101 protein-coding genes and 1 tRNA gene (2 of these 102 running past the window's edge) are annotated in these 115,343 nt (G+C 64.3%); 34 read left to right on the forward strand and 68 right to left on the reverse strand.

The genetic code is table 11. From position 1 onward, the window contains the following. From flhB to ahpF, 6 genes are all read left to right on the forward strand, one after another. Window positions 1-1,045 carry the 3' portion of a flagellar biosynthesis protein FlhB gene (gene flhB / locus NFG57_RS20215; protein ID WP_348815062.1) on the forward strand. Its footprint begins 134 nt before the window's first position, so only the last 1,045 of its 1,179 coding nucleotides appear in the window; the start codon falls outside the window, past its left edge; the stop codon is at window positions 1,043-1,045. Between the two features lie 49 nt (window positions 1,046-1,094). Continuing rightward, on the forward strand, window positions 1,095-3,176 hold the full coding sequence (gene flhA / locus NFG57_RS20220; protein WP_348815063.1) for a flagellar biosynthesis protein FlhA: 2,082 nt from the start codon (window positions 1,095-1,097) through the stop codon (window positions 3,174-3,176). 2 nt (window positions 3,177-3,178) lie between these two features. Next, the gene (locus NFG57_RS20225) at window positions 3,179-3,613 is read left to right on the forward strand and encodes a flagellar protein FlhE (RefSeq protein ID WP_348815064.1); all 435 of its coding nucleotides are present in this window, start codon (window positions 3,179-3,181) and stop codon (window positions 3,611-3,613) included. Window positions 3,614-3,635: 22 nt separating this feature from the next. Then, window positions 3,636-4,337 (forward strand): RNA polymerase sigma factor FliA, encoded by a 702-nt coding sequence (locus tag NFG57_RS20230; RefSeq protein WP_108132021.1) that lies wholly within the window; start codon window positions 3,636-3,638, stop codon window positions 4,335-4,337. A gap of 221 nt (window positions 4,338-4,558) precedes the next feature. Further along, entirely contained in the window at window positions 4,559-5,122 is a 564-nt protein-coding gene (ahpC, locus tag NFG57_RS20235) for an alkyl hydroperoxide reductase subunit C (RefSeq protein WP_045992348.1), read from the forward strand. A 336-nt stretch (window positions 5,123-5,458) separates the two neighbouring features. Next, window positions 5,459-7,015, forward strand: coding sequence for an alkyl hydroperoxide reductase subunit F (gene ahpF, locus NFG57_RS20240; protein ID WP_108132020.1), 1,557 nt, complete (start codon window positions 5,459-5,461; stop codon window positions 7,013-7,015). Window positions 7,016-7,303: 288 nt separating this feature from the next. Here the strand turns inward: ahpF and NFG57_RS20245 are convergent, their stop codons facing one another. Genes NFG57_RS20245 through dctP form a run of 4 tightly spaced genes read right to left on the reverse strand, consistent with a single transcriptional unit; the run spans window position 7,304 to window position 10,837 of the window. Next, window positions 7,304-7,975, reverse strand: coding sequence for an RraA family protein (locus NFG57_RS20245; RefSeq protein WP_348815065.1), 672 nt, complete (start codon window positions 7,973-7,975; stop codon window positions 7,304-7,306). Window positions 7,976-7,986: 11 nt separating this feature from the next. Further along, on the reverse strand, window positions 7,987-9,291 hold the full coding sequence (locus NFG57_RS20250; RefSeq protein ID WP_213231875.1) for a TRAP transporter large permease subunit: 1,305 nt from the start codon (window positions 9,289-9,291) through the stop codon (window positions 7,987-7,989). Between the two features lie 3 nt (window positions 9,292-9,294). Further along, window positions 9,295-9,810, reverse strand: coding sequence for a TRAP transporter small permease (locus NFG57_RS20255; RefSeq protein WP_045992344.1), 516 nt, complete (start codon window positions 9,808-9,810; stop codon window positions 9,295-9,297). Window positions 9,811-9,823: 13 nt separating this feature from the next. After that, the gene (dctP, locus tag NFG57_RS20260) at window positions 9,824-10,837 is read right to left on the reverse strand and encodes a TRAP transporter substrate-binding protein DctP (RefSeq protein WP_348815066.1); all 1,014 of its coding nucleotides are present in this window, start codon (window positions 10,835-10,837) and stop codon (window positions 9,824-9,826) included. 637 nt (window positions 10,838-11,474) lie between these two features. Here dctP and NFG57_RS20265 point away from each other — a divergent pair. Further along, complete coding sequence (locus NFG57_RS20265) at window positions 11,475-12,470, forward strand: LysR family transcriptional regulator (RefSeq protein ID WP_348815067.1); 996 nt, start codon at window positions 11,475-11,477, stop codon at window positions 12,468-12,470. A 10-nt stretch (window positions 12,471-12,480) separates the two neighbouring features. On the opposite strand, the gene NFG57_RS20270 is transcribed toward NFG57_RS20265, so the two are convergent. From NFG57_RS20270 to NFG57_RS20290, 5 genes are read right to left on the reverse strand one after another with little or no spacing between them, the layout of a single operon-like run. Then, window positions 12,481-14,199: a thiamine pyrophosphate-binding protein gene (locus NFG57_RS20270; protein ID WP_348815068.1), complete on the reverse strand. Its 1,719-nt coding sequence runs from the start codon at window positions 14,197-14,199 to the stop codon at window positions 12,481-12,483. 39 nt (window positions 14,200-14,238) lie between these two features. Next, window positions 14,239-14,988: an aldolase/citrate lyase family protein gene (locus NFG57_RS20275; RefSeq protein ID WP_348815069.1), complete on the reverse strand. Its 750-nt coding sequence runs from the start codon at window positions 14,986-14,988 to the stop codon at window positions 14,239-14,241. A 3-nt stretch (window positions 14,989-14,991) separates the two neighbouring features. Beyond that, on the reverse strand, window positions 14,992-16,275 hold the full coding sequence (locus NFG57_RS20280) for a TRAP transporter large permease (protein ID WP_348815070.1): 1,284 nt from the start codon (window positions 16,273-16,275) through the stop codon (window positions 14,992-14,994). Further along, the gene (locus tag NFG57_RS20285) at window positions 16,272-16,772 is read right to left on the reverse strand and encodes a TRAP transporter small permease subunit (RefSeq protein WP_348816208.1); all 501 of its coding nucleotides are present in this window, start codon (window positions 16,770-16,772) and stop codon (window positions 16,272-16,274) included. The genes NFG57_RS20280 and NFG57_RS20285 overlap by 4 nt, the downstream gene beginning before the upstream one ends. A 5-nt stretch (window positions 16,773-16,777) precedes the next feature. Then, window positions 16,778-17,755, reverse strand: a complete 978-nt coding sequence (locus NFG57_RS20290) for a DctP family TRAP transporter solute-binding subunit (protein WP_124804577.1) — start codon at window positions 17,753-17,755, stop codon at window positions 16,778-16,780. 398 nt (window positions 17,756-18,153) lie between these two features. On the opposite strand from NFG57_RS20290, the gene NFG57_RS20295 reads away from it, so the two are divergent. Further along, window positions 18,154-19,362: a M24 family metallopeptidase gene (locus NFG57_RS20295; protein WP_348815071.1), complete on the forward strand. Its 1,209-nt coding sequence runs from the start codon at window positions 18,154-18,156 to the stop codon at window positions 19,360-19,362. Window positions 19,363-19,375: 13 nt separating this feature from the next. On the opposite strand, the gene NFG57_RS20300 is transcribed toward NFG57_RS20295, so the two are convergent. After that, window positions 19,376-20,272, reverse strand: a complete 897-nt coding sequence (locus NFG57_RS20300) for a LysR family transcriptional regulator (protein WP_348815072.1) — start codon at window positions 20,270-20,272, stop codon at window positions 19,376-19,378. 270 nt (window positions 20,273-20,542) lie between these two features. Here NFG57_RS20300 and NFG57_RS20305 point away from each other — a divergent pair, with 270 nt between their 5' ends. The 3 genes from NFG57_RS20305 to NFG57_RS20315 all read left to right on the forward strand — a co-directional run bounded on the left by NFG57_RS20305 (window position 20,543) and on the right by NFG57_RS20315 (window position 25,650). After that, window positions 20,543-22,024, forward strand: coding sequence for a sodium:solute symporter family protein (locus NFG57_RS20305; protein WP_348815073.1), 1,482 nt, complete (start codon window positions 20,543-20,545; stop codon window positions 22,022-22,024). A 337-nt stretch (window positions 22,025-22,361) separates the two neighbouring features. Then, window positions 22,362-24,353 (forward strand): nitrate- and nitrite sensing domain-containing protein, encoded by a 1,992-nt coding sequence (locus NFG57_RS20310; protein WP_348815074.1) that lies wholly within the window; start codon window positions 22,362-22,364, stop codon window positions 24,351-24,353. Window positions 24,354-24,519: 166 nt separating this feature from the next. Next, window positions 24,520-25,650, forward strand: coding sequence for a polysaccharide lyase family 7 protein (locus NFG57_RS20315; protein ID WP_348815075.1), 1,131 nt, complete (start codon window positions 24,520-24,522; stop codon window positions 25,648-25,650). A gap of 333 nt (window positions 25,651-25,983) precedes the next feature. On the opposite strand, the gene NFG57_RS20320 is transcribed toward NFG57_RS20315, so the two are convergent. Further along, window positions 25,984-26,060 (reverse strand) — tRNA-Arg (locus NFG57_RS20320). Between the two features lie 242 nt (window positions 26,061-26,302). Here NFG57_RS20320 and NFG57_RS20325 point away from each other — a divergent pair. Then, window positions 26,303-27,172: a c-type cytochrome gene (locus NFG57_RS20325; protein ID WP_348815076.1), complete on the forward strand. Its 870-nt coding sequence runs from the start codon at window positions 26,303-26,305 to the stop codon at window positions 27,170-27,172. Window positions 27,173-27,324: 152 nt separating this feature from the next. Here NFG57_RS20325 and rep read toward each other — a convergent pair whose 3' ends face one another. From rep to pyrE, 3 genes are all read right to left on the reverse strand, one after another. After that, a complete protein-coding gene (gene rep / locus NFG57_RS20330; RefSeq protein WP_108450089.1) occupies window positions 27,325-29,391 on the reverse strand; it encodes a DNA helicase Rep in 2,067 nt (688 codons plus the stop codon). Further along, a complete protein-coding gene (gene trmL, locus NFG57_RS20335) occupies window positions 29,388-29,888 on the reverse strand; it encodes a tRNA (uridine(34)/cytosine(34)/5-carboxymethylaminomethyluridine(34)-2'-O)-methyltransferase TrmL (protein ID WP_253554681.1) in 501 nt (166 codons plus the stop codon). The genes rep and trmL overlap by 4 nt, the downstream gene beginning before the upstream one ends. 98 nt (window positions 29,889-29,986) lie before the next feature. After that, the gene (gene pyrE, locus NFG57_RS20340) at window positions 29,987-30,676 is read right to left on the reverse strand and encodes an orotate phosphoribosyltransferase (RefSeq protein ID WP_222568763.1); all 690 of its coding nucleotides are present in this window, start codon (window positions 30,674-30,676) and stop codon (window positions 29,987-29,989) included. A gap of 118 nt (window positions 30,677-30,794) precedes the next feature. Between pyrE and NFG57_RS20345 the strand changes: the two genes are divergently transcribed. After that, on the forward strand, window positions 30,795-31,562 hold the full coding sequence (locus NFG57_RS20345; RefSeq protein WP_045992107.1) for an exodeoxyribonuclease III: 768 nt from the start codon (window positions 30,795-30,797) through the stop codon (window positions 31,560-31,562). A gap of 109 nt (window positions 31,563-31,671) precedes the next feature. On the opposite strand, the gene rph is transcribed toward NFG57_RS20345, so the two are convergent. Continuing rightward, window positions 31,672-32,409 carry a ribonuclease PH gene (rph, locus tag NFG57_RS20350; RefSeq protein ID WP_045992108.1) on the reverse strand — a complete coding sequence of 246 codons (738 nt, stop codon included), beginning with the start codon at window positions 32,407-32,409 and terminating at the stop codon, window positions 31,672-31,674. A 212-nt stretch (window positions 32,410-32,621) separates the two neighbouring features. On the opposite strand from rph, the gene NFG57_RS20355 reads away from it, so the two are divergent. Further along, window positions 32,622-33,485: a YicC/YloC family endoribonuclease gene (locus NFG57_RS20355; RefSeq protein WP_222516286.1), complete on the forward strand. Its 864-nt coding sequence runs from the start codon at window positions 32,622-32,624 to the stop codon at window positions 33,483-33,485. 330 nt (window positions 33,486-33,815) lie between these two features. Here the strand turns inward: NFG57_RS20355 and NFG57_RS20360 are convergent, their stop codons facing one another. Next, window positions 33,816-34,652, reverse strand: a complete 837-nt coding sequence (locus NFG57_RS20360; protein ID WP_348815077.1) for a LysR family transcriptional regulator — start codon at window positions 34,650-34,652, stop codon at window positions 33,816-33,818. A gap of 114 nt (window positions 34,653-34,766) precedes the next feature. Here NFG57_RS20360 and NFG57_RS20365 point away from each other — a divergent pair, with 114 nt between their 5' ends. Continuing rightward, window positions 34,767-36,533 (forward strand): SulP family inorganic anion transporter, encoded by a 1,767-nt coding sequence (locus NFG57_RS20365; protein WP_348815078.1) that lies wholly within the window; start codon window positions 34,767-34,769, stop codon window positions 36,531-36,533. A 42-nt stretch (window positions 36,534-36,575) separates the two neighbouring features. On the opposite strand, the gene NFG57_RS20370 is transcribed toward NFG57_RS20365, so the two are convergent. Continuing rightward, on the reverse strand, window positions 36,576-37,865 hold the full coding sequence (locus NFG57_RS20370) for an aminotransferase class V-fold PLP-dependent enzyme (protein WP_348815079.1): 1,290 nt from the start codon (window positions 37,863-37,865) through the stop codon (window positions 36,576-36,578). A 330-nt stretch (window positions 37,866-38,195) separates the two neighbouring features. Here NFG57_RS20370 and NFG57_RS20375 point away from each other — a divergent pair, with 330 nt between their 5' ends. Further along, window positions 38,196-38,912 (forward strand): GntR family transcriptional regulator, encoded by a 717-nt coding sequence (locus tag NFG57_RS20375; RefSeq protein ID WP_348815080.1) that lies wholly within the window; start codon window positions 38,196-38,198, stop codon window positions 38,910-38,912. Window positions 38,913-39,050: 138 nt separating this feature from the next. On the opposite strand, the gene NFG57_RS20380 is transcribed toward NFG57_RS20375, so the two are convergent. The 6 genes from NFG57_RS20380 to NFG57_RS20405 form a co-directional block, all read right to left on the reverse strand. Then, window positions 39,051-40,295: a cysteine desulfurase-like protein gene (locus NFG57_RS20380; RefSeq protein WP_348815081.1), complete on the reverse strand. Its 1,245-nt coding sequence runs from the start codon at window positions 40,293-40,295 to the stop codon at window positions 39,051-39,053. Window positions 40,296-40,396: 101 nt separating this feature from the next. Next, entirely contained in the window at window positions 40,397-41,224 is an 828-nt protein-coding gene (locus NFG57_RS20385) for an amino acid ABC transporter ATP-binding protein (RefSeq protein WP_348815082.1), read from the reverse strand. 13 nt (window positions 41,225-41,237) lie between these two features. Continuing rightward, window positions 41,238-41,909 (reverse strand): amino acid ABC transporter permease, encoded by a 672-nt coding sequence (locus NFG57_RS20390; RefSeq protein ID WP_108131989.1) that lies wholly within the window; start codon window positions 41,907-41,909, stop codon window positions 41,238-41,240. A 77-nt stretch (window positions 41,910-41,986) separates the two neighbouring features. After that, the gene (locus NFG57_RS20395; RefSeq protein ID WP_213229512.1) at window positions 41,987-42,799 is read right to left on the reverse strand and encodes a transporter substrate-binding domain-containing protein; all 813 of its coding nucleotides are present in this window, start codon (window positions 42,797-42,799) and stop codon (window positions 41,987-41,989) included. A gap of 67 nt (window positions 42,800-42,866) precedes the next feature. Next, window positions 42,867-43,781 (reverse strand): allantoinase PuuE, encoded by a 915-nt coding sequence (locus tag NFG57_RS20400; protein ID WP_108131988.1) that lies wholly within the window; start codon window positions 43,779-43,781, stop codon window positions 42,867-42,869. Between the two features lie 297 nt (window positions 43,782-44,078). Beyond that, window positions 44,079-44,933 carry a hypothetical protein gene (locus NFG57_RS20405; protein ID WP_348815083.1) on the reverse strand — a complete coding sequence of 285 codons (855 nt, stop codon included), beginning with the start codon at window positions 44,931-44,933 and terminating at the stop codon, window positions 44,079-44,081. Between the two features lie 349 nt (window positions 44,934-45,282). Here NFG57_RS20405 and NFG57_RS20410 point away from each other — a divergent pair, with 349 nt between their 5' ends. The 3 genes from NFG57_RS20410 (at window position 45,283) to hpaI (ending at window position 49,033) form a co-directional block, all read left to right on the forward strand. After that, entirely contained in the window at window positions 45,283-46,758 is a 1,476-nt protein-coding gene (locus tag NFG57_RS20410; protein WP_045991666.1) for a peptide MFS transporter, read from the forward strand. Window positions 46,759-46,879: 121 nt separating this feature from the next. Continuing rightward, complete coding sequence (locus NFG57_RS20415; RefSeq protein ID WP_108131986.1) at window positions 46,880-48,154, forward strand: alpha/beta fold hydrolase; 1,275 nt, start codon at window positions 46,880-46,882, stop codon at window positions 48,152-48,154. A gap of 21 nt (window positions 48,155-48,175) precedes the next feature. Further along, the gene (gene hpaI, locus NFG57_RS20420) at window positions 48,176-49,033 is read left to right on the forward strand and encodes a 4-hydroxy-2-oxoheptanedioate aldolase (protein WP_348815084.1); all 858 of its coding nucleotides are present in this window, start codon (window positions 48,176-48,178) and stop codon (window positions 49,031-49,033) included. Window positions 49,034-49,096: 63 nt separating this feature from the next. Here hpaI and NFG57_RS20425 read toward each other — a convergent pair whose 3' ends face one another. The 4 genes from NFG57_RS20425 to NFG57_RS20440 all read right to left on the reverse strand — a co-directional run bounded on the left by NFG57_RS20425 (window position 49,097) and on the right by NFG57_RS20440 (window position 53,780). Further along, on the reverse strand, window positions 49,097-50,038 hold the full coding sequence (locus NFG57_RS20425) for an MvdC/MvdD family ATP grasp protein (RefSeq protein ID WP_348815085.1): 942 nt from the start codon (window positions 50,036-50,038) through the stop codon (window positions 49,097-49,099). 58 nt (window positions 50,039-50,096) lie between these two features. Further along, the gene (locus tag NFG57_RS20430) at window positions 50,097-51,710 is read right to left on the reverse strand and encodes a M43 family zinc metalloprotease (RefSeq protein ID WP_348815086.1); all 1,614 of its coding nucleotides are present in this window, start codon (window positions 51,708-51,710) and stop codon (window positions 50,097-50,099) included. 108 nt (window positions 51,711-51,818) lie between these two features. Beyond that, window positions 51,819-52,124 (reverse strand): hypothetical protein, encoded by a 306-nt coding sequence (locus NFG57_RS20435; protein WP_045991662.1) that lies wholly within the window; start codon window positions 52,122-52,124, stop codon window positions 51,819-51,821. Between the two features lie 162 nt (window positions 52,125-52,286). Beyond that, entirely contained in the window at window positions 52,287-53,780 is a 1,494-nt protein-coding gene (locus NFG57_RS20440) for a M28 family metallopeptidase (protein ID WP_348815087.1), read from the reverse strand. A 576-nt stretch (window positions 53,781-54,356) separates the two neighbouring features. On the opposite strand from NFG57_RS20440, the gene NFG57_RS20445 reads away from it, so the two are divergent. Further along, window positions 54,357-55,577: an MFS transporter gene (locus NFG57_RS20445; RefSeq protein WP_348815088.1), complete on the forward strand. Its 1,221-nt coding sequence runs from the start codon at window positions 54,357-54,359 to the stop codon at window positions 55,575-55,577. Between the two features lie 175 nt (window positions 55,578-55,752). Here the strand turns inward: NFG57_RS20445 and NFG57_RS20450 are convergent, their stop codons facing one another. Further along, entirely contained in the window at window positions 55,753-56,709 is a 957-nt protein-coding gene (locus tag NFG57_RS20450; RefSeq protein WP_108131982.1) for a phosphatidate cytidylyltransferase, read from the reverse strand. Next, window positions 56,702-57,505 carry a 1-acyl-sn-glycerol-3-phosphate acyltransferase gene (locus NFG57_RS20455; protein WP_348815089.1) on the reverse strand — a complete coding sequence of 268 codons (804 nt, stop codon included), beginning with the start codon at window positions 57,503-57,505 and terminating at the stop codon, window positions 56,702-56,704. Before NFG57_RS20455 ends, NFG57_RS20450 begins: the two co-directional genes overlap by 8 nt. 331 nt (window positions 57,506-57,836) lie before the next feature. Between NFG57_RS20455 and gmk the strand changes: the two genes are divergently transcribed. The 6 genes from gmk (at window position 57,837) to NFG57_RS20485 (ending at window position 63,085) form a co-directional block, all read left to right on the forward strand. Beyond that, complete coding sequence (gene gmk, locus NFG57_RS20460; RefSeq protein ID WP_348815090.1) at window positions 57,837-58,454, forward strand: guanylate kinase; 618 nt, start codon at window positions 57,837-57,839, stop codon at window positions 58,452-58,454. 243 nt (window positions 58,455-58,697) lie between these two features. Beyond that, on the forward strand, window positions 58,698-58,955 hold the full coding sequence (gene rpoZ / locus NFG57_RS20465; RefSeq protein ID WP_045991658.1) for a DNA-directed RNA polymerase subunit omega: 258 nt from the start codon (window positions 58,698-58,700) through the stop codon (window positions 58,953-58,955). A 63-nt stretch (window positions 58,956-59,018) separates the two neighbouring features. Then, window positions 59,019-61,151 carry a RelA/SpoT family protein gene (locus tag NFG57_RS20470; RefSeq protein WP_045991657.1) on the forward strand — a complete coding sequence of 711 codons (2,133 nt, stop codon included), beginning with the start codon at window positions 59,019-59,021 and terminating at the stop codon, window positions 61,149-61,151. Window positions 61,152-61,235: 84 nt separating this feature from the next. Then, the gene (locus tag NFG57_RS20475; protein ID WP_108131980.1) at window positions 61,236-61,625 is read left to right on the forward strand and encodes a RidA family protein; all 390 of its coding nucleotides are present in this window, start codon (window positions 61,236-61,238) and stop codon (window positions 61,623-61,625) included. 72 nt (window positions 61,626-61,697) lie between these two features. After that, the gene (gene thpR / locus NFG57_RS20480) at window positions 61,698-62,207 is read left to right on the forward strand and encodes an RNA 2',3'-cyclic phosphodiesterase (protein ID WP_348815091.1); all 510 of its coding nucleotides are present in this window, start codon (window positions 61,698-61,700) and stop codon (window positions 62,205-62,207) included. A gap of 383 nt (window positions 62,208-62,590) precedes the next feature. Further along, complete coding sequence (locus NFG57_RS20485) at window positions 62,591-63,085, forward strand: acyloxyacyl hydrolase (protein WP_052704262.1); 495 nt, start codon at window positions 62,591-62,593, stop codon at window positions 63,083-63,085. A gap of 382 nt (window positions 63,086-63,467) precedes the next feature. Here the strand turns inward: NFG57_RS20485 and NFG57_RS20490 are convergent, their stop codons facing one another. After that, entirely contained in the window at window positions 63,468-64,346 is an 879-nt protein-coding gene (locus NFG57_RS20490; RefSeq protein ID WP_108131978.1) for an SDR family oxidoreductase, read from the reverse strand. Between the two features lie 116 nt (window positions 64,347-64,462). Here NFG57_RS20490 and NFG57_RS20495 point away from each other — a divergent pair, with 116 nt between their 5' ends. Together NFG57_RS20495 and recG are read left to right on the forward strand one after the other, a co-directional pair. Next, entirely contained in the window at window positions 64,463-65,380 is a 918-nt protein-coding gene (locus tag NFG57_RS20495) for a hydrogen peroxide-inducible genes activator (RefSeq protein ID WP_108132191.1), read from the forward strand. Next, window positions 65,377-67,458 (forward strand): ATP-dependent DNA helicase RecG, encoded by a 2,082-nt coding sequence (gene recG / locus NFG57_RS20500; RefSeq protein WP_045991654.1) that lies wholly within the window; start codon window positions 65,377-65,379, stop codon window positions 67,456-67,458. Before NFG57_RS20495 ends, recG begins: the two co-directional genes overlap by 4 nt. 45 nt (window positions 67,459-67,503) lie before the next feature. On the opposite strand, the gene NFG57_RS20505 is transcribed toward recG, so the two are convergent. The 3 genes from NFG57_RS20505 to NFG57_RS20515 all read right to left on the reverse strand — a co-directional run bounded on the left by NFG57_RS20505 (window position 67,504) and on the right by NFG57_RS20515 (window position 69,731). After that, entirely contained in the window at window positions 67,504-67,860 is a 357-nt protein-coding gene (locus NFG57_RS20505) for a hypothetical protein (RefSeq protein WP_045991653.1), read from the reverse strand. A 91-nt stretch (window positions 67,861-67,951) separates the two neighbouring features. After that, window positions 67,952-68,227, reverse strand: coding sequence for an HU family DNA-binding protein (locus NFG57_RS20510; RefSeq protein WP_045991652.1), 276 nt, complete (start codon window positions 68,225-68,227; stop codon window positions 67,952-67,954). A gap of 343 nt (window positions 68,228-68,570) precedes the next feature. Further along, the gene (locus tag NFG57_RS20515; protein WP_348815092.1) at window positions 68,571-69,731 is read right to left on the reverse strand and encodes an FAD-dependent oxidoreductase; all 1,161 of its coding nucleotides are present in this window, start codon (window positions 69,729-69,731) and stop codon (window positions 68,571-68,573) included. A gap of 160 nt (window positions 69,732-69,891) precedes the next feature. Between NFG57_RS20515 and NFG57_RS20520 the strand changes: the two genes are divergently transcribed. The 4 genes from NFG57_RS20520 (at window position 69,892) to phoR (ending at window position 73,880) form a co-directional block, all read left to right on the forward strand. Further along, window positions 69,892-70,530, forward strand: coding sequence for a chorismate lyase (locus NFG57_RS20520; RefSeq protein ID WP_348815093.1), 639 nt, complete (start codon window positions 69,892-69,894; stop codon window positions 70,528-70,530). A gap of 263 nt (window positions 70,531-70,793) precedes the next feature. Then, the gene (ubiA, locus tag NFG57_RS20525; RefSeq protein WP_348815094.1) at window positions 70,794-71,687 is read left to right on the forward strand and encodes a 4-hydroxybenzoate octaprenyltransferase; all 894 of its coding nucleotides are present in this window, start codon (window positions 70,794-70,796) and stop codon (window positions 71,685-71,687) included. A gap of 114 nt (window positions 71,688-71,801) precedes the next feature. Further along, window positions 71,802-72,491, forward strand: coding sequence for a phosphate regulon transcriptional regulator PhoB (gene phoB, locus NFG57_RS20530; RefSeq protein WP_045991649.1), 690 nt, complete (start codon window positions 71,802-71,804; stop codon window positions 72,489-72,491). Window positions 72,492-72,551: 60 nt separating this feature from the next. Further along, on the forward strand, window positions 72,552-73,880 hold the full coding sequence (gene phoR, locus NFG57_RS20535) for a phosphate regulon sensor histidine kinase PhoR (RefSeq protein ID WP_348815095.1): 1,329 nt from the start codon (window positions 72,552-72,554) through the stop codon (window positions 73,878-73,880). Window positions 73,881-74,054: 174 nt separating this feature from the next. On the opposite strand, the gene NFG57_RS20540 is transcribed toward phoR, so the two are convergent. From NFG57_RS20540 to NFG57_RS20570, 7 genes are all read right to left on the reverse strand, one after another. Next, the gene (locus NFG57_RS20540) at window positions 74,055-74,390 is read right to left on the reverse strand and encodes a YnfA family protein (RefSeq protein ID WP_197037082.1); all 336 of its coding nucleotides are present in this window, start codon (window positions 74,388-74,390) and stop codon (window positions 74,055-74,057) included. A gap of 91 nt (window positions 74,391-74,481) precedes the next feature. Beyond that, window positions 74,482-75,210: a sulfate transporter CysZ gene (gene cysZ / locus NFG57_RS20545; protein ID WP_108449564.1), complete on the reverse strand. Its 729-nt coding sequence runs from the start codon at window positions 75,208-75,210 to the stop codon at window positions 74,482-74,484. 139 nt (window positions 75,211-75,349) lie between these two features. Next, window positions 75,350-76,084 (reverse strand): phosphate signaling complex protein PhoU, encoded by a 735-nt coding sequence (gene phoU / locus NFG57_RS20550; protein WP_108131973.1) that lies wholly within the window; start codon window positions 76,082-76,084, stop codon window positions 75,350-75,352. A gap of 32 nt (window positions 76,085-76,116) precedes the next feature. Continuing rightward, the gene (gene pstB / locus NFG57_RS20555; RefSeq protein ID WP_045994491.1) at window positions 76,117-76,890 is read right to left on the reverse strand and encodes a phosphate ABC transporter ATP-binding protein PstB; all 774 of its coding nucleotides are present in this window, start codon (window positions 76,888-76,890) and stop codon (window positions 76,117-76,119) included. A gap of 86 nt (window positions 76,891-76,976) precedes the next feature. Continuing rightward, a complete protein-coding gene (pstA, locus tag NFG57_RS20560) occupies window positions 76,977-78,542 on the reverse strand; it encodes a phosphate ABC transporter permease PstA (protein WP_348815096.1) in 1,566 nt (521 codons plus the stop codon). After that, window positions 78,539-79,681, reverse strand: a complete 1,143-nt coding sequence (locus tag NFG57_RS20565) for an ABC transporter permease subunit (RefSeq protein ID WP_348815097.1) — start codon at window positions 79,679-79,681, stop codon at window positions 78,539-78,541. The genes pstA and NFG57_RS20565 overlap by 4 nt, the downstream gene beginning before the upstream one ends. A 150-nt stretch (window positions 79,682-79,831) precedes the next feature. Then, window positions 79,832-80,785, reverse strand: coding sequence for a phosphate ABC transporter substrate-binding protein (locus tag NFG57_RS20570; protein WP_348815098.1), 954 nt, complete (start codon window positions 80,783-80,785; stop codon window positions 79,832-79,834). A gap of 184 nt (window positions 80,786-80,969) precedes the next feature. Here NFG57_RS20570 and NFG57_RS20575 point away from each other — a divergent pair, with 184 nt between their 5' ends. Continuing rightward, the gene (locus NFG57_RS20575) at window positions 80,970-81,377 is read left to right on the forward strand and encodes a hotdog domain-containing protein (protein ID WP_108132188.1); all 408 of its coding nucleotides are present in this window, start codon (window positions 80,970-80,972) and stop codon (window positions 81,375-81,377) included. A 208-nt stretch (window positions 81,378-81,585) separates the two neighbouring features. Here the strand turns inward: NFG57_RS20575 and NFG57_RS20580 are convergent, their stop codons facing one another. The 4 genes from NFG57_RS20580 to hexR all read right to left on the reverse strand — a co-directional run bounded on the left by NFG57_RS20580 (window position 81,586) and on the right by hexR (window position 86,281). Beyond that, on the reverse strand, window positions 81,586-82,686 hold the full coding sequence (locus tag NFG57_RS20580; RefSeq protein WP_108449565.1) for a TRAP transporter substrate-binding protein: 1,101 nt from the start codon (window positions 82,684-82,686) through the stop codon (window positions 81,586-81,588). 190 nt (window positions 82,687-82,876) lie between these two features. Beyond that, window positions 82,877-83,092: an aquaporin gene (locus tag NFG57_RS20585; RefSeq protein WP_348815099.1), complete on the reverse strand. Its 216-nt coding sequence runs from the start codon at window positions 83,090-83,092 to the stop codon at window positions 82,877-82,879. Window positions 83,093-83,131: 39 nt separating this feature from the next. Next, window positions 83,132-85,336: a DNA helicase II gene (gene uvrD, locus NFG57_RS20590; RefSeq protein ID WP_348815100.1), complete on the reverse strand. Its 2,205-nt coding sequence runs from the start codon at window positions 85,334-85,336 to the stop codon at window positions 83,132-83,134. Between the two features lie 84 nt (window positions 85,337-85,420). Continuing rightward, the gene (hexR, locus tag NFG57_RS20595) at window positions 85,421-86,281 is read right to left on the reverse strand and encodes a transcriptional regulator HexR (RefSeq protein ID WP_045994481.1); all 861 of its coding nucleotides are present in this window, start codon (window positions 86,279-86,281) and stop codon (window positions 85,421-85,423) included. 297 nt (window positions 86,282-86,578) lie between these two features. Here hexR and NFG57_RS20600 point away from each other — a divergent pair, with 297 nt between their 5' ends. Next, complete coding sequence (locus tag NFG57_RS20600) at window positions 86,579-86,791, forward strand: hypothetical protein (protein ID WP_045994480.1); 213 nt, start codon at window positions 86,579-86,581, stop codon at window positions 86,789-86,791. 445 nt (window positions 86,792-87,236) lie between these two features. On the opposite strand, the gene NFG57_RS20605 is transcribed toward NFG57_RS20600, so the two are convergent. The 24 genes from NFG57_RS20605 to NFG57_RS20720 form a co-directional block, all read right to left on the reverse strand. After that, window positions 87,237-88,577, reverse strand: coding sequence for a sodium-dependent transporter (locus NFG57_RS20605; protein WP_108131968.1), 1,341 nt, complete (start codon window positions 88,575-88,577; stop codon window positions 87,237-87,239). Window positions 88,578-88,883: 306 nt separating this feature from the next. Beyond that, window positions 88,884-89,732, reverse strand: a complete 849-nt coding sequence (locus NFG57_RS20610) for a DUF72 domain-containing protein (protein ID WP_348815101.1) — start codon at window positions 89,730-89,732, stop codon at window positions 88,884-88,886. A 353-nt stretch (window positions 89,733-90,085) separates the two neighbouring features. Next, the gene (locus NFG57_RS20615; protein WP_185696434.1) at window positions 90,086-91,390 is read right to left on the reverse strand and encodes a DcaP family trimeric outer membrane transporter; all 1,305 of its coding nucleotides are present in this window, start codon (window positions 91,388-91,390) and stop codon (window positions 90,086-90,088) included. A gap of 1,048 nt (window positions 91,391-92,438) precedes the next feature. Continuing rightward, window positions 92,439-94,088: a BCCT family transporter gene (locus tag NFG57_RS20620; protein ID WP_348815102.1), complete on the reverse strand. Its 1,650-nt coding sequence runs from the start codon at window positions 94,086-94,088 to the stop codon at window positions 92,439-92,441. Window positions 94,089-94,655: 567 nt separating this feature from the next. Beyond that, window positions 94,656-96,494 (reverse strand): glutamine--fructose-6-phosphate transaminase (isomerizing), encoded by a 1,839-nt coding sequence (glmS, locus tag NFG57_RS20625; protein ID WP_348815103.1) that lies wholly within the window; start codon window positions 96,492-96,494, stop codon window positions 94,656-94,658. 90 nt (window positions 96,495-96,584) lie between these two features. Further along, on the reverse strand, window positions 96,585-97,949 hold the full coding sequence (gene glmU / locus NFG57_RS20630) for a bifunctional UDP-N-acetylglucosamine diphosphorylase/glucosamine-1-phosphate N-acetyltransferase GlmU (RefSeq protein ID WP_348815104.1): 1,365 nt from the start codon (window positions 97,947-97,949) through the stop codon (window positions 96,585-96,587). 97 nt (window positions 97,950-98,046) lie between these two features. Then, complete coding sequence (locus NFG57_RS20635) at window positions 98,047-99,156, reverse strand: FAD:protein FMN transferase (protein WP_348815105.1); 1,110 nt, start codon at window positions 99,154-99,156, stop codon at window positions 98,047-98,049. Window positions 99,157-99,176: 20 nt separating this feature from the next. Beyond that, the gene (locus NFG57_RS20640; RefSeq protein ID WP_222516267.1) at window positions 99,177-99,974 is read right to left on the reverse strand and encodes an undecaprenyl-diphosphate phosphatase; all 798 of its coding nucleotides are present in this window, start codon (window positions 99,972-99,974) and stop codon (window positions 99,177-99,179) included. 110 nt (window positions 99,975-100,084) lie between these two features. Beyond that, complete coding sequence (gene mgtE, locus NFG57_RS20645) at window positions 100,085-101,458, reverse strand: magnesium transporter (RefSeq protein ID WP_108131960.1); 1,374 nt, start codon at window positions 101,456-101,458, stop codon at window positions 100,085-100,087. A gap of 233 nt (window positions 101,459-101,691) precedes the next feature. Then, window positions 101,692-102,117: a F0F1 ATP synthase subunit epsilon gene (locus NFG57_RS20650; RefSeq protein WP_045992706.1), complete on the reverse strand. Its 426-nt coding sequence runs from the start codon at window positions 102,115-102,117 to the stop codon at window positions 101,692-101,694. 24 nt (window positions 102,118-102,141) lie between these two features. Continuing rightward, window positions 102,142-103,518 (reverse strand): F0F1 ATP synthase subunit beta, encoded by a 1,377-nt coding sequence (gene atpD / locus NFG57_RS20655; protein WP_045992707.1) that lies wholly within the window; start codon window positions 103,516-103,518, stop codon window positions 102,142-102,144. Between the two features lie 41 nt (window positions 103,519-103,559). Continuing rightward, window positions 103,560-104,441, reverse strand: a complete 882-nt coding sequence (gene atpG / locus NFG57_RS20660) for a F0F1 ATP synthase subunit gamma (protein WP_045992708.1) — start codon at window positions 104,439-104,441, stop codon at window positions 103,560-103,562. 77 nt (window positions 104,442-104,518) lie between these two features. Beyond that, complete coding sequence (gene atpA / locus NFG57_RS20665; protein ID WP_045992709.1) at window positions 104,519-106,063, reverse strand: F0F1 ATP synthase subunit alpha; 1,545 nt, start codon at window positions 106,061-106,063, stop codon at window positions 104,519-104,521. Between the two features lie 16 nt (window positions 106,064-106,079). After that, complete coding sequence (locus NFG57_RS20670) at window positions 106,080-106,619, reverse strand: F0F1 ATP synthase subunit delta (RefSeq protein ID WP_045992710.1); 540 nt, start codon at window positions 106,617-106,619, stop codon at window positions 106,080-106,082. Between the two features lie 11 nt (window positions 106,620-106,630). After that, window positions 106,631-107,101 (reverse strand): F0F1 ATP synthase subunit B, encoded by a 471-nt coding sequence (locus tag NFG57_RS20675; RefSeq protein WP_045992711.1) that lies wholly within the window; start codon window positions 107,099-107,101, stop codon window positions 106,631-106,633. Window positions 107,102-107,167: 66 nt separating this feature from the next. Further along, entirely contained in the window at window positions 107,168-107,416 is a 249-nt protein-coding gene (gene atpE, locus NFG57_RS20680; protein WP_045992712.1) for a F0F1 ATP synthase subunit C, read from the reverse strand. Window positions 107,417-107,488: 72 nt separating this feature from the next. Beyond that, window positions 107,489-108,352 carry a F0F1 ATP synthase subunit A gene (atpB, locus tag NFG57_RS20685; protein WP_045992713.1) on the reverse strand — a complete coding sequence of 288 codons (864 nt, stop codon included), beginning with the start codon at window positions 108,350-108,352 and terminating at the stop codon, window positions 107,489-107,491. A gap of 13 nt (window positions 108,353-108,365) precedes the next feature. Further along, window positions 108,366-108,752 carry an ATP synthase subunit I gene (locus tag NFG57_RS20690; RefSeq protein ID WP_052704342.1) on the reverse strand — a complete coding sequence of 129 codons (387 nt, stop codon included), beginning with the start codon at window positions 108,750-108,752 and terminating at the stop codon, window positions 108,366-108,368. Window positions 108,753-109,003: 251 nt separating this feature from the next. Beyond that, a complete protein-coding gene (locus tag NFG57_RS20695; RefSeq protein ID WP_045992715.1) occupies window positions 109,004-109,927 on the reverse strand; it encodes a ParB/RepB/Spo0J family partition protein in 924 nt (307 codons plus the stop codon). A 66-nt stretch (window positions 109,928-109,993) separates the two neighbouring features. Next, on the reverse strand, window positions 109,994-110,764 hold the full coding sequence (locus NFG57_RS20700; RefSeq protein ID WP_045992716.1) for a ParA family protein: 771 nt from the start codon (window positions 110,762-110,764) through the stop codon (window positions 109,994-109,996). Between the two features lie 74 nt (window positions 110,765-110,838). Further along, on the reverse strand, window positions 110,839-111,507 hold the full coding sequence (rsmG, locus tag NFG57_RS20705) for a 16S rRNA (guanine(527)-N(7))-methyltransferase RsmG (protein ID WP_124804534.1): 669 nt from the start codon (window positions 111,505-111,507) through the stop codon (window positions 110,839-110,841). Beyond that, complete coding sequence (mnmG, locus tag NFG57_RS20710) at window positions 111,504-113,399, reverse strand: tRNA uridine-5-carboxymethylaminomethyl(34) synthesis enzyme MnmG (protein ID WP_348815106.1); 1,896 nt, start codon at window positions 113,397-113,399, stop codon at window positions 111,504-111,506. Before mnmG ends, rsmG begins: the two co-directional genes overlap by 4 nt. 540 nt (window positions 113,400-113,939) lie before the next feature. Next, complete coding sequence (locus tag NFG57_RS20715) at window positions 113,940-114,710, reverse strand: amino acid ABC transporter ATP-binding protein (RefSeq protein ID WP_045992719.1); 771 nt, start codon at window positions 114,708-114,710, stop codon at window positions 113,940-113,942. Window positions 114,711-114,738: 28 nt separating this feature from the next. Continuing rightward, window positions 114,739-115,343, reverse strand: the 3' portion of a protein-coding gene (locus NFG57_RS20720; protein WP_045992720.1) for an amino acid ABC transporter permease. The gene runs 67 nt beyond the window's last position; 605 of the gene's 672 nt are visible here — the last part of the coding sequence; the start codon falls outside the window, past its right edge; it ends in the stop codon at window positions 114,739-114,741.

Here is a 115,343-nt window from a genome sequence, read left to right on the forward strand (position 1 = left end):
CGGGCTGTGGTCCATGGGTGCCATGCTCTACGGCCAGCTGGGCAGCGTGATGGAGCAGGCCTTCCTGTTCGAGCGCCGCGAGGCCATGGAGACCATGCCGATGCTGTCCCAGGCGCTGGACCTGGGCAGTCGCACCCTGCTTAGCCTGATTCCGCTGTTTCTGCTGCTGACCCTGATCGCGCTGGTGGCGCCGGCGCTGCTCGGCGGCTGGCTGGTATCTGCCAAGGCACTCAAGCCCCAGGCGTCGAAGCTGAACCCGGTCAAGGGCCTCAAGCGCATGTTCTCCACCCAGGCCCTGGCGGAGCTGGGCAAGGCCATCGCCAAGTCGGTGCTGGTGGGCGGGGTCGGCCTGGGCTTCGTCTACCTGCATCGGGGCGAGGCGCTGAGCCTGATGGAATTGCCCATCGCCGCGGCGCTGGCGGCATCGATGAAGCTGGCCGCCGAGGCCAGCGCGCTGATGGTGCTGACCCTGGTGGTGGTGATCCTGATCGACGTGCCCTACCAGCTGTGGAGCCATGCCAAGAAGCTGCGCATGAGCAAGGAAGAGATCAAGCAGGAGCACAAGGAGTCCGAGGGCGACCCCCAGGTCAAGGGCCGCATCCGCCAGCAGCAGCAGGCCATGGCCCGAGGCCGCATGATGAGCCAGGTGCCCGACGCCGACGTGGTGGTCACCAACCCCACCCACTACGCGGTGGCGCTGAGCTACCGCGAAGGCAGCATGGGCGCACCACGGGTCGTCGCCAAGGGCGCCGACGCGGTGGCCGCGCGCATCCGCGAGCTAGCCGGTGAGGCCGGCGTACCTCTGCTCGAGGCACCGCCCCTGGCGCGCACCCTGTACCGCCACGTGGACCTGGATCGCGAGATTCCCATGGAGCTCTACACCGCGGTGGCCGAGGTGCTGGCCTGGGCCTTCGGCCTCAAACGCGCCGCCAGCGACGGCGAGTCACCCCCGCCCGCCCCAGAATCCATCCAGGTGCCCGCCGAACTGGCCGTGGCCGCCTCCACGCCAGAGCGCAATGTGACAGCAGACGAGAGACAACCATGACCCCAGCGCCTGACCACAGCGCCATCGCCAGCCCGGCGGGAGACCACGGATGAAGCCGTTGTCCCAGTACCTGACCCGCCGCGACTGGATGGCCGAGATCCCGATGAAGGTGCTGGCCGGCCCGCTGTTGATCATCATGATCCTGGCGATGATGATCCTGCCGCTGCCGCCCTTCGCCCTGGATGTGCTGTTTACCTTCAACATCGCCCTGGCGGTGATGGTGCTGCTGGTCAGCATGTTCACCGAAAAGCCGCTGGACTTCGCCGCCTTCCCAGCGGTGCTGCTGTTCACCACCCTTCTACGGCTATCGCTCAACGTGGCCTCCACCCGGGTGGTGCTGATGAATGGCCACGAAGGCGGCGACGCCGCCGGCAAGGTCATCGAGGCCTTCGGCCAGTTTCTGGTCGGCGGCAACTTCGCGGTGGGTCTGGTGGTGTTCCTGATCCTGGTGATCATCAACTTCATGGTCATCACCAAGGGCGCCGGGCGCATCGCCGAAGTGGGCGCACGCTTCATGCTCGACGCCATGCCGGGCAAGCAGATGGCCATCGACGCCGACCTCAACGCCGGTCTTATCGGCGAGGAAGACGCCAAGCGACGGCGCGCCGAGGTGGCCCAGGAGGCCGACTTCTACGGTTCCATGGACGGCGCCAGCAAGTTCGTGCGTGGCGACGCCATGGCCGGCCTGATCATCATGGTGGTCAACGTGCTGGGCGGACTGATGATCGGCCTGATGCAGTACGACATGGCCTTCTCCGACGCCGCCCGCACCTACATCCTGCTGACCATCGGCGACGGACTGGTGGCCCAGATCCCGGCGCTGGTGATCTCCACCGCCGCCGGCGTCACGGTGTCCCGGGTCAACACCGATCAGGACGTCGGCCAGCAGATGATCAGCCAGCTGTTCGTCAATCCCAAGGTGCTGATCCTGGCGGCCGGGGTGATGGGCCTGCTGGGCCTGGTGCCGGGCATGCCCAACCTGGTGTTCCTGCTGTTTACCGTGCTGCTTGCGACCCTGGCCTGGTGGCTGACCCGCCAGTCCGAGAAGCGCCTGGTCGAAGAGCAGGAAAGCGCCGCCCCGGCGCCACCCCCGGAAGCCCCGGAGGCGAGCTGGGACGACGTCCAGCTGGTCGATACCCTGGGCCTGGAGGTCGGCCACCGGCTGATTCCGCTGGTCGACGCGCGCCAGCAGGGCGAGCTGCTTGGTCGGATCAAGAGCGTGCGCAAGAAGTTCGCCCAGGAGGTCGGCTTCCTGCCACCGGTGGTGCATATCCGCGACAACCTGGAGCTGGAGGCCTCCACCTACCGGGTCACCCTGAAGGGCGCCGAGATCGGCCGCGCCGAGGCCTGGCCCGGGCGCTGGCTGGCCATCGACCCCGGCCAGGTGTCCGGCGAGCTGGACGGCACCCCGACCCAGGACCCGGCCTTCGGCCTGCCGGCGGTGTGGATCGACGCCAGCCAGCGCGAACGCGCCCAGGTCTACGGCTACACCGTGGTCGACGCCAGCACCGTGGTCGCCACCCACCTGAACCACCTGCTGCACCGCCACGCCTCCGAGATGCTGGGACGCCAGGAGGTGCAGAAGCTGCTCGACAAGCTCAGCGCAGAGCAGAAGTCGCTGGTCGAGGAGGTGGTGCCCAAGGCGCTGTCGCTGACCGCCTTCACCCGGGTGCTGCAGCAGTTGCTGGACGAGGACGTGTCGATCCGTGATCTGCGCACCATCCTCGATACCCTGGCCGAGCACGCACCCCATCAGCAGGACCCCACCGAGCTGACCGCCCTGGTGCGCATCGCGCTCGGCCGCGCCATCACCCAGCAGTGGTTCGCCGGACAGGAATCGCTCAACGTCATCGGCCTCGAGCCCCAGCTCGAACAGGTGCTGCACCAGGCCATGAACGGCAACGGCGCCCTGGAGCCGGGTCTGGCCCAGACCCTGATGGACCAGACCGAGGCGGCGCTGGGCCGCCACGAGGCCACCGGCGAGCCGCCGGTGCTGGTGGTCACCCCGAGCCTGCGCCCGGTGCTGGCACGCTTCCTGCGCCGCCGTCTGCGCCACCTGGTGGTGATGTCCCAGGCCGAGATCCCCGACGACCGCATGCTGCGCGTCACCCATCAGGTCGGGGGGATGTGACCATGCTCCCAGCCTTGATCCTTGCCCGGAGAACCCGGATTACGCCGAGACGCCTGGCGACACTCGCCCTGCTGGCGCTGTGGCTGATCGCCAGCGGCGCCCAGGGCTTCCCCGGTGCCTGGACCGCCAACGCCCCGCGCATGACCGTCGCCTCGAGCCAGCTCGACCAGTCGTCGCGACCGCTGACGCCGCCCTCCGCCAGCGTCGAGGGCGTGATCGAGCGGGTGGTGTGGCGCTATCGCACAGCGCCTAGCGCCCGCCTGCAGGGTCGCCTGTGCCATGGACAGCGCTGCCTGCGCCTGAAGGCCGCCCACGGCAGCACCGAACACTTCGCCGGCCTCGACGCCGCCGGCCCCTTCGTCTTTCGTTTCCGTCTCCTGGATGGTGAGTCGCCGCTCGTTGTCGACGGCATGAGCGTGATCGTCAACCACCGTTGAGGCTGTCCCAGAGGAAAGTGCCATGTACACCGCACAAGGCAGAATGGAGCATCAGTCCCAGCTCGAAGCCTACCTCCCCATGGTGCGTCGCCAGGCCCTGGCGCTGCAGGTCAAGCTGCCCGCCGGGGTCGACCTGGATGACCTGATCCAGGCCGGCATCGTCGGCCTGCTGGAGGCGCTGGGGCGCTTCGATGCAAGCCAGGGCGCCCAGTTCACGACCTTCGCCAGCCAGCGGGTGCGCGGCGCCATGCTCGACGAACTGCGCAGCCGCGACTGGCTGCCGCGCAGCGTACGCCGCCAGGCCCGGGCGCTGGACGAGGCCACCCGCGAGCTGCAGCAGCGCCTCGGCCGCCCCCCGGAGGAACATGAGATCGCCGAGGCGCTGGACATGGACCTGGTCAGCTACAGACGCCTGTTGAGCGACGTCAACAATGGCCAGCTGATGCCCTTCGAGGAATTGCTCGCCGAAGGCAACGAGCATCGCTTCAGTGACCAGATCGGCATGGCGCCGCTGGCCGAACTGCTCGACGGCGAACGCCGCGAGGCGCTGGTCGCCGCCATCGCCGAGCTGCCCGAGCGGGAAAAACTGCTGATGGCGCTCTACTACCAGGAGGAGCTCAACCTCAAGGAGATCGGCGCCGTGCTGGGGGTCAGCGAGTCCCGGGTGTGTCAGATCCATAGCCAGGCGGTGAGCCGACTGCGCGCGCGATTAAGCGAGCACTGAGCCGCTCCGACAACTCAGCGAAGAAAGCAAAAGAAGAAAGCGAAAGAAGAAAACCACTGGCAAAACGGCAGGTTAGAAAGAGCGGCCGACTAGAGGGAACAGCCACCCCATAGCCATCTCTTATCAGGATTATCGGACCATTCAATTTATCCAATTGCTCGTTTCTGCGTAAGGTGAGCCCTGTCTTCAGACAATACACCCATCGCTCAAAGGAGACGGGAATGTCCCTGATCAACACCGAAGTCAAGCCGTTCAAGGCCACCGCTTACCACAACGGCGAGTTCGTCGACGTCTCAAGCGACGACATGAAAGGCCAGTGGAGCATCGTCTTCTTCTACCCGGCCGACTTCACCTTCGTCTGCCCGACCGAGCTTGGTGACCTGGCGGACAACTACGAAGAATTCAAGAAGCTGGGCGTCGAGATCTACAGCGTCTCCACCGACACCCACTTCACCCACAAGGCCTGGCACGACAGCTCCGAGACCATCGGCAAGCTGCAGTTCCCGATGATCGCCGACCCGACCCTGACCATCTCGCGCAACTTCGAGGTGCTGATCGAGGAAGACGGCCTGGCCGAGCGTGGCACCTTCGTCATCGATCCCGAGGGCAAGATCCAGATCGTCGAGATCAACGCCGGCAACATCGGACGCAACGCCGAAGAGCTGCTGCGCAAGGTCAAGGCTGCCCAGTACGTCGCCGCCCACCCCAACGAGGTGTGCCCGGCCAAGTGGAAAGAAGGCGAAGAGACCCTGGCGCCGTCCCTGGACCTCGTCGGCAAGATCTAAGCCTTGTCCGCAAGATCTGGCACTTGTCCGCCAGATCTGACACTTGACCGAAAGTGTCTTGAGCAAGATGTGACTGCGCCAAGGCTGGCTGACTCAGCCTTAGTGTCCCTTGTCGCAGTCACGGCGCCTCGCCAGAGGCGCCCGTCACCCCTGAGGTGACACCCTTTTCCCCACCGGGTCGTTCGTCTCGGTCGTCCTACCAGTCGCTTATGCGAGATCGGGTCCTTCGGCCCGGTGGGGATTCTGCGGCCCAATGATCGGCCAGTTCGCCGATACCGGCACTACGCCCCCGCCGCAGACCACCATTTTCCGATTTTTATCAGGATTGCCGCTGTCATGTTGGACGACTCTCTCAAGCAACAGCTGAAAGCCTATCTCGAACGTGTCACCCGCCCCTTCGAGCTTGTCGCCACCCTCGATGACGGCGACAAGTCCAGGGAGCTCCACGGCCTGCTCAGCGACATCGCCGCGCTCAGCGGCCACATCAGCCTGTCCACCGAAGGCACGGACCCACGCACGCCGTCGTTCGCCCTTTATCGTGATGGCGCCCCCACCGGGGTGGTGTTTGCCGGCATCCCCATGGGTCACGAGTTCACCTCACTGGTACTGGCGCTTCTGCAGGTCGGCGGGCATCCGCCCAAGGCCAGCGCCGAGGTGATCGAACAGATCCAGGCGCTGGACGCGGACATGCACTTCGAGACCTACTTCTCGCTGTCCTGCCAGAACTGCCCGGACGTGGTCCAGGCGCTGAACCTGATGGCCATCCTCAATCCGCGGATCTCCCACGACGCCATCGACGGCGCCCTGTTCCAGGACGAGGTCGAGGCCCGCGAGATCATGTCGGTGCCGAGTGTCTACCTCAACGGCGAACCCTTCGACCAGGGCCGCATGACCCTCGAGCAGATCCTGGCCAAGGTCGACACCGGCGCCGAAAAGCGTGAAGCCGAGAAGATCAGCGCCAAGGAGTCCTTCGAGGTGCTGACCATCGGCGGCGGTCCCGCCGGAGCAGCCGCCTCCATCTATGCCGCGCGCAAGGGTATCCGCACCGGCGTCGCCGCCGAGCGCTTCGGTGGCCAGGTGCTCGACACCATGGCCATCGAGAACTTCATCTCGGTGCAGGAGACCGAAGGGCCCAAGCTTGCCACCGCGCTTGAAGAGCACGTCAAGCAGTACGACGTCGACATCATGAACCTGCAGCGTGCAGAAGCTCTGGTGCCGTCAAGCGAGCCGGGCGGCGAGCACGAGGTGCGCTTCGCCTCCGGCGCCAGCCTGCGCGCCAAGACGCTGATCCTGGCCACCGGCGCCCGCTGGCGCGAGATGAACGTGCCCGGCGAGGCCGAGTACCGCAACCGCGGCGTGGCCTACTGCCCGCACTGCGACGGCCCGCTGTTCAAGGGCAAGCGCGTCGCGGTCATCGGCGGCGGCAATTCCGGCGTCGAGGCGGCCATCGACCTGGCCGGCATCGTCGCCCACGTGACCCTGTTCGAGTTCATGGACGAGCTGCGTGCCGACGCCGTGCTGCAGAAGAAGCTGCGCAGTCTGCCCAACGTCGAGATCATCTCCGGCGCCCGCACCACCGAGATCAACGGCGACGGCAACCGCGTCACCGGCCTGAGCTATGAAGAGCGCGCCAGCGGCGAGCTCAAGCAGGTCGAGCTGGAAGGTGTGTTCGTGCAGATCGGCCTGGTGCCCAACACCGAATGGCTCAAGGACTCGCCGATCGAGCTCTCCGAGCGCGGCGAGATCATCACCGACGCCCATGGCATGACCTCGGTCCCCGGCATCTTCGCCGCCGGCGACGTCACCACCGTGCCCTACAAGCAGATCGTCATCGCCGTGGGGGCAGGTGCCACCGCCGCCCTCGGCGCCTTCGACTACCTGATTCGTCAGTAAGGTCGAGCCCTCGACCACGACAAAGCTGTGTTCCCTGAAGACACCGTCTGGCTTCCCTGGCCGCGGTGTCCACGACCAGGAAGGTCGTGACTAGCCTGCCGCCCTTCGGGGCGGTTTTTTTTGGCTATTGATCACCGTTCACCAGTACGCCGTAGCATCACGATGGTGTGTCACGGCACCCTGCTTGACGACGGTCGACATCACTTCAGCGCATCCCCGACACAGGACACATGCCGCCCCCTTCGGGGCGGTTTTTTTGGTCTGTTGGTCGTGCAGGAGAGACCAATGTCAGTTCGACGGCGTCAGCCGGTTTTCGACCATTGAACTTGCTCCGCTGATGTCCGGAAGGCACTCACCCTGGGCCAGTCGCTCAAGGATGCGTTCTTCCTGGCGCTGTAGTTCCAGGGTGTGGTCGATCACCACGTCGACCTCGGAGGGCGGCAGTACCGCCACGCCGTTCTCGTCGGCCAGCACCACGTCACCGGCGGATACCACCACCCCACCGACGCTGACCGGCAGGTTCATGGCGCCGCCCTGGTCGGCGAGCTTGGTGGTCAGCGACGAGACGCCACGGCTCCACACCGGGAAGCGCTTTGCGCGCAGGGTCGCAAGGTCAGTGGCGGTGCCGTCGATAATCACCCCGGCCAGTCCCAGGTGCGAGCCGACCTCGGTCAGCACCCCGCCCCAGCAGGCGTGACGACGATCGCCCTGGCGATCGATCACCAGCACATCGCCGGGACGCAGAAGGCGCATGGCGTGGTTGAGCAGGGTGCCGTCTCCCGGCGGCAGCGACAGGGTCACGGCGACCCCGGCTACCCGCACCGCGTCGAGCTGGCAGCGGATCTCGGGGTCGATAAAGCCCTCTTCGCGGAAGTGGCCGATGGTGGCGGTCTCGCACTCGAGCAGGCGCTGATGGCGGGCGGGGTCCAGCGGGGCGGGCAGGTCGGCGATGGTGTACACAGCGTTTTTCCTTATATCAGGCTCGGCAGCCAGGTGATCAGTCCCGGCACCCAGTACAGCATCAGCATGCCGAACAGGAAGCACAGCACGATCGGCCAGGCGGCGGCGTAGATGGTCGGCATCGACACCGAGGGTGCCCCGCCCTTGACCGCGAACAGGTTGTAGCCGAACGGCGGGGTCAGACTGCCCACCGCCAGGTTGATCAGAAACAGCGTCCAGAACCACACCGGGTCGAACCCGTAGACCTTGACCAGCGGGGCATAGATCGGGATGACCACCATCATGAAGGCGATCTGGTCGATGAACATGCAGGCGATAAGCGGGATCAGCATCAACAGCAGCAGCATCAGGCCGGTGTCCAGATCCATGGCGGTGGCGGCGGCCACCAGCCCGGAGGTGGCCCCGGTAAAGGACAGAAGCTGACTGAACAGCTTGGAGCAGGCCAGGATGGTGATGATCATGGCGCTGATCGACAGCGACGACAGCAGCGCCTGTCCGGCCATCTTGAGGCTGAACTTGCGGTAGTAGAAGGCCACCAGAATGGCCCCGAGCACGCCGGTGGCAGCGGACTCAGACGGCGTCGCCACCCCCAGCATCATCAGCCCCAGCACCGAGAAGATGATGATCGAGAACGGCGCCATGTTGGCCAGCGCCCGACCGCGCTGGCGCCAGTTGCCACCACCCGAGTCGTCCACCGCCGGCGCCCGTGACGGGTCCAGCATCATGCGCACCACCACGTAGGTCACGAACAACCCGGCCAGGAGCATGCCCGGAATGATGCCTGCGATCAAAAGGCGAGCGATGGAGACGTCGACCATGGAGCCGATGATGATCACCAGAAGGCTCGGCGGGATGATCGGTGCAAGGCCGGCACCGCCGAGGATCAGGCCGATCGACAGACGGTCGTCGTAGCCACGCTGCTGCATCGTCGGCAGCGCCGAACGGCTGAGCATGGCGGTCACCGCCAGGGCCGAGCCCGACAGCGCGCCGAACAGCGTCGACAGGGCTACCACGAAGAAGTACAGGCGGCCCTTGATGCGTCCCATCAGGGTATCGAGGGAATCGAAGATGACGTCGATGGAGCCCGATCGGAACAGCAGCTCCCCCATCAGCACGAACAGCGCGATGGTGGTCAGCGTCTCCGAGGTGACGGTGTCATAGACGCTGTTGGCGAACAGGCCGAAGCCGGCGCTGCCCATCAGCCAGAAGGTGCCGGCCACGTTGATCGCCAAAAAGGCCACGAACACCGGCACGCCGAGGGCGAACAGCCCCATCAGCAGGGCGACGGCCAGGCCCAGGGTGACATACCACTCCATCGTCTACGCCTCCTGCCGTGGACTGTCGCTGGGCCACTCGACGGTGGCGGGCAGCAGCGCGCGCCGCAGAAAGTGCAGCGCGGTATTGGAAAAGCCGTAGCCGATAAAGCTCGACACCCACACCTTGGGGATATCGAGCCCCATGGCGGTGGTGGTGCCGCTGGCCAACTGGCGAAGGCTCTCGCTGATCAGCATCCAGGCCGCCAGTGCACACACCGCCGCGGTCAGCAGCGAGGTAAAGCGCTCGAAGCCCTGCCGCCGGGCGGCGGGCAGGCTGTCCTGCAGCACGCTGATGGCGATGTGCCCACGGGTACGGGCGAGCTCCGGCATGGCCAGGCTGGCCGACAGGCACAGACAGTAGGCGACGATGGAGCTCGACCACAGGGTCGGGGCGTTGAAGAAGTAGCGGGCCACCACTTCGATCCAGAAACACACGACGATGCCACACAGGGTGGCACCGCCGAGGTAGAAGCCGAATCGCGTGAGGCCATCGTGCCAACGGGCAAGGGTAGCCAGCATGGTAGCGATCCGATCAGGGGGTCATGTCGTTGCTTTCGGCGATCTCGCGCATCTTGGCAACCGCCTCCGGCGACTTGTCGAGGCCGAGCTGCCAGATGCCTTCGGTCACCAGCTCGTCGAGACGCTCGGCGTCTTCCGGGGCGAACTCGGTTTCGTGCATGCCGAGCTCCCGCAGGCGCGCCCATTCCTCGACCGCCAGTTCGTCGAGCACCCCGGCGATCTCGCTTTCCAGCGCCTCGCCCTGGGCCAGCAGCACCGACTGCTCCTGCTGGTCGAGGCCATTGAAGGTGTCGAGGTTCATCAGCAGGTAGGTGTAGGTCTGGCCGAAGGTGGGCTTGGAGAAGTAGCCCGCCACCTCGTGCCAGCCAAGATCCTCGACGCCGTTGAGGCCCCAGGCGGCGCCGTCGATGACGTTACGATCCAACGAGGAGTAGACGTCGCCGCTGGACATCAGCACCGGCGTGCCACCCAGGCCCTGGGTCACGTTGGTGTAGGTGGGGCTGCCGCGCAGACGACGTCCCTCGAGGCCCGGCGAGCCTTCGATGGGCTCCTTGAGCACGTACTGGAAACCGCTGGAGCCGAGCGGCGGAATCGCCAGCAGCTTCAGGCCGAGCTCGTTGTAGTGGCTGTCGATGAAGTCCCACAGGCCGGACTCACGGGTCTTGGCGGGATCGACGAAGACACCGTCCATGGCCGCACCGACTCCGGTGGTGTTGGTGTGGTAGGCGCCGTGGGTGTAGAGCAGATCGAACACCCCTACCGAGACCGGCTGCAGCTGTTCGAACGGCGGCACCACGTCGGGGCCATTGAGGCTGATGGAGACCTCGCCGTCGCTGGCGCCCTGGACCTTGTCGATATAGCGCTGGGCGACTTCGCGGGTGTAGGCCGAGGTCAGGTCGTAGCTCGACAGCATGCGCAGATCGGTGGCCTGGGCATCGGGTGACAGCGCCGACAGTGACAGGGCAGACAGCGACAGCGCGGACACGGTCAGGATGGAGCGGGAGAGTCGGGACAGGGAGCGATTCATGGTCTTCCTCGCGTTTATGGTTGTTATCATCCGTGGCCGAGGCGGGATGCGTCCGGCAGAAGGATCTTCGATACCACTTCAATCTAGTCAGGCCGACACACCGGGGTCAATGGAAAGGCACCGATCGAGTTTTTCGATTTTTAATATGTAGAATTTACAGAATTTATACAACAAAATGAAAATATAAAAACCAGAAAAATAAAGAGCACTATCTTGTGAAAAACCTCGTATTAAAGGGCTATTACCTCGAAGTATTTTACGCCAAACATGATGAGACAAAACCCCAATAACGCCTGATAAACCATATAATACAACGACCTATATAAAACACCCTCTTTCGTATAGACGCCCGCCAAGCTCCATCGTCGTTATTGCCACAGGCGACAATTTCGACACCCTATCGGCCACCTTTCAGCAGAAGAACAGCTCTTTCCAGCAAGAAGGGATCGACTCGCCTGGCCGGTTACCCTCGACCAGGCCGAAGCTGGCAGGAGGTAACCCATGCCCGGCAACGGCCGACGGTGTATTCTCTGACAACAGCTTGGCCAACCATACACAGGCCAACACCAGGCGCCCACGGCGAGGACAGATTGTCCCCACGAGCGCCTCTTGCTGACAGAAATGAAAGGAGCCGGTGATGCGGCCGATTCACGACACCCTGGACTGGAACCTGCTGCGGACCTTTATCGTCATCGTGCAGGAAGAGAGCGTGAGCAAGGCGGCGGTGCGCCTGTACCTGTCTCAGCCGGCGGTGAGCCTGTCGCTGAAACGGCTGGAAGAACGGCTTGGCCAGAAGCTGATCGAGCGCGACAGCCATCGCTTTCGGGTGACCCAGGCGGGTCAGCTGGTGTACCGCGAGGCGGTGGATATCTACGCCAATGTGGCACGCCTGGCGGCCTCGGTGGGGGAGTCGGACCCGGAGGTGGCCGGCCACGTCTCGCTGGCCTTTATCACCGGTATCCAGTGTCGCTTTCTCGACAGCGTGCTGGCGGCCTTCCATCGTCGCTATCCGCAGATCACCTTCGAAATCGAGGACATGTCGAGCCAGGAGGTGCAGCACGCCCTGTCACAGCGCCAGAGCGCGCTGGGTATCTGCCTGGCACAGAGCTGCCCGGACAACCTCGACAGCCAGGTGCTGGCGCGCCAGCGCTATCGGCTGTACTGCGGGCGCAGCCACCGCCTGTTCGGCCGCGACAGTCTGCCCATGGAAGAACTCAAGCAGGAGGCCTACGTGTCCTTCGGCAGCGAGCAGCTCGACGGGGTGCTGTCGCCGCTGGCGGTGTTCCGCGCCCAGCACGGCCTCAAGGGCCCGGTGGTGGGGCAGTCCAGTCGTCTGCAGGAGATCCAGCGCATGGTCATGGCCGGCTGGGGTATCGGCTGCCTGCCGGAGCACCTGGTAGCCCGGCAGGTGGCGGACGGCGAGCTGTGGCCGCTGCCGCCCTACGACGGCGTGGCCGATATCGACCTGCACCTGATGTGGCACCACGAAGGCCGCGCCAGCGTGGCGGAGACAACCTTTATCGAGTTCTTCCTCACCAGCATGGCCAAGGTGCCCATGGAGCACCGCCTGACCACCGGTATCGACGTGGCCGACGCCGCCCAGGCACCCCTCGCTTTTGACGATACGCCATAGGGCAGCCTGTTCAACGCGCCAGGGCAGCCTCGCGGATGGCGCTCAGGCGCTTGCCCGGGGCGATGCCGTCGGCCTCGTAGCGCAGTTCGATCAGCGCCGGACGGCGTTCGCGCTCGGCGAAGGCCAGGGCGCGCTCGAAGGCGGCGTCGAAGTCCTCGTCACGCTCGACGATCTCGCCCAGGCCACCGTAGGACTCGACCAGGGTGGTGAAGGCCGGGTTGGTGAAGGTCAGGGCGATCTCGCGGCCGGGGAAGTCGTTTTCCTGGTGGGCGCGGATGGTGCCCCACATGCCGTTGTTGAACAGAAGGATCACCAGGCCGACGTCGTACTGCAGCGCCACGCCCAGCTCCTGCAGGTTCATCTGGAAGCAGCCATCACCGGCGAAGCACACCGCCGGGCGGTCGGGGTGCTCGAGCTTGAACGAGATCGCCGCCGGCAGGCCGTAGCCCATGGAGCCCACCGTCGGCGCCAGCGAGCTGCCGAGCCCAGCAAAGCGCACGTAACGGTGGGCGTACAGCGCATAGTTGCCGGCCCCCACGCTGATGCAGCCCTGGCCATCCAGGCGACGATCGACGCTGGCGGCGACCTTGTCGAGACTCAGCGGCCCCGGGGCCGGCTGGGGCTCAAGCGTCGCCAGGTAGTCGGCGCGCGCGGCGCGGGTCTGGTCGGCCCAGCGCGGTGAGGTGTCCGGCGCCAGTCCGTCCAGCGCGGCGGCGAAGCCCACCACGTCGGCGTTGATGGCAAGCTCGGCATGATAGACCCGGCCCAGCTCTTCGGGATCGGGGTAGACGTGCACCAGCGCCTGGCGCGGGGTCGGCGACTGGATCCACGAGTAGCCTTCACTGGTGGCCTCGCCCATGCGGGTGCCGACGGCGATCAGCAGATCGCTATGCTCAAGCCGCCCGCGCAGGGCGTCGTCCATGGCGAAGCCGACGTGGCCGACAAAGCGCGGATCGCGCTGGTCGAAGCACTCGAGCCGGCGCCAGGCCACCCCCACCGGCAGCTCGAAACGCTCGGCGAAGGCCGCCATCTGGGCCTGAGCCTGTGCCGTCCAGCCGCTGCCACCGATCAGCAGGAAGGGGCGCTCGGCCTCGGCCAGACGCGCCTTGAGCGCCTCGATCTGAGCCGCGCCGGGGTGGGAATGCAGCTTGGCCATGGGCTGGGCGTCGGCCACCTCGGCCTCGCCCCACAGGGTGTCTTCAGGCAACGCCAGCACCACCGGACCGGGACGCCCGCTGGTGGCGACGCGATAGGCCCGGGCGATGTACTCGGGGATACGATCGGTGGCGTCGATCTGGGCGACCCACTTGGCCATGGGGCCGAACATGCGGCGGTAGTCGATCTCCTGAAAGGCCTCGCGCTCGACGAAGTCGTTCCCTACCTGGCCGATGAACAGGATCATCGGGGTCGAGTCCTGAAAGGCGGTATGCACCCCGATGGAGGCGTTGGTCGCCCCCGGTCCACGGGTCACGAAGCAGATGCCCGGCTCGTTGGTCAGCTTGCCGTAGGCCTCGGCCATGTAGGCGGCGCCGCTTTCCTGACGGCAGACGATGGGCTCGATGGCGCCCCGATGCTCGTTGAGGGCGTCGATGCAGGGCAGGTAGCTTTCCCCCGGCACCAGGAAGACCCGGCGGGCGCCGTGGGCGCGCAGCTGGTCCATCAGGATCTGGCCGCCATTACGGCGCGCAAGGGACGTGGTTGGCGAAAGCGTGGAGGCTGGCAGGCTCATGTCAGGGTTCTCGATATCGTTGTTGGTGGTAAAGGCGGTTCAGGCGTCTGTCAGGGCGCGGTGCAGCGGGGCGATCTGTTCGGGCAGCACCACGCAGCGGGCACGAAAGCCCTGCGCCATGGCCCACTTTAGGTCTTGCTCGAAGCCCTCTCGATAAGGCCAGGGGCCGTCGATGGCCAGACACTCGGCCTTGGCGCAGGCGTCGACGAAGCGCTGGCGCCAGGGCGCCAGGACGCTGGCCCGCTCGCCTGGCTCGGCGTCGGCGGCGATGCCCAGGTCACGCGACAGATCGCCACTGCCGAGAAGCGCCGCGCTTACCCTTGGGCTGGCCTTGAGGATCTCCGCTGCGGCGCCCACACCGGCGGCGCTCTCCAGCGTCGGTATCAGCGCGGTACAGCCCTGTTCGAGGCCGACGCGACGCTCTTCGCGGGCCAGCGCCAGGGCCAGCAGCACGATGTCCATGGAGGACTCGACCTGGGGCAGGAAGATGGCCGCCGGTCGTGCCCGCATCAGCGCCGCCAGCTCGCCCTTGCCGCCCTGGGTCAGCGGGTTGATGCGCGCCATGGGAAGCCGCTGGCGCTGCCGGCAGCGCTCGGCGAAGGCGACAAAGTCGTCGCAGGCCTGGCGGCGATCGGCGGCCGGGGTGAACTCCTCCAGGTCGACGATGATGGCCTCGGCGCCGCTGTCCAGCACCTGGTCCAGGCGTGCCGGGTCATGCCCCGGCACGAACAGCCAGCTGCGACACTCGGCCAGGGCCGGGGACGAAGGAGTCGGAATCAAGGACGCCATGGGTCACTCCATCAGGTTCGGCAGGAACAGCACGATGTCGGGCACAAAGGTGATCAGCAGCAGTACCGCGACCATCGCCCCGAGCATCAGCCCCAGGTAGCGCAACGACTCCATCACGCTGATTCCGGCGATGCGGCAGGCGGCCATCAGGTCGACCCCCAGCGGCGGGGTGTTGGCGCCGATCGCCAGGTTCACCGTCAGCAGCACCCCGAAGTGCACCGGGTCGATGCCGTACGGCACCAGCAGCGGCATGACGATGGGGGTGATGATGATGATGATGGCGATGCTTTCCATGAAGGAGCCGAGCACCAGCAACACCACGGTCAGCAGCAACAGTACGCCGTAGCGGCTGTCGGTGATCTCGCCGATCAGTGTGGCGATGGCCTGGGGCACCTGTTCGTAGGTCAGACCCCAGGCGAACATGCCGGCGGCACCGATGATGACCAGGATGGCGCCGGAGGTCTCCGCGGTGGCGATGACGCTGTCGACGATGTCCCGAAGGCTCAGGCTGCGATAGACCAGGGTGCCGACGATCAGCGCATAGACGATGGCCGAGGCGGCGGCTTCGGTGGGGGTGAAGACGCCGAAGCGGATGCCACCGATGATCAGCACCGGCACCAGCAGCGCCGGCAGGGCGGCGATAAAGGCACGCTTGCGCTCGCCGGGCTCGGGCCGGGTACCACCGGACCAGCCGTTGCGGCGTGACACATAGATGGCCACCCCCACCAGCGCCAGGGTCAAAAGCAGGCCGGGGATCACGCCGCCCATGAATAGCTTGCCCACCGAGGTGTTGGAGGTGGTGCCGTAGACGATCATCACGATGCTCGGCGGGATCACTGTGCCGATGGAGCTGGCGGTGCCCACCAGGGCGCTGCTGAAGCCGCGGTGATAGCCGCTGCGCTGCATCGCCGGCAGCAGCATGCTGCCGATGGCAATGACGTCGGCAACGCCAGAGCCTGACAGCGCCCCGAACATCATGCAGGCCAGCACCGCGACCACCGCCAGGCCGCCGCGGATGTCGCCCACCAGCGCCATGCACAGACGCACCAGACGCTGGGTCAGTCCGGCGTGATTCATCAACTGGGCGGCCATCACGAACAGCGGAATGGCCAGCAGGGTGAAGCTCTCCATGCCCGCCACGAACTGCTGGGCAGAGACCATCATCGGCGCCGCGCCGAACATCAGCAGATAGGACAGCACCGCCAGGATCAGGCCGAAGGCGATGGGAATGTCGATCAGGATCGCCAGGGCGAAGACGCCCACCAGGGTCAAGGCACCAAGGGTCATGCGTCGCCCTCCTGTGGCAGCGGCTGGCGCGCCAGCAGATGGTCACACTGCGCCAGCGCCATGCCGGCGCAGCACACCGGCACCGACAGATACACCAGCCCCGCAGGTAGCTGCAGCGCCGTGGTGGTCTGGCTCATGGTCAGCCAGGCCAGGTCCCAGCCGGCCTTGGCCAGCAACAGCAGCATCACCAGCAGCAGCAGGTCGGTGGCCCGGGTGATCCCTCTGCGAACGGCGGGGGAACTCACCAGCAGCGGCATCAGTCCGGCGCTCAGGTGGCTGCGCTTGTAGGTGCAGGCCACGCCGGCCAGCAGCGCGGTCCACACCAGCACCAGCTGGGGCAGCTCTTCGGCCCAGTGGGGCGGTGCCCCCACCACCCAGCGCATGAACACCGAGTAGGCCACCAGCGCCGCCAGCAGGGCGGCGCCGATGCCGGCCAGCGCCAGGCACAGGCGCGAGACGAGGCGCGCCACGGGATGCAGCAGGCGGTGCACGGTCATCGCGCTCACTGCCCTTCGCGATAGCGCTTCACCAGCGCCATCAGGTCGCTGCCAAAGACGTCTTCGTAGTCGGCCCAGACGCCCTGGACGGCGGCATTGAACGGCGCGGTATCGACCTCATTGACGCTCATGCCTTCGGCCTCGAGCTCGGCCACCAGACGCGAGTCGTCCTCCTGGGTCATGCGGCGCTGTTCGTCACGCCAGTTGTCGGCCAACTGCTGGACTACCGCCTGGTCGTCCTCGGACAGGCGCTGCCAGACGTTGTTGGCGACGGTCAGGCAGGCCGGTGCCCATACGTGTCCAGTCAGCGAGACGTAGTCCTGGACCTCGAAGAAGGACGAGGAGTGGATGATCGACAGCGGGTTTTCCTGGGCGTCGAACACCCCCTGCTGCAGCGCCGAGTAGAGCTCGCCGAAGGACAGCGGAGCCGGACTCGCGCCAAGCGCGGTGAAGGTATCCAGGCGCATCTTGTCCGGGGTTACCCGGATCTTTAGGCCGGCCAGGTCCTCGGGGGTCTCGACCGGGCCCTGGTTGTTGGTGACGTGGCGGAAGCCGTTCTCCCACCAGGACAGGATCTTCATGTTGTAGTCGGAAGCGATGGCTTCCAGCGCCTCGCCCAGCTCGCCGTCGTAGGCGGCGTAGGCGTCCTGGCGGTCCGCCCAGGAGTAGGGCAGCTCGACGATGCCGAAGCGGGCGTCCAGCGGTTGGAAGGAGCCGCAGCCGATCACCCCGGCGGGCACGCTGCCGATCTGCATGCCTTCGACCATGGTCTTTTCGTTGCCGAGCTGGCCGCTGGGGAAGACCTGGAAGTTGACGCGACCCTCGGTGGCCTCGCGCACCTCGTCGGCGAAGCCTTCGGCGGCGATATGCCAGCTATGGGTCGGGGCCAGCACGTGGCCGAGCTTGATGTCGAGGGCCTGGGCCGAGGTGGAAAGACCGGCGAAGGCGCCAAGCGCCAGCAGGGGGAGCATCCTGGAGGTCATGGGGGTACCCGTTGAGTCGTTGTGATTGTGATCTGGGCCCGCCACCGCTTTGTTAACGGCAAGACAGGCGTCACTTGAGACTCGGCCAGGTAGGCGTATTAGACAATTTTCAAGATTTTATGCTTTGCATAAGTCTGATTTATGCAAGGCCGTTGGAAAGAAGTCAGGGTGGCCCTTCGACAGGCCTGGGGCAGCAACCACAAGCGCTTCCAGACACTCCTTTAACGCACTGTTCAAGCGATATTTTTCTGGCGCAAATGGGGGCATTTGCGGTTGTGATTGGCGCCGTTGACGGCTCCACGGCGATAGTCGATCCAGCGTGGTGGTCAGCGTCGAGGCTGGCGCCAGCGCAGGATGAGAACCACCGCCCTGTCGGCCAAGAATTACAAGGAGCCCCTATGCAACTGCCCTCTCTGATCGAGATCCCCAACGGTGAAAAGGTCACCCCCACCTTCAGCGACGCCGAGATGCAGGGCCGCCTGGCCCGTCTGCGCCAGCACATGGCCGAGCAGCAGGTCGATGCCGTGGTCCTGACCTCCTACCACAACATCAATTACTTCAGTGACTTCGTCTATTGTCGCTTCGGCCGCGACTACGGATTGGTGGTGACCCAGGAAGGCTTTACTACCGTCAGCGCCAACATCGACGGCGGCCAACCGTATCGGCGCAACCGTCTGGGCGACAACATCGTCTACACCGACTGGCAGAAGGACAACTTCTTCAAGGCCACCATGCGGCTATGCGAAGGCAAACGACGCATCGGGGTGGAGTTCGACCATCTGACCCTGGCCAACCGCGACAAGCTGGAAAGCGCCCTTGGCGAGGTGGAGCTGGTCGACATCGGCGTACCCACCATGCAGATGCGCATGATCAAGTCCGCCGAAGAGATCGCGCTGATCCGTCAGGGGGCGCGTATCGCCGACGTGGGCGGTGTCGCGGTACGCGACGCCATCGCCGCCGGGGTGCCCGAGTACGAAGTGGCGCTGGCCGGCCAGAGCGCCATGGTGCGCGAGATCGCCAAGACCTACCCGCAGAGCGAGCTGATGGATACCTGGGTGTGGTTCCAGTCCGGCATCAACACCGACGGCGCCCACAATCCGGTCACCAGCCGTCGCGTGCGTCCCGGCGACATCCTGAGCCTGAACACCTTCCCGATGATCTCGGGCTACTACACGGCGCTGGAGCGCACCCTGTTCTGCGAGCACGCAAGCGATGCCCATCTGCGGCTGTGGGAGATCAACTGCGAGGTCCACGAGCGCGGACAGCAGCTGATTCGCCCCGGCGCCCGCTGCAGCGACATCGCCCACGAGCTCAACGAGATCTTCGCCAGACACGACGTCCTCAAGTACCGCACCTTTGGCTACGGGCACTCCTTCGGCACCCTGAGCCACTACTATGGCCGCGAGGCGGGTCTCGAACTGCGCGAGGACATCGACACCGTACTGGAGCCCAACATGGTGGTGTCGATGGAGCCCATGCTGATGATTCCCGAAGGCCAGCCCGGCGCCGGTGGCTACCGCGAGCACGACATCCTGGTGGTCAAGGAAGACGGCGCCGACAATATCACCGGCTTCCCCTACGGGCCGGCGCACAACATCGTGGGTTGAACCGATCCGGCGATCACCGGCCGGGACGTGACATGGGGGGCCGCTCGCCCCCCATGTCGGCGAGCCCGGCCCTGAGGTAGTCCAGCACGTGGTGCGCCGCCACGGACAGCTCGCCGGTCTGGTAGTGCAGGCCGAAGGTGACCCGCCCAAGCTCGGGCAGCCGGTCCGCCCCATCCACGCAGTGCAAGTGGTCGGGGCTGACGCTGCGCGCCAGGGCGGTCACGCCCAGGCCCTCCTCCACCGCGGTGAAGATACCGAGCAGGCTGGTACTGGCGTAGTTCACCCGATAGGGCATCGCCCTGGCCCTCAACGCCGCTTCCGCCGCCGAGCGGTACAGGCACCCCAGGGGATAGGTAACCAGAGGCAGCGGCGCTTCACCCTCGAGCAATGCCGTGTCGCCGACCACCCAGACCAGGTCATCTACCCGGATATCCCGAGCATCGCGATCATCGTCGACCCTTTCCGGCTCCATCACCAGGGCGATATCGTAGTGGTGCCTGTGAAAACGCTGGAGTATGACCCTGCTGATCTCACAGTCGACCTCGACCTCGATATTGGGGTAGACCCGCGCCAGATTCCTCAGCACTCGCGGCACAAATGCCAGCTCGAAATCGTTGGGAATACCTAGCCTTACCTTGCCACTGACGCCCCCTCCGCAAAGCTTCTCCACCAGCCGGTCATTGATCGCCAGCATGGCTCTGGCTTCCTGGTAGAGATAGTCACCATCCTGGGTCATTTCCAGCTGACTTCCGCGCAGAAACAGGCGAGTACCCAGCATCTCCTCGAGCTTCTTCATCTGCAGGCTGATGGCGGGCTGAGAACGCCCCAGGCGCTCTCCTGCCGCGGTAAAGCCTCCCAGCTCATTGATGGTCACGAAGGTACGCAATAACTCACTCGGTATCGTCTTCAACCTGGGGCCTCATTGGCATAGATCATGCATCGATTTGTCGTTCTTATTGGTCGCATCAGCGGCAAGAAAATACCTTGAATCTGTCGATGGAAATCGACGCTACCTCTCGACGACTGCCGATTGTCGACGTCCAACAACAAACAATAGAGGCTTCCTCATGAACTCCTGGGTATTGACCACCTTTGCCATTCTAACGCTCTACATGCTGATTCACACCGGTGCAGCCTACCTGCGTCGAGAACTCAAGGCCCGCCAACCGAGGTGACGCACATGGACTCCTTTACCCTGTTCAATTGGGCGCTTCTGCTGATGACCTTCGGCCTGATGCTCTATCTGGGCTACCTGTCCTCGCGGCGCATGCACAAGGATGACGCCGCCGGCTTCCTGGTCGCCGGGCGCTCGCTGGGGGCCTTCGTCGGTGCCGGTACCATCGTTGCCACCGGATTCAGCGGCTGGGGCTTCATGGGCTCGCCCGGGGTCACCTACCAGTTTGGTGCCATCGAGGTGCTGGGCAACTTCTTCTTTGCACCGGCGATGGTCATCGCGGTGCTCTACTTCGCCCGCTTCATGCAGCGCAAGGCGATCGAGATGGGCAGCAACACCATCCCCGAGTACATCGGCCAGTCCCACGGCGGCGGCGCCATGGGGCGAGTGCTGCAGGCGGTATCGGCGATCATCACCGTGGTGCTGCTGCTGGTCTTCCTGACCAGTCAGATCAAGGCGGTGGGGCTTCTGGGTGCCAGCTGGCTGGGCATCGAGCTCGACCAGAGCGCCATGCTGATGGTCGGGGTGATCATCCTCTACACCATGCTCGGGGGGCTGGCCGCGGTGGCCTGGACCGACACCATCATGGTCTGGGGCATGGCCCTGGCGGCGGTCATCATCGTCATCCAGATGCTGACCACCATTGACTTGAACGAGTGGGAAAGCGGCTTGAACGCCATCGACCCGGAGCTGTTGAACCCGACCAACGGGGCCCACTACGGCGCCTCCCGAGGCAACGTCTTCCTGGTCCTGCCCTACGCCTTTCTGTTCGCGGCGGTGCTGCCGTTCATGGCGATCCGCTTCCTGGCCTTCAAGCCCGAGGTCAAGCTGCACAAGGTCGGCATCTACGTCGCGGTGCTCGGCGGCCTGCTCAGTCTGATTCCGCTGGTCGGGCTCTACGTCAGGGTCAAGCTGCCGGGCCTGGCGGACCCCGACAGCGCCATGCCGGTCTATCTCGAGCAGTTCATGCATCCGGCGATCCAGGGCGTCATCACCTTGTTCATCATCTTCGCCATGAAGTCCACCGCCAACTCCCTTTTGCACACCGTGGCCTCCAGCGTCTCCCATGACCTGCGCCTGGCGATCTTTGCCGAACGCCAGCCTTCGGCACGGCGTGTCCTGGGCCTGAACCGGGCCGCGGTGCTGGTGCTCGGGGTGCTGGCGCTGCTGATGATGCTCTACGCACCGCCCTTCATGCTGTCCTGGCTCGGCATCCTTGGCACCGGCACCCTGCTCGCCAGCCTGATCGGACCGGTGTTCATCTCGACCTTCTGGCAGGGCTCGGCCTGGGGGGCGCTGGCGGCCATGCTCGGCGGCTTCTTCACCAGCGGCTACATGATGCTGTTCGCCGATGTGGGCTGGTTGATCGGTCCGCTGACCGGTTGCGTGGTGTCGTCGGCTCTGTATATCGGCGTGACCCTCGTCGGTCGCAGCCATCGCGCCCATGCCCGCCATCCGAACGCATCCCTCCCTGACCACCCTGCTTGACCGAAGACCCCCCCCCGACTCGCCTCAGGACCAGAGTTCTGAGGTTTGGGCAAAAAGACAGGCCGCCTTCCGAGGCGGCCATTCTCGTGAAACCTCCGTCATCCAGCGAATAGTCGCGGTCGAACCTGAGCATCAGGGCCGAGAACCCGCTGCTCTCATGACCCAGATCATTGGTGCAAAGCGCTTTAGCATATTCCTCTCAACTTGACGCTTTCATGGGTCGATAACCCTGGCATCGCTGCTAATCGGAGGCAGTCCGAGCGATGAGCAAGCCAGGAAATGACTTCGCTCATGCCATGACTGCCGGTTGGCCCCTCCCAGCATGAGCCCGCTGCCAATGACATCACTCCTTGATCGCCTGACCATGGGAAGAAAGTTCTTCCTGGTGCTTTTCTTGCCGCTGCTTTCCATCCTGTGGATGACGCTCTCCACGGTGCTGGAACGTCAGGCGGTCGTTACCCGGATGGACAATCTTCAAGAGGTGGCGATCCTCGGGCGTCATTCGGCCAATCTGGTGCACGAACTTCAGCGCGAACGGGGGATGACGGCCGCCTTTCTCAGCAGTCAGGGCCGCAACTATCATACAGAGCTACCGGTGCAACGTGAGGCGACCAATACCCAGGCCGAATCATTTGACCGCTACATCGCTGACATCGATTTTTCCCACCACGACCCTCGAATCGAAGCACAGGTCGATCTGGCAAAGCGTCTGCTTGAGGAGAAGGATGACCTACGGCGTAAGGTCGATGGTCTCGACATCTCTGCCGAAGCATCGACGGACGCTTATACCAACATCAACGAGGCGCTGATCGATATCGTCGCCAAGCTGACCTTTGGCGTCGATCAAGGAGAAGTCGCCCGTCAGCTGACGGCCTATTACGACCTTTTGAACATCAAGGAGCTGGCCGGCATAGAACGGGCGGTACTGGCGGCATCTTTCAGCGCCGACGCGATATCGCCAGTAATGTTCAGGAAGCTGCTTTCGTTGATCGTGAAGTCCGATGTGCACAAGAAGAACTTCTTCGAGCTTTCATCACCGAGGGTTCAGGAGGAGCTCAAGACGCTGACCGACAGCGCACTTGGCGAGCGTTTGAATGCCATGCGCAGCGTGGTCCTCGAAAAGGCCTCAAGCGGCGGCTTCGGTATCGATCACCAGGAGTGGTTCGAGGCCCAGACCGAGTATATTGATGGCATTCAGCAGATCTCCCGGTCGGCAGAGCAGTACCTCCTGGCACGTATTGACGACTTGCAGAAAGCGTCCTTCAGCTACCTGCTCAAGCACGCCCTGGTCATGCTTGCCGTCCTGCTCGTCACCCTTGCCTTTTCGATCATCACCGCCCGCAGCGTGGTGCGTCCTCTAAAGATTGCCCTGATGGACATCAGCGAGCAGAAGGATGATCTGACCAAGCGACTGGCGGTCCCTGGCAAGGACGAGCTGTCTCAGCTTTACCGCGCCTTCAACGACTCGCTGAGCAATATTGCCAGCCTGGTGGTCAACCTGAAGAAGAGCGCCAGCGCCGCCGAGGCGGTCAGTGGAGAAATCACCAGGGGCAACCAGGACCTGGCGAGCAGAACGGAGCAGCAGGCGGCCTCACTGATCCAGACCGCTTCCAGCATGGAGCAGATCACCGCCACCGTGAAGCAGACCTCGGACTCCGCTCGCCAGGCGCAGGAAATGACCCGTGAAGTCGCCTGCCGCGCCAACGACCTGAGCCAGACCGCCGCCCAGACCCACACGGCCATGGAACAGATTCGCGACGCCAACCAGGAAGTCACCAGGATCGTCGAGGCCATCGACGACATCGCCTTCCAGACCAATATTCTGGCCCTGAACGCTTCGGTGGAGGCGGCACGCGCCGGCGACCAGGGACGAGGGTTTTCGGTGGTGGCCTCGGAGGTGCAGAAACTCGCCAGCCGCTGCGCAGAGGAAGCCACCCTGATCCGCCGGTTGATCACCACCAGTACGCAGCGGGACGACAAGGGGGAGCGACTGGTGGCTTCCACCAGCGAGGCGCTGGTCACCATCTCCGAGCATGCCCAGCAGACGGCGACCCTGGTGTCGGAGATTTCCACCGCGGCGACCGAGCAGTCGCTGGGTATCGAACAGATCACTCAGGCACTGGCGCAACTCGAGGACGTCACCCAGCGCAACACCGGCCTGGTCGAACGCGTTGCCACCGCCAGCGAGTCCCTCGACAAGCGGGCTCGCGACATGGCCTCGCTGGTGGGCCGCTTCAAGGTCGATGTGCCAACGGCCCTTCACGCCACGTCGGAAGACGGGCCGCTTATCGGCTCACCCCAGGCCACCCTTGTCGACTGCCACGCATAGGCCCTACAGGTTCCCCGCCTTGCCGCCCTTCCGGGCGGCTTTTTTTATCAGGCATGGAACCCATTCAAACAAAACCTCGTTTTATTTTTAATGAATCATCTTTGACAATATTGAAACGCAATTCTAGCCTTGCTGATGCCACCCCAGCACAACAAGGAACAACGCCGTGCTCGAACACGACCATCTCAGCCGTTTTCTCTCCCACCGCCATTCCCTTTGCCAGCCCCTTTACCAGTCTCTTCGACACCCCCTTCGCAAGCCCCTGATCGTCGCGCTGTCGGCCCTGGCCGTCTCCTCCTTCGGTGTCTCCTCCATGGCCGCCGCCGAGGGTACGCCACCGGCGCAGGTCTTCGACCTGACGACCTGGAAGTTGACCCTGCCCATGGACGCTGACGGCGACGACGACGTCGACGAGATATCGGTCGGCGAGCTTCAGTCCTATCAACATCCGGACTACTACTATCTGAACGACAACAATCATCTGGTCTTCGTGACCCCCAACAGCGCCTTCACCACCCCCAATTCCAGCAATGCGCGCACGGAACTGCGCCAGATGCTGGCCGGCGCCGACGACGCCTTCGGCCCCAAGGCACCTGAGCAGAACTTTGCCCTCGCCTCCCACCCCGAGGCTGACCGATACGCCCAGATCGGCGGCTACCTCAATGCCACGCTGCGGGTCGATCACGTCGCCGAGCGCACCGACAAGCCCGACCGGGCAGCGGCCTACTCGGTGGTCATCGGCCAGATCCACGCCGGCAAGGACGAAGCGGTGCTGGCCCAGGACAATGGCTTCGGCCACGGCAACGAACCGCTGAAGATCTACTACAAGAAGTTTCCCGACCACGAGACCGGCTCGGTGTTCTGGAACTACGAACGCAACCTCGAGAAGGATGACCCCGAGCGCATCGATATCAGCCACGCGGTGTGGGGCAACGACTGGAGCGGCAGCGAGGATCCGGGCGAGGCGGGCATCGCCCTGGGCGAGAGCTTCCGCTATCGGGTCGAGGTCAAGGACGACGTCATGCACCTGACCTTCGCGTCAGACGGCCACCCCACCCGCACCTTCGAGCAGAACCTGGCCGACAACGTCGGTCCCGACGGCGTGGTCGACGAGGCCGACCATCCGCACGGCTACGCCGGTGACTGGATGTACTTCAAGGCGGGTTCCTATAACCAGTGCAACACCAAGCCGGAATCTGGCGCCTGCCTGGGTACCGGGGTGTGGGAGACGGACCTGCAACACGGCGACTACGCCCAGGTCGTGTTCAGCGAGCTGGATAGCGGCCCGGTCGAGTAAGCGTCCAGCGAGCGCCCGGTAACGTCCACGCCAGAGAAGAGCAACGTCCACGCCAGAGAAGCGTAACGTTCACGCCAGGAGCGAAGCTGCCGCTTGCTCCTGGCCAACGGCGCTTGGCAACAAAGGCCGACTTGATCCAGATCAGCAAAGGCGCTTTCGCCTCAAGGGCGAACTTCGGCAGAAAACCGTGCACTTTCAAGCATGTGCTCGTGCAGCAATGGGCAAATTCAACGGCAGTGAATGGCCCGATTCGAGCGCTCGATGCCCCCCTGCCGACCTACCCTCCAGACATGAAAAAGGGCCTACGACAGCGTCGTAAGCCCTTGAATTCTATGGCGCGCCCTAAAGGATTCGAACCTTTGACCTTTGCCTCCGGAGGGCAACGCTCTATCCAGCTGAGCTAAGGGCGCGCGGTGCCGCCTGAACCTGTCACGCGGCGAGCCATATCCTACCTTGCGCACCCGCCGGTGTCCACCCAAGGCCATGCCCAAGCCCCGCAGCGCCACCTTCCCGGCGACGGGCGACATTTTCCCGTCTCGAGCGATCTCGCTATACTGCCGGCACAGCGTGACGCCCGGCGATAGGGACGATGGCCGTGCTCGGCGCCACCAACAATAACTTCCATCAAGCGACCGTTACAGAGGTGGTGAGAGTGAAATCCAGCAAGCTGATCATGGGGTGTCTGATCACCCTGGGCCTGGGCTCCGGCCAGGCGATGGCACAGGACGATGCCGAGCGTGACGCCATGGCCGAGCGCCTGGCCCCGGTAGGTTCTGTGTGCCTCGAAGGCCAGGAATGCGGCAGCGCCATGGCCGCCGCGTCAGGCGGCGGTGACGCCGCAGCGTCGGGCGGTGGCGTCGATGGCGAAGCCGTCTACGGCGGCATCTGCATGGCCTGCCACGATACCGGCGTCGCCGGTGCACCCAAGCGCGGCGACGAAGCGGCCTGGGCCGAACGCACCACCAAGGGCTTCGACACCCTGCTGGATCACGCTCTTAACGGTTTCAATGCGATGCCGGCCCGTGGCGGCAACCCGAACCTGTCCGATGAAGAAGTCCATGCGGCGGTGGCCTACCTGGTCGAGCCGGTGATGGAAGTGCCGTCAAGCGACGCAGGCGCCAGCGAGGCGGCCCCTGCCGAAGAGACAGCATCGGACGACAGCGCCGCTGCCGGTGACGAAGCAGCAGGTGAGGGCGCTGCCGCCACCGATGCGGCTGGCGACGAAGCAGGTGGCGGCGACGCCGCTGCGGCCGATGCGGGCTCTGCCGAGGTCGACCCGGCGGTGGCGGCCATCGATGGTGAAGCGGTCTACGGCGGCATCTGCATGGCGTGCCATGAAGCCGGCGTCGCCGGCGCCCCGGTTCGCGGTGACGCCGCCGCCTGGGAACCGCGCCTGGCCAAGGGCATGGACACCCTCTATGACCACGCCATCAACGGCTTCAACGCGATGCCGCCCAAGGGTGGCAACCCGAGTCTGTCCGATGACGAGATCAAGGCGGCCGTCATTTACATGACCCAGTAAATCGACTCACGCGATATAGCAGCGGGGCGCCCATGGGCGCCCCGTTTGCGTTGGTCTGCTGGCGAGGCCTGGTCCTGCACTCGGGTCGTGCCAAGCCTTGATGCCATCGGGCTTATCCACAGCCTGTGGCGATCCAGCGACTGTGGATGGATTCAGTCCAGCAGCGAGCGCAGCCCGGCGATGGCGCTCTTGCCCCGCTCCTGCTTGCGCTCGGGGTCTTCCCGATCGGCGCGTCCTTCCCACTCCAGATCATCCGGCGGCAACTCGTCGAGGAAGCGACTGGGGGCGCAGTCCATCAGCTCACCGTAGGCCTTGCGCTGGCGCGCCAGCGTCATGGTCAGGGTACGCCGGGCACGGGTGATACCAACGTAGGCCAGGCGGCGCTCTTCCTCCACGGTGCCGGCCTCGATGGAGTTGCGGTGAGGCAACAGCTCTTCCTCGAGGCCCATCAGGTAGACGTGGGGGAACTCGAGGCCCTTGGAGGCGTGCATGGTCAGCAATTGCACACGATCCGAGTCATCTTCTTCCGCCTGTTGCTCGAGGATATCGCGCAATACCAGGCGCGAGATCGCCGATTCCACGTCGTCGGTTTCGGTATCGGTGCTGGCGGTGTTCTCTTCCGGATCGGCCTGCATCGACTTCTCGAGCTGGTCGATCAGGATCCACACGTTGGCCATGCGCCGCTCGGCGATGGTGGGGGCGCTGGCGTTCTGGTAGAGCCAGGCCTCGTAGTCCATCTCGCGCATCATCTCGCGGATCGCGGCGATGGCGTCGCCCTGGTCCATGCGGCGGCGCACCCCATCGATAAAGTGGGTGAACCGCGTAAGCCGCTCCACCGCGCGGGCCGGCAGCTGCTCGGCCAGCCCCAGCTCGTGACAGGCGGCGAACAACGATACGCCGCGCTCGGTGGCGTAGTTGGCGAGCTTCTCCAGGGTGGTCGGGCCGATCTCGCGACGCGGCACGTTGACGATACGCAGGAAGGCGTTGTCGTCGGCCGGATTGATCAACAGCCGCAGGTAGGCCATGGCGTCCTTGATCTCGCCCCGGGAGAAGAACGAGGTGCCGCCGGACAGCTTGTAGGGAATCTGGTAGTGCTGCAGCTTCAATTCCAGCAGGCGCGCCTGGAAGTTGCCACGGTAGAGCACCGCGAAGTCACGCCATTCGGCGCGCTCCTTGATCCGGCGGGTCAGGATCTCGCTGGCGACCCGCTCGGTCTCTGCCTCCTCGTGGCGCGTGACCACCACCCGGATCGGATCGCCCTGGCCCATGTCCGACCACAGGGTCTTGTCGTAGACGTGGGGGTTGTTGGCGATCAGGGTGTTGGCGGCGCGCAGGATGGTGCCGGTGGAGCGGTAGTTCTGCTCCAGCTTGATCACCTTGAGCCGCGGAAAGTCCTCGCCCAGGGTCACCAGGTTCTCCGGCCGGGCACCGCGCCAGGCGTAGATCGACTGGTCATCGTCGCCGACCACGGTGAAGGTCTGGCGCTCGGCCATCAGCATGCGTACCAGCATGTACTGGCTGACGTTGGTGTCCTGATACTCGTCCACCAGCATGTAGTGGATCTTGCGCCGCCAGCGGGCCAGCGCCTCGGGGTCGTCGCGCAGCAACACCACCGGCAGCAGAATCAGGTCATCAAAGTCCACCGCGTTGTAGGCCTTGAGGTGGCGAACATAGGCCTCGTAGACCCGGGCGGCGTACTGCTCGTCTTCGGTGGCGGCGTGGGACAGCGCCTGGCCGGGCAGGATCAGGTCGTTCTTCCAGTTGGAGATCACCGCCTGGACCTGATTGATCTGATCGGCGTCGACCTGGGCGTCCTTGTTCATCAGGTCGCGCAGCAGCGCCTTGGCGTCTTCCGGGTCGAACAGCGAAAAGCCCGGCTTGTAGCCCAGTGCCTTGAGTTCGCCGCGAATGATGTTGAGGCCGAGCGTGTGGAAGGTCGACACCGTCAGGCCGTGGCCTTCACGCCCCTGCAGCATCGAGCTGACCCGCTCCTTCATCTCGCGGGCAGCCTTGTTGGTAAAGGTCACCGCGGCGATGCGCCGGGCGCTCATGCCGCACTCCTGGATCAGGTAGGCGATCTTGGTAGTGATCACGCTGGTCTTGCCGGAGCCTGCCCCGGCCAGCACCAGGCAGGGACCGTCGATGAAGTGCACGGCCTCGCGCTGACGCGGGTTGAGGCCGCGGATACGTTCGCGGATCGTCTTCACAGGTGCGTTCATGCGTCGTCCTGGGCGCCGGGCTGGACATCGAGTCGCGCCGCGCCGTCGAAATCGAGTTGTCGCCAGGCCTCGAACACCAGCACCGCACAGGCGTTGGACAGGTTCAGGCTGCGGCTGTCCGGCAGCATCGGGATCCGCAGGCGCTGCTCCGGCGGCAGTGCATCGAGCATCGCCTGGGGCAGGCCACGGGTCTCGGGGCCGAACACCAGGGCGTCGCCGGAACGATAGTCGGGCTCATGGTAACCACGCCGCCCACGGGTCGAGACGGCGAAGACCCGAGAGGGCGAAACCTCGTCGAGGAACGTCTGCCAGTCGGCGTGGACCCGGACCCGCGCCCACTCATGGTAGTCCAGCCCCGCGCGCCTGAGGCGCTTATCGTCTAGGGTAAAGCCTAACGGCTCAATAAGGTGCAGGCGAAATCCGGTATTGGCGCACAGGCGTATCAGATTGCCGGTGTTCGGCGGAATCTCGGGTTGATAGAGCACCACGTCGAGCATTGGACATCACCAGGATCGCGGCGGAGGACGATGTGAGGCAGGGAGATCACCGAGGCCCTCCAGGGAGGAAGACCTCGGCGCAAGGAAGCCATAGCGACTCAGGCGCTGACGCCGTAGCGTTCGCGGTAGGCGCGGATGGCGTCGGCGTGGGGTTTGAGGGTATCGCCCCCGCTCTGTTCGAGGTAGGCCAGCACCTGGTCGAGGCCAACGATGCTGACCACCGGGATGCCGAACTCGGCCTGCACCTGCTGGATGGCGCTCTTGTCGGTGTCGTCACTGGCGCGCTCCTGCCGGTCCAGCGCCACCACCACCCCGGCGGCCTGGGCGCCGGCGCCGTCGATCAGCCCCATCACCTCACGGATCGCCGTACCGGCGGTGATCACGTCATCGATGATCATGATACGACCGTCGAGCGCGGCCCCGACGATGTTGCCGCCTTCGCCGTGGTCCTTGGCCTCCTTGCGATTGAACGCAAAGGGCAGATCACGGTCATGATGGTCAGCCAGCGCCACGGCGGTGGTCGCCGCCAGCGAAATGCCCTTGTAGGCCGGACCGAACAGCACGTCGGCCCCGATCCCGCTTTGCTCGATGGCCTTGGCGTAGAAGCGCCCGAGGCGCGCCAGGGCGCGGCCGGTCTTGAACAGGCCGGCGTTGAAGAAGTACGGGCTCACCCGCCCCGACTTCAGGGTGAACTCACCGAAACTGAGCACGCCCTCGCCGATGGCGAACTCGATGAACTCCCGCTGGTAGGGATGAAGGCGCGCCGCGCCTGGCGGTTGAGGTGCCATGTCAGCCACGAGGCCTCCTGTCCAATTGCCTGGCCTTATCACGTTTTTCTCGACCGGCCATTTACCCAAACGTCGAAACGTCGGGTATCATACACGCGCGACGCAAAAGGGACCACGTATGAAAATCGCCACCATCAATGTAAACGGCATCCGCGAGGCCGTCGGTCGAGGCTTTCTCGACTGGCTCGCCAACCAGGACGCCGACGTTGTCTGCGTCCAGAACATCAAGGCCAAAAGCTTCGAGCTGGACGACAGCATTCTTTATCCTGAGGGCTACGAGGGTTACTTCCTCGACGCCGAACAGGACGGTTTCTCAGGGGTCGGCCTCTACTGCCGCAAGATCCCCAAGGCCATCATGTACGGCCTGGGCTTCCCCCAGTGCGACCATGAAGGACGCTTTCTGCAGGCCGACTACGATCGCTTCTCGATCGCCAGCTTCCTGATGCCCGACGGCAGCGATCCTGACGCCAAGCAGGCGTTCATGGCTCAGTACCAGGAGTACCTGTCGAAGATGGCTCGCAAGCGCCGCGAGTACATCATCTGCGGCACCTGGCACATCGCCCACAAGACCATCGATCTGGCCAACTGGGCCGACAACCAGACGACGCCCGGCTTCAAGGCCGAAGAGCGCGCCTGGATGGACCAGGTGTTCGGCCCCACCGGCTTCATCGACACCTTCCGCGAGATCAACCGCGACGGTGACGAGTACACCTGGTGGCCGGCGCTGGACCAGGATCAGCCGCGCTCCCGTCAGGAGGGCTGGCGCCTGGACTACCAGATCGTCGGGCCGAACTTCCGTCGCCATATCACCGACGCCTGGATCGACTACGACGCCACCTTCTCGGAGTTCGCGCCGCTGATCGTCGAGTACGACCTGCAACTGTAAGCCTCCCTTCGTCGCCGTCTGGCCCGGGTCCGGGGCCGGACACGAAAGCGCCGGCCCCTCAGGGGGCCGGCGCCTTCGTTCATGCGACGCATCTCGTCACGGCGACCGCTCAGGCGCGATTGCCGAGCGCCTCACGCTGGTGCTCGAACAGTTCGTTCCCGGCCTTTTCGGCCAGATCCAGCATGGCGTTGAGCTGACCACGGGTGAAGGTGCCGGACTCCGCGGTGCCCTGGACTTCGATCAGCTCGCCGGATTCGCTCAGCACCACGTTCATGTCGGTATCGGCGCTGGAGTCTTCCGGGTAGTCGAGATCCACCACCGGCTGACCGCGATAGAGCCCCACCGACACCGAGCTTACCAGCTGCGAAAAGGGGTCGGTCTTGATCAGCTTCTCGCGCTGCAGGTAGCGGATGGCGTCGATCAGTGCCACGCAGCCCCCGGTAATCGAAGCGGTACGCGTGCCACCATCGGCCTGGATCACGTCGCAGTCCACGGTGATGGTGAACTCGCCAAGCTTCTTCAGGTTCACCGCCGCGCGCAGCGAACGCCCGATCAGACGCTGGATCTCCAGGGTGCGACCGCCCTGCTTGCCGCGTGACGCCTCGCGCCCGCTGCGCGAGTGGGTCGCTCTCGGCAGCATGCCGTACTCGGCGGTGACCCAGCCCTGCTTCTTGCCCCGCAACCAGCGCGGCACGCCGGCCTCGACGCTGGCGTTGCACAGCACCTTGGTATCACCGAACTCGACCAGCACCGAGCCTTCGGCGTGGCGGGTGTAGTCACGGGTGAGACGAATCTCGCGAGTCTGGTCAAAAGCGCGTCCGCTGGGACGACGGATGTCCGTGGACATGGCACCTCTCTTGGTCGACACGCCTCTTGCCGCGGCATCGCCTGGCGCAGCGAAGGGGACGACGTCGATCATGGAATGGAAAACGAAGGCCGCCCATTCTACACGCCTTGGCCGATGAATCGGGTACACTGCGCTCACCGGTGTCGAGCCCACCCTCGACGGCCCTGCGACACCACCGTGCCCGACACCAGGAAATCGCCAGGAGACCCGCCATGGTTCACAGCATGACCGCCTTTTCGCGCCAGGACCTCGAGGCCGAGTGGGGCAGCCTGCAGCTCGAGCTGCGCAGCGTGAACCAGCGCTACCTGGAGCCGCACTTCCGTCTGCCCGAGGCCCTGCGTGACCTCGAACCCGGCTTCCGCGACGCCCTGCGCAAGCGCCTGGCCCGGGGCAAGATCGAGTGCACCCTGCGCTTCGATGCCAGCGACAAGAGCGACAGCCTGAGCGTCAACCACGAGCGCCTCACCGCCCTGTCATCGGCACTGGCCGAGGTACGCGCCACCCTGCCCGAGGTGCACATGCCCGACGCCCTGGCCATGCTCGGCCATCCTGGGGTGCTCGAAGGCGGTGGGCTCGATCTGGACGCGGTCAAGCAAGCCGCCAACCAGATGTTCAAGCAGGCCCTGAATGACCTGGTGGAAGGCCGTGCGCGGGAAGGCGAGCAGCTCAAGGCGCTGATCGAGGAGCGCCTGGCGGCCATCCATGAGCTGGTGGCCGAGGTACGCGAAAGGATGCCGCAGATCCTCGAACGCCAGCGCACCCAGCTCGAGGAGAAGCTCGCCAACCTCAACGTCGAGCTCGACCCCCACCGGCTCGAGGCCGAGGTGGTGCTGATGGCCCAGAAGGCCGACGTCGCCGAGGAGCTCGACCGCCTCGATACCCACGTCACCGAAGTCGGCCGCCAGCTCAAGCAAAAGGGCCCCATCGGCCGCCGCCTGGACTTCCTGATGCAAGAGCTGAACCGCGAGGCCAACACCCTGTCATCCAAGTCCGTGGTCGCCGACACCACCCGCTGCGCGGTGGAATTGAAGGTGCTGATCGAGCAGATGCGCGAGCAGATTCAGAATATTGAGTGAGGGCCGCTGTATCCGCCAAGGCCAGCCGAGCATTCAGCACAGAAGACGCCTTGACCCTGGTTAGCGCATCCACTTGACTGTGAATCAAGTGGATTGGGAGTTCCCGGTCGGCGCTACAGCCTCGGTGGTTTCACTGGGACTTTTCGCTTTTTGTATCCACCGTTTTTCCAAGTCGATCAGTGTGGGTAGGGGCGACTTGGCTCAACCGTGTTCCAGCGGTTTTTGGAGAACCGGATGGTCATGGTTCGATGATCCGACAGGGTGATGATGCCAAGACACCAGGCACGATGACGCAGCGACCTGCGCAAGCAACACAGACTCCATAGCAGATCACCCCAGATGCTCGATCAACTCGCCGATCAATTCGCGGTGCTCGCCGTGCCAGTGGTAGGCCACATAGGCCTTTAGCTCGATGACGGGCGCGTCCTTGACCACGAACAGCCGCTGCCGGTCACACCAGGGGGCGACGATGTCCTGCGGCAGGTAGGCGGCGCCGCCACACTCAAGCAGCAGGCCGAGGGCGATGCGGCCGCTGTTGACCCTGCCTCGCGCCAGTTGGCGCTGCGGAAAGCTGCTCTCGTGGATGCTGGCAAACGCCGTGCCCCACTCGACCCGGATGTAGCCTTCGCCCACCGCCTGCTCGGCGCTTCTATCCGGCTGGCTTGAGACCATCACCAGCGGGATGGTCGCCACCTCCTCGACCCCTACGCCACTGATGCGCGGGGTGTCGTAGAGGAAGCCGACGTCGACCATGTTGCGCTCCAGCTTCTCGACCACCCGCAGCGGGGTGCTCTCTTCGGCACGAACGCCCAGGGTCGGGTAGGCGCGATAGATGGTGGCGAGCCAGTCCTGCAGGAAGATATCCCAGAGGCTGGCGACCCCCGCCACCACCAGACGCCGCTGGTGCCGCTCGCTCAGGGCGGTGTCCTCGTAGGCTCTTTCCCAGGCGTCGAGCAGAAAGCGGGCGTGACGCTCCATGCGCTCCCCGGCCGGGGTCAAACCGATGTGGTGATGGCCGCGGCTGAACAGCGACAACCCCAGCTGCGCCTCGAGTTGACGAATGCGTGCGCTGACCGTCGAGGGCGAGACACAGAGGCTCTCTGCGGCCTTGCCGAAATTGCGCAGCCGGCTGACCTCGAGAAAGGTCTTCAGCAGTTGGGTATCCACGGCTCACCTATGCGGTTTTTTTGTTCAGGAAGCGCAAAAAATTTTGTTTTTCAGGATACCCGCATTTCTCTAGGCTTGCCCGACCCCTTACTTCTGCCCACCTGAGGTTCCGCCATGGCGTCTTCCCCCAAGCGTTATCTGCACTTCCTGCGCTGGGGACGAGGCCTCGACCGCCGCACCCTATCGGCGGACATGATGGCGGGCCTGACCGGCGCCATCCTGGTACTGCCACAGGGTGTGGCCTATGCCTTCATCGCCGGACTGCCACCGGAGGTCGGGCTCTACACGGCGATCGTCGCGGCCACGGTGGCCGCGCTGTTCGGCAGTTCCTGGCACATGATCTCAGGCCCCACCGCGGCGCTCTCCATCGTGCTGGCCAGCGTGATCGGCGGCCTCGGCACGCTGACACCCGACCAATACCTGGGAGCGGCACTGACCATCACGCTCCTGGTCGGACTGATCCAGCTGGCCATGGGGCTCTTGCGCCTCGGCAATCTGGTGAGTTTCATCTCCCACACGGTGGTCATCGGCTTCACTTCTGGTGCGGCCATCCTGATCGCCACCAGTCAGATGGAGCACCTGCTTGGCGTGTCCATCGACGCTCAGGGATTCCTGGCCGAGCTGTCAGCGCTGTTCCGGGCGCTGCCGGATATCAACCTCTACGCATTGGCCATCGGGCTGATCTCGCTGATCACCTCGCTGGTAGCACGACGCCTCCATCGTCGTAGTCCTCACCTGCTGCTGGGCCTGGCCGCCGGCAGCCTGGCCTGCTGGTTGATGGATGGCGCCGCCCACGGTGTGGCGCTGGTCGGCGCCCTGCCCGGGACCCTGCCACCCGTTACGCTGCCCGAACTGACGCCGGACAGCCTGCGCGTGCTGACCTCCGGCGCCTTCGCCATTGCCCTGCTGGGGCTGATCGAAGCGGTATCCATCGCCCGCGCCATTGCCCTGCGCTCGCGTCAGGTGATCGACGGCAATCAGGAATTCATCGGCCAGGGCCTGTCCAATATCGTGGGGGGGTTCTTCTCCTGCTACGCCAGTTCGGGCTCCTTCACCCGCTCCGGTGCCAACTACGACGCAGGCGCCCGCACTCCGCTGGCCTCGGTGTTCGCCGCCCTGCTGCTATCGCTGATCCTGATCTTCGCCCCGGGCATCGCCGCCTACCTGCCGCTACCCGCCATGGCTGGAGGCATCCTGTTGATCGCCTGGAACCTGATCGACGTCCAGCACATCGTCCATCTGGTACGCGTCAGTCGCCACGAGGCGATGGTGCTGGTCGCTACCGTCTCCGCTACCCTGCTGGTGGCACTGGAGTTCGCCATCTATATCGGCGTGCTGCTGTCACTGGTGCTCTATCTAAAGCGCACCTCTCGTCCCACCGTGCTGGAAGTGGCGCCGCGCCAGGATCATCCCCGGCGGATCATCCGCAACGTCAGGCGCTACCAGCTCGAGCAGTGTCCACAGCTCAAGATACTGCGCATCGACGGCTCGCTGTTCTTCGGCGCCACCGACCACGTACAGCGGCATCTTCGCGCCTTCACCGCCGAGCCGGGCTCCCGTGCGCTGATCATCGGCAAGGGCATCAATTTCATCGACACGGCGGGCGTGGAGATGCTGCTGCAGGAGGTCCGTCGCCTGACGGACCAGGGGGGCGAGCTGATGATCAGCTCGCTCAAGGGTACGGTGATGGATGAGCTGTGCCGTCGCGGGGATCTGAAGCGAATCGGCGAAGCGCGCTTCTTCGAGACCACCGAGGCGGCCATCACCTCCATTACCCCGGCGCTGGATCCAGACGTCTGCCAGGGCTGCGCCAAGCGTGTCTTCGGCGAGTGCGCGTCGAAGCCCTCGCCTGAACTCGGTGTCCTGGCAAGCCAGGTCTGATCAGCGGCGCCCGGAATGGGCAATTCGGCGGGGCCGCCAGATTCAGGCTCCGAGGACGTCCTTCAGCGCCGCCAGACAGGCGTCCACTTCCTCCAGGGTGTTGTAGTGGGCCAATGACACCCGGGTGACCGAGGGCAGGCCCAGGGGGCGCAGGATATTGCCGGAGTAGGCGTCGTCCTTGCGGGCGTGGACGCGAATGCCACGCTCGCCAAGCTCGGCGACGATCTCCAGTGCGTCTCGGTCCTTCACGCAAAACGAGACCGCCCCCTCCCGCCAGGGCGAGTCCGCCTCGCCGATCAGGGTCACTCCGGGCAGGTCCCTGAGTCCGGTGACGCCATCGGCGCCGTCGATCAGCCGACGCATCAGCGCCGCCTCCTGATCATGCATGGCCTGGCCGGTGGCCAGTAGCCGCTGCCGGCGCTCGCTCTTGTCAGTGAAATGTCCTCCCAACCACTCGAGATAGCGGACCATCTCGTGGGCGCCGGCCCAGGCGGCAGGATCGCGGCTACCGAGCTCCCAGGCGTCTTCCGGCTTGCCCGCCAGGCGATCATGATCGACGCAGCTCAGTCGCGGCGAGACCCAGGCGTAGCCGTCGTTGAACGGGCAGAACACCTTGTACAGCGACACCGCGTAGGCATCGACGCCGTAGTGCGATACCAACAACGCACCATGGGGGGCATGCTGGATGCCATCGACGATGATGTAGCAGTCCGGTGCGATGACGCGAATCGCCTCGGCGATGGCGGCCACGTCCTGGGTCATGCCGGTCACCGGGCTGGTGTGCAAAATGGTGGCCACACGGGTCTCCGGCGTCACGACGCGGGCATAGTCCTCGGCGGTGGCGCGCCCCTGATGCGGATCGAAGGGCACCGTCAACCGCTGCCTGCCGGTGCGCCTTGCCCACTGCGCGGTGGCGTCAAAGGTGGCGGGGTGCTCGAGCTCGCAGGCGACGATGTTGCCACCCGCTGGCGCGGCACTGGCGGCGGCGCGAATCACCCGGAACAGGCACTCGGTGCCGGTCTCGCCGCCAAACACGATGCCGTCCTCCACCCCCAGCAGGCTGGCCATGGCGTGACGGCCTTCATCGATCATGCACGAAATGGCCCGGGAAGCGTCATTGTCGCGATGATCGTTGTCCGGCAGCGCGGCCACTTCTGCCATGCGTGCCACCACGGCCTTGAGCGTCAGAGATCCGCCGGCGTTCTCGAAGAATATCCGGGGGCCGGTGTAGGGGCAGCGGTCGACGTGGTGAAAGCGAGCGCGCACCTGACTCATCAGGGCGTCGTCAAATACCGCCACGCTCGCCTTGATGGAAGGCTTCAATGTCTGCATCTGATCGTTCCTTGGTGGCAGCGGAACAGCAAACCTCACCCCCAGCCGGGCGCCAGAACGAGGCAAGGGACGCTACCCGATCCTTCCTGGTTCGTCCGGAGTTATCGAGAAGCTTGCTCATAGTAGTACGCCCTGGCTGACCGGATGGCAAAAATGCAGCACACTGGGCGCCTGAACTTTGGTCGATCCAACGTTACCGTTCGAGTGACATCGTGATAATCTGTCCCTTGCACGACGGCCGTAAATTGACGCTATTTCACCTTTCACAATGCTCAACCATCCCGGTGATTTTCCCCTGATGATGGGCGAGCCTTCTGGCGAGACAATGCCATGACGAGTGACGCCACCTCCGCTGCACCATCCAAGCCGGAAGCCCTGGCCGAGGAGCTCGTCTATGACCGCATCGTCGACGCCCTGATCGACAAGCGTCTGCGTCCCGGCGAGCGTTTGAACGAAGCCAAGCTCGCCAGTGCCTTCAAGACGCCGCGTAGCCGGGTACGTCGCGCACTAAATCGGCTGACGGCGGAACGCCTGGTACGCTTCGAGATGCACCGGGGCGCCTTCGTCTCGCTGCCATCGGTGAAGGAAGCCTACGATATCTTCGAGACGCGGCTGCATATCGAGGGCGCAGTAGCGCGGATCGCCTGCGAGCGCATCGACGCCGAAGGTATCGCCACGCTACGTCGCCACCTGGCGCTGGAGCACCAGGTCTTCGAGGAGCACCAGCCCAGCGTCAATCGCATCTCCGGTGACTTTCACCTGATGCTGGCGGAGCTGACCGGCAATGACGAGCTGATTGCCATCGTGCGCCCGATCATTCGACGCTTCTGCATCATCCAGTCGCTCTACGAACGCTCCACCGGCGTGCTGTGCCTTACCCACGAGCATCAGTCCCTGGTCGACCTGATCGAGAAGCGCGACGCCGAGGGCGCCGCCGCGTCGATGATGGAGCACTGTCGCCACATCTTCTACAGCCTGGACCTGTCCGAGCGCCGCCGCGCCGAGGCCAACATCTACGATATCGACATCGACGATCCGCTGGTCTAAAGGGCCGGCCAGGCCGAAAAACCAACGCAAGCAGGAGACAAGGCCGGCCCTGAGCCTGGAATATGCGTAGCAGAAAAGGGGCCAGAAGCCCCTTTTCTGCATTTCCACGACGTCATTGCCAGATTCTGGCCCACGCCATCAGAGCGCTGCGTCCAGCGCCTCGATCAGTCGGTCCACCTCGGCCTCGGTGTTGTAGTGCACCATGGACACCCGCACCACGCCCTGGATGTCCATCAGACCGAGGTCCTCGGTCAGGCGGCGGGCGTAGAAGTCGCCGTAGCGGATTCCTACCTTGGCCTCGTCGATCTTGCGCACGATCTCGTCAGACTGATGCCCTTCCACGGTAAAGCTGATGGTCGCGACGCGATGTTCGATATCGGCATCCCGCCTCCCGATGATGCGAATGCCTTCTTTTCCAGAAAGATAATCGAGCAGCTTCTTGCTCAATATCGCTTCATGGTTGGCGATGGCATCGAAGGATGTTTCCAGCTTTTTCCGCTTATCACTTTCACCACTATCGCCCGTCAGCGAGGTCAGATAATCCAGGATACCGGTGGCGGCGTAGGTCAGCTCGTAGTTGGGATTTCCCGGCTCCATCTTTCCTGGAATCTGCTCACGTGTGAAGAAATGATGGTAGATATTATCCAACTCCAGCAGGCACTCCTTTTTCACATAGAGCACCGCGTGGTGGGGACCGAATACCTTGTAAAGACTGAAGCCATAGTAGTCGACATCCCAGTCCTGGACGTCGATGGCCCGGTGCGGGGCGAAGGCCACCCCATCGACACAGATGCGAGCACCGGCGTCGTGGGCCATGGCGGCGATCCGCTTGATCGGATTGATGGTGCCGAGCAGGTTGGAGACGTGGGTTACGCAGACCAGGCGGGTGCGCTCGTTGAGCAGTTCCGCCAGGGTGTCCAGCTCCAGCTCCAGGGTCTCGGGATTGCAGTTCCAGAAGCGCAGCTTGACGCCGCGCTGCTCGAGGCGCATCCAGGGGCCGACGTGGCTCTCGTGGTCGGTGTTGGTGACGATGATCTCGTCGCCCGGGGCGAACTGGCTGGCCATGGCGTCGGCCAGCAGGCGGAACTGGATGGTCGAACTGGGACCGAACACCAGCTCTTCCACGTGGCGAGCATTGACCAGCGTCGCCACCGCCTGGCGACCAGCGTCGACCTTGGCCTTGGAATTCTGGCTGGGGGCGTAGCTCGCGCCGAGCTGCACGTTGTCGCCCAGCAGGTAGTCGCTGATCCGCTCCACCACCATTTTCGGCACCTGGGCGCCGCCGGCGTTGTCCATGAACACCCAGTCGCTTTCAAGCGAGGGAAACTGGGCTCTGACGTGTGTCAGATCAAGGCGAGCGTCTGAGGATGAATCGAGTGACATGGGAAGTCCTTGAATTGGGGTCGAGAGGCGATACATGGACGTCGAGAGACAAGGCTGGGGCGAAACAAGCGCCGAGCCAGCCGTCGAACAGGCGCCACGGTTCAGTGAGCCAGCACCGACTGGAAAAAGGCGCGGGTTCGGTCTTCCTGCGGCGCCGAGAAGATCTGTTCGGGAGCGCCTTCCTCGACGATCTGGCCGGCCTCCATGAAGATCACCCGGTCGGCGACATGGCGGGCGAAGCCCATCTCGTGGGTCACCAGCAGCATGGTCACGCCGGTGCCGGCCAGGGTCTTGATGACGTCGAGCACCTCGCCGACCATCTCCGGGTCCAGCGCCGAGGTGGGCTCATCGAACAGCAACACGCGCGGCTCATTGGCCAGCGCCCGGGCGATGCCGACCCGCTGCTGCTGACCGCCGGACAGGGCGCTTGGATACTTGTACATCTGCTCGGCGATGCCGACCTTTTCCAGCAACTCCTTGGCCCGCGCCTGGGCATCCCCCGGGCTCATGCCACGCACCCGGATCGGTCCCAGGGTCACGTTCTCCAGCACCGTCATGTTGGGAAACAGGTTGAAGCTCTGGAACACCATGCCGACGTCCTTGCGCACTTCGATCAGCTCGGGGCCGGGCTGGACCCGCACGCTGTCGACGTAGATGTCGCCGGCGCTGTAGGCCTCCAGATGATTGATGCAGCGGATCAGCGTCGACTTGCCGGAGCCCGACGGGCCGAGGATCGCCACCACCTCGCCTTCGCGTACCTTGAGGTCGATGTTCTTGAGGGCGTGGAAGTCGCCGTAGTACTTGTTGACCCCTTCGAGCGAGATGATCGCTCTGGGCGCCTCGGGCAGACCAGCCTCGAGCGGGGGAAGGGTAGTGCCCTGGGTAGTGCCCTGGGTAGTGCCCTGGGTTGTCCGGGTTTCATTGATCATGGCAGTTCTCCTGTCAGGCCCGGCCCTGGGCGAAGCGTTTCTCGAGCAGACCGACCAGGCGCACCAGTGGCAGCAGCACCGCCAGGTAGAGTAGCGCCGCGCCGATCAGCGGTGTCGGGTTGGCCGCCAGCGCCTGGGCCTGGGTGGCCTGCTTGAGCAGGTCGGGCATGGCCACCACCGAGGCCAGGGCGGTGTCCTTCATCACGTTGATGCAGTTGCTGGTCAGCGGCGGAATGATCAGCCGGATCGCCTGGGGCAGGACCACGTCGCACATCACCCGATACTGGCTAAGGCCGATCGACTGGGCGGCCTCGAACTGGCCCCGTGGCACCGCCTCGATACCGGCGCGGTAGATCTCGGCGGCGTAGGCGCTGGAGATCATGGTCAGGGCGGTACAGGCCGCGGCGAACGGTGACAGGGTGATGCCGACGAACGGCAGCGCGTAGTAGACGATGACCAGCCACACCAGCACCGGCAGTGAGCGAAAGACATCGATGTAGGCGATGGTGAGAAAACGCAGCGGCTTGGGGCCGTAGAGGCGCAACAGCGCCAGCCCCAGCCCGCCGATCAGCCCCAGCAGGATGCTCAGAAAGCCCAGCATCAGGGTCATGCCGAGCCCCTGCAGGAGCATCGGGAAGGTGCGCACCAGCACCTCCCAGTTGAAGAATGTCTGGACCAGGTCCATGGATCGTCTCCACGATCGAGGGTAATACGCTGGCCGCGGCGGTCACCGCCGCGGCCACGGGACTTGCTGGGCCAGGTTTACTGGGCGGAAGGCATATCGCGCACTTCGACGGTGCTGGTGCCGGCATCCGGAGCGGCGCCGAACCAGGTCTCGTGCAGCTCGGCAACAAAGCCTTCCTGCTTGAGTTCGCTGATCACTTCGCTGGCCTTGGCGGCAAGCTCGGCGTCCTTGGCGAACATCATCGAGTACTGCTCACCGCTGGGGATGCGGCTGACCACCTCGAGGCTGGGCTTGTCACGCACGTAGTACTGCACCGCCGGAATGTCGGAGATGTAGGCGTCCAGGCGGCCGCTGGACAGGTCCAGCATGGCCGGCTGCAGGCCTTCATAACGACGGATTTCCTTGATGCCGTACTGCTCCTGGTTCTCGCTGGTCCAGATGTCGCCGGTGGAGCCGGTATCGACGCCGACCACCTTGCCGTCCAGGTCCTCGAGCCCGCTGATGCCCTTGCTGGTGTGGGTCGCCAGGGACTGGTCGCTGTCGTAGTAGGGCTGGGCGAAGGACACCGACTCCAGACGCTCGTCGGTGATGGTGATGGAGGACACCGCCACGTCGATGCGCCCAGACTGTACCGCCGAGAACAGGCCATTGAACGGAATGTTGCTGATCTCGACCTCGTCGTAGCCCAGGCGGCTGCCGACCTCGTTGACCAGGTCGATCTCGAAGCCGACGTAGTCACCGCTGTCGTCCTGGAACTCCCAGGGCAGGTTGCCGATGTTGGCACCGACCTTGAGGGTTTCGGCCATCACGCCGCCTGCTGCCAGGCCGGCGGAAAGGGCGGTGGCCAGCACCAGGGAACGCTTGGAGAAGGTCTTGTAGGAAAGGCTCATGGGATATTTCCTCTGGTTATTGTCGTTGTTGCGGGTACAGCAGAAAACACGGGGTTCATCGGCGACGTCAGACGACGCCGGTCGCTTCACCTTCCCGGGCAAGCCAGGCCCGGGCGATCTCTTCACGGGTGGCGAACCATACGCCCTCGTGGGCCTGGGCATAGGCAATAAAGTCCTTGAGCGCGCGAATCTTGCCGGGGCGCCCGACCATGCGCGGATGCAGGCCGACAGACATCATCCTGGGGCCGCGGGCCGACTCCTCGAACAGCACGTCGAAGCCTTCCTTGAGGTTGTCGAGAAACTCGCGCCCCGAGGTAAGCCCAGGAGAAAGCCAGAATCGGAAGTCATTCATGTCGGTGGTGTAGGGCACCACCAGCTGACGACTGCCCGCCACCTCGGTGAAGTAGGGTACGTCGTCGTTGTAGGCGTCGGAGTCGTAGAGGAAGCCACCCTCTTCCACCAGCAGGCGCCGGGTACGCACGCTGGGTCCGTAGCGGCAGTACCAGCCCACAGGGCGCTTGCCGGTGGTGGCGGTGATCGACTCGATGGCGAGGCGGATGTGCTCGCGTTCCTCGTCTTCGCTGAGGCGAAAGACCTCCTCCCAGCGATAGCCGTGGCTGCAGAATTCGTGGCCATCGGCGCTGGCGACACGGGCAACGCGGGGGTTCTGCTCCAGCGCCACCGCGCAGGCAAAGAAGGTCGAACGCACGTCGGCCTCGCGCAGGATGTCGAGGATGCGCCAGATGCCGACCCGCGAGCCGTACTCGTACATCGACTCCATCGCCAGATTACGGGTACCAGCGGGAGTTACGTAACTCCCCCACTCGGTCATCGACTCCTGGTCGTCGTCGCCCATGGCGAAGGACCTTTCAGAGCCCTCCTCGTAGTTGACCACGATATTGACCGCCAGGCGGGCGCCGTTGGGCCAGGCCCCGGTGGGGGGAGTATCGGCGTAGCCGACCAGATCACGCTGCGGGAGCATCCCGTTTCTCCTGAGGTCGCCAAGCAAGCGACGACCCTGATTGTTGGTGTTGTTATCGACCGTCTGGCGGCCTTGTCAGGATTGCACGCAATTCTGCGTGCGATGTGAACAATAAAGCACAACCGTACTCGCAGCGCAAATGGCAACTAGCCAATGGTGGGGTATGGGGTATGGGGTATGGGGTTGGGGCCTGCTGAACAGGTAGTCGAACCCCGGCCAGGGACTCGACGGGAAGGAAAGCAATCGAGAGGCGGGAAGGCGCTGCCGGTGGGGGCCTGCAGCGCCTTGTTGTGGGCATTACCAGCTCGGCGCGGTCTCGGCGTCCAGTTGCTCGATGGCGCGATGAAGCTTGCCGGTGGACAGTGCGGACCCGAGCAGACGCAGGCGCCAGGTCAGGTCGATGAAGGGGCGGATGGCCTCGGGCACGACGGGGGCATCGGCCATGCTGCGCCGCTTGAGGAAGGAATTGTGCCAGTCGATGACCCAGCCCGGACCGACCCCGACCAGTTCGTTGTCGATCACCACAAAACGGCCGCTGCCTTCTTCCATCACGATATTGGCCAGCGACAGGTCAGGGTGGCTGAGCCTGGCGCCCACCGCTGCGCGGTGGCGCTCGTCCTCACGCTGCCAGCGGGCCAGAAAGCCACCGATCGCATCCAGGTGCTTCCAGCCGTCCACCCGTCTGAGCAGGTAGTCGTCAATGTAACAGAAGGCCCCGGCGTGCTCGTCGGCCAGGGCGCGATAGCGCTCGTCCGACTGCGCCATCTCGAGAAAACGACTCACCGCCTCCGCCGCCGCGGCGATAGGCGCCTTGTCTGCCCTGGAGCGTTCGAGCTGCTTGAGAGACGGGCCCTGGATCCACTCTTCGACGACCAGCTCGTCGTCGTGGGCGAGTATCGCCGGGAAGCTGAGCCCCGACGCCGGCAGTTCGCGAATGGCGTGACTCAACGCGATCTGACGCGGCGAGAAGGCGCTATAGACCTTGACCTTGCGACCGTTCATCCAGCCGGCAAACGACAGCCTGCCGGCCTTGGTCATGCCGGGAGAATGCTTGCTGCCCAGAGGCGTCAGATCGGTGATGGTCCGGTCCTGGACGGTGATGCTCCCAAGTGGCGTTTCGGCCACCTTTTTCTTGAAAAACGTTCTTATCATGTCGCCTTCTGACGTTATCCCTGCACATTCGCGCGGATAGTAGCACGCTAAACGTGCACTACCTATGCGCCGAAAGGGGCGGGCTATGCGTCGAAAGGGGCGGGGCCCGTGCCGCCCAGCCAGGCAGGCCTTCTCCCCCACGACGGGCTGTCTCCAGAGCATCACTGTGCAGCAGCAGTTCCGCTCGTTTTGCTGTGAGCCAACGTCCTCGCTCCCGCTTGTCGTTTTTCGTCGTGGCCTTTCCGATCGCGGACATGAGTTTTGCCCTGTAATTCGCAACGCTTTAGGGTTTTCATGGGCGGAAAATGTATTTTTCGTTCCGATTTTCTCGTCAAAGCAGGAGCTCCCGATGAAAACCACCGAGGCCGCCGCCCGCCAGCACGGCGACAGCGGCAAACGCCGCTTCTTCGGCCATCCCTGGCCTCTCGCCACCCTGTTCGGCATGGAGGTGTGGGAGCGCTTTTCGTTCTATGGCATGCAGGCGATCCTGTTGATCTACCTGTACTACGAGGCCAGCCGCGGGGGCCTGGCGATCGACCAGTCGGTGGCCATCGGTATCGTCGGTGCCTACGGCAGTTCGGTCTATCTGGCCACCATCCTCGGCGGCTGGTTCGCCGACCGGGTGTTCGGCGCCGAACGCACCCTGTTCTATTCGGGCATTGTGGTCATGCTCGGGCATATCGCCCTGGCCATCCTGCCCGGTGTCTACGGCGTCACCGCCGGCCTGATTCTGGTGGCGCTGGGCAGCGGCGGGGTCAAGGCCACCTGCTCGGCGCTGGTGGGGTCCCTGTACGAGCCCGGCAGCCCCCGGCGCGACGCCGGCTTCTCGATCTTCTATCTGGGTATCAATATCGGCGGCTTCGTCGGCCCGCTGCTGACAGGTCTGCTGCAGCAGAACGCCGGCTTCCACTATGGCTTCGGCATCGCCGCCGTGGGCATGGCGATCGGTCTGGCCCAGTACACGGCGGGACGCAAGGGGCTGCCCGATGATCAGAAGGCCGCGCCGGACCCCATCGCGCCAGCGACCCTCAAGCGCTACCTGGGTATCGCCCTGGTGGTGCTCGCCCTCGTGGTCGGCGCGGCCCTGGCGGGCTGGATTCGTGCCGACAATCTGTCCGGGGTGATGCTTGGCATCATCGCTGTAGCGGCGCTCTGCTACTTTGCGGTGATCCTGCGCTCCACCCACGTAAGCCCCGAGGAACGCAGCCGGGTGCTGGCGTTCATTCCGCTGTTTCTGACCAGCGCCGCCTACTGGGCGCTGTACAGCCAGTCCTACACCGTGATCACCGCCTTCTTCGATCAGCGCGTGGATCGCAGCCTGTTCGGCTGGGAGATTCCGGTGGGTTGGCTGGTATCGGTGCAGGCGCTGACCATCATCCTGTTCTCGGGGGTGTTCGCCTGGTTGTGGACGACGCTGGGCAAGCGCCAGCCGTCGTCGGCCGGCAAGTTCGTGATCGCCATGGCGATCATCGGCGCCACCTTCCTCGGCTACCTGCCGTTTCTCGGCAGCGAAGGGTCGAACATGCCGCTGGCCATGCTGGTGCTGTTGCTGCTGGGCTTCACCGCCTCGGAGCTGTGCCTGTCGCCGATCGGGCTGTCGGTGACCACCAAGCTCGCACCGCGGGCCTTCCAGACCCAGATGATGGCACTGTTCTTTCTCTCGCTGGCGCTCGGCTTCGCCGCCGGCGGCAAGCTCGGCGCCTTCTATACCGAGGACACCGAAGTCGGCTACTTTATTGCCATGGCGGCCATCGGTGGCGTCAGCGCCCTGCTGCTGGCGGCCTGCCTGCCGTTCATTCGCCGGGCCATGCGCGGCGCAGACTGAGCTACCGCCAGGGTCGGCCAGCGCTGGCAACAAGAAGCTGGCCGACCTTGTCTCTTTCGGCACCGGGCGGCCATGGCCGCCCGGATACTCTCTCGTCACTCTTTCGACACAGGATGCAGGCATGCCTTCCGACCACGCCATCCCGGGCCTTTCCATCAGCGACCATCGCCTCGAGGTGCCGCTGGACTGGTCCCACCCGGACAGCGGCGAGACCCTAAGCCTGTTCTACCGCGAGGTCTGCGCGTCAGACCGTGTCGACGAGGAACTGCCGCTGTTGCTGTTCCTGCAGGGTGGCCCAGGCGGCAAGTCGCCACGCCCCACCGCCAATGGACCGGGATGGCTGCACGAGGCGCTCAAGCACTATCGGGTGATCCTGCCCGACCAGCGTGGCACCGGACGCAGTTCGCGCATCACCGAGGCCACCATGGCCGCCTTCGACAGTGACGAGGCAGGCGGTGACTACCTGGCCTGCTTCGACGCCCACGCGGTGGTCGCGGACTTCGAGCACCTGCGCAAGACCCGCTATCAGGGCGCCACCTGGACCACGCTGGGCCAGAGCTACGGCGGCTTTCTGACCCTGACCTACCTGTCCTACGCGCCTCAGGGACTGAGCCGCTGCTATATCACCGGCGGCTTGCCGGCGCTCGACGCCGACCCCGACGAGGTCTATCGGCGCACTCACCGTCGGGTGGAGCGCAAGCTTGAGGCGTATCTGGCGCGCTTTCCCGATGATCGCGAGCGGATCGACGCCATCGCCGACCATCTGCTGGACCACGATGTCCGCCTGCCCGACGGCGACCGACTGAGCGTGCGCCGCTTCCAGAGCCTGGGACTGATGCTGGGCATGGGTGACGGCGCCGAGCAGCTCCACTGGCTGCTCGAGGAGGCCTTCACCGACGACACGCGAAGCGCCCTCAACCATCACTTTCTGGTGGAGGTGATGACGCTGACCGGCTTCGACGAGAATCCGCTGTTCGGCGCCATCCACGAGAACATCTACGCCAACCCTGAGCGCCTGTGCGACTGGGCCGCCGAGCGCCAGCAGGGGCCGCAGTTCGACGAGCGTCATCGCCCGCTCAGGCTGACCGGCGAGATGATCTACCCCTGGATGTTCGACGAGATTCGCGCCCTCAAGCCCTTCCGTGGGGCGGTACACCAGCTGGCCCGGCGACCTCTGGCCAGCCCCTTCTACGACGCCAGACAGCTCGCCGCCAACCGGGTGCCGGTGGCGGCGCTGATCTACTTCGACGACATGTACGTGGACGCCGAGCTGTCGCTGGCCACCGCCGAGGCGATCCCGCGGCTACGCTACTGGATCACCAACGAGTACGAGCACGACGGGCTGCGCCAGGACCCCGGGGTGTTCCGTCGGCTCAAGGCGATGCTGGACGATTGACACTCATCAAGGACGCTGCCCATGACCCCTTCCCACTGCGCGGGTGTCCCCGCCGGCAATCCCTTCAAGACCGCCATGGCCAGTGGCCAGGCCAGAATCGGCCTGTGGCTGTCGCTGGGCGACCCCTACTGCGCAGAGATGTGCGCCAGCGCCGGCTTCGACTGGCTGCTGATCGACGGCGAGCACGGCCCCAATGATGTGCGCTCCATGCTCGCCCAGCTGCAGGCGGTCGCCGCCTACGACAGCCACCCGGTGGTTCGGGTGGTGAACGGCGAGACGGCGCGGATCAAGCAACTGCTGGACATCGGCGCCCAGACCCTGCTGGTGCCGATGATCGACACCCCGGAGCAGGCCCGCGCCATGGTCGCCGCCACCCGCTACCCACCGGACGGGGTGCGAGGTGAAGCCTCCGCCATCGTCCGGGCGTCACGCTGGAATGCACGGCCTGACTATGTGCATCGGGCCAACGACGAGATCTGCCTACTGGTCCAAGCGGAGAGCGTGACCGCGCTGGATAACCTCGAAGCGATCTGCGCGGTGGACGGCGTCGACGGGGTCTTTGTCGGACCCGCCGACCTGGCCGCTTCCATGGGCCACCTCGGTGACGCGGGCCATCCCGAGGTCCAGGCCGCCATCAACGAGGCCATCGCCCGCATCGTTGCCAGCGGCAAGGCCGCCGGCGTGCTCACCGGTGACCCGGAGCTTGCCAGACACTATCTCTCCCTTGGCGCTAGCTTCGTGGCGGTGGGGCTCGACGTCAGCCTGATGATGCAGGCGGTGCGCCAGCGTGCATCGGAGTTTGCGCTTGGCCCGCAGGCGGCCGACTCGCAGGAAGACTCATCCACCAGCCCTGGCCACGGGTCCCAGGGACCCTACTGACCTAATACCGTCCGGGGCCCTGATCACACCGACCGGGGGCCCTGCTGCCACCGGCCGGGGACGTCACCACTCGCCGCCGCCGCGCTCCAGGGCGGCGGCGATGGCCTGGGGAATCGGTTGGCCGCTGCGCTCGCTGGCGAACAGGTACTCGCCGGCCGGATTGACCTCGAAGAATACATGACGCCCCTCGGGTGTGACCCTTAGATCGATGGCGCCGTAGGCCAGTCCAAGCTCTCTCATCAGCGCGCGCAGTCCGGTCTCCACCTCATCCGGCAGGGTATAGGGGAAGACCTCGGCGCTGCCCACGCCACTGCGGTAGTCGACCTCGTACTGCGGCTCGCTCCTGAAGGCGGTCGCGAACATCTCGCCGGCCACCGCGGTGACGCGCAGATCCAGCGCCAGCGGGATGTACTCCTGAAAGATCACCGGCGCCAGACGAACCGCCTCGAGCCTGGCCATCTCGTCCTGGCCGACCTTGAGGGTCTCTCGCGGCGCCTCGACGATATTGCGAAAGGCCTTGCGCACCACTCCACCGTCGCCGTGGCGAGCGATAAACTCGGCAGCGGCGTCCGGGCGATTGGTGATCAGGGTATCGGGGATCTCGAGCCCCAGCCGGTGGGCCAGACGATGCTGGGTCAGCTTGCGCTGGGCGCGTTCGTCTGCCAGCGGATGGTTCATCCAGAAGCTATCCAGGGCATACCACAGACCAAGCACCGCCTCCTGGGTCTCGGACCAGGCAAACAGCCGTTCGGTGCCGCCGCCCAGGGCGGGGTCCAGGTCAAAGGAACGGATGCGCCGGTTCCATACCGAGCGCACCTCGTCCAGGGCCAGCCGGCGCCCGTCGCCAAGTTCCAGCCACAGGCTGTCACCGCTGGCACCTGCGTAGGCCAGGATTCCCAGACGCCGGGGGAAGTCGGCGACGTCGATCACCTCCACCGGCGAGTGAAGATGGGGCAGTACCCGCTCGACATGGGCATTGTCGGCAAACGACAGGATCAGGATCATGCTCGGCTCCCTCGAAAAAGGCGGGCACCGACAGGGTGCCCGCGGGTCCTGTCATCGCTCACCGTCCACCAAGCTGCACGTAGGCCGCCCATGCCTGCTGCCAGGCCAGCATCCCCTGCTGATCGAGCATGCCCTGCTGGTAGAGCTGGGCGTACTGCGCCAGCAGTTGAGCGTACTCGCCAAGGAGCGCCTGGCTCTGATCCTGCTCGCCTCCGCCGTCCGCCACCGGCGGCTTGAGCGAGGCGCCCGACGGCGCCTGACCGGTGGCCAGCACAAAGGGCTGCAGCGGCTGGGCTGGTTGCATCGGTTGCATGGGCTGGTTGCCCCAGCCCCCCGGTAGCGGATTCTCGAAGGCCTGCTTGCCGCCCACGGGGCCTTCCACCAGTTGCTTGGTCGGCACTTCGAAGATCTGCTTGGGAGGCGGGTCAAGCGGCTTCCATTTGCCCGGCTCCAGGCCTGGATCCTTGCCAAAGTCCTTGGGGTTGTCCTTGGGCAACTCCTTGCCGCCGTCCTTGATGCCGTCCTTGATGCCGTCCTTGATGCCGTCCTTGATGCCGTCCTTGATGCCGTCTTTGCCGCCATCCTTGATCAGGTCCTTCGGTCCCTCCTTGACGCTCTCCTTGACCGGCTCCTTGACGAACTCCTTGGGGTTATCCTTGGGCCGCTCTTTTGGCGGATCCTTGATCGGTTCCTTGGTGAACTCCTTGGGGGTGTCCTTCGGCAGTGCCTTGGGGTGCAACGGCGTGCACGACACCATCTCGCCGATGGCGCTGCGGGGGCCATCCAGGCAGGCCTGCATCCGTGCCACCTGGCCCTCGGTGAACATCACCATGGTGTCGTCGTCGACGTAGTCCATGTAGTTCATGAACATGTCGCCATCGGGGCCGTTGTCGCAGGACACCTTGGGAAAGGTCGGCTTGCCCAGGTTGGCGCCGCCCTGGTTGGGGGTGTCGTCGACGAAGTCCGAGCCAGAGCAGCCGGTGCCGTCGTCTCCCCAGATATGAAAGAGATTGAGCCAGTGGCCTATCTCGTGGGTAGTGGTGCGCCCCAGGTCGAACGGCGCCCGGGCGGTGCCCATGTTGCCGAAGCCGGTGTAGGTCACCACCACGCCGTCGGTGGCGGCGGGTCCGCCGGGGAACTGGGCGTAGCCGAGCAGGCCACCGGAAAGCGGGCAGACCCAGATATTGAGGTATTCGTCTGCGGGCCAGGCATCCTTGCCGCCGCTGGCGTCGGCCTTGACCTTGTCGTCATCGACAAAACCGCTGACGTCGGTGCGGGTGCGGGTGATGCCATCGGTGGGGTTGCCGTCGGGATCGCTGGTGGCCAGCGCAAACAATAGCCTGGCATCGGCGGCCACCGGCGCGAAGGGCGCAGGTACCGTCGAGACGTCGGCATTGGCCTTGCGAAAGTCCTCATTGAGGATCTCGATCTGGCTGTCGATCTGCTCCCGCGAGATATTCTGCTCGTCGGTGTTGTAGACCACGTGGACGACCACCGGGATGCGGGTGCACCCCGGACGCTGGACGATGGTGCCACGCATGGCGCGAAAGGCGTGTTCCTCGATGCGCGATCGCCGCCTGGCATAACCGGGGTCCTGGTCCAGCAGTCGCCGGTGAACCGCCATGGTGCCACAACAGCGACACCGTTCCGGATGGGTGGTGTTATCGGACATGCAAGCCTCCCCGCCGGCCAGCCGGTCGGCGTCGTGAGTACAGGTTCAATGGCCAGCAACTGGCCTCAAGTGGCCCCACAACGCACGGTATTGGCGGCGTTGGTGGCCTCAATGACGGGTAATGATCAGAAGATCGTCCTCCAGCGCATCGATATCGTAGTCACCGTCCCAACCGGGCAGTGTCAGGTGCAGTTGATCGCCATCACGCCGCCACTGACCACGGGCATCGCAGGCAAGGCGGTCGGCGGCGTCTCCGGTGTGGAGCTCGACGGCGCCGTCCTGGTGCAGACACAGGCGCCTTCGCGGCATCCGCGAGGGGGTGACAGCCGGCGAATCCGGGTGCCGCAGCACCGTGCAGTCGCCGATGCCTTCCTCGCGCATCTCGATCCAGTCTCCGCACAGGTCCTTTGGCATCACATCCTCCTGATCGGTCTTGTCTTGCTTTACCTGATCTTGTCTTGCCTGTTCTCGTCTCGCCGGGGCGTCACTCGATCACTGGCTGGGTGAGTGGCTGGGTGAGTGGCTGGGTGAGTGGCTGGCTGAGTGGCTGGGTGAGCGGCCTTGCCACTGGCTCGTTCAACGGCCTGTCGACCGAGACCGTCGCTCCCATCCCCTGCGCGAGCGCAGCAACTCCAACCGCTGCCAGGCCTGACGCCAGCCGGCGTCCAGCTGCGCCGACCAGACGCCTTGGCCCTGCCAGCGACGATACTGGGCCAGCAGTGCTTCATGGTGGGCCTCGAGCTGGCGCCAGGGGTCGCCCAGGTGGTGGCGCTCGTCGCCACGACAGTGGCATTCCGGCAGGGGTGGGGCGTCGACCGCGTGCAGGCCGGCGCTGGTGGCCACAAACCCCAGGTTCATTGCCACGATCTTCATGGCGTAGGACGGATCCACCGTGGCCAGGACATCGTTCGGTCCGTGGATGGCGTCATTGGCGCCGTCGGCCCCTTCGATGGTCAGCACGGCGGGGATGCCGGCGTCGATAAAGGGCACATGATCACTGGCAAAGGGGTTGAGCGAGACCTGCAGTTCGAGATCGGTGAAGCGGCCTCCCGCCGCACTCAGGCCATCGATCATGTCCTGGCTGAGGGGCGCGCCTTCCAGCAGTACCGCCGCAGGTGTGGCGTTGATCGAGCCGATCATGTCCATATTGAGCACCCCGGCGATGCGCCCCCGCTCAGCAGCGGAGAGTCCCGCCACGAACTGGCGGCTACCGTGCAGCCCCTGCTCCTCGCCGCCGAACAGCACAAAGCTCAGGTCATCATCGAAACGCTGCCCGGCCAGCACCTCGGCCATCAGCATCAGCGCCGCCGAGCCACTGGCGTTGTCGTCGGCGCCCGGCGCCGGTGCGGACGGACCGCCCTGATGGTTGACGCTGTCCAGGTGAGCGACCACCAGCCAGTGACGGGGGCTGGCGGCCTGCCCCGGCAGCCGCGCCAGCAGGTTGATGCTGCTTGCGCCGCCGGGCAGCGATACCTGCTGGCGATCCACGGCCAGCCCCGCCGTGGTCAGCTGAGACTCGGCCCAGTCCACCGCCTGGGCGTACTCGGCGCTCGATGATAGGCGCGTCGGATAGGACACCAGCTGACTCAGCAGGGTGACGTAGCGGGCCAGGGAGGCCGACGCGACGACAGCATCGACGGCCCGGGGTCCTGTAGCGTCGCGACGAGGCGCAACCTGGCGAAACAGACGGGTCGATTCGCTTAAAGGGAACAGGCGGAAGCAGGGCGCTTCACTTTGCTCAAGGGGCTTGTTGATCCTGTTGGCCTCGGACCTGGGCAGGTCCACCACCAGATAGCGCCCCGCATCCAGCAGCACCGGGACCTCGGGATGGGCCTGCTGGAACAGCCGGCCCTTCTGGCAGACACCGTGCAGCCTTCCCTGGCCCAGGTCCTGGACCATCGCGTCATCGGCGTCATGCAGGCTGGTGGCCTCGCGGACGGCCCGCCAGCGGGCGTTGGCGGCGACCAGCAGCCGTTTGCGTCCAGCCTCCACCAGCCAGCCACCGGCTTTCTCGACGCGCTCGGTCAGCGTCGCGTCGCCGCTCCTTGCCTGATGCAGTTCGACCTTCATGTCGACTCCCTGCCGTCAGCGCGTGCACCGAACCATCGGTTTCGGCGTCGCCACGACGACCGCCGCTGAACCGAGGAATGGGGCTCAACGGACTTAGTCGGGTGGTACTGAACTACTAAGGTAGTTCGTTCCTCACTCGCCGCCATCACTCGTCTCGACACTAGAACCTCGACATCGGCACGATCACTTGCCGGTGAACACATGCCAGGCTATTGATTTTCAATCAAATGTTAAGCGCAGTGGAGAATTTTGAAGAGATCAGCCTGCTGGTCGTGTCAAAAAAAGAGCACAGAAAAACAGTACACTGCGAATAGGTGAAACTTCTTCAACAGAAATGCGCTAAAGCTGAGCGCTTTTTCACAGTGGTAAAATTAACAACACGATAGCTCGCCGTGGCGCTGGAGAGCTCCCCGGCTCGACGACACATAACCGTCACTTACCCGCATTTTAGCCCTACCTAATCGACAAGATTGACGTTTTCGGCGCTAGAACCCACCTTTCGGATGCCTTATACTTTTGTCGTAAATTTACGATCTCGACACCCGTCGGGATCGTTTTCGTTTTCCAGGAGGCCCGATGGCAATCTCCATCACCCATCTCAGAGCTCGTCATCCTCGCCTGGCGGAGCTCGCCCTGGCCCTCGGTGGCTTTGGCATCGGTACCAGCGAGTTCGTGATCATGGGCTTGATGGAGCGTGTCGCCCAGGACCTGTCGGTCAGCGCCGCCGACGTCGGCTACGCCATCTCCGCCTATGCCCTGGGGGTAGTGGTCGGTGCGCCGCTGATCTCGGCGCTGGCCGCGCGGGTGCCCCGGCGCACCCTGCTGATCTGCCTGATGCTGGTGTTCGCCGTGGGCAACATCGCCAGCGCCCTGGCGACCAGCTTCTGGCCCTTTGTCGGTCTGCGTTTTCTTGCCGGCCTGCCCCACGGCGCCTACTTCGGCGTGGCTGCCCTGGTGGCCGCAGCAGCGGTACCGGTGGAAGAACGCGCCCGAGCCATCAGCCGGGTCATGCTGGGGCTGACCAGCGCCATCGTGATCGGCGCGCCGCTGGCCACCTGGGCCGGCCAGTGGTTCGGCTGGCAGTTCGCCTTCTTCGCGGTGGGCGTCGTGGCCTTTGTCACCATGGGCCTGATCAAGCTGTTCGTGCCGCGTCAGCCGCATGACGTCAAGGCCAGCCCCAAGCGCGAACTGACCGCCCTGGTCAAACAGCGGGTGCTCTACACCCTGGGCGTGGCCAGCATCGGCTTTGGCGGCATGTTCTCGGTGTTCAGCTATGTGGTACCGACCCTGCGCGCCCAGGCCGATATGCCCGAGATGGTCGGCCCCTGGGTGCTGGCGATCTTCGGCATCGGCGGCATCATCGGCAATCTGGTGGGCGCCCGGGCAGCGGACAAGAATCTGATGAAGGCGGTGCCGCGCATCCTGCTGTGGTGCCTGGTGGTCCAGGGCGCCTTCTACTTTGCCGCCGACAACCTTTACACCGGCATCCTGTTCGTCGGCCTGGTCGGCACCAGCATGGCGCTGGGTCCGGCGCTGCAGACACGCCTGATGGACGTGGCCGGCGACGCCCAGACCATGGCCGCCTCGATGAATCACGCCGCCTTCAACTGCGCCAATGCGCTGGGCGCCTATCTGGCCGGGGTGACCATCAAGGCCGGTGCGCCCTGGTCCTCCAGTGGCCTGGTCGGCGCCGGGCTCGCCCTTGGCGGCATGGTGGTGTTCTATATCGGCCTACGCGCCGAGAAGCGCAGCGACAGGCGCCGCGCCGCGGCCACCGACTGCGCCAGCGAGAGCTGATCGTTCGCCCCGGACTCAGGCGCCGCCTTCGTTGAGCGGAAAGCGCAATGTCAGGCGCCGCCTTCGCCAAGCGAGAACCGCAATGACAGGCGCCGCGCCCTTACCCAGGCGGTCCAACCGCCCATGGCGACGAACCCCACCAGCCCATGCATTGCGCTGTGACGCCACCAGGGCCTCATGCCACCGACCAGAAGTAGCGCACCACGTGGAAGAAGATCGGTGCCGAGAAGATCACCGAATCCAGACGATCGATAAAGCCGCCATGTCCCTCGATCAGGTGACCCCAGTCCTTGATCCCGCGATCGCGCTTGATCGCCGACATCACCAGCCCTCCGACGAAGCCGAGCAGCGCGATCATCAGCGCCAGCAGCGCCGCCTGGCCCATGGAAAAGGGGGTCATCCAGGCCAATCCGGCCCCGACCAGGGTGGCACTGGCCACCCCGCCGAGGAAGCCTTCCAGGGTCTTGGAGGGCGATAGCCTGGGGGCGATACGCCGGCGCCCGAGCAGCTTACCCCAGACGTACTGCAGGACATCGCTGAGCTGCACCACCACGATCAGAAAGGCGATCAGCAGCACGTTGCGCCCCTCGTAGCCGGGGATGTCCAGGCTCAACAGCGCAGGCACGTGAGAAACGCAGAAGACGCACACCATCAGCGCCCACTGGACCTCGCTGACCCGCTCGAGAAAGCCCTGACTATCCCCTCTCAGGGCCGCCACCACCGGCAACAGCAGGAACGCGTAGACCGGAATGAAGATCGAGTACATGCCGTAGTACTGGTGCCAGATGAACAGGTACTGCACCGGCAGCACCACGAAGAACACCAGCGCCAGGGCCCAGTGATCGGCCCGTCGTGACGGCACCAGGCCGATGAACTCGCGCAACGCGGAAAACGAGGCGAAGGCAAACAGCAGCACCACCCCGGTCCTGCCGCCGAGCAGGGCGATACCCATCAACAGCGTCATGATCCACCAGGAGCGGATGCGCTGGTTGAGGTTCTCGATCACTTCGTTTTCGCCCTCGGGCGAATAGCGGCGGGCCAGTACGAAGCCAACGCTACTGGCCACCAGCAAGATCCCGACGATGGCGGCGAGCAGGGTGCCGAGACCGGCGGGAATCACGATATCAGTCATTCGGCGCCCCCTCCCTGGGGCCAGATGCCTCGGTGGCGGAGCCTGGGGTGCTGGTGTCTGGGGTGCTGGTAGCTGGGGTGGTAGAGCCAGGGGTGGTAGAACCTGGATGAGCGGTGTCGGGTGGCGCGGTGTCGGGAGACACGGGGTCGCTGGGAACGCTGGCCCCGGCCGGCGCCAGCGCCTGCAGCGCTCGCTTCGCCCGGGCGAGAAAATCGGCCTTGTCCTCGCCCTCTATCCGAGCCAGCGGCTCGCCGTAGTTGAGCGTGCATAGCAGCGGCAGCGGTACCACCTCGCCCTTGGGCAGCACCCGATTGAGGTTATCGATCCATACCGGCACCAGTTCTACCTCGGGATAGTCGCAGGCCAGGTGGTAGAGCCCCGGCTTGAACGGCAAAAGGCCCTTGTCATCGGTATTGCGGGTGCCCTCGGGAAACAGAATCAGCGAGTCGCCGCCGTCGAGCGCCTCACGCAGCACTGCCAGGGGGTCAGGTTGGCCGGGCTTGCGCTGGCGGTCGACCAGCACCCCCTTGAAGACGTCGTGGATCAGAAAGCGCCGCAGCCGTGACGCCAGCCAGTAGTCGGCGCCCGCCACGGGGCGGGTGCGCGCCCGCAGGCGCGGCGGCAGGGTGGTCCAGATCAGCACGAAGTCGCCATGACTCGAGTGATTGGCAAAGTACAGCCGCTGACGTGCCACCGGCGCGACCCCCGACCAGATCGGCCTGGGCGCCGTCACCAGCCGTGCCACCAGCCGGATCAGCACCCCCGTCAACGCCGCCCGCCAGGCTGTTCCTTTCATGTCTTATGCTCCCTTGCCCATGCTCGGACGTTGTTCCGCCCCGGCTGAATGACGCTCCCCGGATCCACCGCCGCCATCGGCTTGCCTTTTTCCGATCTCGCCGCCCGTCCAGGCGGTCCCGTTTCCCTCTCCACGGCGCTTTTTCACGGGAGTTCAGGGGGAATTCACGGAGAGTCCAGGGGGAGCGATGGCCCCACCGAGCGACGTCGCGGGTCAGCCTGGGCGGATGCAGGCCCAGGCCCAACTGTGCCATACTTCGCCACCTTGTCGCCCGCGAAGTCGCCCGCGAACGGCGCTCGATCCCCAAGGCCTCCAAGTGAAGACCCCGCCCATGTCCCAAGGTACGCTGTTTATCGTTTCTGCCCCTTCCGGCGCCGGCAAGACCAGCCTGGTGCGTGAATTGATCGAGGGTCTCGACGGCATTCAGGTCTCGGTCTCCCACACTACCCGCCCCATGCGCCCGGGCGAGGTCGACGGCGTGAACTACCACTTCGTCGACATGGCCACCTTCGAGGCGATGATCGAGCAGGGTGACTTCTTCGAGCACGCTCGGGTCTTCGACAACTGCTACGGCACCTCGCGCAGCGCCGTGGAGACACTGCTGGCCGCCGGTCAGGACGTGATTCTGGAGATCGACTGGCAAGGCGCCCACCAGGTTCGCGAGCAGATGCCAGAGGCTGTCTCGGTGTTCATCCTGCCGCCTTCACGGGAAGAGCTTGAACGCCGCCTGTCGAGCCGCGGCACCGACGACCATCAGGTGGTCAGCGCGCGCATGCGTGAGGCGGTCAGCGAAATGTCCCACTACAGCGAATACGACTTCCTGGTCATCAACGACGACTTCACCACCGCACTGGACGAGCTGCGCGCCCTAGTAGTGAGCCAGCGCCTGGCCACACCGCGCCTTGGACAGCGCCATGCCCCGCTGCTCGAGGCGCTTCTGTCCGACTAGAACACGCTATCAAAGGCAAGTCGCCGAGGAGCGCGGGCAACCCACGCCTCCCACGGCTCGCTTTTCGGCGCTGCAACCAGACCCCGGCGTCTTGTCACAGGCGGCGTGACTCGAGTAATCTAGCCTGTCACTTCGCAGGTGCAACCCCCGGGCGCAATCGTCGACGGGGGCACAGTCCGTCTCGCCGACCGCGAAAGGCCAGCACCTGCCCGACACACCGTCTGTCAGATCAGGAAGGGCCCAATGGCGCGAGTTACTGTCGAAGATTGTCTGGAACACGTCGAGAACCGTTTCAAGCTGGTGATGATTTCCACCCAGCGCTCCCGGCAGCTGGCCCGTGGCTCACGCGACGCGCTGCTTCCCTGGGAAAACGACAAGCCCACGGTCATGGCTCTGCGCGAGATCGCCGAGGGCCTGATCGACCACAGCGTGCTGGACGAGCCGGTCGAGGCGCCCAGCCGCTTCCGTCCCGAGTACCAGGCCTCGCCCTCCGAGGAATGATCGTGCCGAAGGCGGCCGCGGGTCGCCCTTCGGACCTCTCATCACGCAGTCAGGGCACGCCACATGTTCACGATCGACGATCTGTCTGACCGACTCGGAGGCTATCTGCCCGCCGAGGAAATCCAGCAGGTCAGGCGTGCCTTCTATTATGCCGAACAGGCCCACGACGGCCAGCGTCGTCGCTCCGGCGAACCCTATGTGACCCACCCGCTGGCGGTGGCCAACATCCTCGCCAACATGCACATGGACCATCAGAGCCTGATGGCGGCCATGCTGCACGACGTCATCGAGGATACCGGGGTCTCCAAGGATGCCCTCGCCGGGCAGTTCGGCGAAGCCGTGGCCGAACTGGTCGACGGCGTCTCGAAGCTCACCCAGATCACCTTCGAGGACAAGGCCGTCGCCCAGGCGGAAAACTTCCAGAAGATGGTCATGGCGATGTCCCGGGATATCCGGGTAATCATCGTCAAGCTGGCCGACCGGCTGCACAACATGCGTACCCTGGGCGCGCTGCGCCCGGACAAGAAGCGCCGCATCGCTCGGGAGACGCTCGAGATCTATGCCCGGGTGGCCAGCCGCCTCGGCATCAATACCATCAGGGTCGAGCTGGAGGACCTGTCGTTCCAGGCCATCCACCCGATGCGCGCCGAACGCATCAAGCGCGCCGTGGCCAGCGCCAGAGGCAACCGTCGCTCGGCCATCCGTCAGGTGCAGAACGCGCTGCAGACCCGGCTCGACGAGCACGAGCTCAAGGGCACGGTGATCGGGCGCCAGAAGCACCTGCTGTCGATCTATCGCAAGATGCGCGACCAGCGTAAGTCCTTCGCCGAAATCATGGACGTGTTCGGCTTTCGCATCATCGCCGACGACGTCGACAGCTGCTATCGCATCCTCGGCATGGTGCACAATCTCTACAAGCCGGTCCCGGGGCGCTTCAAGGACTACATCGCCATCCCCAAGGCCAACGGCTACCAGAGCCTGCATACCACCCTGTTCGGCAACAGCGGCATGCCCATCGAGGTCCAGATCCGTACCCGGGAAATGGAGGCGATGGCCAACAACGGTATCGCCGCCCACTGGCTGTACAAGGCCGGGCAGACTTCCCACCCGATCGCCGAAGGCAGCCGCGCCAGGGCCCGGGAATGGGTCAAGGGGCTGCTCGAGATGCAGCGCCATGCCGGCGATTCGCTGGAGTTCATCGAACACGTCAAGAACGACCTGTTCCCCGATGATATCTACGTGTTCACGCCGAAAGGCGACATCATGGAGCTGCCGCAGGGCGCCACCGTGATCGACTTCGCCTACGCCGTGCACACCGAGATCGGCAACACCTGCATCGCCTGTCGCATCGACCGCCATCTGGCCCCGCTGTCATCGCGCCTGGAGAGCGGCCAGACGCTGGAGATCATCACCTCTCCGGGGGGCAAGCCGAACCTCGCCTGGCTCAATTTCGTCGTTACCGCCAAGGCGCGTTCGGCCATCCGCCATGCGCTCAAGCATCAGCAGCATACCGAAGCGGTACAGCTGGGACGCCGCCTGCTGACCAAGGCGCTGGGCGAGTTCGGCGTGCATCTGGAGGACGTCGGCGAAGACGTCATGGCACGGCTGCTCAAGGAGATGGAGCTGCAGAGCGAATCCGCCCTGCTCGAAGCCATTGGCCTTGGCAATCGCATGACCCAGGTGATCGCCCGTCGTCTGGTGGAACTGCACCGTGGCGAGCGAATCTCCCATAGCGAGGCCGCCGAGGACAGCTCCAGGGTCACCATCAGTGGCGTCGAAGGCATGGTGATCAAGTTTGCCCGCTGCTGCCACCCGCTGCCGGGAGACCCGATCATCGGCCATCTGTCGGTGGGCAAGGGCATCGTGGTGCACCGCTCCGAGTGCCGCAACCTCCAGGAATTGAAGAGCGATCCGGAGAAGCTGCTGACGCTCAACTGGTCGGACACCATCGACGAGGACTTCCCCGTGGCGCTGCGCCTCGAGGTCGAAAGTCGTCGCGGCCTGGTGGCCGAGCTGGCCGGCCTGATCACCGACGCCGACGCCAATATCGAGCGCATCGGCATCGAGGAGCGTGACGCCCGCCTCTCGATCGTCAATCTGACACTTTCTGTGCGTAATCGGACCCATCTGGCACGCATCATCAAACGACTGCGTAACCTTTCGCATATCGGCAAGATCTCTCGACTTGGCAATTGAGCCCCGACGCCAGGGCCGTCATCCCGATGACGGCCCTGGTGGTGGTGTTGCTATTTGCCGCTGACACGACATCAGGAGTCAACAATGAGCAACAAGGCTGTCATCAACACCGACCAGGCGCCCGCCGCCATCGGCCCCTACGCCCAGGCCATCAAGGCCGGCAACACCGTCTACATGTCTGGCCAGATTCCGCTGGACCCGGCCACCATGGAGCTGGTTTCCGACGACTTCGAGGCCCAGGCGCGCCAGGTCTTCACCAACCTCAAGGCGGTGTGTGAAGAGGCCGCAGGCTCGCTGCAGGACATCGTCAAGCTCAACCTCTACCTGGTCGACCTGGACAACTTCGCCACCGTCAACAAGGTGATGGAAGAGGTCTTCACCAAGCCGTACCCGGCGCGTGCCGCGGTCGGCGTCAAGGCCCTGCCCAAGGGCGCCCAGTTCGAAGCCGAGGCGGTGATGGTCATCGGCGACTGATGGACGGAGCCTGAGGTCAGGGTCCGAGGCGTCTGGATTTCCGGCCTCGCTCCCTGCCTGGGCAACCCGGGGATGCGACTGTTTCTTGCGCTCACGCCGCCGACTGCGCTGCGCCAACATCTCGGCGGGCTGGCCGACCGGCTGCACGCCGAACTGGGCGGGCGCCGCATCCCCGACGACAACCTTCATCTGACGCTGGCCTTCCTCGGTGAGCAGAGCGACACCTCCGCCTTGAAGCTGCGTCGCTGGGTCCAGCGCTACCCCTGTGCGCCCGGTCGGCTGACCCTCGACCACGTAGGCTACTTCCACCGGCCCGGCATCGTCTGGATCGGTCCTTCCTCTCCCCCCGACTCCCTTCTCAAGCTGCAGAGCGACCTGTCGCGACAGCTCACCCGATGGGGCCTGCCCCACCAACCGCAGCAATTTCGTCCCCATGTATCGTTACTGCGTAGCGCGATGACTCAATCAGCACAACCTTTATCAGAAGATTGTTTCTGCTGGCCTTATACTTCAATTCAACTAATACAGTCATCAATTAGTCATGAAGGCAGCCGATATACCACGCTCGCAACCAGTCGATAACTCGGTATGGGTAGCTCTGCCATCTGACCGATAGTGGCACCCTTGAGCGTAGGCTCCGGCCAGGCACAGGAACACCACCTTTCGTACACCCGGAGGGTCTGCCTGTTGACCGATCTACCTGGGGTTGGCCTATCGACAAGAGCTTTTCCGCTGTGCAGAAACCTCACGGCTATGCAGAAGAATGTGACCTGAATCACGAACGATGGTGGGACCCGGGACTAGCGTATTACAGCACAGCAACGTCAACGATATCCGGGCAAGACGCGACAGTGGCACGAGTGCGAATGCCAGTGTCGAAAGCCATTTGCAAAAGACAACAACGAACAGCGCTCGGGCCAGCGGGATCCACGACCCGAGGACACAACAAGGATAGGGGAATCGCCATGACTACCTCACTCGCCCGCCCGCTGGCCTGCTGCCTGCTCATGGGACTCGCCTCTACCGCCACGGCAGGCCCCACCCTCGGCCTCGGCTCCACCAGCGAGGGCACCGGGGCACTGGATCTGGGCTACGACTGGACCTTCGACCTGAGTCGCTATCACCCCTCACTGGACCTGCGCCTGGGCACCGGGGTGATCCTGTTCGAAGGCGACGACCGTAGCGCCAACCAGGCCTTCTACCTGCGTCCTGCGCTGCGCTACAGCTGGGACCACGTCTTCGTGGAAGGCGGCATCGGTGCCTCGGCCTTTATCGATACCCATATCGAGGATCGTGATCTGGGGAGCTCCTTCCAGTTCGAGGATCGTCTCGCCCTGGGTCTTCGGATGGGCCCCTACGGGGATCTGTCGATCAGTGCCACCCACTACTCCAACGCCAGTATCAAGGAGCCCAACGATGGCTTCGAGCTGTATGCGCTCAACTGGCGCCTTGCCTACTGAAGCCTTGCGGGACGTGACCGACAAGGGTCAGACCCTGGCGATGCATTCGGCGCACTCGAGACACCAAAGCGAATACGCTTTTATCGGACAAGACGTGCGCTGCACTATCTTGTCATGCCATTTTTAGCGGTGACTCCCCGTTCGTCTTGCACAAGACGGGGCAAGCGATCGCCCCCGCGTTGCCACTACCGCAAAAACAGTCCGCAAGAAAAAGTCTGCAAGAAAAGCCCGCAAGAAAAAGTCGATAAGAAAAAGCCCGCAACCTCGTTGCGGGCTTTTTCTGCTATCTGGCCGGCAGTTTTCCGTTGCCGGCCTTGCGCTGTCGGACCTTGCGCTGTCGGTCCTTTTGAAACCCTCGTCGATCCGGTGCTCGACGCCGGCCTTACTCCACCACGCCGGCCTTGAGAAAACCGCCTTCTTTCAGCACCTGGGTATAGCCGTCACGGAAGGTCGGGTAACGGAAGCGATACCCGCTGTCGATCAGCAGGCTGGAGTCGCAGCGCTTGCTGGCCCTGCGACGCAGCGGTGACTGGATGGTTTCGGTACATTCCACCTTGAGCTGTTTCGCCAGCCAGGTCATTACCTCGTTGAGCGGGGCCGGCTCTGTGTCACTGGCCAGGTACAGGGGCTCGAGGGTGGCTCCCTCCAGCGCCTTGCCGATCAGATGGGCCAGCACCCCGGCGCAGTCATCGCGGTGGATACGGTTGGAGTACATGGTCGGCGACGCCGGCGCGATGCGGCCCTCGCCCACCTGGCGGATCAGGCGATCACGACCCGGTCCATAGATGCCGGAGAAACGCACCACGCTGCCGGGCAGATCATGTTCGATCAACGCCTGCTCGGCCTCTCGCATCAGGACACCGGAGAAACCGGTGGGTTCTGCCGGGCTGGTCTCGTCCACCACCTCGCCGTCGCGCTGGGCGTAGACGCTGGTGGAGGACACGAAGAACACGTGGCGAGGCGCCTTGTCACGGGTGGCCATGGTCGCCAGTACCGCCTTCAGGCCCTCGGGGTAGGCGGCGCGATAGGCTTCCTCCTCGAAGCGGTCGGCGCTGACCACGTAGACCAGGATGTCGGCATCGGGCAGTTCAGCCAGCGTTTCGGGGTCGGCAAGATCGACCTTTACGCCTTCGATACCCGAATCCGCCAGGCGCTCGGGCCGGCGACGCGCGCCGATCACCCGGTGTCCACTGGCGAGCAGCTCGCGTCCCAGCGTTATGCCAATGTCGCCACAACCAACAATCAGTGTCGTTGTCTTCACCTTTACCGCGTCCCCCTGATATAAAATCCCTATGAGGCTCCGGCCCGGAGACCCGCGCGTCCAGCGTCTGGCGCCTCGATCAATACCCCGGATAGAGGATGCCGATCGGCACCATCATGACTCTAACAGAACTCCGCTATATCGTAACCTTGGCTCAGGAGCGCCACTTTGGCCGCGCCGCCGAGCGCTGTTTCGTCTCCCAGCCGACCCTCTCGGTGGCGGTGAAGAAGCTGGAAGAGGAGCTGGAGGTTGCCCTGTTCGAGCGCTCCAAGTCCACGGTACAGGTCACACCCCTCGGCGAAAAGATCGTCGAACAGGCCCAGCGCGTACTGGAGCAAAGCAGCGCCATCAAGGAACTGGCCACCGCCGGCCGGGACCAGTTGGCAAGCCCCTTGCGTATCGGTGCGATCTATACCATCGGGCCCTATCTGTTCCCGCACCTGATCCCGGAGCTGACCCGCGGCGCGCCCCAGATGCCGCTGTACATCGAGGAAGGCTTTACCGGCGGGCTGCGCCGCAAGCTCAGAAATGGCGAGCTCGACGCCATCATCGTGGCGCTGCCGTTCACCGAGACCGACGTCGTCACCAAGCCGCTCTACAAGGAAGACTTCGAGGTGCTGCTGCCGGCGGAGCATCCCTGGGCCGAGCGCGAGACCATCGCCAAGGAAGACCTCCTCGATGAACGCCTGCTGTTGCTGGGCGAAGGCCACTGCTTCCGCGACCAGATCCTCGAGGCCTGCCCGGCGATCAGCCACAAGCTCAACAGCCCCAACAATACCCTCACCGCCGAAGGCGGATCGCTCGAGACCATCCGCCATATGGTGGCCTCGGGACTCGGCATCACGGTGCTGCCACGCTCGGCCATCGGCACCAGCCACTACGAGAGCGGCATGCTGATCAGCCGCCCCTTCACAGACCCCCCCGGACGTACCGTGGCGATCGCCTGGCGCGCCAGCTTTCCCCGGCCCAAGGCCATCGATGCGGTGACCGAAGCCATCGCGCGCTGCCGCGCCGCCGAATCGGAGACTCCGTGAGCGGGCTGGCGGACCCGGTCACGACGCTCAAGGGGGTCGGCGAGGCGCTGGCCCTGAAGCTGGCCCGGCTCAAGGTGGAGCGAATCGAGGACCTGCTGTTTCACCTGCCGTTGCGCTACCAGGACCGCACCCGGATCACCCCTATCGCCACCCTGCGAGGGGGACACGAGGCGGTGGTCGAGGGTGAGGTATCCGCCGCCGACGTGGTCCGCGGTCGCCGCCGCAGCCTGCTGGTACGACTACGTGACGGCAGCGGCATCCTCAGCCTGCGCTTCTTCCACTTCTCGCCGGCGCAGCAGCAGCAGTTTCGCCCCGGCGTGCGGGTGCGCGCCTTTGGCGAGGCCCGCGCCGGCGCGACCGGTCTGGAGATCTACCACCCGGAATATCGTCTGATCGGTGGCAGTGAACCGCCGGTGGAAGACCACCTGACACCGATCTACCCCACCACCGAGGGGCTTGCCCAGGCACGTCTGCGGGCGCTGATCGACCAGGCCATGACGCTGCTCGAAGAGACCCCCGAGGCGCTGCCGGACTACCTGCCGGAAAACCTGCGTCAGCGCTTCGGCCTGGCCTCGCTGCACGATAGCCTCGCCACCCTGCACCATCCGCCCCCCGACAGCGACGTCGAGGCGCTAAGCGACGGGCATCACCCGGCCACCCGGCGATTGGCCATGGAAGAGCTGCTGGCCCACCAGTTGAGCCTGCGCGAGGTGCGCCTGCGCATTCAGTCGGACGGCGCGCCGGAGCTGCCCAGCGGTCGCAGCCTGAAGACTCGCTTTCTGGCCCAGCTGCCGTTTTCGTTGACCGGCGCCCAGCGCCGGGTGCTCGACGAGATCGGGGCAGACCTGGCCAGACCCGCCCCGATGCTGCGGCTGGTCCAGGGCGACGTCGGCTCGGGCAAGACCGTGGTGGCGGCGATGGCCGCGCTGACGGCCATCGCCGGCGGCTGCCAGGCCGCCATCATGGCCCCCACCGAACTGCTGGCCGAGCAGCACTACCGCGCCTTCCGCGACTGGTTTGCGCCGCTGGACATCGACGTGGCCTGGCTGTCGGGCAAGCTCAAGGGCAAGGCGCGCCTGGACACCAAGGCCGCCATCGCCGACGGTCGAGCGCGCATGATCGTCGGCACCCACGCCATCTTCCAGGATGATGTGGTGTTCTCTCGTCTGGGCCTGGCGATCATCGACGAACAGCACCGTTTTGGCGTGCATCAGCGTCTGGCGCTACGCGAGAAGGGCGAACAGGGCGGGCTGACGCCCCACCAGCTGGTGATGACCGCCACCCCGATTCCTCGCACCCTGGCGATGAGCGCCTACGCCGACCTGGACGTCTCGGTGATCGATGAGCTGCCGCCCGGGCGTACCCCGGTGACCACCGCTGTGGTGCCGGACGAACGCCGGCCCGAGGTGATTCAGCGCATCCGCTCGGCCTGCGACGAGGGCCGCCAGGCCTACTGGGTCTGCACCCTGATCGAGGAATCCGAGGCGATGACCTGCCAGGCCGCCGAGGTGACCCACGAGGAGCTGACCGAGGCTCTGCCGGGCCTGGCCGTCGGCCTGGTCCACGGGCGCATGAAGGCGGCCGAGAAGGCCGAGACGATGGCCGCCTTCAAGAGCGGCGAGCTGGACCTGCTGGTTGCCACTACGGTCATCGAGGTCGGTGTCGACGTGCCCAACGCCAGCCTGATGATCATCGAGAACCCCGAACGTCTGGGGCTATCGCAGCTGCATCAGCTGCGTGGCCGGGTGGGGCGCGGCAGTACCGAGAGCTACTGCGTGCTGCTCTACCATCCGCCGCTGTCGGAGTCCTCCAAACAGCGCCTGTCGGTCATGCGCGAGACCACCGACGGCTTCCGCATCGCCGAGCGGGACCTCGAGATTCGTGGCCCCGGAGAGGTGCTGGGCACCCGCCAGACGGGGCTGGCCCAGATGAAGATCGCCGACCTGGAGCGTGATGCCGACCTGTTGCCGCGCATCACTCCACTGGCCGATGCCCTGCTCGAGCAGGCAGCGGAGGCCAGCAGGCCACTGATCAGGCGCTGGCTGGGCGAGGAAGCCGGCCGCTATGGCCAGGTGTGAACCGGGTGTGGGCCAGGCGTGGGCCGGGTATGAATCAGGTGTGCCTCACAGGTGCTTGAGCAGGCGCTGCAGCCGATCAAGATCCTGGGCGTCGCCCACCAGTCGCAGCTGGCCGGCCATCATGGCATCGAGGAAGGTGCGCTGGGAGGGGCGCCGGAGTACCTTGATCGCGGTCTGACTGTCCTGGAAGCGTAGTTCCAGATCGAGATCCACCGGCAGTCCGCGCTGACTCTCGATCCCCGTGGGACGCATGCGATAGTGGCGCGCGATGGACAGATCTTCGGTGGCGATGCCCCAGTCGAGCCCACCCCGGTCTTGCAGACGTTCGCGGAATCGCGCCTTGCGCTTGAAGGCCCGCTTGAGCATGACGCCCAGCAGCCACAGCATCAGTCTCAGGGTCATGTTGCCTCACCGGTCGACGGGTAGGCGCGGCCCGCTACCGGGCCGCGATATCGATCCACCGCCTGGAGGACAGGCGGTGGTAGTCGTCACCTCAGCGGGCGACTGCGTCCTTGAGCCCCTTGCCGGGCTTGAAGGCGACTGTCTTGCTGGCGGGAATCTTCAGCGGCTGGCCCGTCTGAGGGTTCTTGCCGGTGCGGGCGGCACGCTCGCGCACGGTGAAGGTGCCGAAGCCGATCAACGACACGTCCTGGCCGGAAGACACGCTACCGGTGATTTCGTCGAGGATGACGTTCAACACCTGGCTGGCCTTGTCCTTGGATAGATCGGCACGCTCGGCAATCGCCGCGGCGAGTTCTGGCTTGCGCATACAGCCCTCCTGAGTTTGGCTTGATACTCCGGTGCCGTGACACCGGCATCATTGTTATGGAAACACTGTCCGAGTGTCCACACGGGCAGTCCCCGGCCCTGCGCCGTGACAACAGGATCGTTGACCACGACGATGAACATCACGGTGCGCTCAGCGCTTCCTGACTGTCTTTCGACTAGCGAGAGCCACCGCCGACGGGACCTTGCCTCTTCCATCGGTACGAAACCGGCGATACGACACCGGCCAGCCACACGTCGTGGCGGTCGTCCCCGATAGAATTGCCCTGCCTCGGTGGCACCTTCAACGACGGCTGCATCGCGTACAACCCGCGCCGTTGACGAACCTAGCCTAGCAACGGCGGTGCCGCCCGCGCCAGTTCGACTTTCCGACGAACGCATTTTCCCGTCAACGCAAAGCCCTGCAGACGCCCTTCGTCATCCTCGGCCAGGGCGCTGATATCCTCGCCGTCGGCCTCGATTCGCCAATGCACCTTGTCGGTCATCGGCGGCAGCGCCACCACCGGCAGCAGCGGCGTCTTGACCAGCACCGGCCAGGGCCCGTAACGCACCTGGGTGGGACGACCGCACAGGGTCGCGGCCAGCGCCTTGGCCGAAGCCTGCAGCGGCTGCACGTACATGGCATTGACGCCATCCACCGAGGCCACATCACCCAGCGCATGAACACGAGGATCGGAGCTTTTAAGGTAGCGATCGACGACGATAGCATCACCATTTGTCGCGATACCGGCCTCTCGCGCCAGCCGAGAGCGCGGCTTCAGGCCGGTGGCCACCAGCACCATATCCGCCTCCAGCTCATGGCCGTCGTCGAGGTGCACACCGATGTCACCACCGGCACCTTCGAGCCTGCTCACCAGACGGCCATGGATGACGTCGATGCCGGCCTCGATGAAGGCCTGGCTCAGGGTCTGACCCAGTCGCCGGGGCAGCAACCTGGGCAGCAACGAGGGTTCAGGGCCGACCAGGCAGACGCGATGACCACCGGCGTGCAGATCGTTGGCAAATTCACAGCCGACCAGTCCGAGGCCGACGATGGCCACCCGAGCCGGGCGCCCCAGCGCCTCGAGGCCTGCCGAAAAACGCCGATAGTCGTCGAGATCATTGATCGAGAACACCCGTCCGGCCAGAGCATCGGGAATCTCGAAGGGCGCCACGGGGCTGGCACCGGTGGCAATCACCAGATCCGACCAGGGCAGGCGTTCCTGGCCCAGGCTCAGGGTGCGCGACGCCAGATCGATGGCATCGACCCTGGTGTGGGGACGTACCACCGCGCCCAGTTGATCGGCCAGTTCCAGCGCCGAGCGCGCGGCCAGCCGGTCCGCCGCCAGGCCCTTGGCGAAGCCGGTGGACAGCAGCGGTTTGGAATAGTCATCGCCTGAGTCGGCGCTGATCAGGGTGATCGGTCGGTGGGCGTCCAGCGCCCGCACCTGGCGTGCCAGGCCTATGCCCGCCATGCCGGTACCGATGATGGTCAAGGGTCCTTGCATCGCTTCCTTCGACTCTGCCGACGACCGCCGGGCGGTCGCTGTTGAAGCTGGGCCGGCCCGCACGGGGCCACACCAGCGGGTGAGTGCTGGGCCACATGGTACACTATGCGCCGACCGACCGGAGCACCGCCTCCGGTGACGACAGCCCTGCCGAGGCCGCATGACACAGCTTCCTTCCACATTCCGCTCCCTGGGGGAGCGCTCGGGGTCCGGACCGGGTAATCCCGCGCCAGCCACAGCCTCTTCGCCGAATGCCGACGCGGCCGATATCGTCGACCCCGGCTGGGTGTCGCTGGCCTCCGGTGGCATCGCGGTGCCCGCTGACTGGCACGCCTGGCTGGCCTCGCGGGACTCCCTGACAGAACGCCTGATCGAGGCGGCAGGCGCCGGGCACTTTCGCGTACGCCTGCTGGCGGAGGCCAAGGGACTGCCGTGGCCTGACGAGGCCCACGTGCTGGGTCTGGCCAGCGACGAGCAGGCCTGGCTGCGCGAGGTCGCCCTGTGCGTGGACGAGGAGCCCTGGGTGGTGGCGCGCAGCGTGGCGCCGATCGTCGAGCGTCACGACGCTCCCTTCGAAGGCCTCGGCGAGACCTCTCTCGGCAGCTGGCTGTTTCGCCAGCCCGACCTCGAGCGCAGCGCCATTCAGATCGGCCGTAACACCAGGCCGATCCACGGCTATACCGGGCTGTGGCAACGCCGCTCGGTATTTCGTCACAGCGGCTGGGTGCTGCTGGTGCAGGAGAGCTTTATGCCGGCCATGGGCCGGGCGTTGTCGCTGCCGGCCTCTGCCACCGGCTGACTCCCTGTCGTCGCCCGCTTCGGACACCGAGGCGCCAACCATGGCGTGGGCTGACGGTAGCCCGCCGAAGCCCTGTACGGATGATGATGGCCTGCTGGTCTTGTCGTGCCGGTCGAGCCTGGCTGGGCTCGCCTTGCTGGTCATGGCCGTCGGCTCGCGCTAGGCTGCGCCAAGGCTTCTCGGCGATGTTTCTCCGAGAAGCGACTTTTGCCCGGCTTACGCCTCATTTTCGCCTGACCTGCGCCAGAGCATGAGAGAGACCGATGGATCGTTCGCTGCTGCGTCCCCCTGGATACCTGAACCGAATTCCCGACTTTCTGGCGCTGATGCGTCTGGACCGCCCCATCGGTACCTGGCTGTTGATGTGGCCGACCCTGTGGGCGCTTTGGGTGGCCTCCGAGGGTATTCCGGCCCGTGACACCCTGCTGATCTTCGTCGCCGGCGTCTACCTGATGCGGGCGGCGGGCTGCGTGGTCAACGACTACGCCGATCGCCACTTCGATGGCCACGTCAAACGCACCAAGAACCGACCGCTGGCCACCGGCCGCATCAGTGAGCGGGAGGCCAAGGTGCTGTTCGTGTGCCTGCTGGGATCGGCCTTCGCGCTGGTCTGGCTGACCAACGGCTTTACCGTGTGGCTGTCGTTGATCGGAGCGGTGCTGGCCGCCAGCTATCCCTTCATGAAGCGCTACACCCACTTCCCCCAGGTGGTGCTGGGCGCGGCCTTCTCCTGGGCCATACCGATGGCCTTCGGCGCGGTGCTCGGCGAAGTCCCGATGGTCGCCTGGCTGCTGTTTACCGCCAACGTGCTGTGGACGGTGGCCTACGACACCGAATACGCCATGGTCGACCGCGACGACGACCTCAAGATCGGCATCAAGTCCACCGCGGTACTGTTCGGCCGCTGGGACACCCGCATCATTGCGCTGTTGCAGCTGGCTACCCTGGGGCTGCTGGCCTGGGCCGGCAGCCTGCTGGCGCTGGGCGGCTTCTACTGGCTCGGCTGGCTGGCCATGGGCGCGACCTTTGTCCACCAGCAGCGGCTGATCAAGAGCCGTGACCGCGACCGTTGCTTCCAGGCCTTTCTCAACAACCACTGGTCGGGCCTATTGCTGTTCGCCGGACTCGGACTGAGCCTCTATCCCTCCCTCGGGTGAGGGAAATGCCCGTCTCGGTCGCTCGACAATGGATACAATGTCATCTAATTGTCACATTGACGTGGTGTCATTTGTCACCGTCGAGTGTAAGACCCTGACCAAGAGGCTCCCGGGATGACCGCCAAGACCGTACTGATCGTCGATGACGAAGCCCCGATCCGCGAAATGATCGCGGTGGCGCTGGAAATGGCCGACTACCGGGTGCTCGAGGCGGACAATGCTCAGGCCGCCCACGCCATCATCGTCGATGACCAGCCCGACCTGCTGCTGCTGGACTGGATGATGCCGGGCACCAGCGGCATCGAACTGGCCCGCCGGCTCAAGCGCGAGGAAACCACCGCAGAGCTGCCGATCATCCTGCTCACCGCCAAGGGTGAGGAGGACAACAAGATCCAGGGCCTCGAAGCCGGCGCCGACGACTACATCACCAAGCCATTCTCGCCGCGAGAACTGGTGGCCCGACTCAAGGCCGTGCTGCGACGCGCCACTCCGCGGGGCGTCGAAGACCCGGTGGAGGTGGAAGGCCTCAAGCTCGACCCGGTCAGCCATCGCGTCAGCGTCGACGGCAAGTCACTGGACATGGGCCCCACCGAATATCGCCTGCTGCAGTTCTTCATGACCCACCAGGAGCGCGCCTACACCCGTGGCCAGTTGCTCGATCAGGTCTGGGGTGGCAACGTCTACGTGGAAGAACGTACCGTCGACGTGCATATCCGCCGCCTGCGCAAGGCCCTGGGGGAACCCCATCAGCAACTGATCCAGACCGTACGCGGTACCGGTTATCGCTTTTCGGCCAAGGTCTGAGCGAGCCATCGACGCAACGCAGCACCAGGAGGGATGAGGTGAACGGAGCCGAGAACTGACGTGGGTCGTCTGTGGAGACGAGAAGTCTGGCGCCTGGCCGTGCTGGTGGGTCTCGGCGCCTTGCTGGGCTGGCCCTTCTCGCTGTCCAGCGTAGGCATCGGCCTGGGCCTGGCGCTTGGGCTCAGCTATCACCTGCGCAACCTGCACGCGATGCACGACTGGCTGACCCACCGCCCCCAGCAGGAACCTCCCACCGCCAGTGGCCTGTGGGGCGAGCTGTTCGATCGCCTCTATCGCTACCAGAAAGGCCAGCGGATCACCCAGCGCCGCCTGCGCTCGACCCTGCAGCGTATCCAGGAATCGTCCGAGGCAATGCGCGACAGCGTGGTGATGCTCGATCGCCACGGCGACCTGGAGTGGTGGAACAGCTCCGCCGAGCGCATGCTCGGCCTGAAGCCGGCGCTGGACCGCGGCCAGCACATCACCAACCTGCTGCGCGACCCGCGCTTCGTCGGCTACTTCAATGCCCGTGACTACCGCGAACCTCTGAGCCTGCCCTCCCCCATCGACGAGAACATGATCCTGCAGTTCCAGATCACCCTGTACGGTGACGATGAACGCCTGGTCATGGCCCGCGATATCACCCGTCTGCATCGCCTGGAACAGATGCGCCGCGACTTCGTCGCCAACGTCTCCCACGAGCTGCGCACGCCGTTGACCGTGCTGACCGGCTACCTGGAGACCTACAGCGACATGGCCGGCATGCTGCCGGAACGCCTGGGCAAGGGGGTCGCCCAGATGCAGAGCCAGACGCGCCGCATGCAGAATCTGGTCAACGACCTGCTGCTGCTGTCACGACTCGAGAACGACCAGGGCGGCAGCGACCACGTTCGCCTCGACCCCACCACCCTGCTGCAGGCGGTCAAGCGCGACGCCGAGGCATTGTCAGGCGGCCGCCAGCAGATCGAGGTCGTCGTCGAAGAATCGCGCAGTCTCACCGGCAGCGAGAAGGAGATGCACAGCGCGGTCTCCAACCTGGCCTTCAATGCGGTGCGCTACGCCGGTGACGGCGCCCATATCACGCTACGCTGGCGTGCCTACGGCGAAGGCGCCTGCCTCGAGGTGGAAGACGACGGCGAAGGCATCGATCCGAGGCACCTGCCACGCCTTACCGAACGCTTCTACCGGGTCGACAAGGGCCGCAGCACCGCCACCGGTGGTACCGGCCTGGGGCTTGCCATCGTCAAGCATGTGCTGCTGCGCCACGAGGCACGCCTGGATATCGACTCCCGACTCGGCGGGGGCGCAACCTTCCGCTGCATCTTTCCCTCGAGCCGGCTGGCAGCGGCCGACCCGGTGGCGCTCGGCCGCGCCGGCGCTGTGCACTAGGGCTTGTCTGAAAAGTGCCTGCGCTCGGTAATACGGCGTTAAAAATCGGATCAACATGCTCATTTACACCCCGTAAACTGCGCTTTCTCACCGATTTTTGCCTTGTCTAACCTTCGCTCGTCGACTTTTCGGACAGCGCCTAGGCCCCGCCAGGACGAACAGGGCGTGCTCCCATCAGCTCCTGGGCCCCAGCAGGATGACCGCGGCACCCACCAGACACAGCACTCCCCCGATCAGGTCCCAGCGATCCGGCAGGCGCTGCTCGACCCACCACAGCCAGCCCAGCGACGCCACGATGTAGACGCCCCCGTAAGCGGCAAAGGCACGCCCGGCGTAGTCGGCATCGATCTGACTGAGCAGCCAGGCGAAGGCCACCAGACTCGCCACCGCGGGCAGCAGCCACCATGCCGAGGCGTCATCTCGCCACCAGCGCCACACCGCAAAGCAGCCGGCGATCTCGGCCAGCGCCGCCGCGATATAGAGCAAAAGACTTGGCAACAGCGCCGTCATGGCCACTCCCTGCTATCCCCTTTTGACGCCGCACCATTATCGGCAGCACCGACAGTGCTGCTCAACGCCATACGTCCACAGGAAGTGCCTCTCAACGCCGAACCACCGGCAACTGCCGATAGTGCTGATCCCACATCAGCACCGCGCCGGCCACGGCCCCGGGGATCAGAAACAGGTTGGCCAGCGGGATCCAGGTGATCAAGGTCACCAGGCCACCGAAGCTGAGACTCGGCCACCAGCGCGCCGACAGGCGCTTGCGCATATCGGCGAAGCTGACCTTGTTGTTATCCATCGGGTAGTCGAGGTAGGTGATCGCCATGACCCAGGCGCTGAAGGCTGCCCACAACAGCGGCGCGATCAGGTTGACCACCGGAATCCAGCTCAGGATAAACAGCCCGATCATGCGCGGCAGGATATAGGCCAGCTTCAACAGCTCCCTGCCCAGGGCGTCGAGACCGGTCTTGAGCCAGCCACGATCATCGATGGGCTCGCGGCCGGTCAGCTCGACCTCGGCCCGGGCTGCCAGGAAGCCGTAGAAGGGGGCGGCGATCAAGTGGGTAACCAGGGTAAAGCTGAAGAACACGATCAGCACGAGGCTGACCACAAACAACGGCCAGATCAGCCAGTCGAGCCATTCCAGCCAGCTCGGCACCATGGCCATCCAGCTATCGAGCCAGCCACCGAACTCACCGAGCACGTAGCTGAGCATGCCGGCGTAGACCAGCAGGTTGACCAGAATGGGAAGAAACACATAACGACGCAGGCCCTGGCTATAGACCAGGCGGGTTCCGCGGCGGACCGCCTCGAGGGCATTCAGCATGACATCGATCCTTGGCAGTGGCTGAAGATGACAGTGCCCCAACGACATCGGGCCATCGTCTCGACGATGGCCCGATGCTCAGAGTGCAGGCAACGACCCTGACGGGGCCGGCCTATTGACGCCGCTCAGGGCGTCGAGGTCAAGACGTGCTGCTGTCGTCGAGCAGTTCCTGGTTGAGGTCGTCAGGGGCGATGTGACGGATATCAAGGCCCTTGACCAGATAGATGACGTACTCGGCCAGGTTGTTGGCGTGATCGCCGACACGCTCCAGCGCGCGCAGGATCCACATGATGCCCAGTACCGGAGAGATCGAACGCGCATCCTCCATCATGAAGGTCATCAGCGAGCGCATGGCGCTCTGGTACTCGCTGTCGACCCGCTCGTCTTCCTGCACCACCTGCATCGCCAGTTCGGTGTCGAAACGCGCGAAGGAGGTCAGGGCGTCACGCATCATGTGACGCACGTGCTCGCTGATATTGCGCACCTCGACGAAGCCGCGGGTGCCGTTGTTGCCGTCGACCAGTTCGATGGCGTTGCGCGCGATCTTGCTGGCCTCATCACCGATACGCTCGAGATCCGACGCCGCACGAATCACCGCCAGTACCAGTCGCAGGTCAGAGGCCGCCGGCTGACGGCGTGCCAGCACGCGGGTGCACTCGTCGTCGATCTTGACCTGCATGTCATTGACCGCGCGGTCGTTGTCGACCACACGAGAGGCCAGTGCAGAGTCGGCGTCGAGCAACGAACTGACGGCATCCTGCACCTGCTTTTCCACCAGGCCACCCATGGCCATCAGGTGGGTCTTGAGTTCCTCGAGCTCATGATTGAACTGCCTCGAGATGTGCTGGCTGTGGGTATCGCTGGTGATATCCATGAAGGTCTCCTGAAGAAGCATGGGACGGGACGCTAGCCCACCATGCGTCCAGTGATGTAGTTTTCGGTGCGCCTCAGGCGCGGATGCGTGAACAGGGTGTCGGTCGGGCCGTACTCCACCAGCTCACCGTTGTGCAAAAACGCCGTATAGTCCGACACCCGCGCCGCCTGCTGCATGTTGTGGGTCACCAGCACCAGGGTCAGATGCGGCTTGAGTGTGCGAATCAGCTCCTCGATCTTCAGCGTCGAGATCGGATCCAGGGCCGAGGCCGGCTCGTCGAGCAACAGCACCTCGGGTTCCACCGCCAGGGTCCGGGCGATGACCAGACGCTGCTGCTGGCCTCCCGAGAGCGACCAGGCCGATGCCCGTAGACGCCCCTTGACCTCGTCCCACAGCGCCGCCGACTTCAGTGCCCATTCGACCACATCGTCGATGCGGCGCTTGCTCAAGCCTCCCTGCAGACGCAGGCCAAAGGCGACGTTGTCGTAGATCGACATGGGGAAGGGGTTCGGTGCCTGAAACACCATGCCCACCCGACGCCTGAGCTCGGCCACCGCCACCCTGGGGTCATGGATATCGTGGCCGTCCAGATGAATCTGGCCGTGACGACTGACGTCCTCATTGAGGTCGTGCAGACGATTCAAGGCGCGCAACAGCGTCGACTTGCCGCAGCCCGACGGCCCGATAAAGGCCGTGACCCGATGGCGTGGAATGCGCAGGGTCAGATCCTTGAGCGCCGTCTTGCCGCCATAGGCCAGGGTCAAACCCTGGATATCCAGGCAGGTATCGGCCGCGGAAAACTCCATGACCGCCCCGCGTCGATTTCCCAGTCTTGCCTGGGCCAGCTGACGCTTGGGCAGCTCGCCATCGATGGACATTGCCTCTCCCTGCATCATCGGCGCACCGGGGCACCATGACGCTTACGCAAATAGTGACGCATGAATATTGCAGTCAGGTTAAGCACCAGAATCACCGTGACCAGCAGTAGCGCTGTGGCATACACCAGCGGCATCGCCGCCTGGACATCGCTGGAGTGAAAGGCCGCGTCATAGATGTGATACCCCAGGTGCATGAACTTCCTTTCAAGGTGGAGGAAGGGGAACTCCCCGTCCAGCGGCACCTGCGGCGCCAGCTTGGCGACCCCGACCAGCATCAGCGGCGCCACCTCACCGGCGGCCCGGGCCACCGCCAGGATCAGGCCTGTCAGCATCGCCGGCGTGGCCATCGGCAGCACCACCCGTGTCAAGGTCTCGAAGCGCGTGGCCCCAAGCGCCAGGGCGCCTTCACGCTGGTGCAGCGGGATCCGCGAAAGACCTTCTTCGGTGGCCACGATCACCACCGGCAAGGTCAACAGCGCCAGGGTCAGCGAGGCCCACAGCAGCCCGCCGGTGCCGAAGGTCGGCGAGGGCAGCGTCGATTCGAAGAACCAGCGATCGATGCTGCCGCCGATGCCATAGACGAAGACCCCCAGGCCGAACACGCCGTAGACGATGGACGGCACCCCGGCCAGATTGCGCACGCCGATCCGGACCAGTCGGGTCAATCGACCCTGGTGGGCGACCTCATTGAGATAGACCGCCGCCAGCACCCCAAAGGGCGTGACCAGAATCGACATCAACAGCACCATCAGGATGGTGCCGAAGATCGCCGGCCAGACGCCACCAGCGGTATTGGCGTCGCGTGGCCCCTGGGACAGAAACTGCCACAGCTCCCGCACCCAGTGGCCGAGTTTTTCATGCCAGGCCATGGCGTTAGGGCGCCAGGCCTCGAGTATCTCGGCAAGGGCTTGTTCCTGACGGCGCCCCTGACCATTCTCGAGCACCACAAGGTCGCCCTGCATGCGCTGCTGAAGCTCACTGGCCCGGCGCTGCAGGTCGGCCAGACGCCGATCCTCCGAGCGGTGGCCATCCTGGTCTTCCATGCTGCGGATCAGCGGTAATATCTCGTCGTGGGTCAGACGCCGACGTTCGTCGCGCAGGGCATTGATCTCCTTCAGCCGAGCCTCGAGCACCGTCCAGGCATCCGGACCGGTCAAGCGCTGATCACCCGACTGCAAGGCCACCAGACGCCCCAGGAAGGTGCCCCAGTGGCGCCGCTCCAGCACCACCAGATCCTCCGGCGTGGTGTCTTCGGTGATCTGGTCATTGGCGAGCCACCGCCAGATGCCACCGCCGTCATCACGATTGGCGGTCAGATAGCGCCGCTCCAGCCCCTGCCCGGAGGGTAGTTCGCGGGTCTCCAGGGGAACCCCTATCACCATCTCACCGCTCTTCAGGGTCAACTGGTGGACCGTCGCTGGCCAGAAATTGGCCAGGCCCTTGACGCTCAACAGCACCAGCAAGGCCCCCAGCATGATCAGCGACAGCGCCACCGAGGCCGCTGCCAACCAGGCCCAGGGGCCCTCTCGGGTGCGCCGCTTGCCGGGCATGCCCACCGCGGTGTGGCCGGGAATCTTCATGCGTCCCCCTTACGCCGGGTAAAACGACGCTTCAGGCGGGCGCGCACCACCTCGGCCAGGGTGTTGACCAGAAAGGTGAAGGCAAACAGGGCCAGCGCCGCCAGCAGCAGCAGCCGATAGTGGCTGCCCCCGGGTGCCGCTTCCGGCAGCTCGATAGCGATGCTCGAGGCCAGCGACCTCAAGCCATCCAGCGGACTCGCCGTCATCAGCGCGCTGTTGCCGCTGGCCATCAGCACGATCATGGTCTCGCCCACGGCGCGCCCGGCGCCGATCATGATCGCCGAAAAGACACCTGGCAGCGCCACCGGCAGCATCACCCGGGTGAGCGTCTGCCAGCGGGTCGCGCCCATGGCCTGGGCGCCTTCGGCCAACTCCCGAGGCACATCGCTCAGCGCATCCTCGGCAAGCGCGTAGATGCCGGGAATCACGGCAAAACCCATGGCCAGCCCGACGATCAAGGCGTTGCGTGCCTGCACGTCGAGCCCCCAGGACTCCTCGACCCACAGGCGCAGGTCGCCATCGAACCACCATCTTTCCCACATCGGCGCCACGCTCATCGCCAGCCACACCAGCAGCAACAGGCAGGGTATCAACCACAGGGCCGCCCAGCGTAACGTCAGGGCAGCCTTCAGCCGATCGGGCAACCACCGGTAGCCCAACGCCAGCAGCACCACCGCCGCGGGCAGCACCACCACAATCGACAGCGACTGCGCCAGGTGACGTTCGACCCAGGGGCCCAGCGCCAGACCGGCAATAAACCCCAGCACCACGCTGGGCATCGCCTCCATCAGCTCCAGCGTCGGCTTGAGCCGTGCGCGCAGGCCGGGAGACATGTACAGGCTGGAGTGCGCCGCAGCACCCAGGGCCAGGGGAATCGCCACCACCAACGCCCAGGCGGCCGCTTCCAGGGTGCCCCACAACAGCGGGGCCAGGCTCGCCTGGGGCACCGCGGCGTCATCCAGCCGATGGGGCAGCCAGCGATACTCGGGCTCGCCGCTCACGTCTGGCGATGACCACAGCGCCTCCAGCGGAAAGCTTGCGCCATCTGGCCAGAACAGCGGCAGCACCTCGACCAGCAGAAATACCGCAATGGCGACCACCGCCAACAGCACACCAACCCCTCCGGCCGTGATCAGCATGGTCGCCAGGCGGTCACGTCGCTGTCTCGTCTGGTGCAGTGAGGTTATCGGAGAAGGGTCAGACATTGATCTTGGGCCATCGGTGTATAGCGAAAGATTACGACAACTTCATGACACCCAGATGACAACCCGGCCGGGGCCTGGCATCTCTCAAGGCCAGTCCCGTGGCAGTTCAGCCAGCCCCAGGGCATGTCGCTGAGCGGCCAGCACAGACGGCGGCAGCGCCACGAAACCCAGCTCCTTGACCACCCGTTGACCCGAGGGTGACAGCACCATGTCGAGAAAGGCCCGTTCGACGTCGGGAAGCTCGCCCTCGGGGGGGCGATTGACGTAGATCAACAGGTCCCGTGACAACGGATAGCCGCCGCTTCGCAGCGATTGTCGGCGCGGAAGAATCCCGCCTTCGGCGTTGCCGATCGCTACCGCCTTGACGTCCGCATTCAAGTGATTCAGGCCGGCGTAACCGATGCCTGCGGGATCATCACCCACGGCGGCCACCACGGCGGCAGAGCCCGCCGACACCATGACCGATACCTTGAATTCGCCGTCACACAGGGCGCGGCGACGAAACAATCCATGGGTGCCGGAGACCGCGTTGCGGCCATACAGGTGGATGGTGCCCCCCGGGCGCTCGAGCCCCAGCTGCTGCCAGCGCTCGATGCTCTCGCTGGCACCGCACGCGAGGGTGTCGGAAAAGATCGCATCGAGCTCTGCTCGAGACAGTCGAGACAAGGGGTTGTGGCGATTGACCACCACCACCAGGGCATCCTTGCCGACCACCACCGGTGTTGGCGCGTAGCCATGGCGCTCGATAAAGGCCGCGGACTCGTCCTCCTGCATGGGTCTGGACATGGGGCCCAGCAGGGTGGTGCCGGCGATCAGGGCAGGCGGTGCACTGGCCGACCCAGCCACCTGAAGCTGCAGCCTGACCCCCGGTCGCTGTTCTTCGAACTGCTCGCCCCATCGCAGCATCAACTCCGCCATGGTATCCGAGCCTATCGCATCGAGAGAGCCGGCCACGTCATGGGCGGCAACCTTCGCCGACACCAGCATGGCGGCCAACACCAGACCCGATATCAGGCTCGAGGCCGCTCTCGATGCCACGTTCGACACCGCTCCTGGTCCCGAGCTTGAAGACAACAGCGTGCGCTTGAGCGCACCTATGCAACGCGACAACCTAGACATGCGCTCCCCTGGGCGTTTCATGACACCAACGGTAGAGAAAGACTGACCCGGGTGGGTACCATGACGACACAACAACATCCACGACCAGGCGCCGCCCACCATGATGACAGAACTCGATGACGTTCCCGTGCCAAAGGGACAGCTGACGCTCCAGCTGGCCGCGACACGACAGCATACCAATGCCCACGGCGATATCCCGGCAGGCTGGCTGGTTAGCCTGATGGATCAGGCCGCGGAATGGACCGCCAGCCGCGAGGCGATGGGACGTACCGCCACCGTCGCCATCGAAGGCATGGACTTTCTGTGCCCGGTGCGTGTCGGCTCGCTGGTCTGCGTCTACACCGAGGTGCGCGATATCGGCCACAGTTCCATCAAGATCGACGTGGAGGTCTGGATCCGGTCCCTCCAGGACGCCGAAGACGCCGACCTGCACAAGGTCACCGAGGCCCGCCATGTGATGGTGGCACTGGATGACAACGGGCGTATACGTGGCGTCCGATCCGACGCCTGAGCGATACTTCAGCAAGAGCTGGGACCGCGACCGGCGAGAGAGAGGTGCGAGCTAGACCTGCAAGCTAGTCCTGCGAACTAGACCTGCAAGATAGCCCTTCAAGAGAGGCGCGCCCGTGGCGCGCCTGGTTTTCCGTCGCTAGCCTTCATCACCTCGCCAGGCCCGTCACCGCCGGGTCTGCGCCACCACTTTTGAGCCTCGTCTGGAGTCAGGACTCGCCTTGGCCAAGTACGCTATCGCGGGCCTTCAGGTAGGCGAATTCACCGACGTCAGAGAACTTGCGTACCTGGCTCTGGAAATTGCGATAGGACTCGTAGATCCGCGCCGACGCCTCGTCGTTGTCGACCTGCTTCTGCAGCACCTGCTGCGAGGAGTCATGCAGGGCCGCCAGTACTTCCTCCGGAAACGAGCGCAGCTTGACGCCATGCTCGTTGACCAGGGCGTCCAGGGCCTCGGCGTTGCGGAAGGCAAATTCGCTGATCATGGCCAGGTTGGAGGCCTTGGCGGCTTCGTTGACCACCGCCTTGAGGTCATCGGGCAGCGCATTCCAGGCATCCAGGTTGACCGTGCCTTCCAGCACCGCGCTGGGTTCATTCCAGGCCGAGGTGTAGTAGTAGTCCGCCACCTGATGCAGACCAAAGGCCAGATCATTGTAGGGCCCCACCCAGTCGGCGGCATCGAGCACGCCGGTCTGCAGGGAGGTGAAGATCTCGCTACCCGGTATGGTCAGGGTGGTCACGCCGATCCCGGCCATCGCCTCGCCGGCGAGCCCTGGCAGACGCAGCTTGAGGCCCTGCATATCCTCAAGCGAGTTGATTTCCTTCTTGAACCAGCCAGCCATCTGGGTGCCGGTGTTACCCACCGCGAAAGGCTTGAGGTTGTGGTCGGCGTAGAGCTCGTCCCACAGCTCCTGGCCGCCGCCGTAGTACAGCCAGGCGTTGGTCTCGGTGGTGGTCATGCCGAAGGGCACGGCGGTAAAGAACTGAGAAGCCGCGACCTTGCCCCGCCAGTAGTAGGAAGCGGAGTGGCCCATCTCGGCGGTTCCCTGGGACACGGCGTCAAAGACCTCCATCGGCGGTACCATCTCGCCGGCACCATGGACCCTGACCTTCATGCGTCCGCCGGACATCCGCTCGATGCGCTCTGCCAGATCGTTGGCTCCGGTGCCGAGGGCCGGAAAGTTCTTGGGCCAGGACGTCACCATGTTCCAGGTGATGGTTTCCTGTGCGCTGGCGGTATTGACGAAGGGGGCGGCGGCTACGCCGGCGGCGCCGAGGCCGGCTGTCCTGAGGAAGGAACGACGTTCCATGGGGCGAGCTCCTGAAGCTTGTAGTGTCGACGCCGGGAGCGCAGGGAGCCGCGCTGAAGCGCCATTCCCCGCGCTCGGCGTGGTGTCCGCCAAGCAGTATGCGGCAAAGCGAAATTCGCCTGCAAGCCACCACCATGCAGGTCAGCCCGGCGATGGCCGGGCCGGTTTCCTGCGTCTTGCTCAAGTCACCTCAGGTCGCCTGCTCGCCCGTCGGTCGAGCGCATCCGATCAGGCGGTAGACAAGCGCACCCAGCACACCACCAATCAGCGGCGCCACCCAGAATAACCACAGCTGCGCCAGCGCCCAGTCACCCACGAACACCGCCACCGCCGTGCTGCGCGCCGGATTGACCGAGGTGTTGGTCACCGGGATGCTGATCAGATGGATCAGTGTCAGCAGGCCCATGGCGGTCACCGGCGCCTTGATGACTAGACTGAGACCCCGCTACAGCGCCTCCAGCTTGGCGAAGCCCAGCACCAGCCACTTGTCGCCGTGGCCTTCGAAGCTGACCTGGACACGGGCCCGCTCGCCCTCTCCTTCGGCGTTGAGGATGACCCCCTCCCCGAATACCGGATGGCGTACCCGCTGGCCCAGCGACAAGGCAGGTAGATCGCCGCTCGCCTCCACGGTCGTCTGGGCGAAGCGCGACGGCGTTGGCCGGGCGCTGACCGGACGTGACACCTGGCCACGCAGACGCACCTCCTCGAGCAGCGACTCCGGCAACTCACGCAGAAAGCGCGACGGGCGCTGAAAGGTCTCCTTGCCGTGCATGCGACGGATCTCGGCGTGGGTGAGGTAGAGCTTCTGCATGGCGCGCGTGACCCCGACGTAGCAGAGCCTGCGCTCCTCCTCCAGGCGCCCGGGTTCTTCCAGCGACATGCGGTGGGGAAACAGGCCTTCCTCGACCCCGGCCACGAACACGATGGGAAATTCGAGTCCCTTGGCCGAGTGCAGCGTCATCAACTGGACGCTGTCTTCGAATTCGTCGGCCTCGTGCTCGCCGGCGTTGAGGGCAGCTTCGGCCAGAAAGGCTTCCAGCGCGGCCATGCCCTCCCCGGCTTCGACGTTGTCCAGCGTCTCGCCCTGGGTGAAGGCACGGGCGGCGTTGATCAGCTCTTCCAGGTTCTCGACCCGGGCCTGCCCCTTTTCCCCCTTCTCGCTCAGATGATGGTCGATCAGTCCACTGCGCTGATTCACGTGGGCGATGATCTCGTGAAGCGCCATCCCCGAGGTGTCGTTGTCGAGGCCTTCGATCAGATTGGCAAAGGCACCCACGGCGTTGGCCGCACGCCCCTTGAGCGAGCCTTCGGCCAGGGTGTCGTGGATCGCCTGCCACAGCGACACTTCGGTACGACGGGCGCGATCGCGCAGCCCCTCCACGGTGCGGGTACCGATACCGCGGGCAGGGACATTGATCACCCGCTCCAGCGAGGCATCGTCGTCGCGGTTGAGCAGCAGCCGCAGGTAGGCCAGGGCATTCTTGATCTCGAGGCGCTCGTAGAAGCGCTGGCCCCCGTAGATGCGGTAGGGCATGCCCTGGCGGATCAGGGTCTCCTCGATGACGCGGGACTGGGCGTTGGAGCGATAGAGGATGGCCACCTCCTGGCGCTTGAACCCCTCGTCGACCTTTTCCTTGATGGTGTCGACGATGAAGCGCGCCTCCTCCATGTCGTTGAAACCGGCGTAGACCGAAATCGGTTCGCCACGACTGCCGGCGGTCCACAGTTCCTTGCCCATGCGATCCGAGTTCTGCTTGATCAGGGCGTTGGCGGCATCGAGGATGGCGCTGGTGGAGCGATAGTTCTGCTCCAGGCGCACCGTTTTGGTGTCGCTGAACTCCTGCTCGAAGCGACGAATGTTTTCCACCCGCGCCCCGCGCCAGCCGTAGATCGACTGGTCGTCATCGCCGACTACCGTCATCGGCGTGCGCTGTCCGGTCAACAGCTTCAGCCAGGCATACTGCAGGGTGTTGGTATCCTGGAACTCGTCGACCAGTACGTGGGCGAAGCGCTCCTGATAGTGGGCCAGCAGAGCAGGATTGTCGCGCAACAGCTCGAGGCTCCTGAGCAGCAGCTCGCCAAAGTCGACCAGGCCGCCACGTTCGCAGGTCAGCTGGTAGACGTCATACAGCGCCACCATCTGCTCCACGTAGGCGTCACCGTTGATCCGGACCTGGTGAGGACGCAATCCCTCCTCTTTGCAGCCGCTGATAAACGACTGCACCTGACGGGGCGGAAAACGCTCGTCGTCGATCTTGTTGTCCTTCAACAGGCGCTTGATCAGACGTAGCTGATCATCGGAGTCGATGATCTGGAAGTGCTGGGGCAGACGAGCATCCTGCCAGTGGGTACGCAGCAGGCGGTGGGCGATGGAGTGAAAGGTACCCACCCAGACATGGCGCAGCGAGATCCCCAGCAACGCCTCCAGGCGAGTGCGCATCTCCCTGGCGGCCTTGTTGGTGAAGGTCACCGCCAGCACCGCGTAGGGCGAGAGACCTTCCGCCTGCATCAGCCAGGCGATGCGATGGACCAGCACGCGGGTCTTGCCGGAACCGGCGCCGGCGAGCACCAGCATATTGCCCTGGGGAGCGCAGACCGCCTCATGCTGCGCCGCATTGAGGCCGTCGATGATCGCCGTGACGTCGTCCATGGAGAAGGCACCGCTCGAGATCGAAAATGGGCGCCCAGTCTACCACAGCGATGCTGGATAAATGGACAGGCAGGGCGCCCTCGGTCAGGAAGGATCGGACTCCGGATAGCGCAGCGGGTTGAGGCTGCGCTTTACCGCCTTGAGCTGCTCGGCGAGCTTGGGGCCCCGGGTCTTCGCCACTCCCACTGCCAGCACGTCGACCAGTACCAGATGGGCGATACGGGAACTCATGGGCGTGTAGATCTCGGTGTCTTCGGGCACATCGATGTACAGCGGCAGGTCGACTTCGTCCGCCAGGGGGGAGCCGCTGGGACAAAGACCGACCACGGTGGCGCCCGCCTCCCGTGCCAGCTTGACGCTGGCCACCAGTGCCCGGGTGCGGCCGGTCTGCGAGATCGCCACCACCACGTCGCCTTCCTTGAGGGTCACCGCCGACATGTTCTGCATGTGCGGATCGGCGTAGGCGGCGGTGGAAATCTGCAGCCTGAAAAACTTGTGCTGAGCATCGAAGGCCACCGCACCGGAGGCTCCGTAGCCGTAGAACTCGACGCGATTGGCCATGGCCAGGGCGTTGATGGTCTTGTTCAACGCCTCGTTGTCGAGCCGGTCCCTGATCGACAGCAGGGTCCCCACCGTGGAATCGAAGATGCTGTGGGAAAACTCGGCCACGGAGTCGCTGTCATTCATCGAGAACTGCGCGAACTGGCTGCCCGACGCCAGCATCTGCGCCAACTTCAGCTTGAAGTCCTGAAAGCCGTTGCAGCCCAGGGCCCGGCAGAAGCGTACCACCGTGGGCTCGCTGACCTTGGCCTCGGTGGCCAGATCGACGATACGCATGTGGATAACTTCGTCGGGGTTGCGCAATACGAAGCGTGCGACCTTCTGCTCCGACCGACGGAAGTGCTCCATGCGACGTCGCATTTCATCAAACAGCGCGCGACTCACCCTCTACTCCTTTGACTGGCTGGGAGGACCCGGAGCTGGCAGGGCGCAATGCCCGTCGCTATCGATCCGGTCTGGTTCCAGTATGCCCCATGACGGCGTCAAATGCGCCCTGTGCTGCGTCATGCATCGAGCCCCCAGGCCGCCCCTGCGCAACCGGATGGATTTTTTCTAGCGTTGGCAGAACGTTGCAGGATTGACGTCCACACCGTCATCTTTTTGTCAACTGGGGTATAGTAAAAGGGCAGTGTCGCGCAGCGTCCTGGATGCCGGCACATTCACTGCATAGGAGAATCGATCATGCGTAATGTCGAAAGGTTATCCTCCGTCAAGAGTGAACTCCTCGACATCTTCATGAGCATGGAAGTCGCCGAACACGAAAGGCGCTCCCGCACCGCGGCCCAACGCAACCTGCGAGCCCGCCGCGGCATCGAGCTTCATCGGGAATTCAAGCGTCTATCCGAAGACATCGCCGAACTGCCGGAAGACGGCAACGACGACGAAATGCACTGACCCGGTAGACTGAACCAGCACGCGTGGCCGCCGGCCCGACGTGCGCCAGACCGCCAACAACGCGGGTCTGAACCATATTCGGGGCCTGGCCGCTGGCTCGAGCGACGGCCAGCCCATCCCTTGCGAGAATCGCACCGACGAGACTCGCCATCAGGTGTCTGTCGCCTGAAAGCCCCAGGCGCGTCAAAGGCACCACCAAGCGTCCCTCCTGGCATGCTCTCCCAAATGCATGTCTTTGGCTGCAGGCATCAATGAACAAGCACTGACGTCTCGTTGGGCTCCCGCTGAGGCCCCACTGCCACCTCGTTGACCTCCCCCTCTGGTCACTCTGTACGGGCAGTCTTGCCCTGCCGCCCGGTTCCGATGGATCGTCTGGCATTGCCTGTCAACGCAGAGACCCGGCACAAGGCCGGGTCTCTGGTCTGGCATGCAGCAATGACGCCTGTTACAGGCTGGAGATGAACACCACCGCCACACCGATGGGCGCCACGAAGCGGGTCAAGGCGACCCACAGTACTTCCTTGCCACCGGACAGACCGAGGTCTTCGGCCACGCCTTCGCGGTTGAGGAACCAGCCCGCGAACAGGATGGCACCCAGGCCGGTCAACGGCAGCATGAACTTGCTGGTCAGCTTGTCCAGCAGGTCGAACACCCCGAGGCCAAACAGTACCGGGTCACTCCACACGTTGAAGGACAGCAGAGCGGCGATACCCAGCGCCCAGGCGCCGATGCCGGAGACCACCGCCGACGCGGAACGCGACAACGGCGTGCGCTCTTCGACAAACTCGACCACCGGCTCGAGCAGCGAAATGGCCGAGGTCAGGGCGGCGAAGGTCAGCAACAGGAAGAACATCAGGCCCAGGATCAGGCCACCGCCCATATTGCCGAAGGCCAGCGGCAGGGTGACGAAGATCAGGCTCGGGCCGGAGGCCAGGTCGAGCTGGTTGGCAAACACGATCGGGAAGATCGCCAGGCCCGCGCCGAGTGCGATCACGGTATCCATGATCACCACGGTGCGTGCGGTCTTGATCAGGTCGACCTTCTCGCCGAGGTAGGAACCGTAGGCGATCATGATGCCCATGCCCAGTGACAGGGTGAAGAAGGCGTGTCCCAGCGCTGCCAGTACCACCTCACCATTGAGTGCTGACCAGTCCGGGTTGAACAGATAGTTCAACGCCTCACCGAAGTGGCCGGTGGTCATGCCGTAGCCCACCAGCACCACCAGCAGCAGCGCCAGGGCCGGCATCAACACGTTGACCGCGCCTTCCAGGCCCTTGGTCACGCCGCGAGCAACGATACCGATGACCAGCAGCATGAAGATGGAGTGCCACAGCAGCAGCAGACCGGGGCTTGCCAGCATGCCGCTGAACAAGGCGCCGATACCGTCGGCGTCCTGGCCGCTGAAGTCACCGGTCACGCTGCCGAGGGTGTAGTACAGCGACCAGCCACCGATCACGCTGTAGAACGACAGGATCAGGAAGGCACCGATGACCCCGGCGACGCCGACCAGGGCCCAGACCTTGGGCTGACCGGCCTTGGCCGCGACGCTGGCCATGGCATTGACCGGATTGCTTTGCCCACGCCGACCGATCATCCACTCGGTGACCAGGATCGGCAGGCCGATCAGGCCGATGCACAGCAGGTAGACGAGCACGAAGGCGGCACCACCGCTCTCGCCCACCATGTAGGGAAACTTCCAGATATTACCAAGCCCGACAGCGGAACCGGTGGCGGCGAGGATAAAGGAAAAGCGCGATGACCACTGCGCGTGTGTCGTTTTGGACATAAATCACCCTTCGGATACGTGTCGTCATCGATCGATCGGATGCAATGACGGCGTTGTGTTTGTAGTCGCCACGTCCTCGATGGTCCGGGTCACGGATCCACCGATGTACAAGGGGTCTGACGGATGTCAGCAGGATCACTGCCGGCACACCACTCTTCCCCAGCGCAGGGTCCGCGCTGGTCGAGACCGGTGGGTCCAGGCGAGTCACCATCCAAGGATAAGGAGGCGACCGTCTCTGGCCCGTGGCAAGTGACGAACAGCCGACAAAACTAGCGTATGACAATAACAAACGCCAGCCAACAATGGTCAAAGCAGCTGATTCTGTCGGTCTCCCGGAAACCCGGGCAATGCCTGCCACCCCATTCTATCGGCGACTCTGGCGTACAGGTTTCTGGCCAGTTCCGGGGCCTCGCGATTATCCGCCGTATGCACAAAAAGAAAAGGGGTTTTCCCCTGTTTTATCCACAAGGCGAGCTGGTCTATCCAGGGGGTGAAATAGTGCTCGTTGATGGCGCTGTCAAGATGGCCAATGAAACGTATCACAGGAAATTTTGCTGTAGAGATCACGTGTAGTGGGCGTCTTGGCTTTTCCGCACGAGCCTGGATCAATCCCGAATGGGCCTCGGGCGGCCCGGAAAACAACGGCCTGACATCCAGCATCACGCGATCGGCGCCATGACTTATCAACAGGGCGTTGATATCTCTCTCGGCGCTCCCCTTGTGGAAAAATTCACTGTGGCGCAGTTCTACTGCGCAGGGTACGTCTTGTGGCCAATCTCGTAGAACCTTCTCCAGAGCAGGCACCTCCTCAGGACCAAAGTCCCTGGGGAGCTGAATCATGACCGGCCCGAGGCGATCCTTCAGTGGCCCCAGGGCATCGAGGAAGTCCACCACCTCGGCTTCCACCTGGCATAGTCGCTTGCCATGGGTTAGTGCCTGAGGCAGCTTGAAGCAGAAGCGAAAGCCCGCAGGCGCCTGGCGAGACCAGCTCTCCACGGTTCCTGGCCTGGGCACCCCGCTGTAGAAGGTGGTATTTCCCTCGACAGCGTTAAATACGGCGGCGTAGTCGTCGAGCCAACCCTCGCGCCCGGCGTGGGGTGGGTACAGACCACCACGCCAGTCGGGATTGGCCCACATCGGCAGACCAATGTACATGGGCGGTTGCGCTGATCGATCGTTCAAGAAGGCAGACTCGACGGTTTCAGGGGCGCCAGCATAGCATCGCCCCGCCCGGTGTTGCCGAACGGGGAGATGCTGACAAGCTTCAAGCGGCGCCGAGCGCCGGAGCTTGTTGCCCTCAGCCGGGACTCTGTCCGAAAAGCCGACGGACACAGGGGATTTTCAGCCTCCTAGGCGCTGTCCGAAAAGTCGACGAGCGAAGGTTAGACAAGGCAAAAATCGGTGAAAAAGCGCAGTTTACGGGGTGTAAATGAGCATTTTGACCGGGCTGGCGCACCAGCCGATTTTTAACGCTGTATTACCGAGCGCAGGCACTTTTCAGACAAGCCCTAGAAGTCGTACTTGGCGGAGAACTGAACCCTGTCCAGGTCGAAGGTATCGCCGTCCACCTCATCCAGGTCGTAGCGCTGGTACTCCGCCGACAGTGTGGTATTGGCAAAGGGCGACCACATCAGGTTGAGAAAGAAGCTGTCGTAGCTGTCGGTGTCATCGCCGGTACCGTTGCTGTCGAGTTCAGTCGCCGAGTAGGCGATGCTCGAGCGCAGCGTGTCGGTCCAGTAGTGACGATAGATGGCCGAGGCGCCCCAGGACTCCACCATCTTGATCTGGCCGTCCTCCACCTTGGCGTTGGGGTAGGCGCCCAGCGCCATGTAGCGTCCCAGGTTGCCATAGTTGGCCTGCAGCATGAGGTCGTCTTTTTCGAACACCGGGAATCGTCCGGTCAGGCTGTAACCGGCCCCCCAGCGACTGTCGTCGTCCTCGGCGTCATCCAGGCTGAAGCGCCTGACCACGGTGGCCGCTGAAACATGCCCCCACTCCTGGTCCACATTGACCCGGGCCACCATGTCCGGGGTGTCCTGGTCGTCGTCGCCGTCCTCGGGATTCTCCACCGCGAACTGCAGGCTGCCCCAATCCAGCGGATAGGTATAGCGAAGCTGTGGCTGGCGCACGAAGATCGAGCCGGTATGGGTACTGAAGGCGTCGATCTCGCCAAGCCCCTTGAGATCCATGAAGGTTGACCAGTACTGCCCGGCCAGCCAGTTGCCCCAGCTCAGGTAGGCGTGGCGCAGCCGCGGCGCGTAGGAGTGGGAAACAAATTCGTTGGCTTCGTCGTCGGCGCCATAGAAATCCGTCTCGATATAGGTCTTCATGGTATCGCCACCCAGCGGTGTACTGGTACCGAAGCTCAGACGCGTTTCCCGCGCACTGAAACTGACGCGGTTGTCGGCGTCATCGTCGGTGGCGCGCAACAGCCCCGCCGTCACCGTCTCGTTGGCCTTGCCGTCGCTGAGTCCATTGTCGGAGAACGCCGCCTGAGCCTTGATGTAGCCGCCAAAGGACACTGTGGTATCTCCCACCAGGAAGTCGCCACTGTCGGTGCGCTTGACCACGTTCTCGCTGACGTCGGCGACGTCCTGTTGCATGCTGGCCTGCTGGTTGATCAGGTTATCGATCTGGGCCTGCTGCTGTTCGACCAATTGCATGGCCGCCTGCTGTTGGGCCTTGAGCTGTTCGATCTGGGCCTTCAGGTCATTGAGTTCCTGCATCGACGTCTGCGCCTCGGCCGCGATCGGCATCAGCAGACAAAGGCCGGTTCCCGTCAGCAAGGCGCTTGTGGATCGCAATCCGCTCATCGCCGTCCCCCTTCATTATCGTTGTCGTGGCGGTCGTCATGGCGGCTGTCGCTGAACTGAATCACCGACGCCTACACGCTCGGAGACCCAGGCATGACCAGCAAACCACTCGCAGGAATGGCGACCACGTATAACCAAGCGCTTAACTAACGACTATAGAAACGAAGGTTCGAGAACGGCGTTTGATATTGTGCCAAATGAAGCACGAAAAAGAAGTATCCGAATTAGCAAAACAATAGAAATATATCTTACAAATTCATAATGCTAGAACCGGACAATATGGAAAATTCCGAGCTTTCTTCTTTATCAAGTACCGGTACAGCATATATCGATAGGCAGTAGAAGCGGCGCCTGGCCGACCTCAAGAAAATACCACTGCATCAACGTGCTGTTTTTGTGATCTGGTTCTCGGACCGGCAGCGCGGAGCCTGTCAACACAGATGACACATGAAATGATTCTGACTCTTTAACACCCTGCCGCCAGGGGCGCCGCATTCCTCTCGGGATTCAGGTGCACTACCTCTGGCAGGCCGAGGTTTCCGATGTCCCAGGACCAACACTCCGGATAAAGCTGCTTTGTCGCCTCAAGACCTCCCGGCGCTGCGCCGGGACACCTTTGGCCTCGCAGCTATGACGCTGACTCGTCGCGCCGTTGGCGATACCTCGCGGCCGACGTCACTCTGGAAAGAGCTCTTCGTCACTTCATGTGGATTTGGGCTGCCGCCTCCGATCGCGTCACTCTTCAAGCGCCTATCTAGAAAAGCTGTGTTAATTACCATCAATGACTTGAACATTGATCTATCGAGCTAAGGGGAGCCATACCCCGGTAGACGGAATATCGCGTTGTCCTCGACCGCACCTCCTGGATCTGCGGCGACACTTGAGCCTACGCTTCCCTCAGCACTACACAACAGGAAGGGAACAAGCCCGACCTCGTGAGGCCGGGCAAAGCTGGATGCAGCGAAACGGGGTCAGTCGACGTTGTTGTGCCAGCAGATAGAGCATCTACAACCAAAGAAAGCCGACAGATTTCGCATGATGAGAGGACTCAGCCACCCCGACGGCGTAACTGACGAAGCTCGCCGTTCAGCGCCTTGATGATGGTGTAGCACATCACAATCATCACCACCGAGAAGGGGATCGCGGTGGCCGTGACTCCGGCCTGGAGCGCCGAGAGTCCGCCGCCGATCAGCAGTACGATGGCAATCAGGCCTTCCACCGTGGCCCAGAACATGCGCTGAGGGCGCGGTGCATCGATCTTGCCACCGGCGGTGATGGTATCGATCACCAGCGAGCCGGAATCCGACGAGGTGACGAAGAAGATCAGCGCCAGGATAACGCCCAGGGTCGACATCAGGCCCGACAGCGGCAGCTCGTTGAGCATGGCGAACAGCGACAGCTCGGGACTGTAGCTGTCGATCACGTACTCCTTGACCAGGCTGCCGGCCGGATTGGCATATAGCTGGTCGAGGGCGGTGGCGCCAAACACGCCCATCCAGATGAAGATGAACAGACTCGGGATCACCAGCACACAGATCACGAACTCACGCACCGTGCGCCCCCGGGAGACGCGGGCGATAAACATGCCGACGAAAGGCGCCCAGCTGATCCACCAGGCCCAGTAGAAGATGGTCCAGGATTGGCGATAGGCGTCGTCCTCGCGGCCGAAGGGGGCCGACAGCGGGATGAACTTCGTCACGTAGGTCTCAAGGCCGGCCCAGAAGCCGGCGAGCGCCGCCAGGGTCGGGCCGGCGAACAGCACGAAGAAGAAGAACAGCACGGCCATTCCCATGTTGATCTCGGAAAGCCGCTTCACGCCACCTTCCAGACCGCGCCACACCGAGACCAGCGCCACTGCGGTGACGGCTGCGATCACGACCACCTGAGTGGTGATGCTGACGTCCAGGCCGAAGACGAAGTTCATGCCGGCGTTGGCCTGCTGAGCGCCGAGGCCGAGCGAGGTGGCCAGGCCAAACAAGGTCGAGAATACCGCCAGGATGTCGATGACGTGGCCCCACCAGCCCCAGACGCGGTCACCCAGCAGCGGGAAGAACGCCGAACGGATGGAGAAGGGCAGGCCCTTGTTGTAGGTAAAGATGGACAGCGCCAGCGCCATCACCACGTAGACGGCCCAGCCGTGGATGCCCCAGTGCAGATAGGTGCCGGCCAGCCCCATGGCGGTGGCGTCGGCGATGGCCTCAGCGTTCAGTTCCCCGTCGCTGCCGAAGGGCGAGGGCGTGCCTAGCGGCGAGGAGACGTTGGCGTGATAGACCGGTTCCAGCACGCCGAAGAACAGCAGGCCGATGCCAATGCCGGCCGCGAACAGCATCGCAAACCAGGACAGGTAGCCATACTCCGGCGTGGCGTCGGGGCCGCCCAGGCGGACCTTGCCGTATGGCAGCACGACCAGTGCCAGACAGAACAGGATGAAGCCGTCCACCACGATCATGAAGTAGCTGTCGAGGGTGCCGGTGGAGAAGCTGACAATGGACTGAAAGAGATTACCGGCTCGCTCGGGGAACAGCAGCGTCAGCACGATGAAGACAATCGAGGCCAGCGCCGAGATGGCGAAGACCCGGTTATGTATATCAAAGCCGATAGGCCCCAGGCTGCCCTCGAAGTTGTCCTGCCCGACGGTATAGTCCGTCTGCATGTCGTCCGAAACCGGGGTTGGAGCCTGCTCGCTTTGAGTACTCATGAATGATGCTCCTGTGGATGGAAACACACTGGCCGAGTGAGTCTCGCACACGTCAGCTGTTGCGTGTGACAGGACAAGCGATGAGAGCTGAGGCTCCCTTACCAGTAGCGGAAAGATTGAGCTCTCGGCGTCAATATGTGCACCGGAAACAGCAGCCCTCCCCTGAAACCCTCTACCCCGTGCAGGTCAGCACAACAGGGGGGACCGCAAATAACGCGTGGAAATATCAACGAAAGCGACGCCGCTTTCCGTTCAACGCCTTGATGACTGTATAGCACATCAGAATCATCACCACCGAGAACGCAACGAGATATCGTCAAATCCGGTGCCGGGCTATTTGGCCGCAGTCCTGTCTGATTGATCGGTGACTTGCTCTCCATCCTTGAACTGAAGTGGACCCCATTCCCAGGCAAAAAGAGCGCGGGACACCGGGGTGTCACCGCACTCTCTTTAGCCTCCAAGAACAAGAACGGACTGCATCAACACCTTCTCTGGAGTTGATGGGAAGATTTCCCTTCCGTCACGCCGAGTCTGCGACCGCTGCCATACTATCGCCCGACGGTATGTCTACTCCACCGTCACCGACTTGGCCAGGTTGCGCGGCTGATCGACATCGGTCCCCTTGAGCACCGCCACGTGGTACGACAATAGCTGCAGCGGCAGGGTGTAGAGGATCGGCGCCAGTGCCTCGTGGACGTGGGGCAGGTGCAGCACCTGGATGCCCTCGCTGGCGTTCAGGCCGACATTCTCGTCGGCGAACACGTACAGCTCGCCGCCTCGAGCCTTGACCTCCTGCAGGTTGGACTTGAGCTTGTCCAGCAGTTCGTCGTTGGGTGCCACCGAGATCACCGGCATCTCGCTGTCCACCAGCGCCAGGGGGCCGTGCTTGAGCTCGCCCGCCGGGTAGGCCTCGGCGTGAATGTAGGAAATCTCCTTGAGCTTCAAGGCGCCTTCCTGGGCGATGGGGAAGTGGGCGCCACGTCCCAGGAACAGCGCGTGGTGCTTCTCGGCGAAGGCCATGGACAGCCGCTCGATGGCCTCGTCCAGGCCCAGCACCTGGCTGCACAGCGCCGGCAGGGTCCGCAGAGCGGCGACGATCTCGGCTTGCTCGTCCTCATCCATGCCTCGCACTCGGCCAAGCGCCAGGGCGAACAGCATCAGCGCGGTCAACTGGGTGGTGAAGGCCTTGGTGGAGGCCACACCGATCTCGGGGCCGGCCTGGGTCATCAGGCTCAGGTCGGCCTCGCGCACCAGCGAGCTGCCCGGTACGTTGCAGATACCCAGGCTGCCCAGGTAGTTGTCCTGCTCCATGGCAAACCGCAGCGCGGCCAGGGTGTCGGCGGTCTCGCCGGACTGGGACAGGGTCACGAACAGGGTACCCTGGGGCACCACCACCTGGCGGTAGCGATACTCGGAGGCGACCTCCACCTGCACCGGGATGCCGGTGTAGCGCTCGAGCCAGTAGCGCGCCACCATGCCGGCGTGATAGCTGGTGCCGCAGGCCACGATATGGATCTGGCGGACCTGCTGGAACAGTCGCTCGGCATCGGGGCCGAAGCTTTCCACCAGCACCGAGCGGTCGCCCAGGCGGCCTTCCAGCGCCGCGGCGATCACCGCCGGCTGTTCGTGGATTTCCTTGAGCATGAAGTGGCGGTACTCGCCCTTGCTGGCGGCGCCGTCACCATGCTCGAAGGTCTGGACCTCACGCTCGACGGCGGTCCCCTCGGCATCGAAGATCTCGATGCGACCATTGGCAGACAGCCGCACCACGTCGCCTTCACGCAGATAGATGAAGCGATCGGTCACCGGCAGCAGCGCCAGCGGGTCAGACGCCAGGAAGGCCTCACCGATGCCGACGCCGACCACCAGCGGGCTGCCCTTGCGCGCGCCGACCACCACATCGGGCTCGTCCACCGCCATGACCCCCAGGGCGTAGGCGCCATCGAGGCCGGCGACGACCCGCTGGAAGGCGCTGAGCAGATCACCGTCGCGGCGAGACTCACGCTCCAGCAGGTGGGCGATCACCTCGGTATCGGTCTCGGACTCGAACACATAGCCCTGATCGGTGAGTTCCCGACGCAGCTGCTCATGATTCTCGATGATGCCGTTATGTACCACCGCCAGGCGATCACGCGACTGGTGGGGATGGGCGTTGGGCTCGCTGGGGCGACCGTGGGTCGCCCAGCGGGTGTGAGCAATACCGCTGAGCCCCGGCAGCGCCGAATCCTCCAGTCGCGCCTCGAGCGCGGCCACCTTGCCCACCGCGCGCTGGCGCACCAGTTCTCCCTCGGGGCTGCGCACCGCCATACCGGCACTGTCATAGCCGCGGTACTCGAGGCGCTTGAGGCCTTCGAGCAGAATGTTCTGTACGTTGCGCTGGGCCACCGCGGCGACGATGCCACACATAGGGGTCACTCCTTGAGAGATTCGTTATTGGCTACCGCTGACCAGCAATCGAGAGGGGGCCGCAACGGCAGAAACGGGCGGAAGCGTCCGTCAATCCTCGTCCTTGGTCGGCCTCGGCCAGTTGGCCTTGGCGATCTGGCGAGACCTTGTCACCGCCAGGCTATGATCGGCGACGTCGCGGCTGATGGTGGAGCCGGCACCGACGGTGGCGCCCTCGCCGACACTGACCGGGGCTACCAGCGCCGAATTAGAGCCGATGAAGGCGGCGTCACCGATCTCGGTGCGGTGCTTGTTGGCACCGTCATAGTTGCAGGTGATGGTCCCGGCGCCGATATTGACCTCGCGTCCCAGGCGGGCGTCACCCACGTAGCTCAGGTGGTTGATCTTGCTGCCCTCGCCCACCTCGGCGTTCTTGGTTTCGACGAAGTTGCCGACCTTGGCCTTGACCGCCAGGCGCGAGCCAGGACGCAGCCGGGCGAAGGGACCGATCTGGTTCAGCCCGGCCAATACTGCACCGTCGACGATGCTGTGGGCCTCGATGACGCTTTCGGCGCCAACATGGCTGTTGCGTACCACCGAGTAGGGGCCGATGCGCACGCCTTCGCCGAGCTCCACCTCGCCTTCGAACACACAACCCACGTCGATGAAGACGTCGTGCCCGCAAGTCAGCTTGCCACGCACGTCGAGACGGTCTGGGTCGGCCAGGGCCACGCCCTTTTCCATCAGCGCCTCGGCGATGTCGCGCTGGTATGCTCGCTCGAGACGCGCCATCTGGGCGCGATTGTTGACGCCTTCGACCTCCATCGGCCGTGCCGGCTGGGCAGTGGCCACCTCAATGCCCTCGGCGGCGGCCATGGCGATCACATCGGTCAGGTAGTACTCGCCCTGGGCGTTGTCCGACGACAGCTCAGGCAACCAGCGCTTCAGCTGGGCGCTGGTCATGGCCATGATGCCGGTGTTGCACTCGGTGATCGCAAGCTCGCTTTCAGAGGCATCCTTCTGCTCGACGATGGCCACCACCTTGCCTTGGTCGTCACGCACAATGCGGCCGTATCCCGCCGGGTCGTCCAGGGTCACGGTCAGAAGCCCCATGTGGCGCTCGTCTACCTGCTCCAGCAAGGCCGCCAGCGTTTGCCGACGGATCAGCGGCACGTCACCGTAGAGCACCAGCACCTTGCCATCGCCGAGCTGGCCCAGCGCCTGGGCGACGGCGTGACCGGTACCCTTCTGCTCGGCCTGATGGGAAAAGCGAACCTCGCTGTCGGCCAGGGCATCGCGAACCCGCTCGCCACCGTGCCCGATGACCACGTGGGTGCGATCCGCATCGAGACCCCGGGCGGTATCGACCACATGACGGACCATCGGCTTGCCCGCCAGGGTATGCAGCACCTTGGGCAGGCTCGAGCGCATGCGGGTGCCCTGTCCGGCGGCGAGAATCACCACATCGAGGCTCATCGTGACTCCTTGTCTAAAACAAAAGATCGAAGCAAATATCGCAACAGTAGCGAACCGACCAACGGTTTCAGTGATCCGTCGTGAGAGGCCAGCGCTTCTATTCTAGCGGGGTGTCGACATCCGTCACCACCGTCAGCCCCAGGGTATCGACCATCTCCTGCCCAAAGCGCGTCACAAAGGCGGGGCTGACCCGACTTTCCCAGCCCTCACCCTGACGCACCAGCATCACCACCGGCAACTCCTGGTCGATGGCGGCCTGCATGCCTTCCTCTTCGCCCATCACGCTCAGCGCGGTGGCCCAGGCGTCGGCCCAGGCATTGGACGGATGCACCACCGTCACCGAGGCCAGCCGATGGGTGATGGGGCGCCCTGTGCGGGGGTCGATGGTATGGGAGTAGCGCTTGCCATCGGCCTCGAAGTAGTGACGGTAGTCACCGGAAGTCGCCACCGAGACGTCATCGAGGCCGACCACGTGCTGAGCCTTGGGCGCACCATTCTCGGGCACCTCGATACCGATGCGCCACAGCCCCTTGCCGCCGTCACGGCGCCCCTTGACCTTGACCTCTCCGCCAAGGTTGACCAGGTAGTTGGCGATACCCTGGCGATCCAGATAGGCCGCCACCTCGTCGGTGGCGAACCCCTTGGCCACCCCGGACAGGTCAACGTAGACGTCACGCAGGCGACGGGCCTGGGCCTCGGCGGTGTCGATCTCGAGCGCGTCCATGCCGACCTGAGACAAGCGCTGCTCGAGTACGTTTTCCTCGGGGATTTCCCGGGGCCGGGCCTCGGGGCCAAAGCTCCACAGATTGACCAGGCTACCGACGGTGACGTCGAAGGCGCCGTGACTTTGCTGGTTGACCGACTGACTGATGGCCAGCACCTCCATGAATTCGTCGGAGATCGGCTGCCATTGCCCCAGCGGTGACTGATTGAAGGCGGACAGCTCCGAATCCTCTCGCCAGGTCGACATGGAGGCGTCGACCGCGTGCATCTCGTCGAGTACGCCCTGCTCGATCTCCTCGACCTGCTCGCGTGTCAGCGGATCGGCCAGGGTGATCTGGTAGAAGGTGCCGAAGATGTCGCCTTCCAGGGTGATCGGCGAACGGGTAGTGGTCTCTTCGCTGCAACCGGACACCAGCAGTGCCATCAGGAGGGGCGCCAGCCAGGTTGTCAGCCATCCACGCCGAGCGAACTTGAATCCAGTCATGAGGGGTCTCTTCAGATATATCAGCCAAACAGCCAGATCAGGGCGATACCGAGCAGCAGGCGATAGACGACGAAGGGCTGCATGCCGATGCGCTTGATGAACGACAGGAAGAAATGGATGCACAGGTAGGCGCTGACGCCGGACAGCAGCGTGCCGAGCGCCATGTCACCCCAGTGCACATCGACACCCGTCTGAATCAGCTCGCAGGCTTCGAGCCCTCCCGCCAGCACGATCACCGGAATCGACAGCAGAAACGAGAAGCGGGCCGCGGCTTCGCGCCCCATGCCCAGCATCAGTGCCACGGTGATGGTGATGCCGGAGCGCGAAGTGCCGGGGATCAGCGCCAGCGCCTGGCCGATGCCGATCCATAGGGCATCGCTCCAGCGCAGCTGATACTCGCTGCGCGAGCCCCTGAAGCGCCAGTCGGCCAGCCCCAGCAGCAGGCCGAAGAAGATCAGACCGAACGCCAGCACCATGGGCGAGCGGGCATACTGCTCGATGACGTCCTTGAACAGCAGTCCGGCCAGCCCCACCGGAACGGTGGCGAGGATCACCCACCAGGCCAGCCGAGCGTCCTGATCGGTGCCGCGACCGGCGACGCTGGCACACCAGCTCGACAGCATGCGCAGGATCTCGTCGCGGAAATAGATGACCACCGCGCCAAGACTCCCCAGGTGCAGGGCCACGTCGAAGGCCAGTCCCTGGTCCGGCCAGTCGCTGAACACGGGGACCAGTATCAGGTGGGCGGAGCTCGATACCGGAAGAAATTCGGTGATTCCCTGAATCAGGGAGAGAACGACAATCTGTAGCCAATCCATGGAGTGACCCGTAAGCGAGGGGTAACAGGCAAAACGCCCGCAAGAGCATACACTCCACGGGCGTTCTTGTCCGCTGTCAGGGGGCCCCTGGCCGCCCCCGCTGCGGTCGATCAAGTTCCCATCAGTACCAGCGTGGCGATGGAAAAGTAGATGACCACCCCGGAGGCGTCGATCAGGGTGGTGACCAGCGGTGCCGAGGCGGTGGCCGGATCCCAGCCCAGCCGATCGAGCACGAACGGCAGGCACATGCCGAGCAGGCTGCCGAACAAGACGATGCAGATCATGCTGATGGCCACCACCAAGGCCACCGCCTCACCACCTCTAATGACCCCGATGGGGGCCACCGCCAGGGCCATGGTCAGTCCCAGCGAGCCTGCCACCAGCAGTTCTCGGCCGAGCAGCTTGCTCCAGTCCTTGATGCCGACGTCGCCGGTGGCCATGCCTCGCACCATCAGGGTGGCGGCCTGGGCGCCGGCGTTGCCACCGCTGCCGATCAACAGCGGCAGAAAGAACACCAGGGTCACCTGGGCGGCGATGGTGTCCTCGAAGTGGGCGATGCCGGCTCCCGAGAAGAGGTTGCCGAACACCAGCAATACCAGCCAGATCACTCGCTTGCGATACAGGCTCCACAGCGGCACCCGGGACACGCCGCCTTCCAGCTGACCGATCGACATGCCCTTGTGGATATCCTCGGTGGCCTCGGACTCGACCACGTCCATGGCGTCGTCGTGGGTGACGATGCCGACCAGTCGCTCGTCGGTGTCCGTCACCGGCAACGCCAGCAGGTCGTAGCGCGCCACCACCCGGGCGACCTCTTCCTGCTCGGCGTCCACACCGATGCTGATGACGTCGTGGATCATCAGCTCGTCGATGATCGCCTGGGGCCGTGCCACCATCAGCTGTCTCAGTGACATGGTGCCGGCCAGGCGGCCGTGCTCGTCCACCACGTACAGCTGGTAGACGGTCTCGGCGTCGGGAGCGGTCTGGCGCACCCGCATCATCGCCCGGGACACGGTGAGCCCCATCGGGATCGCCACATAGTCGGCGGTCATCAGGGCGCCGGCGGTGCCCTCTTCGTAGCTCGCCAGGCGCTTGAGCGCCTCGCGCTCGCGCCGCGCCATGCGCCGTAACAGCGCCTCCTTGCGATCATCCCCCAGCACCTTGAACAGGTCGGCACGTTCGTCCGAGCCCATCTTGTCGAGGATTCGCGACAGCCAGGCGTCCTCGATGCGCGACGCCATCGCGTCCTGGGCCTCGAATGGCAGGTGACCAAACACGCTGGCCTGGCGCCCCACCGGCAGGCAGGCCAACAGCGCCACGGCGCTGTCCAGGCGGTCCTCATCCTCGATCAGTCGCTCGAGGATCTCGGCCAGATCCGCCGAGCGAATCTCGGGCAGGCGGGCTTCCAGCGTCTTGCTGTCGCGGGGATCGAGGGCACGCAGCAGTACCTGCTTGTGCGCATCCAGGCTGGGGGTCAGATTCATGGGCGTCTCCTCATGGCCGGCGTCCTTGCCGCAAATCGCTGAGGCGCAGTGTCCCCAAGAGACGACCTATCGGGGCTGCTCGAAAAGGCGACATGATGCCATGTCTGGATGAACATTAGACACAAGGCAAGCATCGAAGACGCGTCAGTCGCGGTTCGCTGCCGTCATCACCAACGAAAACGCCCCCCGAATGTCAGCCATTCGGGGGGCGTGGGGCATCGGCGCCAGGGAACTTAGCCCTTGCCGGCCTTCCTGCGCAGCTGCTGGATGGTACGCAGCTGGGCCAGGGCCTCGGAGAGTTCCGCCGCGGCGCGGGTGTAATCCAGCTCCGCCGACTTGTCCTCCATGGCCTTGATGGCCTGCTTGCGGGCCTCTTCGGCGGCCGCTTCATCCAGATCGGATGCGCGAACCGCCGTGTCGGCCAGCACGATCACCTTCTCGGGCTGCACTTCGATAAAGCCGCCGGAGACGTAGAAGTGCTCCTCGCTGCCTTCGTTGAGCACCCGCACAGGGCCCGGAGCCAGCTCGGTCAGCAGCGGCGTGTGGCCGGCCAGGATGCCAAGATCCCCCAGGATGCCAGCCGCCACCACCTGCTCGGCACTACCGGAGTAGACCGAGGCTTCGGCACTGACGATCTCGCATTGGATGGTTTTCGTCATGATGACGTCTCCCGGTTAGAGGGATTACTTCATCTGGTTGGCTTTCTCGACGGCCTCGTCGATGGTGCCGACCATGTAGAAGGCCTGCTCGGGCAGCTCGTCGTACTCGCCGTCCAGGATGCCCTGGAAACCACGGATGGTCTCCTTCAGCGACACGTACTTGCCGGGAGAGCCGGTGAACACCTCGGCAACGAAGAACGGCTGTGACAGGAAGCGCTGGATCTTACGCGCACGTGCCACGATCTGCTTGTCTTCGTCGGACAGCTCGTCCATACCCAGGATGGCGATGATGTCCTTGAGCTCCTTGTAGCGCTGGAGCACGCCCTGAACACCGCGCGCGACGTTGTAGTGCTCGTCGCCCACCACCAGCGGATCAAGCTGGCGAGAGGTGGAGTCCAGCGGGTCGATGGCCGGATAGATACCCAGCTCGGCGATGGAACGCGCCAGTACCACGGTGGCGTCCAGGTGCGAGAAGGTGGTCGCCGGAGACGGGTCGGTCAAGTCATCCGCGGGCACGTAGACGGCCTGCACGGAGGTGATCGAGCCGGTCTTGGTGGAGGTGATACGCTCCTGCAGAACGCCCATCTCCTCGGCCAGGGTCGGCTGGTAACCCACCGCGGACGGCATACGGCCCAGCAGTGCGGACACCTCGGTACCGGCCAGGGTGTAACGGTAGATGTTGTCGACGAACAACAGTACGTCACGACCTTCGTCACGGAACTTCTCGGCGATGGTCAGACCGGTCAGGGCCACACGCAGGCGGTTCCCGGGCGGCTCGTTCATCTGGCCGTAGACCAGTGCCACCTTGTCGAGAACGTTGGACTCCTGCATCTCGTGGTAGAAGTCGTTACCTTCACGAGTACGCTCACCGACACCGGCGAACACGGAGTAACCGCTGTGCTCGGTGGCGATGTTACGGATCAGCTCCATCATGTTGACGGTCTTGCCGACACCGGCACCGCCGAACAGACCGACCTTGCCGCCCTTGGCGAACGGGCACACTAGGTCGATGACCTTGATGCCGGTCTCGAGCAGCTCGTTGGTGGCCGCCTGGTCGGCGTAGCCCGGAGCCTCGCGGTGGATCGGCATGCGCTCCTGCTCGCCGATCTCACCGGCCTCATCGATCGGCTCGCCGAGCACGTTCATGATGCGGCCCAGGGTTTCCTGGCCGACCGGGACGGAGATGGCCGCGCCGGTGTTATCGGTGTTCATGCCGCGCTTGAGCCCTTCGGTCGAGCCCATGGCGATGCAGCGCACCACGCCGTCGCCCAGCTGCTGCTGGACTTCGAGGATGGTCTCCTTTTCGGTGACCTTCAGCGCGTCGTAGACCTTGGGAACATCGTCCCGCGGAAACTCTACGTCAATCACCGCGCCGATGATTTGTACGATACGTCCGCTCATCTTGGTTCCTCTCTAATACCTGCAAATGAAACCTGCATGCCTTAAACAGCGGCGGCACCGCCAACGATCTCGGAGATTTCCTGGGTAATGGCCGCCTGACGGGCCTTGTTGTACACCAGCTCCAGATCGTCGATCAGATTGCCCGCGTTGTCGGTCGCGCTCTTCATGGCAACCATGCGTGCCGCCTGCTCGCACGCTGTGTTCTCGACCACCGCCTGATACACCTGCGCTTCAACGTAGCGCACGAGCAGGCTGTCGAGCAGCGCCTTGGCATCCGGCTCATACAGGTAGTCCCAGCTGCTGGGACGCTTGTTCTCGTCGTCTTCCTCGACCTTTGCGGTGTCCTCGGTCAGCGGTAGCAGCTGACGGACGACCGGCTTCTGGGTCATGGTATTGACGAATTCGTTGTGCACCACGTAAAGACGATCCAGCTTGCCTTCATCGTAGGCATCCAGCATCACCTTCACGCTGCCGATCAGATCATCAAGACTCGGCGTTTCCCCCAGGCCACTCTTGGCGGCGACCAGGCTTCCCCCATACTTGCGGAAGAAGCTGCTGGCCTTGCTGCCGAGGGCACAGAAGTCGAGCTCGGCGCCCTTCTCGTGCCACGCCTGAGCGTCCTTGACCGTCGCCTTGAACAGGTTGACGTTCAAGCCGCCACAGAGACCACGATCGCTGGAGACGACGATGTAACCGACGCGCTTGGCCTCACGCTCTTCCATCCACGGATGCTTGTATTCCGGGTTGGCCTGGGCGAGATGACCCACCACGTGACGGATCTGTTCGGCGTAAGGCTTGCTCGCCGACATCCGTTCCTGGGTCTTGCGCATCTTCGACGCCGCCACCATCTGCATCGCATTGGTGATCTTCTGCGTGTTCTTGATGCTCGCAATCTGCGTGCGAATCTCTTTTCCGACTGCCATGGCGATCTACCCTTGTTCGGTGACCCTCAGAATCCTGTTCGACCATCTGGCCCGCCTTGCGGCGGGCCAGTGGACGCTTACCAGCTCTGAGAGGACTTGAACTTCTCGAGACCCTGCTTCAGGCCGTCCTTGATCTCGTCGTTGTAGTCGCCAGACTCGTTGATCTTGTCGAGCAACTCGCCGTGCTCGGACTTCATGTACTCGTGGAGTGCATGTTCGAAGTCCAGCACCTTGTTGACGTCGACGTCGTCCAGGAAGCCTTCGTTGGCGGCAAACAGGGAGATCGCCATCTCGGCAACCGACATCGGCGAGTACTGCTTCTGCTTCATCAGCTCGGTGACGCGCTGACCGTGCTCGAGCTGCTTGCGGGTGGCTTCGTCCAGGTCGGAGGCGAACTGGGAGAAGGCCGCGAGCTCGCGGTACTGGGCCAGAGCCAGACGCACGCTGCCGCCGAGCTTCTTGATGATCTTGGTCTGTGCCGAGCCACCCACACGAGACACCGACAGACCGGCGTTGATGGCCGGGCGGATGCCTGAGTTGAACAGGTCGGTCTCGAGGAAGATCTGACCGTCGGTGATCGAGATCACGTTGGTCGGAACGAAGGCAGACACGTCGCCGGCCTGGGTCTCGATGATCGGCAGTGCGGTCAGCGAGCCGGTCTTGCCCTTCACTTCACCGTTGGTGAACTTCTCGACGTAGTCGGCGTTGACACGCGCGGCACGCTCGAGCAGACGGGAGTGGAGGTAGAAGACGTCGCCAGGGAAGGCTTCACGGCCCGGCGGACGACGCAGCAGCAGGGACACCTGGCGGTAGGCCACGGCCTGCTTGGACAGATCGTCATAGACGATCAGCGCGTCTTCACCGCGGTCGCGGAAGTACTCGCCCATGGTGCAGCCGGAGTAGGCGGCGAGGAACTGCATCGGGGCCGGATCGGCGGCGCCGGCGGCGACCACGATGGTGTGCTCCATGGCGCCGTGCTCTTCGAGCTTGCGCACCACGTTGGCGATGGTCGACTGCTTCTGACCGATGGCCACGTAGACACAGGTGACGCCGGTGCCTTTCTGGTTGATGATCGCATCGATGGCGATCGCCGACTTACCGATCTGACGGTCGCCGATGATCAGCTCACGCTGACCGCGGCCGATCGGCACCATGGCATCGATGGACTTGAAACCGGTCTGGATCGGCTCGTCGACGGACTGACGAGTGATGACGCCAGGTGCGACCTTCTCGACCGCGTCGGTTTCCTTGGTGCCCAGGTCGCCCTTGCCGTCGATGGGGTTACCGAGGGCGTCGACCACACGGCCGCGCAGTTCGGGACCCACCGGCACCTCGAGGATGCGACCGGTACACTGGGCAGTCATGCCCTCTTCCAGCTGCAGGTAATCACCCAGAACCACGGCACCGACGTTGTCGCGCTCGAGGTTCAGGGTCATCCCGAAGATGCCGCCGGGGAATTCGATCATCTCACCGAACATTGCGTCGGCGAGGCCGTGAATCTGCACGATACCGTCAGATACGCTGACGATCGTGCCCTGATTACGGGCTTCGGATGCGACGTCAAGCTTCTCGATACGCTGCTTGATGATGTCGCTGATCTCGGAAGGATTCAGTTGCTGCATGCCATGTCCCTCAGACTCAGGCGGAAAGGGCTTCCTGGAGGCGGTTCAATCGACCACGTACCGAACCGTCGATGACGGTGTCGCCGGCACGCAGGATCACGCCGCCCAGGAGCGTCTTGTCCACCTGAGTGGTAATGGAGATTTCGCGGTTCAGACGCTTGGCCAGTGCACTCGCGAGCGATTGTTCCTGGGCTTCGGCCAGCGGGAAGGCGGAAACAATTTCCACCTCTACCCGCTTTTCCTGCTGGGCCTTGAGCACCTCGAACTGCTCGGCGATGGCGCCGAGCGCCGCCAGGCGACCCTTCTGGCCGACCAGGCGAACGAAGTTCTTGAGGTCGTCATTGACGGCGTCACCACAGACGTCGACGACAACATCAGCCTTCTGTGCGCTGGACAGCTTGGGATTGCCGAGCACCCGGGCGCGCATGTCGTCGTCGCCGACGACCTGCGCGACCCTGGCCAGCATGCCGGACCATTCGTCGAGCGCGTCCTTGGCCACGGCGTGCTCAAAGGCAGCCTTGGCGTACGGGCGAGCGATAGTTGACGTTTCCGCCATGGGGCACCTCCTCAGAGCTCTTTGGCGAGTTTGTCGACGATGGCAGCGTGCTGCTTCTCGTCGATGGAGGACTCCAGGATTCGCTCAGCGCCCAGGACCGCCAGACGGGACACCTGTGCGCGCAGGTCTTCCTTCGCGCGTGCCACTTCCTGCTCGATCTCGGACTTGGCCTTGGCAATCATGCGCTCGCCTTCAAGGCGGGCGTCTTCGCGTGCCTGCTCGAGCTTCTGGTTGGCCTGTTTCTGGGCCTGTTCCAGGATCTCGGCCGCCTCTTGCTTGCTCTTGCGCAGGGTCTCGTCGGCCTCTTTCTCGGCCACCTCGAGATCACGCGCCGCACGGCTGGCAGCATCCAGACCATCGGCGATCTTCTTCTGGCGTTCCTGCAGAGCTTGCATGACCGGCGGCCATATAAACTTCATGCAGAACCAGACGAAGAACGCAAAGGCGATAGCCTGGCCGACTAGGGTAAGGTTCAGGTTCACGCCAGCACCTCTCGCGTTACGGGTTTGGGGTTAACGGATCGACGGCTCGGGACGAGCGGTCGGACATTAACCGACAAACGGGTTAGCGAAGGTGAAGAACAGCGCGATACCAACACCGATCATGGTCACGGCGTCCAGCAGGCCGGCGACGATGAACATCTTGACCTGCAGCATCGGAACCATTTCCGGCTGACGTGCAGCGCCTTCCAGGAACTTGCCGCCGAGGATACCGAAGCCGATGGCGGTGCCGAGTGCACCCAGGCCGATCAGCAGGGACACGGCGATGGCGGTCATACCCAGAACTTGTGCTTCCATGGTGGTCTCTCCAGTTTTTAGTTGAAACTAAGGTTTATCAGTGGGTTAGGGTTTAGGGTTGAAGCGAAACCGTCAGTGCTTCTCCACCGCCATGCTCATGTAGACGATGGTCAGCATCATGAAGATGAAGGCCTGCAGGGTGATGACCAGGATATGGAACACCGCCCAGGTGAAGTGCAGCGGCAGCTGCCACAGGCCGATCATCGCGATCAGGATGAAGATCAGCTCACCGGCGTAGAGGTTGCCGAACAGTCGCAGGGCCAGGGAGATCGGCTTGGCGATCAGGGTCACGGTCTCGAGCAGGAAGTTGACCGGGATGAACAGCGCCTGGACCAGCTTGTTGGGTGAGTTGAACGGGTGCAGGGTAAGCTCACCGATGAAGCCGGAGAAGCCCTTGGCACGAATGGTGTAGAAGATGATCAGGCCGAACACGGACAGCGCCATGCCGAGGGTGGCATTGACGTCGGTGGTCGGCACCACCTTGAAGTAGACGTGGGCCGGGTCCGCGCCGAACAGGGCGCCGATCTTGGCCGCCAGCAGCGGCAGGAAGTCCACCGGCACCAGGTCCATCAGGTTCATCAGGAAGACCCAGCAGAAGATGGTCAGCGCCAGCGGCGCGATCAGCTTGCTCTTGCCGTGGAAGGTGTCCTTGACCGAGTTGTCGACGAACTCGACCATCAGCTCGACAAAGTTCTGCAGCGCACCAGGCACGCCGGTGGTAGCGGTGTTGGCCGCCTTCTTGAACAGCCACAGGAAGATCAGACCGAGACCGACGGACCAGCCGAGGGTATCGAGGTGAACGGCCCAGAAGCCCATGTCGGAAGCTTCCTGGGCGGAATGGGCGATCGACCAGCCATTGTCCGGGTGCAGCCCGAAGGTCAGGTTCTGCAGGTGGTGCTGGATATATTCCGTCGGAGTCGGATTCGTGCCTGCCATGTCTGCCTCGTTGTCAGGTGTGCGACGGTCGTTTCACCAGCCAGGGCCCCAGCCAATGAACGAACAGCGTCACCACATAAGCGCCAAAGAAAAAAGTCGGGTTTGAGGGAGGCACTGCGATGAACACCAAGGTGAACAGCGCCGCCGTCAAACCGAACTTGCCGGCTTCCGCACGATAGAAATTGTTGACGATGGCCTTGGAGTAGCGCGCGCCCTGCGCCCGGAACACACACCAGGCAAAGAACACATTGGGCAAAAAGGCCACCAGCCCGCCCAGGGCCGCCGAGGAAGCGCCGGAGATACCGTCGATGCCAGCCGCCGCAACGCTGGTCAGCGCCAGCACAGCGAGCTGTGCCATCAGCAGGCGCTGCACCTGGGGTCGTTGGATCCTGGCCGCCAAGTGTCTCTCCCGACGCGCCTCTTGGCGCGAACTCGTCATCCATCGTGATCGCCGGCGACAGACCACCGGCAGACTCCGGCGCGATTATAGGGAAGCCCCCTAACGGCTTCAACCAAAGACGTGACGATTTGTCGTCACTTCGCGCTGGCTTACGACCAAATGCGGAGAAAAGGCCGCTAAAGTGATTAGCGACCTAAGTGGTTTACTGCGCTGATACGCGCAACCCGGTCGCTGTCTCTGGTCGTCGCCACTCAGCGGATGTGGCCCAGGATGCCGTCGAGCTCATCGAGGCTCGAGTACTGGATGGTGACCTTGCCCTTGCCGGCCTTGCCGTGGCTGATCTTGACCGGGGCGCCGAGCAGATCTGCCAGACGGGTCTCCAGCCGGGCCACGTCCTGATTCGGCGCAGTCTTGGCGGCCTTTGGCTTGCCATTGGCCAGTTGCTTGACCAGCGCCTCGGTGGCGCGCACGGTCAGGTCCTTGTTGACCACCTCATGGGCCGCCTTGCGCTGCTTGGCCGCCGGCAGGGTCAACAGGGCGCGGGCATGGCCCATGTCCAGGTCACCGCGTTCGAGCAGCGTCTGCACCTCGGGGTCCAGCGCCAGCAGGCGCAGCAGGTTAGTCACCTGGGTACGCGAACGGCCCACGGCATCGGCGACCTGCTGCTGGGTCAGTTCGAATTCATCGAGCAGACGCTTGAGCGCCAGCGCCTCCTCCACCGGGTTGAGGTTCTCGCGCTGGATGTTCTCGATCAGCGCCAGCGCCAGGGCCACCTCGTCGGTCACCTCGCGGATCACCGCCGGGATGACGTCCAGTTCGGCCAGCTGGGAGGCCCGCCAGCGGCGTTCACCGGCGATGATCTCATAGCGGTCGGGACCGATCGGACGCACCACGATGGGCTGCATCACGCCCTGGGCGCGGATCGAGTCGGCCAGCTCCTCCAGCGCCTCGGGCTGGATATCGCGCCTTGGCTGGTAGCGTCCACGGCTGAGCTGGCCCAGCGGCAGGCGCTCCAGACGTTCCTCCGGCGCGGGAGGCGGCACCACCGTGGCGTCTTCGTCGCCGTCGGTCGTCAGCTCGGCATCCACCTCGGGCAGATCGAGGCTCTCGCGGCGGCGGGCACCGGCCCCGATCAGCGCATCCAGTCCTCGTCCCAGGGCGCGTTTGCGCGTCATCGATTCATCCTCATCACAGCACGCTCAAAAATTCGACACTGCTGGCCCTTGCCACCGTGGCCGGGGCTACAGCGACAGCCGACGAATCAGTTCCTTGGCCAGCACCCGGTGGGCCTGGCTGCCCCGCGAGAAGCGTGCGTACTTGGTGACCGGCAGGCCGTGACTCGGCGCCTCGGCAACCCGCACGTTGCGTGGAATGGTGGTCTTGAGCAGGGCATCGCCGAAGTAGTCCCGCAGCTGCTTGCTGACGTCCCGGGTCAGGCTGTTGCGGGCGTCGAACATGGTGCGCAGGATCCCGAAGATCTCGAGGCCCGGATTCACGCTGTCCTTGATCTGCTCGACGGTGTCGAGCAGCGCCGACAGGCCTTCCAGGGCATAGAACTCGCACTGCAGCGGTATCAGTACCCCATCGGCGGCGGTCAGCGCATTGACGGTGAGCATGTTCAGCGACGGTGGGCAGTCGATCATCACCACGTCGTACTCGCCGGCGACTTCGTCCAGCGCCTTGGCCAGCGCCCGCTCGCGGCCTTCACCACGATCGAGCAGCTCGACCTCGGCGGCGGTCAGGTCGCCATTGCCCGGCAGCAAGGCGTAGCCCGCCTCGGGGCAGTCGAGGATGACCTCCACCGGGCGCTTGTCGCCCAGGATGACGTCGAGCACGCTGCCCTCGAGGCTGTGCTTGTCGACACCACTGCCCATGGTGGCGTGGCCCTGGGGATCGAGATCGACCAGCAGTACGCGGCGATCCAGCGACGCCAGACTGGCGGCCAGGTTGACGGCAGAGGTGGTCTTGCCGACCCCACCCTTCTGGTTGGTCAAGGCGATGATTTTGGTCACGACGTCATCCTTGCGTGGAAATTCTCGGGTGGCTGGTGGCGGCAAAATCGTGAAACCGAACCCCAAGCCCGAGCCTAGCGGCCCCCGGCCTCGGGTTCCAGCATAACCAGTTCTCGACCCGCTGACTCGTACGGCACCCTCAACGCATGGCGCGAGACACAGCGCACGTCGTCCTCCAGGCGTTCGAGCTCGCCGTCCACCGCCGGCCCTTTCATCGCCAGCCACTGGCCGTGGGGCGCCAGCAGCGGCCGGGTCAGCTCGACGAAGTCCTCGAGGCTGGCAAAGGCCCGCGAGATCAGTTGATCGAACCCGCCGTCGGCCGGGGTATAGGCTTCCACTCGCGCCTGGATCGGGGTCACCCGGGCAAGCCCAAGTTCCATCACCGCCTGACGCTGAAAGCGTACCTTCTTGCCGTTGCTGTCGAGCAGGCTGACGTCGAGCTCGGGGTTGAGGATCGCCAGCACCAGGCCGGGCAGGCCAGGCCCCGCGCCCACGTCGAGCACCCGTGGGCCCTTGACCCAGGGCAGCACCGCGGCGCTGTCGAGCACGTGGCGAGAGACCATGTCCAGCGGATCGCGTACCGCCGTGAGGTTATAGGCCCGATTCCACTTGTGCAACAGACCCACCAGGGCCAGAAGCTGGTCAAGCTGGGCGGCGGTGGCCGTGATCTCGAGGGCGGCAAGGCCCTCGCTCAAGCGCTCGTGCAGTCGCTGCTGCAGGGCCGGGGACATCGCCTGACTCATCCGCTGGCCACCTCGCGATCATCGAGCAACCGGCGTTTCTTGAGGTGAATCAGCAGGATCGATACCGCCGCCGGGGTCACCCCGCTGATCCGCCCGGCCTGGGCCAGGGTCTCCGGGCGCGCCTCGGCGAGCTTCTGGCGAATCTCGTGGGACAGCCCCTCGACTCGGCTGAAGTCGAGATCGGTCGGCAGGGCCATGGACTCGTGACGCTTGAGCTTGTCGATCTCGTCCTGCTGACGATCGATGTAGCCCTGGTACTTGGCCTGGATCTGGACCTGTTCGGCGACCGTCTCGTCGCTCACCGGCTCACCCTTGGCCGCAGCCACGTCGGCATAGCCGAGTTCCGGGCGCTTGAGCAGATCCATCAGGCTGTACTCGCGGGCCAGCGGCTTGCCGGTGATTCGCTCGATGGTGGCGGCGGCATCGGTCCCGGGCTGCACCCAGGTCGCCTTGAGCCGGGCGCTCTCGCGCTCCACCGCTTCACGCTTGTCGCTGAACCGCGCCCAGCGCTCATCGTCCACCAGACCCAGTGCGCGACCGTGTTCGGTCAGGCGCATGTCGGCGTTGTCCTCACGCAGCAACAGCCGGTACTCGGCGCGGGAGGTGAACATCCGGTAGGGCTCCTTGGTGCCCAGGGTGATCAGGTCATCCACCAGCACCCCGAGGTAGGCCTCGTCGCGGCGCGGACACCAGGCGTCGAGCGCCTTGGCGCGACGCGCGGCGTTGAGCCCGGCGAGCAGGCCCTGGGCCCCCGCTTCCTCGTAGCCGGTGGTGCCGTTGATCTGGCCGGCGAAAAACAGGTTGTGGATAAATTTGGTTTCCAGCGAGTGCTTCAGGTCCCGCGGATCGAAGAAGTCGTACTCGATGGCGTAGCCCGGACGGGTGATATGGGCCCGCTCGAGACCTTCGATGGAGCGCACCACCTTGAGCTGCACGTCGAAGGGCAAGGAGGTCGAAATACCATTTGGGTATAGCTCATGGGTATCCAGACCCTCCGGCTCGACGAATACCTGGTGGCTGGTCTTGTCGGCGAAGCGGTGGACCTTGTCTTCGATGGACGGGCAGTAGCGCGGCCCGACCCCTTCGATCACCCCGGAGAACATCGGCGAGCGATCGAGATTGTCGAAGATGATCTCGTGGGTGCGCTCGTTGGTATGGGCGATATGGCAGCTGACCTGGCGCGGATGCATGTCCCGCGATCCCAGGTAGGACATCACCGGTGTCGGACTGTCGCCCGGCTGCTCCTCGAGGCGCGAGAAGTCGACGCTCTTGGCATCGATGCGCGGCGGGGTGCCGGTCTTCAGGCGATCGACCCGAAACGGCAAGGCGCGCAGACGCTCGGCCAGGGCGTTGGAGGGCGGATCCCCGGCACGACCACCACGGCTGTTGTCCAGCCCGATGTGGATCACCCCGCCGAGGAAGGTGCCGGTGCACAGCACCACGGTTTCGGCCAGGAAACGCAGTCCGGTCTCGGTGACCACGCCGCGCACGGTGTCCTGGTCGACGATCAGGTCGCCGGCAGCCTGCTGGAACAGCGTCAGGTTCGGCTGGTTTTCCAGCATGCCACGAATCGCGGCCTTGTAGCGCACACGATCGGCCTGGGCACGGGTCGCCCGTACCGCGGGGCCCTTGCGGGCGTTGAGCACGCGAAACTGGATCCCGCCCAGGTCCGTCGCCAATCCCATGGCGCCGCCGAGGGCGTCGATTTCCTTGACCAGATGACTCTTGCCGATCCCGCCGATGGCGGGATTGCAGGACATCTGGCCCAGGGTCTCGATGTTGTGGGTCAACAGCAGGGTCTGGCAACCCATGCGGGCAGAGGCCAGGGCAGCTTCCGTTCCAGCATGGCCACCGCCGATGACGATGACGTCAAAGCGGTCGGGATACTCCAAGGTTCACCTCGTTCGGCGCAGCGCGCCAGCGGTCTGGATATTGGGTTCGTACGAAAAATAGCCGGCCAGTATAAACCCTCCTGTGGGTAAACGTCAGGGTTTTCCACACCCCGTCTGTCAGGCAGGAGCTTCACTTACCTACCTATAAAAAAATAAAAGAATAAGAAAGGAAGTTCTGTAGTGGTTGTAACTACTGGTGTGGACACTTTCTGTGGAAAAACCATTTAAATCTACAAAAAACAAATAGGTACAATGTTGATCCTTTGTTGGACAAGGGACGTACCAGCGTTTGATGGCGTGTTATCTGCCTGTGGACACAATCACGACTTGCCCACAGGACTCGGCTTCCACCAGTTATCCACCGAGCTCGGGGGCGGTTGTCACCGCGACGGTGAACAACTCGCCGACTTGCCCACAGCCCCCGTGGCAGTGGGCTTCGCAGCCAAATGTGAAAAATCTTGTCCACAGCCCCAAAAAGCCAAAAAAACGCCCTGTCGATCACTCGACAGGGCGTTTGAGAGGCTCGAACGGGCGGTTTTTTTAGTGCTTGAGCACTCGCGCCAGGAAGCTCTGGGTACGTTCATTCTGCGGATTGTCGAAGACTTCTTCGGGCTTGCCCTGCTCGACGATCTCACCCTTGTGGATGTAGATCACGCGGTCGGCGACCTCCCGGGCGAAGCCCATCTCGTGGGTCACGATCATCATCGTCATGCCTTCTCTGGCGAGCTCACGCATGGCGTCGAGCACCTCACCGATCATCTCCGGGTCCAGCGCCGAGGTGGGCTCGTCGAACAGCATCAGACGGGGCTCCATGGCCAGTGCGCGGGCCAGCGCCACGCGCTGCTGCTGACCGCCGGAGAGCTGGGTCGGGTACTTGTCGGCCTGGTCCTTGATGCCGACCCGATCGAGCAGCCGTTCCGCGGTGGCCTCGGCCTTGTCACGGCTTTCGCCGCGCACCTTCATCGGGGCCAGGGTGACGTTGTCACGCACGCTGAGGTGAGGGAACAGGTTGAACTGCTGGAACACCATGCCGACCTCGGTGCGGATGGTCTGCAGCGCCTGGCTGGCCTTGCCGTCGGGCTTGAGGTCGTTGCCGTCGACCCTGAGGGCGCCCTGCTGGAATTCTTCCAGGCCATTGACGCAGCGGATGAGGGTCGACTTGCCGGAGCCACTGGCGCCGATGACGACCACCACTTCGCCCTGGGCCACCTCAAGGTCGATGTTCTTGAGCACGTGCAGCGAGCCGAAGTGCTTGTTGAGTTTGTCGATACGGACGATGGGCTCGCCCTGGGCGTGAGAGGCTGGGTTCATGTCGGAATTTTCCATGGGATGTTGCACCTCACTGGCCCACCAGGCCCTTGCGCTCGAGCATGCGCAGGGCGAAGGACAAGGAAAGGGTGATGGCAAGATAGAGCAGCGCCACCATCAGATAGACCTCCAGGGCGGTGAAGGTGGTGGCGATGTAGATCTGGCCCTGGCGCACCAGCTCGCCAACGCCGATGACGGCGAACAGCGAGGTGTCCTTGATGCTGATGATGGCCTGGTTGCCCAGCGCCGGGATCATGCGGCGGAAGGACTGGGGCCAGATGATGTAGCGGAAGGTCTGGCGGCGGGACAGGCCCAGCGACAGGCCGGCCTCGCGCTGGCCGCGCTCGATGGACTGCACACCACCGCGCACGATCTCCGAGATGTAGGCGCCGGAGTTGACGGCGATGGCAGCGATACCTGCGGTGACCGCATCGATGGGGCCACCAAGGATGCTCGGCAGGCCATAGAAGATGAACAGCACCTGTACCAGTACCGGGGTGCCGCGGAAGATTTCGATGTAGGCCACGGCGGGAACACGCAGCCAGGCGCTCGGGGAAATGCGCAACAGGCCGAAGATGATGCCGATGACAAAGCCGATGGCCAGACCGCCGAAGGAAATCAGCAGGGTATAGGGGA

The organism is Halomonas sp. H10-59, from assembly GCF_040070555.1.
Classification (GTDB): Bacteria; Pseudomonadota; Gammaproteobacteria; order Pseudomonadales; family Halomonadaceae; genus Halomonas; species Halomonas litopenaei.

Bases quoted from the DNA above. Each gene is read 5' to 3' on its own strand.
- flhA (WP_348815063.1), top strand. From the start codon at position 1,095: ATGAAGCCGTTGTCCCAGTACCTGACCCGCCGCGACTGGATGGCCGAG.
- NFG57_RS20225 (WP_348815064.1), top strand. From the start codon at position 3,179: ATGCTCCCAGCCTTGATCCTTGCCCGGAGAACCCGGATTACGCCGAGA.
- NFG57_RS20230 (WP_108132021.1), top strand. From the start codon at position 3,636: ATGTACACCGCACAAGGCAGAATGGAGCATCAGTCCCAGCTCGAAGCC.
- ahpC (WP_045992348.1), top strand. From the start codon at position 4,559: ATGTCCCTGATCAACACCGAAGTCAAGCCGTTCAAGGCCACCGCTTAC.
- ahpF (WP_108132020.1), top strand. From the start codon at position 5,459: ATGTTGGACGACTCTCTCAAGCAACAGCTGAAAGCCTATCTCGAACGT.
- NFG57_RS20250 (WP_213231875.1), bottom strand. From the start codon at position 9,291: ATGGAGTGGTATGTCACCCTGGGCCTGGCCGTCGCCCTGCTGATGGGG.
- NFG57_RS20255 (WP_045992344.1), bottom strand. From the start codon at position 9,810: ATGCTGGCTACCCTTGCCCGTTGGCACGATGGCCTCACGCGATTCGGC.
- dctP (WP_348815066.1), bottom strand. From the start codon at position 10,837: ATGAATCGCTCCCTGTCCCGACTCTCCCGCTCCATCCTGACCGTGTCC.
- NFG57_RS20265 (WP_348815067.1), top strand. From the start codon at position 11,475: ATGCGGCCGATTCACGACACCCTGGACTGGAACCTGCTGCGGACCTTT.
- NFG57_RS20270 (WP_348815068.1), bottom strand. From the start codon at position 14,199: ATGAGCCTGCCAGCCTCCACGCTTTCGCCAACCACGTCCCTTGCGCGC.
- NFG57_RS20275 (WP_348815069.1), bottom strand. From the start codon at position 14,988: ATGGCGTCCTTGATTCCGACTCCTTCGTCCCCGGCCCTGGCCGAGTGT.
- NFG57_RS20280 (WP_348815070.1), bottom strand. From the start codon at position 16,275: ATGACCCTTGGTGCCTTGACCCTGGTGGGCGTCTTCGCCCTGGCGATC.
- NFG57_RS20285 (WP_348816208.1), bottom strand. From the start codon at position 16,772: ATGACCGTGCACCGCCTGCTGCATCCCGTGGCGCGCCTCGTCTCGCGC.
- NFG57_RS20290 (WP_124804577.1), bottom strand. From the start codon at position 17,755: ATGACCTCCAGGATGCTCCCCCTGCTGGCGCTTGGCGCCTTCGCCGGT.
- NFG57_RS20295 (WP_348815071.1), top strand. From the start codon at position 18,154: ATGCAACTGCCCTCTCTGATCGAGATCCCCAACGGTGAAAAGGTCACC.
- NFG57_RS20305 (WP_348815073.1), top strand. From the start codon at position 20,543: ATGGACTCCTTTACCCTGTTCAATTGGGCGCTTCTGCTGATGACCTTC.
- NFG57_RS20310 (WP_348815074.1), top strand. From the start codon at position 22,362: ATGACATCACTCCTTGATCGCCTGACCATGGGAAGAAAGTTCTTCCTG.
- rep (WP_108450089.1), bottom strand. From the start codon at position 29,391: ATGAACGCACCTGTGAAGACGATCCGCGAACGTATCCGCGGCCTCAAC.
- trmL (WP_253554681.1), bottom strand. From the start codon at position 29,888: ATGCTCGACGTGGTGCTCTATCAACCCGAGATTCCGCCGAACACCGGC.
- pyrE (WP_222568763.1), bottom strand. From the start codon at position 30,676: ATGGCACCTCAACCGCCAGGCGCGGCGCGCCTTCATCCCTACCAGCGG.
- NFG57_RS20345 (WP_045992107.1), top strand. From the start codon at position 30,795: ATGAAAATCGCCACCATCAATGTAAACGGCATCCGCGAGGCCGTCGGT.
- rph (WP_045992108.1), bottom strand. From the start codon at position 32,409: ATGTCCACGGACATCCGTCGTCCCAGCGGACGCGCTTTTGACCAGACT.
- NFG57_RS20355 (WP_222516286.1), top strand. From the start codon at position 32,622: ATGGTTCACAGCATGACCGCCTTTTCGCGCCAGGACCTCGAGGCCGAG.
- NFG57_RS20365 (WP_348815078.1), top strand. From the start codon at position 34,767: ATGGCGTCTTCCCCCAAGCGTTATCTGCACTTCCTGCGCTGGGGACGA.
- NFG57_RS20370 (WP_348815079.1), bottom strand. From the start codon at position 37,865: ATGCAGACATTGAAGCCTTCCATCAAGGCGAGCGTGGCGGTATTTGAC.
- NFG57_RS20375 (WP_348815080.1), top strand. From the start codon at position 38,196: ATGACGAGTGACGCCACCTCCGCTGCACCATCCAAGCCGGAAGCCCTG.
- NFG57_RS20380 (WP_348815081.1), bottom strand. From the start codon at position 40,295: ATGTCACTCGATTCATCCTCAGACGCTCGCCTTGATCTGACACACGTC.
- NFG57_RS20385 (WP_348815082.1), bottom strand. From the start codon at position 41,224: ATGATCAATGAAACCCGGACAACCCAGGGCACTACCCAGGGCACTACC.
- NFG57_RS20390 (WP_108131989.1), bottom strand. From the start codon at position 41,909: ATGGACCTGGTCCAGACATTCTTCAACTGGGAGGTGCTGGTGCGCACC.
- NFG57_RS20395 (WP_213229512.1), bottom strand. From the start codon at position 42,799: ATGAGCCTTTCCTACAAGACCTTCTCCAAGCGTTCCCTGGTGCTGGCC.
- NFG57_RS20400 (WP_108131988.1), bottom strand. From the start codon at position 43,781: ATGCTCCCGCAGCGTGATCTGGTCGGCTACGCCGATACTCCCCCCACC.
- NFG57_RS20405 (WP_348815083.1), bottom strand. From the start codon at position 44,933: ATGATAAGAACGTTTTTCAAGAAAAAGGTGGCCGAAACGCCACTTGGG.
- NFG57_RS20410 (WP_045991666.1), top strand. From the start codon at position 45,283: ATGAAAACCACCGAGGCCGCCGCCCGCCAGCACGGCGACAGCGGCAAA.
- NFG57_RS20415 (WP_108131986.1), top strand. From the start codon at position 46,880: ATGCCTTCCGACCACGCCATCCCGGGCCTTTCCATCAGCGACCATCGC.
- hpaI (WP_348815084.1), top strand. From the start codon at position 48,176: ATGACCCCTTCCCACTGCGCGGGTGTCCCCGCCGGCAATCCCTTCAAG.
- NFG57_RS20425 (WP_348815085.1), bottom strand. From the start codon at position 50,038: ATGATCCTGATCCTGTCGTTTGCCGACAATGCCCATGTCGAGCGGGTA.
- NFG57_RS20430 (WP_348815086.1), bottom strand. From the start codon at position 51,710: ATGTCCGATAACACCACCCATCCGGAACGGTGTCGCTGTTGTGGCACC.
- NFG57_RS20435 (WP_045991662.1), bottom strand. From the start codon at position 52,124: ATGCCAAAGGACCTGTGCGGAGACTGGATCGAGATGCGCGAGGAAGGC.
- NFG57_RS20440 (WP_348815087.1), bottom strand. From the start codon at position 53,780: ATGAAGGTCGAACTGCATCAGGCAAGGAGCGGCGACGCGACGCTGACC.
- NFG57_RS20445 (WP_348815088.1), top strand. From the start codon at position 54,357: ATGGCAATCTCCATCACCCATCTCAGAGCTCGTCATCCTCGCCTGGCG.
- NFG57_RS20450 (WP_108131982.1), bottom strand. From the start codon at position 56,709: ATGACTGATATCGTGATTCCCGCCGGTCTCGGCACCCTGCTCGCCGCC.
- NFG57_RS20455 (WP_348815089.1), bottom strand. From the start codon at position 57,505: ATGAAAGGAACAGCCTGGCGGGCGGCGTTGACGGGGGTGCTGATCCGG.
- gmk (WP_348815090.1), top strand. From the start codon at position 57,837: ATGTCCCAAGGTACGCTGTTTATCGTTTCTGCCCCTTCCGGCGCCGGC.
- rpoZ (WP_045991658.1), top strand. From the start codon at position 58,698: ATGGCGCGAGTTACTGTCGAAGATTGTCTGGAACACGTCGAGAACCGT.
- NFG57_RS20470 (WP_045991657.1), top strand. From the start codon at position 59,019: ATGTTCACGATCGACGATCTGTCTGACCGACTCGGAGGCTATCTGCCC.
- NFG57_RS20475 (WP_108131980.1), top strand. From the start codon at position 61,236: ATGAGCAACAAGGCTGTCATCAACACCGACCAGGCGCCCGCCGCCATC.
- thpR (WP_348815091.1), top strand. From the start codon at position 61,698: ATGCGACTGTTTCTTGCGCTCACGCCGCCGACTGCGCTGCGCCAACAT.
- NFG57_RS20485 (WP_052704262.1), top strand. From the start codon at position 62,591: ATGACTACCTCACTCGCCCGCCCGCTGGCCTGCTGCCTGCTCATGGGA.
- NFG57_RS20495 (WP_108132191.1), top strand. From the start codon at position 64,463: ATGACTCTAACAGAACTCCGCTATATCGTAACCTTGGCTCAGGAGCGC.
- NFG57_RS20505 (WP_045991653.1), bottom strand. From the start codon at position 67,860: ATGACCCTGAGACTGATGCTGTGGCTGCTGGGCGTCATGCTCAAGCGG.
- NFG57_RS20510 (WP_045991652.1), bottom strand. From the start codon at position 68,227: ATGCGCAAGCCAGAACTCGCCGCGGCGATTGCCGAGCGTGCCGATCTA.
- NFG57_RS20515 (WP_348815092.1), bottom strand. From the start codon at position 69,731: ATGCAAGGACCCTTGACCATCATCGGTACCGGCATGGCGGGCATAGGC.
- NFG57_RS20520 (WP_348815093.1), top strand. From the start codon at position 69,892: ATGACACAGCTTCCTTCCACATTCCGCTCCCTGGGGGAGCGCTCGGGG.
- ubiA (WP_348815094.1), top strand. From the start codon at position 70,794: ATGGATCGTTCGCTGCTGCGTCCCCCTGGATACCTGAACCGAATTCCC.
- phoB (WP_045991649.1), top strand. From the start codon at position 71,802: ATGACCGCCAAGACCGTACTGATCGTCGATGACGAAGCCCCGATCCGC.
- NFG57_RS20540 (WP_197037082.1), bottom strand. From the start codon at position 74,390: ATGACGGCGCTGTTGCCAAGTCTTTTGCTCTATATCGCGGCGGCGCTG.
- cysZ (WP_108449564.1), bottom strand. From the start codon at position 75,210: ATGCTGAATGCCCTCGAGGCGGTCCGCCGCGGAACCCGCCTGGTCTAT.
- phoU (WP_108131973.1), bottom strand. From the start codon at position 76,084: ATGGATATCACCAGCGATACCCACAGCCAGCACATCTCGAGGCAGTTC.
- pstB (WP_045994491.1), bottom strand. From the start codon at position 76,890: ATGGAGTTTTCCGCGGCCGATACCTGCCTGGATATCCAGGGTTTGACC.
- pstA (WP_348815096.1), bottom strand. From the start codon at position 78,542: ATGAAGATTCCCGGCCACACCGCGGTGGGCATGCCCGGCAAGCGGCGC.
- NFG57_RS20565 (WP_348815097.1), bottom strand. From the start codon at position 79,681: ATGCTGATCACGGCCGGAGGGGTTGGTGTGCTGTTGGCGGTGGTCGCC.
- NFG57_RS20575 (WP_108132188.1), top strand. From the start codon at position 80,970: ATGACAGAACTCGATGACGTTCCCGTGCCAAAGGGACAGCTGACGCTC.
- NFG57_RS20580 (WP_108449565.1), bottom strand. From the start codon at position 82,686: ATGGAACGTCGTTCCTTCCTCAGGACAGCCGGCCTCGGCGCCGCCGGC.
- NFG57_RS20585 (WP_348815099.1), bottom strand. From the start codon at position 83,092: ATGGGCCTGCTGACACTGATCCATCTGATCAGCATCCCGGTGACCAAC.
- uvrD (WP_348815100.1), bottom strand. From the start codon at position 85,336: ATGGACGACGTCACGGCGATCATCGACGGCCTCAATGCGGCGCAGCAT.
- NFG57_RS20600 (WP_045994480.1), top strand. From the start codon at position 86,579: ATGCGTAATGTCGAAAGGTTATCCTCCGTCAAGAGTGAACTCCTCGAC.
- NFG57_RS20605 (WP_108131968.1), bottom strand. From the start codon at position 88,577: ATGTCCAAAACGACACACGCGCAGTGGTCATCGCGCTTTTCCTTTATC.
- NFG57_RS20610 (WP_348815101.1), bottom strand. From the start codon at position 89,732: ATGTACATTGGTCTGCCGATGTGGGCCAATCCCGACTGGCGTGGTGGT.
- NFG57_RS20615 (WP_185696434.1), bottom strand. From the start codon at position 91,390: ATGAGCGGATTGCGATCCACAAGCGCCTTGCTGACGGGAACCGGCCTT.
- NFG57_RS20620 (WP_348815102.1), bottom strand. From the start codon at position 94,088: ATGAGTACTCAAAGCGAGCAGGCTCCAACCCCGGTTTCGGACGACATG.
- glmS (WP_348815103.1), bottom strand. From the start codon at position 96,494: ATGTGTGGCATCGTCGCCGCGGTGGCCCAGCGCAACGTACAGAACATT.
- glmU (WP_348815104.1), bottom strand. From the start codon at position 97,949: ATGAGCCTCGATGTGGTGATTCTCGCCGCCGGACAGGGCACCCGCATG.
- NFG57_RS20635 (WP_348815105.1), bottom strand. From the start codon at position 99,156: ATGACTGGATTCAAGTTCGCTCGGCGTGGATGGCTGACAACCTGGCTG.
- NFG57_RS20640 (WP_222516267.1), bottom strand. From the start codon at position 99,974: ATGGATTGGCTACAGATTGTCGTTCTCTCCCTGATTCAGGGAATCACC.
- mgtE (WP_108131960.1), bottom strand. From the start codon at position 101,458: ATGAATCTGACCCCCAGCCTGGATGCGCACAAGCAGGTACTGCTGCGT.
- NFG57_RS20650 (WP_045992706.1), bottom strand. From the start codon at position 102,117: ATGACGAAAACCATCCAATGCGAGATCGTCAGTGCCGAAGCCTCGGTC.
- atpD (WP_045992707.1), bottom strand. From the start codon at position 103,518: ATGAGCGGACGTATCGTACAAATCATCGGCGCGGTGATTGACGTAGAG.
- atpG (WP_045992708.1), bottom strand. From the start codon at position 104,441: ATGGCAGTCGGAAAAGAGATTCGCACGCAGATTGCGAGCATCAAGAAC.
- atpA (WP_045992709.1), bottom strand. From the start codon at position 106,063: ATGCAGCAACTGAATCCTTCCGAGATCAGCGACATCATCAAGCAGCGT.
- NFG57_RS20670 (WP_045992710.1), bottom strand. From the start codon at position 106,619: ATGGCGGAAACGTCAACTATCGCTCGCCCGTACGCCAAGGCTGCCTTT.
- atpE (WP_045992712.1), bottom strand. From the start codon at position 107,416: ATGGAAGCACAAGTTCTGGGTATGACCGCCATCGCCGTGTCCCTGCTG.
- atpB (WP_045992713.1), bottom strand. From the start codon at position 108,352: ATGGCAGGCACGAATCCGACTCCGACGGAATATATCCAGCACCACCTG.
- NFG57_RS20695 (WP_045992715.1), bottom strand. From the start codon at position 109,927: ATGACGCGCAAACGCGCCCTGGGACGAGGACTGGATGCGCTGATCGGG.
- rsmG (WP_124804534.1), bottom strand. From the start codon at position 111,507: ATGAGTCAGGCGATGTCCCCGGCCCTGCAGCAGCGACTGCACGAGCGC.
- NFG57_RS20715 (WP_045992719.1), bottom strand. From the start codon at position 114,710: ATGAACCCAGCCTCTCACGCCCAGGGCGAGCCCATCGTCCGTATCGAC.